The organism is Acinetobacter sp. Ac8, from assembly GCF_055392545.1.
In genome coordinates this window covers 4,486,721-4,602,063 of the sequence record NZ_AP043689.1, presented here as the reverse complement: position 1 = coordinate 4,602,063, position 115,343 = coordinate 4,486,721, and the positions used below count along the sequence as shown (strand labels likewise).

Sequence of the window (115,343 nt, the reverse complement as noted above, 5' to 3'; positions counted from 1 at the left end):
TGAAAGCTTAGGCTTACGAGTTGAAAAGAAGAATTTAAGCCCTGTGATTAAAAAGCTCGAAGGGCAAGTGAACTATAGTTATAACGACCATATTATGGATAACTTTAGTTTACGTACTCCACCATTAGCAGAAATGACACATGGTGGCATGAAGATGTTGATGCCAAACCCAATGGCAATGCAGGTGACACGCCGTACTTTAAATAGTCGTTTAGCCATGACCAGTGAATGGGATAAGCTCAGTTTAATTACTGGGGTGGATTCTCAGCTGAACAAACATGGCGGCAGTATGTCATCACCTACCATGCCATCCATGAATGTTGCATTTAGAGAGGATATGCGCTTCCAATCTTATGGTGCTTTCGGAGAAATGACCTATCAATTCAGTGATGCTTATAAATTGGTGACAGGTGCACGAATTGATCAAGTTAAAATTGATGCCTTAAAACTGAATGATCAACGTAAAGAAACTTTGCCAAGTGCATTTATTCGTTTAGAAAATCAATCTCCTGAACATAATGCCAAATCTTATATTGGTTTAGGTTATGTGGAACGTGTTCCTGATTATTGGGAGCTATTCAGTACTGCACATGGTAATACTGGTATGTCTAAACCGACGTTTAATGATCTAAACACTGAAAAAACTTTACAGTTGGATCTCGGTTATCAATACCAACATGATGCATTGAGTGTATGGACATCAGCATATGCAGGGTTGATTAATGACTTTATTTTATTGAGTTATCATAATCATCCAAAAGCTGGAATGGGTGGGCATGATCACGGTTCTTCATTCAGTGCTGGGGCAAAAAATGTCGATGCAACTATCGCGGGTGCTGAAGCAGGGATTGGTTATCAATTTACTGATGCGATCCAAGCGGATTTAAGTGCAATGTATGCATGGGGCGAAAATACCGATACACATAAACCATTGCCACAAATTGCGCCTTTAGAAGGTCGTTTGAATTTACGTTATGTTCAAGATAAATATTCTTTAGGTTTATTATGGCGTGCAGTGGCGAAACAAGATCGTATTAGCTTAAATCAAGGTAATATCGTGGGTTATGACACTGGTGAAAGTAAAAGCTTTACCACCTTGGCATTGAATGCGTCATATAACATTCAAAAAGATTTAAATCTTGCTGTTGGTGTCGACAATGTCTTAGATAAAACCTATACCGAGCATTTAAACAAATTGGGTGTAGGTGCGGATGGTCAAGTCGGTACTCAACAATTTAATAATACAGGGCGTAATTATTGGGCTCGTATTAGTATGAAATTTTAATTGATTTAAAACTGAATTTTTACAGAAATATGAGGATGTTCTATGAGTAATGACAGTAATAAGTTGTCACCTGAAAAATCGTTTTGGGGATGGAAATTGCTGATTATCGCAATTATTTTAAGCTGTATTTTTATGGGAATCTTCTATTTGGCGATTACCAACGAGCCTGACTATATGCCAAGCCAAAAACAGAATGCAGCTCAGCAACATGATATGTCTAAGATGAGTCATGAAAATATGCCAAACATGGATCATTCGGCTTCTGAAGCAACGCATTCTCATTGATCAATGGGTAATGTGACGCGAAGTCATGTAATGTAAAACAAGGGGAGGCCAATTGGCTTCCCTTTGTCTTTTCGAGTGTTCCTATTTAATTTAATCATGAAGTACGTATGGAGAGTAGATCTTACTGATGCATACTCGCTAATTGTTTCCCCGCATTTTGATAAAGCTCAAGTGCATATTCTTGTTCTGCACGACCATTCTGTTGTAAATATTGATCCAGTTTGTCGATATGCTTAGCACTACGGTAGAGCAGGGTATTTTTTGCAATTAAATAAAGTGGATACCAAGCCAAAGTGCGTGGCTTGAGTCCTAGGTTTTTCATTTTACGTTGCCCAATAAAAAACTGGGTAATATCCAAGTGATTTTGATAGGCTTTTTTCTGCAAAAAAGAATTGAAGTGTTTGTAATGTCGTTCAAAAGGCTCTTTGGATAAGCTGATGGCTAAAGCTTTGCTACTTTCATCGGCCTTAGGATGGGCATAATTCATCCATTGCAGTAGTTTCCATGCGTCAGACTCTTTATTGACTAGCCATTTTTCATCTACTCCCATTAACCAGCCCGTATATTTCCAAAAATGCATGATGGCTTCTGATTCGGTCTTGCTTGGAAAAATGCCAATGGCTCTGACACCGAGAAGTAACACCGCACTAAATGCAATGTTGGTCATGGCTTGATCGTATTGGTTGATCGGTGCTCCCCAAATATCGTTATCCCAGTCTTTGGATTTATTGAGTTGATGACGTACCAACGAATGAATAAAACGCACATAAATGGTTGAAGTAAAACCATTGTTAAAACGAGAGAAACTATCTTGTTGATTGACATCAAGCCACCATTTGTGGGTCTCAGCTAAGCGTTTTCCCGCGTATTTATGTAAAGCACCTGTCATAATTAACGGTTGATTAAAACCAGGGTATTGATAACCCGTCATTAAAGCCACATCGCGTAAAATAAAAGTACCATTTGTCCCTAACCGATGGGTAAATTTGATCGCAGTTTCAATTTTAGCTGGATCGAGCCAAGTAGGCGCTTGTTCAACCATTTTAAAAAAATCAGTTAATTCAGGGATTACATTGGGAAGTTTATCCAAACCTTGATACAAGGCTGTTTCAAAAAGTTTTCTATTTTGTCTAGGATTGGTCATTACCCAATCCATAACTTTGTCCATCGCGATATCACCAGTCTGTAAGGCACGATTGAGTGAAAGATATTCGTCATAACTGGGTTGTAACTGCTGGTCTGTAAAATAATAAAAAAGCTTAGACTTCATATTTGTTCGTGCCATGGTCTCAAATGAGGCAAGGCGTTGTGGCTTAATTAAAGTTTGCATTTTGAGCGCGACCTGATTACTGTTTAGGCAAACTCTAATATGAATAATTATTCGCATTCAATTCGCATTTTGGAGTGAACCGCAAGATGAGAAAACAACCACAACAACAACGTGCTCGAAATGTCGTAGATAGTATCTTGGAAGCAACTCAATTATGTGTTGCTGAATACGGCTTAATCAACGTCACCACACCCAAAATTTCAGAAAAATCAGGTGTCAGTGTTGGTTCTATCTATCAGTATTTTGGCAATAAAGAAGAAATTATTCAGGAGCTTTTAAGTCGTAAAAGTGAGCAGCTGGGGCTTGCGTTGAAACAGATTGCGATTAGCCAAGAAGAATTGAGCTTAGAAGAAATCATTCCACTTAGTCTTCAATTCGGTTTTGACATGATGAAAGCCGATGGTGGCTTTTTTATTGAAGTGCTTAAACATTGGCATGGCTATAACAACTCAGAAGCGGCAAAAGTACTAGAAAAGCATTTCTATGAAGTGGGATTGTATGTGTTTAGCCGTTTTTTTAATCATTGGAGTTTTGAAGTACTTAAAAATAAATCCTTTGTGATTATCAATAGTACGCTTTTTACCATGATGCGTTATGTCAGTCATAATAATTTTCTAATTTCAGAACAGCAGCTAAAAAAAGAATTAACTTTGATGATTCTGGCTTATCTAGAGCAAGGTGCCAACCCCAATTCACTTTAGGAAAATTATTTAATGGGGGGAGGGGGATTCATAGATTGTACTCGACTGATATAGACATACATCCAAATACAAATAGAGCTTGGTTTTATAGAACCCGATTTTATAGAGTTGGTTTTATAGAGTGAGTTTTATCGCGTTGGTTTTAGCGAGTCTAAGTATTGTTTGAGTTAGGACAAGATATTGATCTCTTTATCGGGAATCGTTCGATGCTTCTATTCAATGATAAAAGTGATCTATCTCCTTATATAGATTTTAATCGCCGTATCTCTATTAAATTGCATTTATAACAATGCTAAGGGCATACAAGAGGGCGTTTTAGTTGTTTTAGCAAATGTACGATGGGGGTATTGGTTTTTTTATTGCTGTGTTTTTATGCAAAAAAGCAGATTTTTAAAGAAAAAGTGCTGTTTTAGAAGAATAAATAAGCAAGTGATAGATAAAATGAAAAATAATTAAAAAAAGGGGTTGTGTTGGTTAGGGAATGCTGTAGAATGCACATCCATCGGCGGTGATGTTAAATAAAACTTCTGATAAATCAGGCACTTGATTAATTTGTTAAGATTTCGAATTGAGATTTTAAGATGAGATTAGAGTTGGGTTTGTTAGAAAAAATAATTAACATTATTGATTGACTTTTTAGAGATAGAGAGTAGTATAGCCGACCTAGCTTGATGCTGACGAAGCATTGAGAAGATCATTAAGAGAATATGAAGAACAACTTGTGTGGATTTTTACTGATTGATTGATCGAAATATTATCATTGATTGATTGGTTTAAATTACTCGAAGTTTATTTGAGAGAATTTGTCAGTACATTGATGAGCCAGAATTGTGACCTTAAGTCACTAATGATTTTTAACTGAAGAGTTTGATCATGGCTCAGATTGAACGCTGGCGGCAGGCTTAACACATGCAAGTCGAGCGGGGGAGATTGCTTCGGTAATTGACCTAGCGGCGGACGGGTGAGTAATACTTAGGAATCTGCCTATTAATGGGGGACAACATCTCGAAAGGGATGCTAATACCGCATACGCCCTACGGGGGAAAGCAGGGGATCACTTGTGACCTTGCGTTAATAGATGAGCCTAAGTCGGATTAGCTAGTTGGTGGGGTAAAGGCCTACCAAGGCGACGATCTGTAGCGGGTCTGAGAGGATGATCCGCCACACTGGGACTGAGACACGGCCCAGACTCCTACGGGAGGCAGCAGTGGGGAATATTGGACAATGGGGGGAACCCTGATCCAGCCATGCCGCGTGTGTGAAGAAGGCCTTATGGTTGTAAAGCACTTTAAGCGAGGAGGAGGCTCTTCTAGTTAATACCTAGGATGAGTGGACGTTACTCGCAGAATAAGCACCGGCTAACTCTGTGCCAGCAGCCGCGGTAATACAGAGGGTGCGAGCGTTAATCGGATTTACTGGGCGTAAAGCGTGCGTAGGCGGCTTTTTAAGTCGGATGTGAAATCCCCGAGCTTAACTTGGGAATTGCATTCGATACTGGGAAGCTAGAGTATGGGAGAGGATGGTAGAATTCCAGGTGTAGCGGTGAAATGCGTAGAGATCTGGAGGAATACCGATGGCGAAGGCAGCCATCTGGCCTAATACTGACGCTGAGGTACGAAAGCATGGGGAGCAAACAGGATTAGATACCCTGGTAGTCCATGCCGTAAACGATGTCTACTAGCCGTTGGGGCCTTTGAGGCTTTAGTGGCGCAGCTAACGCGATAAGTAGACCGCCTGGGGAGTACGGTCGCAAGACTAAAACTCAAATGAATTGACGGGGGCCCGCACAAGCGGTGGAGCATGTGGTTTAATTCGATGCAACGCGAAGAACCTTACCTGGTCTTGACATAGTAAGAACTTTCCAGAGATGGATTGGTGCCTTCGGGAACTTACATACAGGTGCTGCATGGCTGTCGTCAGCTCGTGTCGTGAGATGTTGGGTTAAGTCCCGCAACGAGCGCAACCCTTTTCCTTATTTGCCAGCACTTCGGGTGGGAACTTTAAGGATACTGCCAGTGACAAACTGGAGGAAGGCGGGGACGACGTCAAGTCATCATGGCCCTTACGACCAGGGCTACACACGTGCTACAATGGTCGGTACAAAGGGTTGCTACCTAGCGATAGGATGCTAATCTCAAAAAGCCGATCGTAGTCCGGATTGGAGTCTGCAACTCGACTCCATGAAGTCGGAATCGCTAGTAATCGCGGATCAGAATGCCGCGGTGAATACGTTCCCGGGCCTTGTACACACCGCCCGTCACACCATGGGAGTTTGTTGCACCAGAAGTAGGTAGTCTAACCGTAAGGAGGACGCTTACCACGGTGTGGCCGATGACTGGGGTGAAGTCGTAACAAGGTAGCCGTAGGGGAACCTGCGGCTGGATCACCTCCTTAACGAAAGATTGACGATTGGTAAGAATCCACAACAAGTTGTTCTTCATTGATGTATCTGAGGGTCTGTAGCTCAGTTGGTTAGAGCACACGCTTGATAAGCGTGGGGTCACAAGTTCAAGTCTTGTCAGACCCACCAAGTCTACTGAACACAGAAGAGCAGATATATTAAGATCTTAAGCTGGGGACTTAGCTTAGTTGGTAGAGCGCCTGCTTTGCACGCAGGAGGTCAACGGTTCGACTCCGTTAGTCTCCACCACTAATTAAAGACTAAGTGATTACAGAACTTAGTAAGCCGATAGCTTATTAAGTTCTGTGATTTATCACAGTTAACTACTCGCTGACGAGGCGGTAGTGAATCATTAACAGAATATATTTGAGTTGAAATAATTGTTTAAACTCGTTTTAGTTGATGTTAGCAAGTAATTGTTAATGTTGAGTGAAATGAGCACTAGCGATAAAACTGAATCAAGCGTTTTGGTATATGAATTAAATTGAAGCTGTATGGTGATTAAGTTCACAGGCAACAAATAGAAGTGATTAAGTTCACATTGTTGATCCTCCTTGTAGGGATTAACGACTGTTTGGGGTTGTATAGTCAAGTAATTAAGTGCATGTGGTGGATGCCTTGGCAGTCAGAGGCGATGAAAGACGTAATAGCCTGCGATAAGCTTCGGGGAGGCGGCAAATATCCTGTGATCCGGAGATTTCTGAATGGGGAAACCCACTTACCATAAGGTAGGTATCGCATGATGAATACATAGTCATGCGAGGCGAACGAGGGGAAGTGAAACATCTCAGTACCCTTAGGAAAAGAAATCAATTGAGATTCCCTCAGTAGCGGCGAGCGAACGGGGATCAGCCCATTAAGTTATATGTGTTTTAGCGGAAAGCTCTGGGAAGTGCTACCGTAGAGGGTGATAGTCCCGTACACGAAAGGGCACATATAATGATGACGAGTAGGGCGAGGCACGTGAAACCTTGTCTGAATATGGGGGGACCATCCTCCAAGGCTAAATACTCCTGACTGACCGATAGTGAACCAGTACCGTGAGGGAAAGGCGAAAAGAACCCCTGTGAGGGGAGTGAAATAGATCCTGAAACCGCATGCATACAAGCAGTGGGAGCCAACTTGTTTGGTGACTGCGTACCTTTTGTATAATGGGTCAGCGACTTATATTCAGTAGCAAGGTTAACCGTATAGGGGAGCCGTAGAGAAATCGAGTCTTAATAGGGCGTTTAGTTGCTGGGTATAGACCCGAAACCGGGTGATCTATCCATGAGCAGGTTGAAGGTTGGGTAACACTAACTGGAGGACCGAACCCACTGTCGTTGAAAAGCCAGGGGATGACTTGTGGATAGGGGTGAAAGGCTAATCAAACTCGGTGATAGCTGGTTCTCCCCGAAAGCTATTTAGGTAGCGCCTCGGACGAATACCATAGGGGGTAGAGCACTGTTTCGGCTAGGGGGTCATCCCGACTTACCAAACCGATGCAAACTCCGAATACCTATGAGTACTATCCGGGAGACAGACTGCGGGTGCTAACGTCCGTAGTCAAGAGGAAAACAATCCAGACCGCCAGCTAAGGCCCCCAAATTATAGTTAAGTGGGAAACGATGTGGGAAGGCATAGACAGCTAGGAGGTTGGCTTAGAAGCAGCCACCCTTTAAAGAAAGCGTAATAGCTCACTAGTCGAGTCGGCCTGCGCGGAAGATGTAACGGGGCTAAAACTATATGCCGAAGCTGCGGATGTATACTATGTATACGTGGTAGGGGAGCGTTCTGTAAGCCGATGAAGGTGTATTGAGAAGTATGCTGGAGGTATCAGAAGTGCGAATGCTGACGTGAGTAACGACAAAACGGGTGAAAAACCCGTTCGCTGAAAGACCAAGGGTTCCAGTCCAACGTTAATCGGGGCTGGGTGAGTCGACCCCTAAGGCGAGGCCGAGAGGCGTAGTCGATGGGAAATTGGTTAATATTCCAATACTTCTGTGTAATGCGATGAGAGGACGGAGAAAGTTAAGTCAGCCTGGCGTTGGTTGTCCAGGTGAAAGGCAGTAGGCATGCATCTTAGGCAAATCCGGGGTGCTCTATGCTGAGAGCTGATAGCAAGCTAGTTTACTAGCGAAGTGGCTGATACTATGCTTCCAGGAAAAGTCTCTAAGCTTCAGTTACACAGGAATCGTACCCTAAACCGACACAGGTGGTCAGGTCGAGTAGACCAAAGCGCTTGAGAGAACTCTGCTGAAGGAACTAGGCAAAATGGTACCGTAACTTCGGGAGAAGGTACGCTGCTGACGGTGATAGGACTTGCTCCTTGAGCTATTGGCAGCCACAGAAACCAGGCCCCTGCAACTGTTTATTAAAAACATAGCACTCTGCAAACACGAAAGTGGACGTATAGGGTGTGATGCCTGCCCGGTGCTGGAAGGTTAATTGATGGGGTTAGCGTAAGCGAAGCTCTTGATCGAAGCCCCAGTAAACGGCGGCCGTAACTATAACGGTCCTAAGGTAGCGAAATTCCTTGTCGGGTAAGTTCCGACCTGCACGAATGGCATAATGATGGGGGCGCTGTCTCCAGCAGAGGCTCAGTGAAATCGAAATCGCCGTGAAGATGCGGTGTACCCGCGGCTAGACGGAAAGACCCCGTGAACCTTTACTGCAGCTTGACATTGAACTTTGATCTTACTTGTGTAGGATAGGTGGGAGGCTTTGAAGTAGTGACGCCAGTTGCTATGGAGCCATCCTTGAAATACCACCCTGGTAATATTGAGGTTCTAACTCTGTCCCGTTATCCGGGACGAGGACCATGTCTGGTGGGTAGTTTGACTGGGGCGGTCTCCTCCTAAAGAGTAACGGAGGAGTACGAAGGTGCGCTCAGCGTGGTCGGAAATCACGCGTAGAGTATAAAGGCAAAAGCGCGCTTAACTGCGAGACCCACAAGTCGAGCAGGTACGAAAGTAGGTCTTAGTGATCCGGTGGTTCTGTATGGAAGGGCCATCGCTCAACGGATAAAAGGTACTCTGGGGATAACAGGCTGATACCGCCCAAGAGTTCATATCGACGGCGGTGTTTGGCACCTCGATGTCGGCTCATCTCATCCTGGGGCTGAAGCAGGTCCCAAGGGTATGGCTGTTCGCCATTTAAAGAGGTACGCGAGCTGGGTTTAGAACGTCGTGAGACAGTTCGGTCCCTATCTACCGTGGGCGTTGGAAATTTGAGAGGATCTGCTCCTAGTACGAGAGGACCAGAGTGGACGAACCTCTGGTGTACCGGTTGTGACGCCAGTCGCATCGCCGGGTAGCTATGTTCGGAAGGGATAACCGCTGAAAGCATCTAAGCGGGAAGCCTACCTCAAGATAAGATTTCCCTAGGACTTTATGTCCTCTAAAGAGCCGTTGAAGACTACGACGTTGATAGGTTGGATGTGGAAGTGCGGTGACGCATGAAGCTGACCAATACTAATTGCTCGTGAGGCTTGACTATACAACACCCAAGCAGTTGTATATGAAGCATCATTTGATTCATAAAAGATCAAACATACTTGATTTAGTTGTAAAGCTAGTTAAACTATTCAACTCAAATGTTCTGTTTGAGCGAGGGTAAGCAAAGCAACGCTTTGCCCGAGCGCAAGATTTGGTACGAAGTAAGGCATTTAAATAAGACCCGAACAAGTCCATAACAGTTTGCTGGCGACAATAGCAAGAGTGAACCACCTGATCCCTTCCCGAACTCAGAAGTGAAACCTCTTAGCGCTGATGGTAGTGTGGGGTTACCCATGTGAGAGTAAGTCATCGCCAGCTTTTAAATCTAAAACACCCCGATCTCTAACGAGAGCGGGGTGTTTTTTTATGTGTGGTGTTGATTGGCGAAATGAAACAGATCTAGTTATATTAAGTTAATAGAAATATGCATAAGAATTAAAGTGCGTAAACAGTTGAAAATAAATAGTTTTTTGTAGATGTAAAAAGAAAACCCCATCATCCTGATGGGGCTTTCTTCGTATTGGTGTGTTAGATTTGACTCCTGTCGAATCTCACGTCCTGTGTGTTTTCTTATTCTCAATGAGACTTCCTGTCTCTTTATGTTTGCTATGATAAGCGCAATGCCTAAGTCAGTATATTCGCTAATCACTGCGATTGTTGTAGGTTAAAGCTTACAAGATGATTCAATTAAAAATTAAGACCCAATTCGCTCAGTTACCAATATGAAATGGTGAGATGGATACTTTTGTTTAAAATAAATCGATAAGTCATAACAATATTGAGGGAATCTAAAATGAAGGCTTTTCGACAGTACTTAATCTATTTACCCCTATTGCTCAGCTGTAGCTTGTTAAGTGCATGTAATGCTCAAAATAATCAAACCACTACGGCTAATTCTTTGATTAACCAGACCTATCAGACCCAAAAAGTCGCGACATTTGATGAGCCTTGGGCAATGGCTGAGTTGGCTGATGGCCGTTTACTGATTACCGAAAGGAGAGGGACGTTAAAACTGTTTGATCCTTCCACATTGAAAAGTATAGAAATTTCAGGGCTTCCCGAAGTGGCTTATGGTGGGCAAGGGGGCTTGGGCGATATTGTTCTACATCCTGATTTTGCAAACAATCATCAAATTTATTTAAGTTATGCCGAAACAGGAAAAGGGGGATATGGTGCGGTTGTGATTCGTGGTGAATTAAATCTACAAGAAAAAAATCCCCGAATAATCAATATTAAAAAAATCTGGGAACAAGTTCCTAAGGTTTCAGGACAAGGGCATTATGCACATCGAATGATTTTTGCAAAGGATGGCAAGCTTTGGATTAGTTCTGGTGAACGCCAAAAATTTGATCCTGCTCAAGATATGAATTCAAACTTAGGAAAAGTTTTAAGACTGAATGATGATGGTACTGTTGTTGCAGATCATCCATTTACTCAACAAGGTGAGATTGCAAAACAAGTATGGTCGTTGGGTCATCGTAATCCATTAGGTATGGCTTTTGATGCGAAGGATCAATTGTGGGTGGTTGAAATGGGGCCTAAAGGAGGAGATGAGTTAAATCTGATTAAGAAGGGCGAAAATTATGGTTATCCGATTGTTTCCAATGGTGATCATTATTCAGGAAAATCCATTCCCGATCATGCGACACGTCCTGAATTTAAGGCACCAGAAATCAGTTGGACACCAGTAATATCACCCTCCAGTTTAGTCTTTTATCAAGATGAATTATTCCCGAAATGGAATCATAAAGCCTTGATTGGTGGGTTATCCTCAGAAGCGATTATTGTGGTTGATACTGAATCGAAGCCTGTTCGTGAGGTACAGCGTTTAAACATGCAGCAACGCATTCGAGATATCCATCCCGCCCATAATGGTTCGATTTGGGTTTTGGAAGATGGAAAAAATGCGGGGCTATTAAGAATGCTACCTAAGTAAAAAACATTTAAATCAATAGTTTATTTTATATTAAAAATAAGTCGTAGATCATATCTTGTATGATAAGAAGATGTGGAAGCAGCTGAATTGATATCAGTTGAATTGTTAGGATTGTCTATAAATTATGCTATTCTTTCGATTTACAATAATATAAATCGAGAACAATAATGCCAGCAACTACAATTGAAGTTCGCTATCAATATTCTGTAGCACAAGAAGTGGGCTTAATCGATGCTGTTCATCATGCATTGGTGAGCGCTTTTAAAATTCCTGAATATGATCGTGATATTCGTTTATTGGTACATGAACCACATCGCTTTCAATGTCCACCGAACAAGCTTTATCCTGAAAAATTTACCCTGATTCGTATTGATTGTTTTGCTGGGCGTACACTGGATACCAAGCGAAATTTGTATCGCAGTATTGTAGAGAATCTATCTGTATTAGGGATTCCCAAAGATCATATCAAAATTTTATTAAGAGAAATTCCCGCTGAAAATTGGGGAATCCGTGGTGGTCAAGCTGCCTGTGATGTGGATTTGGGTTTCGATATTCAAGTCTAGCTCAACCTAATATGAATCAAAGCAGATGGAATAGATTACTCCGTTGATAATATTATTTAAATTCAATATGTTAATTCAGCTTGTGCGCGCTTATAAGGTGGAGTATATGCTGTGTGAAGCATATCTACGTATCATCAAACTGACGTAATATTGTCATTGAAATGACCTCAAAATGTCATGCTATTGGTTTCTAATAAAGCTCATTTAAATCAATAAAAAAGACCTTTATGAAAAAAATTGCTTACTCTGTTTTAGCGTTAGGCGTATTGGCTTTAACCGCATGTAATGATGATGACAATGATTTCTCATTTGAACCATCTGTTACTGTACCGACCTTGGTTTCATTTGCCAAACTTGATGTCGAAACTTATGCAGCCGGTCCAAACTCAGGTGCATTTGTAAAGGGCGCCAATGGCATATTTCCACCTTTTAAAGGTCAGCCAGTTCAAGGCTTTTCGGGTGCTGTAAAGAACGGTGATGGCACTTATATGGTCATGGCAGACAATGGCTTTGGTACACAAGACAATTCATCTGACTTTTTACTCCGTGTTTATCAAGTAAAACCTGATTTTCGGACGAAATCGGCAGGATCTGCAAAAGTTCAAGTGATGAGCTTTATTCAGCTTCGTGATCCCAATAAATTAATACCATTTTCAATCATCAATCAAAACAGCACAGATCGTTTACTCACTGGGGCGGATTTTGATCCTGAATCGATTCAACGTACTGCGGATGGTACTTATTGGATTGGGGATGAATTTGGACCATATTTACTGCATTTTGATAAAGATGGAATACTGCTTGATGCGCCGATTGCATTACCTCATCCATTGAAAGCTGGTGTGGAATTGCGTTCTCCGCAAAATCAATTCAATAAAGCCAACATAAATTATGTAGAGCCTTTGGTTCAGCAAAGCGGTGGCTTTGAAGGAATGGCATTGTCTAAGGATGGTCAATATTTATATCCTTTGCTAGAAAAACCGTTAAAAGGCGAGACCACACAACAGTTGCTTATCTCACAATTTGATGTGAAGAAGAAAGCGTATACTGGTCGATATTATTATTTTACCTTAAATGCCAAGGCGACCAATATTGGTGACTTCCAAATGTTTGATGATAAGTCTGGCATTATCATTGAGCGTGATGCGAGTCAAAATAAGTTAGATGGTTATAAGAAGCTGATTCAAATTGAATTAGGGGATTCTGGTAAAGCGGTAAAACGTTCTGACTTAGTTGATCTTATGAATATCGCCAACCCGAATAATTTATATGGGACAGCGCGAGATGGAGATATTGGTACAGCAACAACTTTTGCTTTTCCATTTGAAACCATTGAAGATGTGATTATTGAAAATAAAAATACCTTAACTGTTTTAAATGACAATAACTTTCCAGGTTCATCAGGACGAAATGCAAAGCGTGCGGATGATAATGAAATTATTCAGATTAAATTGCCTAAAGCATTGTATTAATAAGCGATAAAATGCTTAGCCTCCACGACCCGAAGCTAAATTATTCTTAGCAAGGGAAAACGCCCTCCTTTTTAAAAGGAGGGCTGGGGAGGATTAAAACTTAAACTGATCAATATTAAGTGAAATACCTGACTTTTTATTGAGGGTAAAGCATCAGTACATACCTTAAACTAGCGGAGCAGATATTCTTATTTTAAAGTACGAAGTAATCTTTAAGCTAAATCGCAGAAAGCCAGTCAATTGACTGGCTTTATTTATGCATCATTCAAGCATGAGGATTAAGCTAAACAGTCTTGTTTCGAAACTTGATCAGGGCAACCCAGTGGATTTAAAGCACATTTTAAATCTTCAATTTGTTCATGGGTGACATAGCCTTTAGATTTTAGATAATCTGCAACTCGGTCATCACGTAGACTTAAGAATGCTGCATCATAAACACCTAAATCTACAAATAAAGCAGCTGCTTCTAAGCTATTAAAACGGTCTAGAAACACATCATTGCCATACATTAGGAAAACATGGTCGTAATCCGCATGTGCATCGATTTTTAAACGAGCTGCCAATGTTGTTGGTGAGGTTTTGATAAAAAGCAAATCTGATAATTCATCGAATTGGGTCATATCTAAGATATTTTCGCCGGTTTTTACTTTACCTAACCATGCTTTAAAGACCAGTACCGCACCGCCACGTAGTAACATGCTCCACACTTGATGACGAACTTCATCATTTAAGCATTCGCATTCATCTTCGAGACGTTGAACCAGTTTTTCTTCCTGTTGCGCTAATTTATCAAACAGACCTAAGCCTTGAGGATGATAAGCAACAGGGGTAAATACATCAAATTTTAATTCATCAAATACTTGAAGTGCTAAAGGCACAGCTGCTTGATAAATCGTGTTGAGTGCTTGTATTTGTGTGTCGTGGAGTTTGCTGTGTTTAAACAGATCTTGCCAATCAATTTCAGGCAGGATTGCATTTGCACCATATTGACGATGAAATTGTTGAGCTTGGTGTAGCCCATGTGGAACAGTTTCTGAAATATTCATGGTTAAAAATCCTATTTAAAATTGAATTCAAACGCTGTTTTTGTTTTCCTAAACATGAGCGTAGTTTTGTCTTGAAGTAATTTTTGATTTATCTGAGATGCAATAGGAATACGACTAAAGTTGTAGACAGGGTGAAAAGTAGTTTTTTATTTTTTAAAATCATATAAATAGAAAATTGTAACTAACTATACAAGTGTATATTTACTATTTTGATGTTATTTGCCATAGAAAAGAGGGCTTTGAAGTTTTTAGTCAATAAATGGGTTCGAGTTTTGCTTTTTTTTGAATGCTTTTGCACAAAGCTTAAAAAAAATTGCTATTCCACTTAAAAAATTGCGTTACAAAACCTCTAGAACGCAATGGTCTAGAGGTTGTAAATGTTTCAAAACATTAAAGAAGAACGTGATCAATAAACTGAAAAGGGTTGAACGTAGTGGAAGATTATTTAGAAATCTTCAAGCCAGATAACCATGCACGTAGAGAAGCAGGCTTCAATGGTTTCTTCAACAACACCACGTTGAGGTCTTTAACACGCTCTGGTAATTCAGGATCAGAATCTGCAGTAATCAGTGCTGAAGGAACATTTTCCTGACGGTTTTCGACAATAAAATCTAAGCCAATTTTGCCGTGATTTAAATGCTGATCAACCAACCAGACTTGAATATTTTCTTTTTGAATAATTTCCAACGCTTGTTCAGGTTCAGTGGCTTTAAAGACTTGATAACCCCATTTGGTCAGTAGCGTTGCCATACCCTCCAAAATCGTATCATCATTGTCCAAACATAAGATTTTATAAGCTTTGGCTTTTAATGGTACCGCTTGTACAGGTGATGAAACCACTTTAGGCGCTGCTACCATTGGCACATCAATCATAAAACACGAGCCTTTACCTAGTTCAGAATAAACATGCACAGGATAATCAAGCAAACTGGTCATACGTTGGACGATTGCCAGACCAAGCCCTAGGCCTTGTTCGCCCCATGGCGAGGTATGTCCACAACGCTCAAACTCTTGAAACAGCTTAATGCGTTGTTCTTCTGCAATCCCTGGACCGGTATCCCAGACACCGATACGAATATGATTTGGGCGATTGGAAGCACGTAACACACCAACAATCACACGTCCGCGAGCAGTATAACGCAAGGCATTGCTGACAAAGTTTTGGATGATACGACGGATCCATTGTGGGTCGGTATCAATCCAGAATTGAGCATCATGGACACGCAATTGGATATTACGTTGTGCGGCGATTGATTTAAATTGCAGTTCTAAATCACTTAATAAATCATGCAGTGGATAAGCTTGGCGTTTCGGTTGAATTGAACCACCTTCCAGTCGTGCAATGTCTAAAAGGGCAGACAACATGCTTTCGGCACCATGTAAGGCACGATCAAGTTGTTGTAAGGTTTTACGATCTTCATCCGATTGTACGCTTTGTTCTAAAGCAGTACTGAATAAGCGTGCTGCATGCATCGGTTGAAGTAAATCGTGACTGGCTGCTGCAATAAAGCGGCTTTTTGACATATTGGCTTTGTCGGCTTGCTCACGTGCCAGTTGTTGTTCAGATAAGGCATTTGCAAGCTGTTGGGTACGATCAGACACGCGTGCTTCAAGTACCGCTTCATTTTCACGGAATGCAGTAATGTCTGCAAAGGTCGTAACAAAACCACCACCTTCAATGGGATTACCACGCATTTGAATCACACGGCCATCTTTACGAATCCGTTCAAACTCATGTGCGCTACCAACTTTCATCCAATGAATTCGCTTACGTACATGTTCTTCTACCGAGCCTGGACCACATTCGCCACGCTCTGCGTTATAACGAATCAAATCGGCAATTGGGCAGCCGACATAGACTAAATCTTTTGGATAATCAAACAGCTTTAAATATTGATTGTTCCACGCGACCAAACACATGTTTTCATCAACCACACTCACGCCTTGGGTCATGTGGTCAATCATGGTCATGATAAGATTTTGGTTAAAGCGTTGCCATTGTGACGCTTGGTCGAGAATATTTGCCACTTGGCCCAATGCCAAGCCATTATTGACCATAGCCGTGGTGAGTAATGTCCGTGCAGAGGCTGCCCCGATTGTACCTGCGAGGTATTGTTCAGTGAACCGCCACCACATCCCATTGGCACTGCTATTTTCATTGAGCACCACATTGTTCATGGTACAAAATTGCTGAAAGGCATGGGTTGCTGGGCCTTCACCAGTAATCCGTTTGGCTAGTGCAATCAGATCACCAACTTTAAGTTTAGCGACATCATGGTGTAAATAATTAATATCGGTAGAGGTGTTTTGTGCAGGTAAGGGCTTGGTTTCATAATAGAAAAAGCTTTCTGCCTGTATTTGTTCAGCAATACTAGGACGATAAATACGAGAGACCCAAATATATAAGGTAATGTTTAAGCCAAGTGCCCAGATTACACCATGAGTAAGTGGGGCAAAAGATTCAAAACCAAATAAGGCTTCTGGTCTTAACCATTCAATATTTAAAGGTCCAAACATCAAAAATTGATGTGCAAACTGGCTATATTCAACAGGTAAGCTACGTAAAATCGTTGGCAATAATAAGGTATATGACCAAAGGATAAAGCCTACAACCAAGCCTGCATACACCCCTTGGCGACTTCCACCACGCCAGTATAAACCGCCAATTAAAGCCGGTGAAAATTGTGCAACCGCACTAAAAGCCAATAATCCAAAGGTAGATAATTGGTCAATATCATTAAAGAAGTGGAAGAATAAAAATCCGAGTAACATTACCGCTAAAATACACACACGACGGGTAAATTTAAGTACCTGTGGTAAGCGTTTGTCATGACGAGAAAGAATGCCAAACTTCCATAGAGAAGGCATAATCAAGTCATTACTGAGCATGATGGACAGTGCCACAGAGGAGACTAATAGCATCCCTGTTGATGCTGAAAAACCGCCTAAAAATGCCAATAGAGATAACCAGTCTTGGTTATAACTAATCGGTAATGAGAGTACTGCAACATCAGGAATGGTCAGGTACTTAGGTGCTGCATGCAGTGCCCAACTGGCGATTGGAATAATGGCAATAATGGTCAGAATCAAATATGCCGCAAACCACCTTCTTGCACCACGTATATGTTTTTCATCGCGTAATTCAACCACGGCCACATGGAACTGACGCGGTAAACAGATGATCGCCAATGAAGCGAGTAATGTTTGAACCCAAAAGGTGTCTGGCACACCAAACAGTTGTACTTCATGAAAAGTCTTTTGCACATCCTGTGAGATTTGTACGATATTTTGTGGGTGATCAAAAATAAAGAAAAATGCCACGCAGAGCAGGGCAAATAGTTTTACAAATGATTCAAAAGCAACGGCAAGCATTAAACCGCCATGTTGTTCGGTATTGGCAATTTGTCTTGTGCCAAACATCATGGCCAAGATCGCCAATACAGCGGTAAGACCAAGCACACCATTGGTGGTAGTGGAGACCACTTGGGTATTGTGATCGAGCATGACGGAAGCGCTAAGCGCAATGGCGCGTAATTGTAGTGCTAAGTAAGGAATGATGGCGATTACAGCCAAGATGGTCACTAAGGACGCTAATGTTCCACTTTTACCATAACGTGCTGCGACAAAGTCGGCAATCGAAGAAATCGCATGATGTTGTCGAACGCGACCTAAACGGCGCCAAATGTCATAACCCAGCCAGACAAATAATAAAGGTCCTAAATAAATCGGCAGGAAAATAATCCCCTCACGTACTGCAGCACCTGTTGCTCCATAAAACGTCCAAGAGGAGCAATATACCCCCAATGTTAGACTAAAGAGAAGCATCCTGCCGCGCGTGCTTAATCGACTCGCATGCTTCTCACCAAAGAAGGCACAAACGAATAGAATGAGGATGTAAAGGGCCAGAACCCCTATAATTAACCAACTGTTCATAAGGACTACAGTATAAAAAGCTGTGCCTATAATAGCGCATACATGAACTGTCTCGTTTATTTTGCTCAAAATTTAACGACCAAAGTCTAAGTTACGAGAACCCCACAATATTGTTAATTTTGACCATGTAAAAAAAGACTAAAAAAAGCAACCAGCGTTCTGGTCGCTTATCAAGGAGCATGGTTATGGATGAGAGACAGGTAGAGGCGATTCTACAAAATCCAAAATTCAAGGAAATGGTTGCTAAAAAAAGTAAATTAAGCTGGACATTAACTGCAATTATGTTGTTCGTTTATGTTGGATTTATGCTTTTAGTTGGCTATAACAAAGAATTTTTAATGAGTTCATTTAGTGGTGGCATCACCACTTGGGGAATTCCTTTAGGTCTAGGAATTATTGTTTTATCTTTCGTATTGTGTGGTGTGTACTCATATATTGCCAACAATAAATTGGATCAATTGAATGCAGATGCAATGAAAGAAGTCGAAGCAATCGCCCACGAAAAAGGACTGCACTAAGATGAAATGGAACTCTTTAAAGACTAAAGCAGCTCTTGCATCTACTGCACTGCTTTCTACTGTTGCACAAGCAGGCCCAGATTTAGGTGAAGCTCAGCAGCAAGCGACCAACTGGCATGCAATCATTATGTTTGCAATTTTTGTTGGTTTAACCTTATTTATTACTAAATGGGCTGCAAAACAAACCACCAATACTGCAGACTTCTATACCGCTGGTGGTGGTATCTCTGGTTTCCAAAATGGTTTAGCGATTGCAGGTGACTATATGTCTGCTGCATCGTTCTTGGGTATTTCTGCATTGGTGTTTAGCTCAGGCTTTGATGGCTTGCTTTATTCACTGGGTTTCATGGTTGGCTGGCCAATCGTATTGTTCTTGGTTGCTGAGCGCCTACGTAACTTAGGTAAATATAACCTGTCTGACGTGGTTTCGTTCCGTTTAGAAGAAAAACCAGTACGTACACTTGCAGCAATCAGTTCGCTTGTAGTTGTGGCTTTCTATTTGATTGCTCAAATGGTGGGTGCTGGTCAGCTGATCAAACTGTTATTTGGTTTGAACTATAACATCGCAGTTGTGATTGTTGGTCTTCTGATGATGGCTTACGTGATCTTCGGTGGCATGTTGGCAACAACTTGGGTACAGATCATTAAAGCGGTTATGTTACTTTCAGGTGCAACATTCATGGCGTTCATGGTGATGCATTCTGTCGGTTATAGCTTCTCTGAAATGTTCAGACAGTCTATTGATGTATTTGCAAAAGTACATGATGTCAGTCTTGATGATGCAACCAAAATTATGGGACCAGGCAGTTTGGCGAAAAACCCACTCGATGCTTTATCGCTTGGTTTAGCACTCATGTTTGGTACAGCAGGTTTGCCACACATTCTTATGCGTTTCTTTACAGTTAAAGATGCTAAAGAAGCACGTAAATCTGTGGTTGTTGCAACAGGCTTCATTGGTTACTTCTACTTATTAACTTTCATTATCGGTTTCGGTGCGATCCTTTTCGTATCAAACAACCCACAATTTATTGATGTTGCTAAAATGGCTGTGACTGGCAAACTAGAATTAGTTGGCGGTAACAACATGGCAGCGGTACACCTTGCAGATGCAGTGGGTGGCGATCTGTTCATGGGCTTTATTTCAGCAGTTGCATTCGCAACGATTCTTGCGGTAGTTGCAGGTTTGACATTGTCAGGTGCTTCAGCAATTTCACATGACTTGTACGCAAACGTACTGAAAAAAGGTCAAACTACCCCTGAATCTGAATTACGTATGTCGAAGATTGCAACACTTGGTCTTGCGATTTTTGCGATGATTTTAGGTATTTTGTTCGAGAAGCAAAACGTTGCCTTCATGGTGGGTTTAGCATTCTCTGTCGCGGCGTGTGCAAACTTCCCAGTATTGGTTCTTTCAATGTTCTGGAAAGGCTTAACTACACGTGGTGCTGTTGTAGGTGGTGTTGTCGGTCTAGTGACAGCAGTGACTTTAATTATCTTGTCTAAAGCAGTTTGGGTAGACACATTAAAAATCTCTGATACTCCGATCAACTCATTCAATGGTCCTGCAATCTTTGCCATGCCATTAGCATTCATCTGCTGCTGGTTGTTCTCTGTGACAGACAAATCTGCACGTGCAGAAGCAGAGCGCAAAGCATTTGATGCACAGTTTGTACGTTCGCAAACAGGTATTGGTATCTCTGGTGCTTCAGATCACTAAGTGATTTGAGATCAGCCTAAAAAACACCTTCTCGAAGGTGTTTTTTTATGGGTGATGCAAAACCAGAACTCCATCATCCTAGTTCCAGCTTTTAAGCGATATAAAGCTTGTTTGATGCTGATAGATCAGTTGAATGATCATGAAAAATTGAAAGGATTTAAGAAACCCCATGAATATGTTAATTTGAATGTTTAAAAGAACAACAGAATCAGAAAATATGCGTTCAATGATCGAATTTTGGAAAGGTTTTAAACAATTACCGTCAGCATGGTTATTGTTGGTCCAACTGCTTATTTTAGTTTTATCTGTCTATACCAATGCCAGCAGAAGTTATCAAATTTTAACTTGGTTACTCGGTGTCTCTGCATTACTGATTATTGCCAAAGTGATTCGACAAACACCGACATTTACACTGTTGGGCTTAACTTTTGTCACGGGGGCATTTGTACTGTCCTTTCTGATGTTAATTGGCTTTCATTCTGTTACTTTGCAAATCTTTGCACATTCATTTGAAGCAGCCGCTTATTTTTGTGCAGCATATGGCCTAATCCGCTATATGTTTGCAGATCGTTATTTAACCAAAGATGAACTGTTTGCTGCGGGTGCGGTATTTACCCTGATCGCATGGGGATTTGCCTTCTTATACAGTATCTGTCAATTGATGGTTCCACAGAGCTTTCAAAATCCAAATCATGTTGCAGACTACCAATCTTGGCTGGATTTATTGTTCATTAGTTTTAGTCTGCAATCGGCAACAGGATTGTCCGATTTGATTCCTGTTGCGCCTGCTGCGCGGGTGATTTCAATGTTGCAAATGTTCTGTGGCGTGATGTATTTTGCCCTGATCGTCTCACGGATGATTGCCCTGCAATATATTGAAAATAAACCAAAATCATGAACTAATGATCTTGTTACATTTAGTAAATTGTTGAAAATGTTAATTTAAATTATAATGTGGCCTGAATCCAATCGCTGTTCTACAGGATTCGTCTTTTTTCACACCTGTGAATGCCTTTTTTTGACTTTAAAAAGTCTGTCCATTGAGTATAAAAACCTGGGGGAAATATGCCTTCCAAAAAAATCACTTGGTTTGACAATGTCAATCCAAATGTTTTCTTGAGCACTGTTGGAATTATTGCGCTTTTTTTAGCCGTTGTTGTCTTTGCACCAAATGCCTTTGAACTGATTACTCAAAGGATGAACCGCTGGATCACCGATTCATTTAGTTGGTTCTATGTTTTATCTGTCGCAATATTTTTAATTGTGCTGATTTTTATTGCCTTTTCTGACATGGGTAAAATCAAGCTTGGACCTGATCATAGCCAGCCTGAGTATAGTAATGGGTCATGGTTTGCCATGCTATTTACTGCGGGTATGGGGATCGGGTTAATGTTCTTCAGTGTTGCAGAACCTGTCATGCATTATGTCAATCCACCTGCTGGTGATCCACAAACCATTGAATCTGCCCAAGAAGCAATGAGAATTACCTTTTTTCATTGGGGCTTACATGCTTGGGCTATCTATGCGGTTGTGGGTTTAACGCTGGCTTATTTTGCTTTTCGCTATAACTTGCCACTCAAAGTTCGTTCGGGTTTATTTCCGATTATTGGCCAACGAATTCATGGTCCAATCGGAGATGCGGTCGATACTTTTGCCACCATTGGTACCGTATTTGGTGTAGCTACCACGTTAGGATTTGGGGTAACGCAAATTAACTCTGGCTTAAATTATTTATTTGGCTGGGAAAGTAATATTAGCACCCAAATCTTTTTGATTATTGTGGTGAGTACGCTGGCTTCATTGTCGGTTTTCCTTGGATTAGATAAGGGAATCAAACGACTTTCTGAACTGAATCTAATTTTAGCCTTGGTATTACTGGGCTTTGTATTCCTTGCCAGTTCCAGTATTTATATCCTGCAAGCAACCATTCAAAACGCTGGGCAGTATATTTCGAATTTATTTAGCATGACCTTTAATTTATATGCTTATCAATCGAATGGCTGGATTGGGGGTTGGACCATTATGTATTGGGCATGGTGGATTTCTTGGTCACCATTTGTCGGTATGTTTATTGCGCGTGTTTCAAAAGGTCGAACCATTCGAGAGTTTATTGTCGGTGTACTGCTTATTCCGACAGGCTTTACCTTGATCTGGATGGGATTTATTGGCAATGCTGCCTTGTTTAGTATTATGGAACAAGGGCAGACGGGGCTGATTTCTGCGGTACAAAAAGATTCATCAGTTGCATTGTTTGAGTTTTTAACCCACCTGCCTTTTTCAGGTGTGTTTAGTCTTATTGCGACACTGCTGGTGGTGTTGTTCTTTGTTACCTCTGCGGATTCTGGTGCATTGGTGACCGATTATCTCACTGCGAAAACAGAAAATTCGCCGATATGGCAACGCTTGTTCTGGACCGTTTTAATGGCGGTCTTGTCGATCATTCTATTAATGGTTGGTGGGCTAGGCGCACTACAATCGGCCACCATGATGAGTGCCTTACCATTCACCTTTATTATGCTGTTGTTGTGTTGGGGCTTAGTCAAAGCATTGCGCTTAGATGTCACCAAAATGCAGGCTTTACAAGTGGCAAGAATCACGCCGAGAGCTGTGCAAAACCCACGTAGTTGGCAGCAACGTTTGGGCTTAATCATGCACTATCCGCATACGTTAGCTGAAGTACAACATTATATTCAGGTTGATGTGATTAAGGCTTTTGAAAGTATTCGTTTTGAGTTTAAACGCCGTGATTTAAATGTGGTGATTAAAGAAACCGAAGACGGTGTTCAACTGAGTGTGGATCATCATGATGAGTTCAATTTTATCTATAAAGTCATTGCACGCAAAATGGTTGCGCCAAGCTTTATGATGAATGAAGAACATCAGGAAACCGATGATTTTTATCAAGCAGAAATATTTTTAAGAGAAGGTGGTCAAAACTATGATGTGATGGAGTGGACGCAAGAAGACTTGATTCAAGACATCATTGACCAATATGAACGCCATCTACATTTCTTAAATGTACTGAGAAACTAAGTTGTTTATTTAAAAAACAAAGGCAATAAAAAAGGACTCGTATGAGTCCTTTTTTGATTCAATTTCTAAGCAACTTAGAAACGGAATTTAGCGTTTAAGCCAACAGTTTGCGTATCACCAACATACGAAATTGCATGGCCTTTATTGTTTTCGTAGTTTGCATTTACGTAGCTTGCACCAACTGCAATCGCAGGAGTGATGAAGTAGTTTACGTTTGCACCCCAAGCTGAATCAGGCGTACCTTCGTAGCTAGATGCTGCGTAAGAAGCACCAACGCTTAATTGTGGGTTCAAATAGAAATCAGTTTTGAACTGGTATGCAGTCGCATCACCATAGATGATGCCTGATTCAAACGCTAAAGACATATTTGTACCGTCAATACCGCCAACGTATTTAGCACGTGCAGTGATTGCGTCTTGGTCTTCACCAATTGTTGCAGCTTCAGCAGTCGCTTTAGCAACGCCGTTACCCATAACATTGAATGCATCTAAAGCAACTTGGTCAGCAACGTTAGTATAACCAACAGCAACTAAGAAGTTTTGAGTAGGAAGAGCACCCACTTCTAATGCAAAACGATCGCCTTGATCATTTGGCAAGCCATTTTTACCGTCAAGAATTGTGTGGCTATAAGAAGCACTTGCGTATGCAGGTACATATGGAGTAGGAACATAAAGTTCAGCTTTAGCGCCGTAGTTATGTGCAACTACACCAGCGTCTAATTCGCCATAGTTATATGCTAAAGAAACATTTGATGCTTGGTTTAAGAACGCTGCTTCAGCCAATGGACCTTTTGAAGAGTCAACATTTTTGAGGTAGTAAGTACCTTGCAAACCGCCAGTGAAATCTTTGTCATTTTCAGTTGTATCGATATACTCTGATTGACCTTGAATTTCAAATTGGTATGCTTGAGCGCCGGTCATGGCTAATAATAAAGCAGTGGCTAAACCGAGTTTTTTCATAATCTTTTCCAATAGGAGAAATTGGTGAAACAGACGGCATTGTATTGTAACAAGATATTAAGTCAATGACGTTTAAGGCCACTGTTTACAAAGTAGATACATGAAATTTACATTGTTTAAAAAACGTACATTTAAACAGCTTTACGTCAACCTAGAAAAAAACTTAATTAGAACAACAGACTAAATTCAGACTAAAGTTTTATTTCATATAAAACAGATATCAAATTGTTAAATTAATACATTCATTTTATTGTTTATTTGTGTTTTTTGATCGATATTACCGATGGTTGTTTTGCGATCAATGTCAAGAAAATGTCATTAAATTCTGCTTATTTTTAGAATTAATTTGTGATTTTATAATCATTTCATGTGAATATTGTTGTTTTATTCTCAATTATTCATAAAAACGATAATTCATTTATATCCGATCAATTTAATAGGTTTTACAAAGTAAAAGATATTTTGAATAATGAGTCAATAAAGTTCATTCATTTTAAATGAATTTTTTGAGATTTTGAGTTTATATGCCCAGCTTTCCCCAAGGTTGGGCTTTTTTTTATTTAAAAATTCAAAGCAAATCGCATTAAACAGACAATAAAAGTATTGCACCAATATGTAGCATAATTAAGCAAAAGATGAATTGTGTTGGCATGATTTTTGCCAAAAAAATCCCAATTTTCAAAGAAAACTGGGATTTTTCGCCAAAATCTGGAGCAAATCAATAAATTCTGCTGAGGAATATTAATAAATTGCCCTAATGAAGTGCATTATGCACCAATATATTGCACCTGTAAATATTTTCTTACATTCAATTTAAAAAATAATTCATGGGCTCATCTACACTATTTCAGATTGAGTCAATGCCTAAGTAAAGTTTATGAGTAATTACCGATTTAAATCTAAAATAAAAAGCAGTGTATTGATCATTCTGAGTAGTGTGGCATTTTCAGGTTGTGTTTCTAATGCCAATTTGCATGATCCAGCATCATCACAAAGAACAAGTGAAATCCCGTTGTTGTTTAATTATGCGCAAACTCAAGCCGTCTTTGTGACTTATGATGGAACTCAATTTAAACGTTATGGGAATGATTTAAACAGAGCCAAGACTGCGTATATTCCAGCCTCTACTTTTAAAATGTTGAATGCCTTAATTGGTTTGCAACATGCGAAAGCGACGAATACAGAAGTATTTAAGTGGAATGGAGAAAAAAGATCTTTTCCTGCATGGGAAAAAGATATGACCTTGGCACAAGCAATGCAGGCTTCAGCCGTACCTGTATATCAGGAGTTGGCACGACGTATTGGCTTGGATTTGATGAGTAAAGAAGTCAAGCGTGTTGGTTTTGGCAATACACAAATTGGTCAACAGGTAGATAATTTCTGGCTGGTCGGCCCATTGAAAATTACCCCAGAGCAAGAAGCTAAATTTGCTTATCAATTGGCAAAGAAAACATTGGCTTTTGATGATGCTGTACAGCAACAAGTTAAAGATATGCTCTATGTCGAAAGACGGGGTGATTCCAAGCTTTATGCCAAAAGTGGATGGGGAATGGATGTGGAGCCACAAGTGGGTTGGTATACGGGATGGGTGGAACAGCCGAATGGTCAGATCACCGCTTTTGCTTTAAATATGCAAATGCAGACAGGGGATGATCCTGCTGAACGCAAGCAACTGACATTAAGTATCTTGGATAAATTAGGCTTATTCTTTTATTTGAGATAAATGCAGTAGATAAAAAAATGCCCAGTTTATTGGGGGAAACTGGGCAATAAAAAAGGTATATTTTCAAATCATGAGAATTTCTATCTAAGTCCAATTTTATGCAAATTCTATTTATATGTAAAATGTGAATTTTGAATATTACTCATCTATAAAAACGATAATATAAAGGCGTTGAACGCTGTAGATTAAACTTGATTATGTGGAGTAGTTTATGTGTATATATTCTATAATATAAACAAAATTTCTTTAGCTTTATTGCGATATAACTTCCCACAGGACCATGGTGATGGTGCATGAACTCAGATCAGAACAAATAAGCACGCGTTTGCTTATCCTCATGTCAGTCATCATTTTGTCTGTTTTGTTGATTGCTGTTCCACAAATCATCAGTAATTATCGAGAGTATAGCCGAGCAAATCGAGCTTTAGTCAATATTCAAGCCTTGCAAGTTTTTGCTGAAACATCCAATAAAATTTCACGGGAAAGAGCGCCAACAAATAAAGCAATGTCGAGCACGACAGCAAATTTTCCAGACAGAATAAAAGAATTACAGGACTATCGTAAGGACGTAGATCAGCAGATTAATTTAACCGTCGAGACCTTAAACAAGGCGGGGTTTACCAGTTTGGCGGATCAAGTTGATGTTCAGTTAAGACATGATTTGAACATCGCCCGCAAACAAGTCGATGCTTATTTAGCCTTACCATTAAAAGAACGTAATTCAGTGCAAATGGATCAAGTGATTCAGGGAATGTTTCGGGCTTGGGACAGTTGTAGAGCCATGTTGCAGCAATTAATTAACCATTCAAAAAAGAATAATAGCGATGTGACGGATTATGCTTCAATTGTGCTGATATTGGCTGATTTACGAGATCAATCTGGACGAGTTGCGTCTAACATCATGGCACCCCTGAGCTTTTCCGAACCACTGCCTGAATATAACAAAGCACGCTCATTACAAACGCAAGAACAGGTTAAATATTTATGGCGTTTGATGGATACCATGCAAATAGAGTCTTTAAAAACGCCAGAGTATCTTTATTTATATGGTCAGGTGAAAACTCAATTTATTGACCAAGGCTTACCCATCGTAAATCGTTTGGTGCAAGAGAGTAGAAATCAGCAGCCTTATTTTTTAACGGCAAACCAACTGACAGATGCAATCGTGGATAAGTTTACCACGGTGGTAAATTTACAAAAATATTTACTAGAAACTCATGCCTTAAGTGCACGTCATCGAATGGAATCGGAGCAACGTCAATTTTTTATCACGCTATTTATTTCTCTTTTGTCATTGTCGGTCGCAGTTTTTACGATGTTATATACACGTAAAAAGTTATTTGAACCCTTGATATATGCAAGAAATATGATTTTGGAACTATCACAAGTACAAGAACGTGATTATTTAGGGGATGCTTCGATACAAACCAAAGAGGTGCATACCCTAACTGATGCGCTTGATAAATTAAAAGAAATGCTTAAGCAACGTGATGCTTTTGAATTTCAATTACAAAATAGCGCCAACACTGACAGTTTAACCGGTGTTTCAAATCGATTGGCTTTAGATGTTTATTTAAAAAATATTGCGACACAAACGGAGCGGTTTCAAGAGTTGACCTTGATCATGGTGGATATTGATAATTTTAAATATGTGAATGATCGCTTTGGACATATTTTAGGTGATTCGGTTATTGTTGAAATTGCTCGATGTTTAAAAGCAAATATTGCGCAATCTGATTTGATTGTACGTTTTGGTGGCGATGAATTTTTGATTTTGATTGATCGTATTCAATGGGATTGGGCGTTGCAAATTTCTGAAAGCATTTTGGCTGATGTCTCACGGTTAAATTTTAACAGTTCTATGTCTAACGAACAGCTCAATGTTTCTGTCAGTATTGGCGTGGCAACAGGGGCTGAAAGTTGGGAAGCCTTATTTAATCGGGCAGATGCATCGTTATTTAAGGCCAAAGCACAAGGTCGAAATAAAGTCGTGGGATGATCGACTGGGAATCTTGATGATGATTAACCTATCAGAAAATATTGATTGATCATCAGCATTCAATGATAAGAATATTGAATTATTTTGCAGTGACTTTACGTAACTCAGCATACAATTGATTTAAAAATCGTTGCTGTTCTGCATTGTCTTGAAAGTAACGTTGATACAGCACACTACAGCTTTCTACATCAACAATATTATTGAGATTAAATGACCAATCCTCTGTATTTTTAATACCAATCCCCAGATCATCACCACAACGTTGCCATTGTTTGGAGAAGCCAGAGTTTTGATTGGCAGCAAGCTGCTTAAATTCTGCTTTAAGGCTAAAGCCGCGCATTTCTGAGTTGGTGAATTTGTTGATTGCACTGATTGGTACACCACCCCAAGTGATGGTTTTTCCACTCGGCATTGAGATGCTTTGCAGTTTACTTTCATTCATTAACTGACTTTGTCTGCCGGTTTTAAAGCGCTGTTTTTCGTAGGTCAAAGTAGAGCCAACAGGAAGCTGTATTTTTTTAATCAGTAAGGGCTGGGTGGTGATAAAATAAGGATTGTCGGGTCTGCCATTACCACCCGCAATGTTTATACTACAACTGATGAGTAAACAGATACTTGGGACTAAAAAACATAAGTAAAGAAGCTTCATAAGGAAAATATCCTGTGCTATGCATTGATCTTGCCTTGTTTAAATTAGAAATGCAAAATTTGCTCAGCAAATCCTCAAATTAAGCCAATGATTATTGGAATATATAAGAGAAAAGCGCGAATCTGAGTTTTATAAAAATTATATGAGCTATTAAATTTCAAGATTAGATGATTAATCTCCCCCCCCTAAGCCCTATGGGATAAAGAGAGAAACTCCCTCCTTATTTAAAGGAGGGAGGGGAAGATGCAGGGAATTACTTCAACAACGGCTTTAAGAATTTCGCTGTATGTGAAACTTTGGATTTCACCACCTGTTCTGGGGTACCTTCCGCAATAATCTGACCACCACCTGCGCCACCTTCAGGGCCTAAATCAATCACCCAGTCCGCCGTCTTAATTACATCGAGATTATGCTCAATCACCACAATGGTATTGCCCTTATTGCGTAGTTCATGAAGAATATCGAGCAGTTTGGCAATATCATGGAAATGCAAACCAGTGGTTGGCTCATCCAGTACATACAAGGTTTTACCTGTATCGCGTTTTGCCAGCTCACGCGCCAGTTTGACCCGTTGTGCTTCACCACCAGATAGCGTTGTTGCAGACTGACCTAAGCGGATATAGCCTAACCCGACTTGGTTTAAGGTTTCCAAACGACGGTGAATCACAGGGATTGCATCAAAGAAATGCATCGCATCTTCGACGGTCATTTCCAATACGTCAGAAATATTCTTGCCTTTATAACCAACTTCTAAGGTTTCACGGTTATAACGCTGACCATGACAGTTATCACAAGGCACGTACATATCGGGTAAGAAGTGCATGGCAACTTTGATCATACCATCCCCCTCACACACCTCACAGCGCCCGCCTTTGACGTTAAACGAGAAACGACCTGCAGCATAACCACGGGCTTTAGCTTCAGGGGTTTGCGCAAACAATTCACGAATCGGGGTAAACAAACCAGTATACGTCGCTGGGTTAGAACGTGGAGTACGCCCAATCGGACTTTGGTCAATGTCTACCACTTTATCAAGGAACTGTAAGCCATCAATCGAATCAAACTTTTCAGCAGTTAAGGTGGTTGCACCATTTAATTGCGTTGCTGCAAGTGGTAACAGGGTACGGTTAATTAAGGTGGATTTACCTGAACCTGAAACACCTGTCACACAAGTCATTACACCTAAAGGAATCGTCAAATCAACATTTTGTAAGTTATGCCCTGATGCACCCATCAGTTTAATTTGTTCTTCAGGCTTAGGCGGTTTAACTCGCTCTTTGGGTACTGCAATTTTTAACTTACCAGAGAGGTATTTTCCTGTTAGAGAGTTCTCGTTGGCTGCAAGTTCATCATAGGTTCCTTCGGCAATGATATGACCGCCATGTACACCAGCCCCCGGACCGATATCAATAATATGGTCGGCTGCACGGATTGCATCTTCATCATGCTCAACCACTAAAACGGTATTGCCCAGATCACGCAAACGAACCAGTGTTTCCAATAAACGATCATTATCACGTTGGTGTAAACCAATGGATGGCTCATCTAGAACGTACATCACCCCCATTAGACCAGCACCAATTTGTGAGGCTAGGCGGATACGTTGTGCTTCACCACCTGAAAGTGTTTCAGCAGAACGAGACAGGCTTAAATAATTTAAACCGACTGATACCAGAAAGTGCAAACGCTCGCGAATTTCTTTAAAAATTTTATCAGCAATTTCACCTTTGGCACCTTCAAGATTTAAATCTTGATAGTAGCTTTCAGCATCACCAATCGACATTTTGGTAATTTGGGCAATGGTTTTGTCTTTAACACGGACATGACGTGAAATTTCATTTAAACGTGAGCCGCCACAAGCATCACAAGCGGCATTGGATAAGTACTGCGCCAGATCATCACGGACATAATTAGATTCAGTTTCACGATAACGACGCTCTAAATGAGGCAAAATACCTTCAAAAGGTTGTACCCGATTGTGTTTACGACCACGCTCATCGATATAGCTAAGATCAACTTTTTCTTTGCCTGTACCGTAAAGAAATTTCTTTTTCGTATCAGCGTCGAGTTCATTCCAAGGCGTGTCTAACGAAAACCCAAAATGATCTGCAACTTTCTGAATCATGCTGTAATAGTATGGACGTTGTCTGTCCCAGCCACGGATTGCACCTTGGCTGATAGAAACATCTGGGCTTGGAATCAGTTTTTCAGCACTGAAATGACTACGGGTACCTAAACCGTCGCAGACAGGGCAGGCACCAAATGGGTTATTGAACGAGAACAGACGTGGCTCTAGTTCAGCAACAGCACGGTCACATTCAGGGCAGGAATGTTTTGCTGAAAAGACACGGTCAGGATGTTCACCACCCATCCACGATAAAATCGCCAGATCACTGCCTAAACGTAAGGCAGTTTCAAAGCTTTCGGCAATTCGGTTACCTAAGTCATCACGGACTTTAAAACGGTCAACCACAACTTCAATGGTGTGTTTTTTCTTTTTATCGAGTTCTGGTGGTGTATCGATATCAATCACTTCACCATCCACGCGCGCGCGGACAAAACCTTGGCTCTGTAATTGCTCAAACAGGTTGCTGTATTCACCTTTACGCTCACGAACAACTGGTGCAAGGAGCATCAATGCTGTGCCTTCCTCCAGTCCTTTCACTGCATCGACCATTTCAGAAACAGTCTGTGCAACCATCGGCAAGTCGTGCTCTGGGCAGTAAGGTGTGCCAACACGTGCATACAGTAAACGTAAATAGTCGTAGATTTCAGTAATGGTTCCCACGGTTGAACGGGGGTTATGGCTGGTGGACTTCTGTTCGATCGCAATCGCAGGGCTTAAACCTTCAATTGAATCAACTTCAGGCTTTTCCATTTGTGAAAGAAACTGACGTGCATACGCAGATAAAGATTCGACATAACGGCGTTGACCCTCAGCATATAAGGTATCGAAAGCCAGAGATGATTTCCCTGAGCCTGAGAGTCCTGTGATGACCACAAACTTGTCACGTGGAATATCGAGTGACACATTTTTTAAATTATGGGTACGTGCGCCTCGAATACGGATATGACTTTGACTCATAAAAGCTTTCTCGAAATTATGCGAATTAAAGGGGTATATGATAGCGATTTAATTTTGTTCAAGCTGTAAAAAATAGTTTTTAAACGACAAATTGTGTCATGTAACTGACCATTTAAAACTGTGATGGAGTTTGAGTTTTTCAATAAAATAATAATATTCATATGTTTATGATAATTTTCAGGGTCGCATTCAGCTAATTTAAAATCAAAGCTATAATTTATTTAAAATAAGTTATTGAAGAAAAATGAGATATGCAGTCAGCTTTTGATGCTGTGTTGATTTCTGAGTACTTATTGCGATATTGCATAGGGTAGAACGAATAAACCAGATCAGCTTTAAGATTGGTCCTGTGATGCAATCAATAACCACTTATCTAAAAAAGAGAATTGTTAGACAAAGGTTCTGTGATTAACCATTGTTTTTATTATAAAATGTGTGATATCTATCGCACTTGTGGAGGGCTCGAAAATGAATATACGAAAAATTATATCAGTTATTTGTTTTGCATTTTCTTGCAATGTCTTGGCAGGCGAGACTTCACAAGTTTTATTTGATCAAGTGTTAAATTTAAAACCCAATCAATTGTACGAATTAGAATTAGAAGATGTACAAGCGGGGGATCAGATTTGGACGGCGGTTTATTTGGTTGGACGACAAAATTATCCGGGACTTACTGCAAAAGTTGAGTTTGTCATGGACAATCAAGGCCTGTTAAATAAAGCCAATCCCAGTGAGCATGCTGTATATCAAACACTGATTGCAGAAAATTTGACGCAAACCAATCAATATTCATTTAAGCAATTCAAAGGCTTAAACACATTCATTGAAGATACTTCAGAACAGCTGATTACAGATCCGATATTGGAAAAAACAGATAGCATTCGTATTTATAGTCAAGTGAATGACTGGATCCCTGAATACAACACTTATGAACCCACCAAAGTGAAATTTGGCATTCAAAATCCTTTGGATTTTGACATTGTTGCGGCTTATGTTTTGGTGGGCAAAGGTGAAAAGCCTGCTGAACTCAGTGAATTAAATTTTAAAAATATTCCAGCCTCTTATGTCTTCCCTTTGCCTCCAGTACCAGCCGATTTTACTCAAGCTGAAGTGAATAAATCTGAGACGCACTTGAGTAGAAGTGAGCTAAAATTTATCTTTTTTATTGTGATGGCGATTGTTATGGGTTTGGTTGCGTTTATTAACCGAGGCAAATTAAAACGCGCTTTTTAAAGCTTTAACTTATAGCGCATTAAATTTCTAATATTTTAGATTTCAAATTTACACGCTTGGCGTAAACTCTTGCACTGATCATGTGTTCGAGTAATTTTAGATGTTGTCTTTATTTTTGAAATGTATTCTGGGTGCAGCAGTGGTTTTGCTGATTTCAATCCTTTCAAAAAGTAAGGCATTTTATATTGCAGGTTTAGTCCCACTTTTTCCAACATTTGCATTGATTGCACATGTGATTGTGGCGCAGGAAAAAGGTGCTGAAGCCTTAAAGCAAACAGCCTTATTCGGGCTGTGGTCGTTGATACCGTATTTCATTTATTTGTTCACAGTCTATTTACTGGCAACTAAGCTTTCGATGTGGTCTTGTTTAGGGATTGCAACGTTATGCTGGATTGTGGCTGCTGCGGTTTTGATTTATGCATGGCAATTGTTTCAGAATGGATCGGTTTTATGATTTATTGAATCAATAAAAAGAGTTGCAACGAATACTTTTGAGTGGATTGTAAAGTTAATGAGCCTTTGATCAAGGCTCATTTTTAGGGATGAATTTTAATAATGAGATATTTAAACAATAAACTGTTTAGGACTTTCTAGGTTCTTAATGGCATTGTAAATTTGATCTGCATGATTACACACAATCAGTTTTGCCCGATGTTGAGGCGGTAAAAAACCTTCAATAACAGCATGGTCTAATTGCGCAATCAAATGGTCATAGAAACCATTGACGTTATATAACATCATCGGTTTTTGATGTTGATTCAATTGTCCCCATGTCGCGACTTCTAAAATTTCTTCAAAGGTACCAAAACCACCAGGTAGAGCGACAAAAGCACTCGCGCGTTCAGCCATCATAGCCTTACGTTCATGCATGTTTTGTACAATATGTAATTCTGTTAATTGGTTATGGGCAATTTCATAATCCAACATAAATTCGGGAATAACACCAACGACATCACCGCCATGTTCCGTGACCGTATCTGCAACTTGTCCCATTAAGCCAATACTTGCGCCACCATAGACGATCCCAAAACCTTGTTCTGCGATGCCTTGGGCAAGTTGGATGGCTTTTTCTCGATAGGTGGGGTTATTTCCAGGTCGGGAGCCACAATAGAGCGCGATTAAACATTGTGTGGCTTTATGTTGTTGTTGATCTAATTCGAAAGGTTTATTCATCATTACAGGCAATACACTATTCATAATTTATTTTTTCACCTTAACTTATCATGTTCTTATACATTTCTACTACTTTAAGTAAGAAATGTGACAAAAACATGTTGTGTTATCGGCGCTTTTGCAATGATTTGTATCACTTTGATTTTGTATTTAATTTTAGATAAATCAGTAAAAATCCTGATAAATGAGATGAAATTCCTATCTGGATTGCCTATAATTAACGCTTATTTATCAACAAATGAATCATCATGGGTAGTGGTTGTAGTCGCTCCGAAAATGCACAATCTTTAGACAAAATAATAGTTCAAAATACACTAAAGTTTTCTTCTCAATTCCGAAATTTACAGTTCTCAGATGCTGAAAATAGCTATTGCACATTTTCAATGGAGCAAGATCAATGATACTTGAGTGGATGTCTGATCCTTCTGCATGGGTTGGTCTTGCAACTTTAGTTGTTTTAGAAATCGTTTTGGGTATTGATAACCTTGTATTTATTGCAATTTTGGCAGAAAAACTTCCGCCTGAACAACGTGATAAAGCAAGGATTATTGGGCTTTTACTAGCCCTCTGTATGCGAATGGTGTTACTGGCATCCATTGCATGGGTGGTGACATTAACCGAACCATTATTCCATCTCTTTGAGCATGCTTTTTCTGGGCGTGATCTGATCTTGCTGTTTGGTGGTGTGTTCTTATTGTTTAAAGGCACAATGGAACTACATGAACGCCTTGAAGGTGGTCAGGATCTTAAAGAAGAAAATCCTGTTCATGCAGTATTTTGGATGGTCATTGTCCAAATTGTTGTTTTAGATGCAGTATTCTCCCTAGACAGTGTGATCACCGCGGTGGGAATGGTGAAAGAACTTTCAGTGATGATGATCGCTGTGGTGATTGCCGTAGCTATTATGCTGTGGGCATCAAAAGCCTTGATGGACTTTGTCAATAAGCACCCAACAGTCGTGATTCTATGTCTTGGCTTTTTGATGATGATTGGTTTTTCATTGATCGTCGAAGGTTTTGGTTATCACATTCCAAAAGGTTATTTATATGCAGCGATTGGTTTCTCGGTACTGATCGAATTTATGAACCAAACCATGCGTAAAAACCAAGAGAAAATGGTGACAACGACCGACTTACGTTTCCGTACAGCTTCTGCGGTATTGAAAATGCTAGGCGGAAAAAGTGCCGATAGTCAAAATGGTAAAGCGGATGATGTGATCGCAACACAAGCACTGGCAGATGAAATTTTTGATGATGAAAATGGTGCTTACCATAGTGTTATGGTTCAAGGGGTCTTGGGACTATCAGAACGTCCAGTAAAATCGGTCATGACACCGCGCCCTGAACTAGAATGGTTAGATTTGGGTGAAGACGAAGCCAGCATTAAAGAAAATTTGATGGCAATGTCACATTCACGTTTAATTTTGGCACATGGTGAATTGGATAATATTGCGGGTATTGTTTTAACCCATAAAGTTTTAAATGATTATATCGAAACGGGTGTTTTAAATTTTGAAAAACACTTACGCGAGCCTGTGATTGTGCATGAAAATGCGCAAGTGTTGATGGTGATGGAACAACTTCGTCAGGCACCCTTACAAATGGCGATTGTACTAAATGAATATGGGTCAATTGAAGGGATTGCAACGCCGATTGATGTTCTTGAAGCAATCGCAGGCGAGTTCCCTGATGAAGATGAACTAGAAGCTGCTGCGGAAAGTCTTGAAGATGGTTCGTTGATCCTTGAAGGTTCAACCGATATTCGTCATGTTTCTTTGCTGTTAGGTCGTGATTTAGTCGATGAGTCAGAACAATACTCGACCCTTTCGGGTTATATCCTGTTCCATCTCGGGCGTTTGCCTGAAAATGGTCAAAAGCTTCAAGTCGATGGTTATGAGTTTGAAGTGGTAACGATGGATGGGCATAAGATTGAGAAGGTGCATATTATGGCATTAACAAAATCTAAAGATGCCGAGTCCTAATGGATTTGTTGTAATGAAGCCAGTCGAAAGACTGGCTTCTTTTTATTTTGTTTTTGAAAATAATGATTTAAACCATATCGTTAAAATGATGTCCAGATGACATCATTCATATAGAAAGAATAGGTTTCGATTTCCTGCTGGGTTGGATTATCATTGAACCTATTCAGATTTTGAGTATTTTCATGTCCAATCTATCCTGTCCATGTGGTTCAGCGCTTTATGCTGAATGTTGTCAGCCGCTACATTTGGGTCAGAACAAAGCCAAGACAGCAGCACAGTTGATGCGTTCGCGTTATAGCGCTTTTGCCAAACATGAGATTGATTATATTGTTCAGACCACTGCGCTTGGACAGCAGCAAGCTTTGGATGTTAAAGCGATTTCAGACTGGAGCAAAGCCAATCAATGGCTCAGTCTCGAAGTGGTGCAAGCCCAAGAAAAGCTCGATAAAAATCATGCTCAAGTTGAATTTAAAGCACATTTTCACGATGGTCAGCAGGCTCAAATACACCATGAAGTTTCACACTTTGTCCAGCATGATGGTGTATGGTATTTCTTAGATCCAACCACAGATCAGCCAATCACCATGAAACAGCCATGTATTTGTGGATCCACCAAAAAATTTAAGCAATGTTGCGCACAATTTTTATAACTTTTAGTTCATTTTTGACTTAAAATAGCGCGCATCTTTTCCCATCAGTGGATGAAGGGCAATGTTACTGACGATTATTTATATTATAGCTATTACAGCAGAAGCCATGACTGGAGCGTTGTCCGCAGGACGACGCAGTATGGACTGGTTTGGGGTGATACTGATTGCCTGTGTCACTGCACTCGGTGGCGGTTCTGTGCGAGATGTTTTACTTGGACATTATCCACTGACTTGGGTGAAACATCCTGAATACCTTGTCCTGACATGCTGTGCTGCCTTTGTCACCATTATTATTGCCAAATGGATGAAGCACTTACATTCCATTTTCTTATTGTTGGATGCTTTAGGCTTAATTGGTTTTACCATTATTGGCTGTCAAATTGCCTTGCAAATGGGGCATGGTTTTGTGGTTTCCGCGGTTGCTGGGGTATTAACAGGGGTATCTGGTGGTATTCTACGAGATATTCTGTGTAATGATGTTCCGTTGGTCTTCCGTCGTGAACTGTATGCGTCGATTTCCTTTGTTGCGGTAATTTTCTATTGGTTCTGTATAGATTTTGGTTTATCGCTTGAAATTACCGTGGTTTCTACTTTAGTTTTTGGTTTTGCATTACGTTGTGTGGCGATTTATTTTGGTTTGGAAATGCCGAAATTTATCTATAAAGATCATGATGAACAATCGGCATCTTCTAAAGATGAGTCCTAAGAATGGATGCTTGAACAGCAGCTATTGACTGTGAATCGCTACGTTTAACTTTGAGCTTGCTATGTCATATCTGATTCAGCAAAATCTTAAACTTGAAAAATTTACTGAGCTAGATTTTGCTGTGTATTTTGAATTGGTCAAAAATATTAAAGTCATGCAAATGATTACCGAACGAGCATTAACGCTTGAGGAAGCGCATACGGAATTTGCCAAGATTTTATCTAAGAATGCCTATGATGTAGCATTGGGAAATTATAAAATTCTTGATGCTCAAACAAATGACTTTATCGGTTTAGCCAAACTTGAGTTGGATCAGCCAACAGCAACAACTGCGGAATTGGGTTATATGCTTTTACCTGAATATTGGGGGAAAGGTATTGCCAGTCAGGTTGTTATATTTTTAATTGAGCATGCAAAACAACAAGCATATTTAAAGGATCTCATGGCTATTATTGATCCCGAAAATATAGCTTCAAGAAAAATATTGATAAACAATGGTTTCCATTCTCAAGAGTTTAAAGATTTTGACGGACTAGCAGGAGAAATTCTGCTGTTCAGTCTTTAAAATTAAACAGCGAGCCAAAGGTGTTTCTGCTTTTACATATTTGTTGAGTGCATTATGGATTTAGTATCACGTGTACAACGCTTACCCATAGGTAAATTTCACTATACCTTACTCTGGGTGATCGGGTTGGGCTGGATGTTTGATGCCATGGATACAGGACTGATCTCCTTTATTCTCACCAAAATGGCAGAAGAATGGCAAATGACCCCTACTGAAAAAGGCTGGGTAGTCTCCATTGGCTTTGTGGGTATGGCAATTGGTGCTGTATTTTCAGGTGGTTTGGCTGATCGAATTGGTCGTAGAACAGTCTTTGCGATTACTTTGGTGACCTATAGCATTGCAACCGCGTTATGTGCTTTTGCACCGAATCTGACTTGGTTATTGCTGTTCCGTTTTATTGTCGGATTAGGGCTGGGTGGGCAACTTCCTGTGGCTGTGACTTTGGTCAGTGAATATATCCCCGCTCAAGTACGTGGTCGATTTATCGTACTTTTAGAAAGTTTCTGGGGACTTGGCTGGCTTGTTGCTGCGCTTATTTCTTATTTTGTAATTCCTGATTATGGTTGGCATATAGCATTTTTGATTGGTGGTTTACCTGCAATTTATGTTTTTATGATTCTCAAAAAAGTGCCTGAATCGGTTCCTTATTTGATTAATCGTGGACGAATTGAAGAAGCCCATGCACTGGTACAGAAACTGGAACAGCAGTGTGGGGTAGAAGTGATTGAAACCATTGAAGTCAAACCTGTTTCAGCAAAACAAACGATTTCATTTTCACAGCTTTGGTCAGGTGCTTTTGCCCGTCGTACTTTGATGCTGTGGTTGATTTGGTTTGGTATCGTCTATTCTTATTATGGCATTTTTACTTGGTTACCAAGTTTGCTGGTCAAGCAGGGCTATACCATTGTGCAGTCTTTTGAATATGTGCTCGGGATGATTTTGGCACAATTACCCGGTTATGTGGCTGCGGCTTGGTTGGTGGAAAAGCTTGGACGTAAAGTAACACTCGCTGGTTTTATTGCTATGTGTGCGCTTTCTGCTTACTTCTTTGGTCAAGCGACTTCAGTCAATATGATTATGTTGTGGGGATGCTTAATGTCGTTCTTTAATTTGGGTGCATGGGGGGTGCTATATACTTATACGCCTGAACAATACCCAACCAATATTCGTGCTTTTGGCTCAGGTTGGGCATCTGCAATCGGTCGTATGGGGGGAATTGTCGCACCGTTGGTGGTAACCCATATGATGGTGGCAAGTGATGGATTTAGTTCCGTCTTTATGATGTTTACGATTGTACTTTTCGCTGTTGCAGCTGTGGTTTTGGTCTTGGGTGAAGAAACCAAAGGTAAGACCTTAGAAGAGATTGGGTTATAGTGGTTTATTGAAATATATAAAAACATAGCGCTAAAAAACGATAACAAAGAAAAAGTATACAATGGCTGATATAGGGTTAATCTTGCCTCTCAGCCATTTTAATTTCTCTAACGTTAAAATTAAAAAAACTAACCATTCATAGCGATATTATCAAATAGATCAGACCAGTATTGAGGGCGAAATAATGAAAAGTAAAATAGGATTAAGCTTTTGTATTGTTTATCTTTTGCTTACCGCATTTTGTCTTTATATCGCGTTAGACCCAATGACGGATAACAAAGGAAACTTTGTTTTCTTACAATTACCGATAGGTTTTCAAGTCTCGGCATTTAATGCAATTGGCTTAGGCGCTTTATTCGATCGGCTGTCTTGGACGCAAGCGTACAGTTTTGTGGTTCCTGTTACTTTGCTGCTTCTATATGGGATCGGGTGGTTGTTGAGTTCGAGCATTCATTCTATAAAAACGCGAAATGGACCACTTCAATAAGTTTCAGCATTTATAAATTTCATTTGAAATAAAGCGCATACCCCAATTTAAAAATAGCAGTTTAAATAAAAGTTGCTCATTTCTTAAAAAATGGATAATTTTACGTCATTAGAAAGATCTAAAGACGCAATTTGTCGTTGTAGGGTACACTTGCACTTGTGTAGTCAGACCCTGCGACTTAGCATAAGAACGTAGATACAAAACATTTATTTAGAACGCACTTATTTAGGATAAAAGGTTGTTATGACAAGCCTTGCGCATCATGCGACAGAAAATCGTTCCGTAGCAGAATTTACTGAACAAGCTTACCTCAACTATGCCATGTACGTGATTATGGATCGTGCATTGCCACACATCAGTGATGGTTTAAAACCTGTACAACGCCGTATCGTTTATGCGATGAGCGAATTGGGATTAAAACCAAGCGGTAAGCCGAAAAAGTCTGCACGTACAGTCGGTGATGTATTGGGTAAATACCATCCGCATGGTGACTCAGCCTGTTATGAGGCTATGGTGTTGATGGCACAGCCATTTAGTTACCGTTACCCATTTATTGAAGGGCAAGGGAACTGGGGTTCGCCTGATGATCCTAAATCATTCGCAGCCATGCGTTATACCGAAGCCAAACTCTCACCTTATAGTGATTTGTTGCTTTCTGAATTAGGTCAAGGGACCTGTGATTGGCAAGATAACTTTGATGGTTCAATGAAAGAGCCTGTCAATTTACCAGCACGTGTACCAAATATTTTACTCAATGGTACCACTGGTATTGCAGTGGGAATGGCAACGGATATTCCGCCACACAATTTACGTGAAGTGGTTAAAGGTACGATTGCTTTAATCCGTAATCCAAACTTAACAGATGAAAAAATTGCAGAATATATTCCTGCACCTGACTTACCGACCAAAGCAGAAATTATTACACCACGTGATGAATTATTAAAAATTCAAATGACTGGACGTGGTAGCTATCGTACCCGTGCCGTATATACCATTGAAAAAAATGAAATTATCATCACTGAGCTGCCATATCAAGTTTCTGGCTCAAAAGTCATCACGCAAATTGCAGATCAAATGCAAGCCAAAAAACTGCCATTGGTCAGTGACTTACGTGATGAATCAGACCATAAAAACCCAACACGGTTGGTGATTGTATTACGTTCAAACCGTATTGATGCCGATGCAGTCATGAGTCATTTGTTTGCGACAACCGATTTAGAGTCGAGCTATCGTGTCAATATGAACATGATCGGTGCTGATGGTCGTCCACAAGTTAAATCAATCCGTCGCATTTTATTAGAATGGATTGAAATTCGTAAGAGTACTGTCACACGTCGTCTGCAATATCATCTGAATAAAATTGAAAAGCGCCTACATATTCTTGGTGGTTTGATCATTGCGTATTTGAACATTGATGAAGTGATCAAAATTATTCGCGAAGAAGATCAACCTAAACCCGTATTGATGATGCGTTTCAATATTGATGAAGTTCAGGCAGAAGCAATTTTAGAGCTTAAGTTACGCCATTTGGCAAAACTTGAAGAAATGGAAATGCGCCGTGAGCAAGAGGAACTCGAGGCCAGAGCAGCGGTAATTCGTGAACAACTTGCAAATCCAGAGTCATTAAAATCTTTAATTATCGAAGAACTTAAAGATGATGCGAAGAAGTTTGGTGATGATCGTCGTTCACCGATTGTGCAACGTGAAGAATCACAAGCCATTAGTGAACAAGATTTAATGCCAGCTGAAGCGGTAACAGTGATCCTTTCTGAAGCGGGCTGGGTTCGTGCAGCCAAAGGTCATGATATTGATGTTGAAAAATTAAATTTCCGTGCTGGTGATCAGTACTTGAGTTCAGCACAAGGCAAGTCCAATCAGAAAGTATATATTTTAGATGAAACTGGACGAAGTTATGCTTTGGCCATCAATAGTTTGCCATCGGCGCGTGGTTTAGGAGAACCGTTGAGTTCAAAACTTTCTCCAGCCAATGGTGTGGGCTTTATGCAAGTCCTGATTGAAGATGAAGAAAAAGAAATAGTTGCTGTAAGTTCAAAAGGTTATGGCTTTAAATCGCAAGCTAAACAATTGGATACCAATGCCAAAGCGGGTAAAACATTCCTGACTGTTGCTGAAAATGCGACAGCAATGCCAATTGAAGTCGTTGAAAATCATACTCATTTGGCTATACTCAGCTCAGCAGGACGGCTACTTTTAATTGAATTATCTGAGTTGCCAACGCTGAATAAAGGTAAAGGAAATAAGTTGATACAACTTGAAACTAATGAGTCTGTTCAGTTTATGTTAACTTTGAATTTAGATGAAGTAATACAAGTGCTTGCAGGGCAGCAACAATTAAAATTAAAAGGGGAAGATTTACAGAAATATATCGGTAAACGCGCATCAAAAGGTCAGTTGTTACCGCGCGGATATCAAAAAGCAAATAAACTGTTGATTCAAAGATAAAACTAGCATCCTTGGATTGAAATACGTTATATATGCAAAGTGTTCGTGAAAATGGATGCAATATTGAGCACAAAGAAGCCAAAAAATTATGTTCAATATTGAGAAAAACAGTTTAAAACTAAGGATTACTGATTGGAGATTATGGCATTATGGAAAAAGTTTGGTTCGCTGAATATCAAAAAACTGGAATTCCAGAAACAGTAGAATTGCCACAGGAAAATAGCTCTCTTATTGATATTTTTGAGCGTAATTTCCAAAAATTTGGTTCACGTGATGCCTTTATCTTCATGGATAAAGTGATGTCATTCAGTGACCTTGAATTGGCAAGCCGTAAATTTGCGACTTATTTGCAAAGTTTAGGTTTGGCAAAAGGTTCACGTGTCGCAGTGATGATGCCTAACGTCCTTCAGTATCCCGTTGTTGCTTTAGGTGTATTCCGTGCAGGTTTGGTACTTGTGAATGTGAATCCACTTTATACAGCACGTGAATTAGAACACCAACTTAATGACTCAGGCGCTGAAGCTTTAGTCATTGTTGAAAACTTTGCGACTGTTTATCAAGCGATTATTGGCAAAACACCTGTAAAACATGTTGTTGTTGCATCCGTTGGCGATATGTTGGGTACTTTAAAAGGGACTTTGGTGAATTTTGTTTTACGTAAAGTGCGTAAACAAATTCCAGACTGGAATATTCCAGGACATATTAAGTTTAATGCAGCATTGGCAAAAGTAAGTCCAAGCAATTATAAACGTCCAACCATGACCCTCAGTGATACTGCTGTACTTCAGTACACAGGTGGTACTACGGGTGTTTCTAAAGGGGCGGAACTGACGCACCGTAACTTAGTGGCAAACTTGTTGCAATGTGATGGCATTTTCCAAAGTAAGTTTGGTCAAGGTGATGGTGCGAAAGATGATCGTATCTTCTGTGCTTTACCGCTTTATCACATCTTCGCATTCATGGTGTGTGCGATGTATGGTATGTATAAAGGTCAGGCAAATATTCTGATTCCAAATCCACGTGATTTACCTGCGGTGATTAAAGAATTACGTAAATACCAACCGGGTTTCTTCCCTGCGGTAAATACTTTGTTCAATGCGTTGGTACATAATGAAGAATTTAGACAGCTCGACTTCAGTAAGTTAAAAATGGCGATGGGTGGTGGTATGGCCGTGTTGCCGTCAACCGCTGAAGAATGGAAAAAAGTTACTGGAACCATCATTATTGAAGGTTATGGTTTATCTGAAACGTCTCCAGTTGCAACTGCAAACCCGCCTGCAACGACTGAGTTTAGCGGTACAATTGGTATTCCTTTACCACTGACTGATGTTGCGATCTTAGATGATGATGGCAATCATTTGTCACAAGGTGAGCAGGGTGAAATCTCGATTCGTGGTCCTCAAGTGATGAAAGGTTATTGGAATCGCCCAGATGAAACTGCAAAAGTCATGACAGCTGACGGTTATTTCCGTACTGGTGATATTGGGATTATGGATACCCGCGGTTATTTCAAAATTGTCGATCGTAAGAAAGACATGATTTTAGTATCAGGCTTTAACGTCTATCCTTCTGAAATTGAAGAAGTGATTGCGCAACATCCAAAAGTGCTTGAAGTGGCTGCAATTGGTGTACCTGATGAAAAATCGGGTGAAGTGCCAAAACTATTTGTGGTGAAAAAAGATCCGTCTTTAACCACTGAAGAAGTTCTTGAATATGCAAAAGAAAACTTAACGGGTTATAAACGTCCGCGTTATGTTGAATTTATGGATGATTTACCAAAATCAAATGTAGGTAAAATCCTACGTAAAGATTTACGTAAATAATTGAAAAGTTAAAGATAAAAAAGCGCCAACAAGGGCGCTTTTTTATGCTTGAGGTAAAACAATCGATCGCTTTATATGGTGATTTTATTTTTTATGAGAACGAATATACCAACCGTCAATATAGGGGCGGCTTAAGCCAACAATTGCTGTAAAGGTCAGCATGGTGCCCATTTGACGACCCAGTGCAGAAGGATGAATACTGCCATAGCTAAAATAAATATCGATTAAACAGTATACGACAATAATAGCTAACCAAAAGTATAGATTCATACGCTTTATGCCGACCGCAAAAAAGGCCACCACCAAAACAATAAGCGTCCCCAAGGTGGATTGCCAATTGTAATTTGCACAAATCACGCACAAGAGAAAAGCCAAAATTGGCAATACAATTTTAAGAATACGATCAATCTCCGCTTGTTGATGGCGCTGCTTTTCTAAAACCTCAAACAATTCATTTTGATCTGGTTGCACGTTATTGTCCTCACTACACAATTTTGCAAAACTCTGCATTTAACAAAAAATATTCTGTTCATGCCATGCTATGATAACTCGCATTAACACTTCATGAGAAAAAATCATGTCTGGGATAGATGGCATCATATATTTAATTCTAATTGCCTGTTTACTTCCTTATGTTTTTACCATTATTGCGAAAGCGTCTGGTGGTTTTAAAGCTGCTGATAATCAGAATCCACGTGAATTTTTAGCCAAAACTACAGGCTTGGCGGCACGTGCCAATGCAGTACAACAGAATAGTTTTGAGAGCTTACCTTTATTTATTGCTGCGATTTTAATGGCAGAGTATATGGTGGTATCACAACATCTGATTATGATGTTAGGGATCGCCTATATCGTGTTACGCATTATTTATGGGATTTGCTATCTGGCCAATATTTCAGCGCTACGTACCATTATTTGGGCTTTGTCCTTAGCTTGCCCAATTATTTTATTGTTATTGGTTATTCGCATCGTCTAAACAGTTTTGATGAAATTCATTCATTTTGATGATGCAAAATGTATAATCCGCATCTGTTTGCGCAATTTAGCGTTATAATCGACAAGATTTTAAATAAGACCTCACTTGAAAGAGTATCCTATGAGCTATAGCAATATTCCTGCTGGTAAAGATGCACCAAATGACATCTACGTAATTATCGAAATCCCAGCAAATGCTGCACCGATTAAATATGAAGTAGATAAAGATTCAGATGCTTTATTTGTAGATCGTTTCATGGGTACAGCAATGTTCTACCCAGCGAACTACGGTTATGTACCAAATACATTGTCTGAAGATGGTGACCCATTAGACGTATTGGTTGTAACTCCACACCCATTGGTACATGGTTCAGTGATTCGTTGTCGTCCTGTTGGTAAATTAAACATGGAAGATGATGGTGGTATCGATGCGAAACTAATCGCAGTTCCACATGACAAATTGACTCCGCTTTATAAAGATGTGAAAGAGTATTCAGATCTTCCGGCTTTATTATTGAATCAAATTGAACATTTCTTTGCACATTACAAAGATTTAGAACCTGGTAAATGGGTTAAATTGACAGGTTGGGAAAGTTCAGAAGTTGCCAAAGCTGAAGTCTTAAAAGCAATCGAAGCTGCAAAATAAGCCTGATTAAAATGTGGTTTGAAGATTAAAGAATGTTCAAACCCATAAAAAAACCTGCATCATTCAATGCAGGTTTTTTTGTTTCTGTAGACTTATTCTAAATTAGAAAAATTTCACAGGAATGTCTAAGAAAATACGCCATTCATTGGTATCACCAATATAGACAGGATTATACGCTTCACTTGCACGGTAGTAAGAGTGACGTAGACGTAAGCTCGCATCTTTTGCAAAACCACTTTGCATGGTGTATTTCACCTGATTAAAGAATTCACGTTCTTGTGCATCATCAGTCACGTTGCGAACTTTAATATCCCAACCATAAACAAATGCTGTGGTCCAATTTAAGCCAGCAACACCATAATTGCTAAAGTCTAGGTTATATTGAACTTGTGCTGATTTTTCATGGTTACCAATAAAATCAGACATATAAGAGTTTGGTAAATAAATACTTTGGAAACCGTCAGCATTTTGACCATAGTCATAACCCACATCACCTGTATTTTGTTGATAAGCCAACATCACAGTGTGCGGACCTTGATTATAAGTAGAAGACAATGCCCAGATATTATTGGTTTTTTCTACGCCTGCTTTACCTGTACTTGCATAATCCACATCGACAGGACCAGTTGCAGAATAGGTATTGGCATTTTTATCAAACTTGGTGTGATAACCACTGAAATCGAAAGTTAAAGAACTTTGATTTGCCAATGGGTATTTATAATTTGCATTGATATAATGACGTTCTAACGCATTTTTAGAATCTAAACCATAATAAGATGCACTCAGTTGGTCATCAAATTTGTATTTAGCACCCCAAACAATCGCATCATCTAATTTATTACCATCAGTACTGATCTGATCAGACATTTGGTCTTTAGTGAATTTACCCGCAACAAGTTCTAAATTTTTAATTTCATGGCTGGTTAATAACGTACCTGTAAAATATTCAGGAACAAGACGTGTTGTATTACTTGCCAGTACAGGTAAATCTAAAATTTGCGTACCATAACGTACAGTTGTATTTGAGAAACGAGCTTTTACGCTTGCACCACCACGCGTCCATTGATCATAAGGATCAACTCGACCATTTGCATCTCTTGCACCATTATTTTTAAGTGCAATCATATTGTTGCCAGCATGGGTATTTGGACCGATTTTAAAAGAAAAATCACCAACTGCGCCAACACCAAAACCGACGATACCTGGAGTGAAGCCTGAATCTAAATCAAAAATTGCCGTTTGTGCAAATGAGCTTTGATCATCAATACCATGTTTTTTATCGCGAAGAATATAACCTGTACGAAACAATACAGAACCTTTGGCATCTTCAACGAACCCTTTTGCTTCACTTTGTTCGCTAGCAAATGTAGGGGATATTAGAACCGCGTTAATTAATACAGCTAAAGTAAGTTTTGGAGCATTCAACATGAATTGCCTCGTGAACGAGAATAGATTGCACTGACTGATTGAATTCAGAACAGATTGTGGATGAATTGTATATTTAATCTATAAAAAGGGAATCTCTTTTGATCAAAAATATTACATTTCTGTAATCTTTTACGCAATATTAATTTCTTTACTTATGAGAAAAAGTTCTAAGGATTTATTAAAATGATGATTTTATGTGAAATGTAAAATAAATTAGAAAATATGCTGAATTTATCTCCATGTTTTTTACCAAAAATTTAAAAACACAGTAAAATTCGCCTTTATTTATACGCCCACCTGTTTGCCATCATGAACTCACTTATTTCTAAACTGTTATGGGCAATGCCTATTTGTATCGCGTCGTGCCCTACATTTGCTGACGAATCAAATGTCTTGGTTAAAAATGGCACGATCTCTGGAAATGTGGGACTGGTATCCAAGTATATCTATCGAGGTGGAGTTGAAAATGATGATATTGCTGCGCAAGGTGGTTTAAGTTATGCACATAAAAGTGGCATCACGGTGGGGTATTGGGGTTCTACACTGAGCTATAACCCCGCAGATGATACGCAAAATCATGGTTTTGAAAATAATTTTTATTTAGCTTATGCTCAGGAAATTGCGCAAAATTGGAGCTATAACTTAAAAACCACTGCATATGTTTATCATAAAGGCGGTACTGTTTATGCCGATCAAGCTGATCATCGTAAAACTACATATACGGATCTATCTGCTGAGCTAAGTTATAAGAATCTAACTGCGGGTGCTTCAGTGATGTTAGCTGATGCATCCTCTGCCAATGCTGGTGATGTTTATCTCAGCATTGCTTATCGTCATGCGTTGGTTCAAGATTTTATTTTTAACACTTCTATTGGTGCATCTCTATATAACAGTCATCATGATGACAGTATTGTGCAAACCGAACAGAATTTTGCATTGAGCGAAATACGTTTGGGAGTCAGTAAAACCATTGCCGATACAGGTGTTGCTGCTTCATTAGACTATGTGATCGGCGGTAAAGATCGCCTAGGTGAAGCGTATAAGGACAATCTGGTCTTTGGTTTAGCTTATAGTTTTTAACATGAACATGCGTGAGTCATTCAGCCTGACTCATTTTATTTAAGTGTATGACTGAACATTGGGCATGCACTTTTTTTAGGCATTTTTTAAACTGTGTGCTTTTTCTGAGCAAAAACAATATGCACCCCTAAAATCATCTTATATAAAAAGCCTAAAGCAATATTTATACGCTTTTTATGACAACAATAAAGCACATTATAGAAAATTTACGCTTAGATTTTTCATACTACTTTGCATTAAAACCATGTTTAAAGTAGGTCGGTATGAATCAGTTTCATCAAGTGATGCTTGAAATAGCATATATTCAACAGTTGAAGAATAAAAAAAATTATCCACAATATTTTAATTTTAAAATATTGATAATCAATAGATTACTGCGTATTTCTGAATTTTATAAACAGCTTGAGTTTCATCTTGGCATGGCAATTGCTAATTGCTTAGGGAGTTCATCAAATTTTAGCATAACAAATAAACATCGTATGATGGGGGAGCACTTAAGATGAAATTCTCAACTAAAGCACTAACATTGGCAGTTCTATCGTCTACAGCAACAATGGCAATGGCGGAAGACAACGCACTGTCAAAATTAGGTTTAAGCTTTTCAGGTAGTGCTGCCGTAACGAGTGACTATCGTTTCCGCGGTATGACTCAAACATTAAGTGACCCAGCAGTACAAGCGGGTTTTACCTTGTCGCATAGTTCAGGTTTATATGCGGCTCTTTGGGGTTCAAATGTAAATTTTGGTTCATCTGATCCACATTTAGAATTAGATCCATCTATTGGTTATACAACAGCATTGGCATTATCTCCAACCTTTAAACCGACTTTAGATGTTGGTGTTGTTGAATATAATTATCCAAGTGCAAGCAGTGATTTTAACTGGACCGAGTTTTATGCAAAATTAATATTTGCAGATGTCTTGGTTAAAGGCAGTAGTTTATTGACCAATGTGAACTATACCAATGACTGGGCAGCAGTTGGTGGGAACAGTTGGAATTTTAACGTTGGTTATTCAGCGCCATTTGGTGATACAGGGTTTGGTGGGCTTGCCAATGTGGGCTATACCACAATGGATAAAAAAGCATTACCTGATGGTAAAGACAATTATGTCGACTGGAAAGTTGGGGTGAACTATGCAGTTAAATCTATTCCAGGAGTAACAGCGGAACTTGCAGCAGTCGGAACCAATATTGATACTGATGGATTCACTAATTCTGGGAAACGTGGTGTTGAAACAGGTGCGGTGTTTACTTTAACTAAAGCGTTCTAAGCGCAAATTAAGATCTATAAAGGTGATTTTGAGTCACCTTTATTTTTTGCGATTTGGAAATAAATTAGGCTTTCACTTCAAATGCTGGATGATATTTTACCGTTCCTTGTGGAATGCTTTGGTCAAAGCTAAGGGCTTGAAAATATTCAGCAGGCACACCTTCAAGGATCAAACAGTCATGTGGCTGAAAGCCAAATTTTGAATAATAGGCAGGATCTCCAAGGACCACACATCCTGCGGCATTGAATTGTTGTAACTGCTGTAATGCGTGGTGGATTAAAGCTTTGCCAACCCCTTGCTGTTGATATTCTGGTGCAACTGAAATTGGACCTAAACCATACCAATGTTGTGCACCAGAAGAAATCTCCACAGGTGAAATTGCCACATGCCCAATAATCTGTTGATCCAATTCAGCAACAACTGAAATGGTTAATTGATTTGCCTCTCTGAGTGCATTGACGATCAAGTGTTCTGTATGGTCAGTATGCGCTGCATTTAGAAAAGCCAGTTGAGTGAGATTGAAAATATTTTCAATGTCATCTGCTTGTTCGTTGCGTAGGGTTAAATTTAGCATGTCATTTATCTTCTATACGTCATAGCTTTAATTCTAAGATTGAGTTCCACGATATGACAAGGCTTCAGTTAAATGGGCACTTTGGATTTGCTCACTTTGAGCCAAATCTGCAATGGTCCTTGAAACACGTAAAATTCGATGATATGCCCGCGCGGATAAATTCAAACGTTGTTGTGCCATTTCCAACATCTGCTTGGATGTTTCATCTAAAATCACATATTTTTCTAAGTCTTTTGGCGATAAGTTATGATTTAAATAGCCTTGTCTTTGGATTTGAAAATCACATGCATCAATCACCCGTTCCCGTACTGTGGCTGAATCTTCGACAGGCGTTTGATCCTGCAATTCTTGGGCTTTTAATGGTGGCACATCGATATGTAAATCAATACGATCCAATAATGGACCTGAAATTCGATTTTGATAGCGCTTAATTGCTTCAGCCGAACATTGGCAGCGACTATCTTGGTTAAATGCATAACCACAAGGGCAGGGATTCATTGCTGCAATCAATTGAAAGTTGGCGGGAAATGTAATTTGGCGTGATGCTCTAGAGATAACGATTTCTTTAGATTCAAGCGGTTGCCTTAAAACTTCGAGCACTTTTTTGTCAAACTCAGGCAGCTCGTCTAAAAATAGCACACCTAAGTGCGCCAGCGTAATTTCTCCGGGTTTTGGATTTGAACCGCTGTCATTTACAGTAATAGAATAGAGTGTCATGATAGGTAATCAATAAGTTACTACACTATTTTTACACAAATAAATTAGATTATTTACATAAATAGATAAGAGTAGCTTGCATACTTACATTAATAAGCACGAGTGGCTGTAAGGTAAAATTTTATGAAAAAATTGAGTGACGAATACTTACCTGTTAGAAAAGCTCAAACTGTTTATGGGAGTATTTCAGGAAATTATGCTTTTAGAGGTGAAAAAACCATATGGTTTGAATCGACACTTGAGCGTGATTTCATACTTAAACAAGAATTTAATAACAATGTGATTGATGTTATAGGTCAACCTGTAGTTATTCCCTACATCACTGAATTGGGTAATCAATCAACCTACACCCCTGACTTTTTGGTGCAGTTTTCAAGCTCGAATTGTGATGATTTTGAGGATTTTCCAGTACCAATGCTCATCGAAATTAAGCCTAAGAAAAAGCTTGTTGAGGACTGGGATAAGTTAAAACCAAAATTTAGAGCAGCGCAACGTTTTGCTGCTGATAAGGGGTGGAAGTTTAAAATTATTAGTGAAACAAGATTATATGATCAGTATTGGGAAAATATTAATTTCTTAAGAAAATTTAGACGCTCTCATGTAGATGCCGTTGATCAACAATTATTACTCGATACCCTACAAAAGTTAGGTCAATCAACAATTAATCAATTACCTGCTCATCTTTTTAAAGATAAAACCAATGTTTTAAAAGGGATTCACCAAGTTTGGGCGTTAGTGGCAAAGCGAATGGTTGCTTGTGACTTGTATTGCCCTTTAACGGCTGAAACAGTGATATGGGTGAACCAAAATGATGCATTTTCGAGGAATATCTAAATGATTGAATCTAATGCTGTCAGTATTGATCGTAGTCGTATCACACTTAAACCCAATGTGGTTGTTGGTTATGAGGGAAAACCCTATAAAATTGTGAATGTTTTAAATGCCAATGACATTGTTATATCTAGTCTGGATTCGGTACGTAGTCTACAGGTCAATGCTAAAAGTTTGACCGTTTTTGACGAAGAAAATACGCTAACTGAAAATCTAAATAAAGGTGATCAGGATATAAGTAATGAAGCTTGGCAGATTGCTTTACAACGTTATGAGATTATTAAGCCTTTGATTGAGTATTCAACGACTGAACTGGTCGAAAATAGGGCGAATGAATATGATGTGAATCGTTCAACATTGTGGAAATGGCTTAAAGATTATCGGGAAAATAATTCTCTAATGGCGTTGATTCCCAAAAAACGAGGTTGGACAACTGAAAAATCAAGGTTATCACCTCAAGTGAGCAATATCATTAAACAAGCCATCAATGATGAATATTTGAATGTGAAGAAACCAAGTATTTCCAAAACGATTGAAATTGTAAAAGCAGAGTGTTCTAGGCTTCAGCTTGAAGCACCGCATGAAAATTCTATTCGTAGAAGAATTGAGGCTCTAAATGATTACCAAGTAACAAAAGCACGTCTTGGATCAAAAGCTGCAATAGATAAATTTAAGGCTGCTGCGGGTTCATTTCCAAATGCTGATTACCCTTTGGCATATGTGCAGATTGATCATACTCCTCTAGATATTGAAATCGTGGACGATGAGTTTAGAGAAGCGATTGGAAAACCTCACTTAACCTTGGCAATCGATGTTTTCAGTCGGATGATCGTAGGATATTACCTATCACTAGAAGCACCAAGCACGACTTCAGTAGCGATGTGTATAGCATCTTGTATTTTGTCAAAAAAACGTAAGTTGATCGAACTGGATATTGATGCTGAATGGCAAGTCGAAGGTATCATGGACTCAGTTCATACAGATAATGGGCCAGATTTTAGAACTAACCACATCAGTAAAGCTTGTCTAAAGTATGGGATTCATTGGGAATACCGACCAATTGGAGGTGCAAGGTTTGGCGGTCACATTGAGCGTATGCTTGGTATCGTCAATCTTGAAATGCATGTATTGGATGGTACAACTTTTTCAAATGTGCAACAGCGTGGAACGTATGATTCCGCTAAACAAGCCTGTATGACATTAAAGGAACTGGAATACTATATCGTGTATTGGATTGCCAAAGTCTATCATCAGAAGAAACATTCCGCTTTAGGAACATCCCCAATAGTTAAATGGGAAGAAGGTGTTTGGGGAACGAAGATGACAGCAGGAACGGGTTTGAAAGAACGTGTATCTGATGAAGATACCTTATTTATTGATTTTCTACCTGAATTTGAAGCCACCATTCAGCGTACAGGGGTGCAAAAAGATAAATTATTCTATTTTGCCGACTGTTTAAGACAATGGGTTAATTCCATTGATCTAGAAGACAGTAATCGAAAGCGCAAAAGAAAATTTTTATTTAAACGTGATCCGAGGGATATTTCACAGATTTGGTTTTATGAACCATTTTCTAATATTTATTTTAAAGTACCTACTGCAAAACGAGAGATACCACCAATTAGCTTATTTGAATATAAGCAGGTTCAGAACTATCTCAAAAGTGAGCGTCAGGATGTTCAGAATCAGGATGAAATTTACAAGGCGATTTTACATCTACGTGAACAACTTAATCAGGCTCGAAGCTTGACTCGAAAGCAACGTCGCTCAAACCAAAGAAAAAAGGAAAATGAAAAAGCCATCACTCAGCTTTCCGAGCAGAATCAGTCTAAAAAGACGGTAGTTTCTGAAAGCCTTCAGACAAGTGATGATTTGTGGAGTACTCCTTTAACTGCATTTGATGATTTAAGGTGATGTGATGGAAAAATACGAACATCTTGCAGAGCATGTACTTGAAATCATGCAATTAAGCGATAGTGAAAGGATTGAGACATTATTTACTGATCGTTGGATTGGCTATAAAAAAGCCATGACCATTATGAATACATTGACCGATATTTTAAATCGTCCTAGAAAGCTTAGACCTGAGTGCCTACTGATCGTTGGTGATTCCAATATGGGCAAAACGACCATCATTCATGAGTTTGCCAAACAGTATTATACAAAAACCGTAAGTGATGCCGACATGAATTTATTGTCCGTGACCAAGCCTGTTTTGCCGATACTTGCCCCTGCAAAAGCCAATGTTAAAGAACTCTATATCAATATTCTGAATCATTTTTTTGTTCCTTTTCGAGCAAGTGATTCTGAAGCCAAGTTGCGAAATCAAGCCGTACATTTGATGCGTAAGTATGAGACTAAAATTTTGATTATTGATGAGATTCATAATTGTTTGACAGGTTCAGCTAAATTGCTTCCTGAAGTTATGAATACCCTCAAGAATCTCAGCAATGAATTGAGTCTGAATATCGTGGGTGTTGGCACTCGTGAAGCAATAACCATACTGCATACTGATCCACAATATGCTAGTCGTTTTGATGTGGTGAATTTACCCAAATGGGAACTTAACCAAGATTTTTTAAGATTATTAATTAGCTACGTTCGACTATTGCCGTTAAAAAAACAGTCTAATCTTGCATCCAAAGAGATTGCTACGTTGATTTTTGAAGTATCAGGGGGAAATCTAGGTGATTTAAATCGATTACTGGTGGAATGTGCTAAAGAAGCCATTTTAAAAGGTGAAGAAGAAATTACCTATGACATCGTGCACAAGTTTAAATGGCTTAAACCCACTGAGGGATTAAGAAATATTAGAAATATCAATCTCAGTCTACTTTAGCTTTAAATTGTTTTTTGGGGGCTGAAGATGAGTCAATCTGAACTATGTTGGTATATCAGAACTCCCATTCAACAAGGGGAAATATTTTCATCGTGGTTGATTCGATCCGCCTTAGATGTAGGTTGCTCACCTATGGTTCTCGTTGAGGCTTTATGGGGGAAATGGAGAGCTTTAACGATTGATTTAGACAAGGGTGTAAATGCAGAAAATTTTGATGCCCTGTTATCTCATACTATTCTTGAGACAAGACAGAATATACAGCAATCAATGTTGAGTAGCTTTGTTGCTGAGATACACTCAAATTATGATCCAAAACAAAATGTCCCTTGGGTTTTGTCCTTGGGCACACGAAATCGTTCAAATACATCAGGTCGGCAAGTTTGTGTTGAATGCTTTAAAAGTCGTGAAAATCCCCCTTATTTGCGTTTAATGTGGCGTATGGGGTGGCATTGTCATTGTAATCGACATCAAATGGGTTTAATTGACCATTGCCCTGAATGTGGTGTGACAATCCAACCATTTAAAGCGGATTTAGTACATGGTTGTTTGGCGATCTGTACCACATGTGGTTTTGATTTAAGGCATTGTAAGGAAAGCCAAAACATCAATTTAAATGCTTTAAACTTCCAAAATAAAGCGGATCAGGTTTTAAAACAAAAAATTGGTTTTTATAATCAATCAATTATTACCTCTCAAGAATGGTTTGAAATTGCTCGCGCATGGCTAAGTGAGATCAGGTTTTTGGTCAATACGCCCAATAAAAATGTAATCCAATTGTTTGAAAGTTTTGACGTAAATTTGCATCTTTCACATCCAGTTACCCCATTAGCATTTGAATATCTGAATACTCAGGAGCGAATAGTTTTGCTTTCAATATTAGATCAGATTATGGATATTCCATGTGACTTATTGGTACAGCGATCAAAGGAATATGAAGTAAGTCGTGCAAACTTTTGGGACAAGCGTAAGAAGTTGCCTGTTCAGCTTCAACAGATGAAAGATTTAATGATTAAGCCCACAAGACGTTATCCTATCTCTCGTGCAGCAATAACTCTTACCAAGCCAAAATCCAAAGCAAGTGTACAACGTCAATGGTTAAATTTATTAAGAAGAAGCAATATTAGTGGAGCTAGGCATATTGACTGAAAATGTTATTGAACATGACTGTCATGGATGCAACCAGTCAGTTTCTTTCATAAAAAAACGATATAAAGGCAAGAAATATTGTTCGACTTGTTATGCTCGTATCTTTAAAAGACGCAGATGTTCAGGCTGTGGTGACTTTGCTCGGCTCCCTAGGAATGATGAACAAGATATTTGTAATGAATGTATTAAGAAACAACCCTGTATTCGATGTAATCAGAGTAATAAACCGATTGGTAAGCTGACTGAGTATGGCGTGGTCTGTAATAGTTGTTCCGTGTATTTTAGACCTATTGAGCCTTGTGAGCGATGCGGTATACCATCACAAAAATTGACTAGAATTTCACGATTTAATGACGATCTACGGGTATGTCCTAAATGTTCGACAAGAGATTACGAAACATGTCCATCGTGTCAGAAACATCGGTTATTGGAGTCTGATGCATCAGGAAAAAGGACGTGCAAAAAATGTAGAGACAAGCCTCAGAAATCCTGTAAAGCATGTCAATGTATAATTGCAGCAGGTTGTGCTGATCTCTGTGATGATTGTTATTGGCATAAAAATTTATGGAATAAATTTGATCAAAATCAGAAAGCATTTGAGTCTAGTTACTTAAAACAGCAATATGAGAATTATATAGATTGGCTAGAAAAGAAAGTTGGATCAAATAAGGCTGCGTTATATATAAATAAACATACTCATTTTTTTCTAAAAACAGAAATGCATTGGAATCAATCTGTACCTACACCAATACAGTTGTTATCAGTATTACGAAGCAGTGGGCTTAGGAAATTTGAATTGGTGATGCAATGGCTTGAAGAAGTGCATGACATTCGAATAGAGATGGATAACAAAAAAAGTTGTTCAGAACGAGATCAGATGGAAAAGCTTGTACAAAGTATTTTGCAACCATCTTTGGCGTATGATGTTGTACTGGAGTACAAGAATAAATTAGAAGAAAAAATCAAAAGAGGTGATACTTCACTACGTTCAGCTCGGTTGGCTGTAAAGCCTGCGGTGGCGTTGATGCTGTCAATGGGGCAAGAAAGTACCCAATTACCAAATTTGGAGCATGTCAAAGCGTATTTGGCTGACTATTCAGGTCAAGCTGCTGCTCTCACTGGATTCGTTAACTTTTTAAATGAGAATTATGGTACTTCCATTGATTATTTAAAGTTAAAAAAATCTAATTTTTTAAAGGCTAAACGGAAACAAAAGCTAGAAAACAAGATTGTTGCCTTAACTCAGACTGATTTAAGTAGTAACAAAGCCATCATCATTTGGGTCAGAAATGGTCTTAGATATTTCCATCAGCTTCCTTACATTGATGCTTTAAAGATTAAAATAGGGATGATTTCTGAGACAGATGATGGTTTTACTGTAGTATTTAATAGGCAGTCTTATTGGTTGCCCAAAAGAATGCCTAAGTGATTATAAAGCCTTAGAGTCTGTAAATTATTTATAAATCTCATTAATTAGGGGAGTTATAATCATGAAAATACATATTAGCTATTATCTCATCCATACCTCTATGTAATTCACTATGAAATCTATTTATTAGAAAAGGAGAAACTGCATCAATTTCTAGTTGACCATCATTAATATAAATTTGAGTTATTCCTAAATTAGAGAATATAGTTTTATCAAGTGGAACTTTTGCTTTAGGGTTGTGTAAAATCATCAAGCCATCAACTAAAAGTTCAGGGTTATTTTCATTTACAATTACGGGTTTAAAGTATGGATATACATCATCAAAATAGAGATTTACATTTGCACTAATTTCTGAGCCTTGCAATCCCCTAGACTTTGCCAAATTAGCCAATTTTCCTAATGTAACTTTACTCGAAAACATAATTGCAGAAATATCCGAATAATTTTCATCATTAAAAATATTTAAAGCAATCTCTGATTCAGTATTTGGCTTAACAATATTCTGTTTTTTAAAAAAAGAAGTACCATCTACATTCATATATAAGCCATATAGTAAAGCGAAGATAGAATAGTGGGATTCTAGTCCATAGTTAACTTGGGAATACGAAGAAACACCAACTATATAAGGGACATTAGTATCAACCCAATCTAACTTTGAATATTTTTCATACTTTTTTAATTTTTCATTGATTGAGTTTGAAGCCCTTACGATACCTTCATTAATTATTGAATGATAATCTTCTAATTTCCATAAAGGTTTTATTACTTCCATCATATCATTGATCGATCTTACGTCTTCTTCACGACCACCTTTTTTAATTTGAGAAACTACAGCTTCAATATACATTTTGTGAGAACCATCAGGATTCTGAACAATAAAATCAGGACGGTTCTTACTAAAATCTATTTTTTCACCCATTTCTTTTAAAACTTGATGTATATAAAATTCCCAAAACATTGAGTGAAAAGTTGTTTGAAACTCATATAAGACTTTACCATCACGATCTATGAAGCCATCTGCCCACTCTTGCAAAATTTGACGTTGACCAATAGCAAAGAGATGATTATTTAAAAGCTTATATTTATTATGAAATTTTTTACTATCTTCATATGTATCAGAAAATAAATGCATAAACACTCTCAATATGAATAAGGGAATTTTATAAATTTTAAATTAAAATTTAGTTTGGTTAAAATGAAGAAATGAGTGTCAAACTCTTTTACTTAGTGTGAAATTAGGAAATTACTTAGTTATTTACATACATATACATTAGTGACTACTCTTTGGATTAATTAAAAAACTCATAGTAAATTCCACCATTTTGACTATCTTTAATAATCAGAATATTTGGATTATAAACTATGAATAATTTTAAAAATGATAATGAAATTAGTTAATTATGCGTATCAAGATATTGCTGCATTCTATCAGCCGATTCTTCTTCTTGATAATCCTTTCTTTTTTTGTGCAACCAATTTGGTATCGGTCTTGCTGATTTTCTATGGTTATAGATAGCTGTTTGTAACTGGCGACATTGGGACATGAAATCACCTATAGGTAAAGTATTTGAAATTATAGAATCTATTAAGTCGTCATTAATTTCTCTTAGACGATCCATCTCTTTGATTGTTTCACAATGCTCGGTAATAATTTTGTAGAAAAACAAGAAGATCGGTAGTAGTAGGGAGACAACATTTGTTAAAAAATTCCTAAAGGTAAAGTCATTAAATATACCTAAAAAGAACATTACTAGAATAATAAAAGTTAATATTATTGCTGATACAGTAATAATATCTTTTCTTAATGAGCTATCCCAATGTAAGTTTTGTTGTTGACAAAATGCTATAGCTTCAGGATATTTGAAGGTTGCAGCCTTAATGGTATACCAGTCCTTAAAACCATTATAATTAGGATATCTTTTATAAAATTTCTTACTTTTTTTAAATGTTAATCCAGAATCTGGTTTGTTTCCAATATTGATACTATCCCATGGTAACTGAAAAACACATGTATCGAATAATTCTTGTATTTTTGCTGCGTCTTCTTTCATCTTTTTTAGGAGGTTACTAAGTAGTTCAACAAATATAGCTGCCCCTATGCCAATAAATGCAGAAAGATAACCGATATCTCTCTTTTCAAAATTTAATAAATTGGAAAAGAAATCACTATTCAACGCAAATGTAAAAAATGAAACGATAATTGGAATAATAACCCCAACTATAACAATAATTATCATCCAAAACTTTACATCAGAATACATTTGTCTTTGAGCTTGTAATCTCTTGATATTTTCTGGTTCATTCTGACGTTGAGCAATGTTAGTCATATTTATGCGCCTGTGTAATCAGGAAAGTTGTCACCAAAAATTTCTCGCCATTTCTTAATAGATTCTTTCGGTTTTGTATCTGATTCATATTGTCTAGCCAGTCTAGCTTTTTCTAGTGTAACACTGAGTCTAGTATACATAGATTGCTGATGTTCAAAATTTAAGTCATTGATATTATATGTGATATCTTTTGGGTCACTGACAGTCGAATATATATTATCTATTAAATATTCAAGAACTTTTATGAATTCCATATCCACATATTTTGAGACTTGACTACTTCTTGAGTAGTGAATTTCATTTTGATAGTAATCGCTAATCATTGTCTCAAGTAAATATGATGGCAATCTAGTTTGATAGGGACGCTGGTTCCAGTACTTAAAAGCCCGAATAACATTTAAGACGTAGCCATTACATGATTGGTTGATTGAGCTTAATCTTGCTCGATCTTTTCTAGGGTCTGTTTTCTTCCAATCACCATTTCCATTTGGAATTAAATAATAAGATCTACCATCACTTTCTGATGTTGTCATAAAGCATGGCAAAAGATCAAAATTCCATTCATATGAAATGAGTTTTAAAGTCGCAGCTTCACCTGTACGTTTAATTTCAGCCTTACTATATTGATCTATTTCACCAAGATTTTTAACAAATTTGTTTACCACTCTAGTAGAACTTAGAGTACTTTCCTTTCCGTAAGTTGTATGCCTAAAAGCATTGAGACGACCATTATAATGATCAGGAAAATAAATTTTGACATCGTTAACGTTCGTTTCGATATAAGTGCAGCCATCAGCTTTGATGCCAATCATCATATCAATATCATCAAGAGGTCTTGTTTTTGTTTTACGTTCAAATGAACCATAATTTAGGTTATATTCATTATGCAAGGTTGGGAAAGACATGTCATTCTCTGGAAATGAGGCAATCCTGTCTAGAAGCCAGTTTCTACTATTTCGGGCTGAAGCAACTCTGGATTGATCTAGATTTACAGTTTCTTTCATAAAATCATCAAATGCTTTGATTACACCTGTAGCCATATTTTCCTCTTGAAATAAATTGATCAATAATAAAATGTTAATTTTTTATTAGATTAAAATTGGCTAATATGAAGAAATATAAGAAATTAACCCATAATCTATTTATAATTCAAACATATTTCCTTCAGTTAAGCTATTGGATTAAAGGCTATTTTGATCTACTTGCTTAAATTTAAAAATAAGCTTCCAAATTTATTAGCCCACTCATCGGGCGTAGCACATGAGTGTGTAATAGGTATAATTTTTTTAGTAAATCTGCTACATTCCTGACACCATCTCTTAACACCTTTTGTTTTTTCAAGGGCTATACATATTTTTTTTATTTGATCACTAGTTAGCTTATAATTTGTAAGAATAAGAAAAGCACAGAAAGCTTCATGATTTCTATTTTTGTGGATATCAATTAAATAGCAATGACCATTTTGGTTTTCTAATTCAAGTTTTAAAAATAAAATTTTTCTTCCTAATTTTGCATCAACCCAAGATGGGTGTTCAGGAGCAGGAATAAGAGGTTTGATTTGAAGTAAATTGAATCCAGCTACATTATCGCCAGATTCATTAACTGAGGATACCTGTTTTAATGGTGAGTCTTTTTTTAAGACTAGGCTCTGAAGTGATTGAATAATATATTCAATATCAAAGCGTTCATCTCTTACAGGTGGTTTATCGACTGTTTCAGATTTTTTAACATCGGATTTTTCATTACCATAAGGTTGATCTGAAGAAGTTTCAACATCCTCAGACTTATCTGTATAGGATTGAATATTGGTATCAACTTTTACTGGATCACTTTTAGGTTCATTAAATGAGTATTTTAGTATTCCATGAGTATTTCCTGCCTGAACATCCGATCTTTTTCGGTACTCACCATTAACTCTTGAGGGTGGCTGTTGAGTATTGATGTGTTCATTCTTATTTTTGCTTCTTTCGCGTGGTATGGGTTTATGATCAGTATCTTTCGGTACAGTATCCACATGGTCTTGATTTACATCAATTACATGATCGTCGATAGGATCAACTCTTTTGAATCGAGTGATGAAGAATCGTTCTTTTTTATCATCTAACCAAATGCCTTCCGCTTCAACTGAAAGCTTTGTTGGATGTGGAGGAAGTACAATGGGATACCTTGCATTATTGTTGTTTTGCAAAGACAAAGCGTTGAAATCAGATATTTCCATACTACATTGAATTTTATCAATAATATTTTGTACATGTTCATTCAATGCAAGATTTGCAAGAAAGATAATGGCTGTATCGCCCAAGTCTCCATATGGTTTTCTTATCTTAATTTTATACTCAGTTTGGTCATCAATAGTTTCTGTTGTATAGAACTCAAGATAACGATTAACAATGGTTTGGATTGGTGTGAATAATAGTGATCCTCTAATATCTTTGCGATTGACAAATAGGCTATGCAATATATGAACTGCGGAAGTGATTACTTGTATATTGTCATTAGACAACATTAGGCAATAATTTACTTTATGATATGGCTCAGGATTAAATTTGTTAAAAGGGTAGCCTTGAATAACATAATCATTTCTTTGAGGCAGCATAATTTTTTTAAGAGGAATATAATATTCAGATGTGTTTGGAATCTTATCAATAGATCTAATATTTTTTGGCTTATGATTTGTAAAATCAAATATAAATTGTCGAGAGGATAGCTTTCCTAAGAAATTATAGACTTCATCTGTTAATACTTTACCTCTCCAAATACTACATTGTTGGACAGCATCAATGTCTAGAAATGGTACGAAAAAAGTAGAGCATTTCTTCAAATCAAGCCATTGGTCACTCTTACCAATTTCTATTAATAAAACTTCTATTAAAGGATTTGTAACGTCACTACCTTCATTCCGATAAAATCCACCATATCTATACGCTACTCTGCGTATATTATCGTTTGGAAAACAATCAATAGTTATCACTTTTTCATTGTTTGTAGTAGACATGTCTCTTATTAGATTTAATGAAATTAGTGTATAAATAATATAGTTTTTTTAATCACTCTAGTTTATTTGTGTAAACTCTGATTTATTTATGGAACTGACAACCGCCACCGACAAGAGCGATTGCAGACGCGGTATGGTGTGGGGCGCGAAATGGGCGCTGTCCAAAATGGTGTTTGGTCTTGGCAATTGAATAAATACTGGCAACTTCAAGATTTTCTTGTGGATTTAAGGCTGGCAAAATACTCGGTAAGCGTGACGCTAACAGGGTTTTACCTGTACCCGGTGGGCCTTTAAATAAAAGCGAATGTCCACCTGCTGCTGAAATTTCTAAAGCGCGTCGTGGGCGTAATTGCCCTTTGACATCTGCCAAATCAAATTTGTAGGTATTGTCTTGCGGTATTTTTTGCCGAGCAGTTGCATCAATTTTTTGTAGATTTAAGAAATGCTCACAGACTTGTTTTAAGTGCTGTGCAGCAAATACCTGAAATTCAGGCAATTGCGCTGCTTCAGCAGCATTTTCCTGCGGCAACATCAATTGATGCTTGGCCATTTGACATGCCATTGCAATGGTTAAGGTCCCTGTAATTGGTCTTAAGTGTCCATCCAGTGCTAATTCACCAATAAACTCAAAATGATCTGTGACATTTTCAGGAAGTTGCCCTGTGGCAATCAAGATACCGAGTGCAATGGGCAGATCTAAACGAGAGCCATCTTTGGGAAGATCCGCAGGTGCGAGATTGATGGTTAAGCGCTTGGTAGGGAATTGATAACCACTATTAATAATGGCAGATCGAACACGATCCTTACTTTCACGAACTGCTGCTTCAGCTAAGCCAACAATTGTTAAAGAAGGCAGCCCTGCACTAACATGGACCTCAACTTCAATTAAAGGTGCATGCAGCCCGAGCAAACCTCGGGTATAAATTTTGGCTAAAGACATTGTTGTTTTCCACTTTTGCTTTATTTTTAATCATTATTATATTTTTTGCACCAATAATGTGCAAATTTAGTTCATTTTTTATCCTGAATCAACACCTCAAGTGCTTTGACCTGTTCTTGTAAATCGGTCAAGCGTAAATTGGCATTATTTAGTGCAGTTTTTTGACGTTCAATTTCGTCTTTTGAAACGATATCCATTTTAGAAATGGCTTCATTCAGCAAGGCACGTAAATTATGTTCTATATCTTTTTTAGGCTGATCAACCTGTTCCAAAATTGCTTGTAATAATGTTTCAATCATGAGGAATCCAAATGAGTAATGTTCTTTGCCTAGTGTAACATCGCGTATTGATTTTATTTAAGTAATTTTTTATCCGATGCGTAAAGCATGATGTCTCCTATAATTTAGCAATGAAATCTAAAAAAACACGCAATATTATGTGTTTTTTAAAGTTGCAACTTCACCTAAGTATATACAATAGGTTATAAAGGCAATGCATGTTGATTGAATTAATCACCCCAACCATTAATAAGATTGGCATGAAAATTGAACATAAAACCTTACTGGTGAAATAAGCCGAAGGAAAACAATATGAAGCTCGTAACTGCAATTGTAAAACCGTTTAAATTAGATGACGTGCGTGAAGCACTGTCTGATATAGGCGTTCAAGGGATTACCGTAACTGAAGTTAAAGGTTTTGGTCGTCAAAAGGGGCATACTGAACTTTATCGTGGCGCTGAGTATGTTGTTGATTTTCTGCCTAAAGTGAAAATCGAAATCGCAATCAGTGATGACATGGTAGATTCAGTGATTGAATCTATTACACGCGTTGCTAGCACTGGCAAAATTGGTGATGGAAAAATTTTCGTGACTAATTTAGAGCAAGTAATTCGTATTCGTACAGGTGAAACAGGTCCAGACGCTGTTTAATTTGGCACGAAGATTGCTGGTTATGTATATCAATACATAACTCACAAAATTAGGTTGGGGGATACGAATGAAAAAAATGCTATTAGCGCTCAGCCTGTCTGGCGCACTTCTTGGCGGATCAGTTGCGTGGGCAGAAGAAAACGTAGCTGAGCCTGCATCTACAGCTGTTGCAACGGCAAGTGATGTGACTGCAACAGTCGCCGATACATCGGCAACCGTTGCGCCTGAAACGGTGACTGCCACAGCTGCGCCAGCAGAGGCAGAAAAACCAACTTTAAATACAGGTGATACAGCGTGGATTCTTGTATCTACAGCACTTGTATTGCTAATGACAATTCCCGGTTTAGCATTGTTCTACGGCGGTATGGTTCGTAAGAAAAATGTGCTTGCCACCATGGCGCAAAGCTTTACTGCCGCAGCAGTGGTCAGCATCGTATGGGTGGTCATTGGTTATTCACTTGCATTTGGTTCTGGTAACGCTTTTATTGGTGGTTTCGATAAAATCATGTTATCTGGAATTACAACAGATGCGCTGAGTGGCACAATTCCAGAAATTCTTTTCGTTATTTTCCAAATGACTTTTGCGATTATTACCGTTGCCATTATCAGTGGTTCTGTGGCTGATCGTATGAAATTTAGTGCTTGGATCACATTTATTACGATTTGGGTCATTATTGTTTATGCACCGATTGCACACTGGGTATGGGGTGGTGGCTGGTTAATGAATGATGGCGCACTAGATTTTGCTGGTGGTACTGTTGTTCATATTAACTCGGGTGTTGCCGGTCTAGTTGCTGCGTATTTACTGGGTAAACGTATGGGCTTAGGCAAAGAATCTATGGCACCACATAACTTAACTTTAACTGTATTGGGTGCAAGCTTGGTATGGGTCGGTTGGTTTGGTTTCAATGGTGGTTCTGCTTTAGGTGCCAATGGTTCAGCAGCGTATGCTTTGGTCACAACTCAAATCGCAGCCGCAGCGGCAGCAATTGCTTGGTTAGTGGTTGAAAAAATTGTTCGTGGTAAAGGTTCAGTATTGGGTGCAGCATCGGGTGCAGTTGCTGGTCTGGTTGTGATTACGCCAGCAGCAGGTTTTGTGACGGTAAGTGGTGCGTTGATCATGGGCTTAATCGGCGGTGTGGTGTGCTTCTGGGGAATCTCTGGTCTTAAACGTATCCTTAAAGCAGATGACTCATTGGATGCATTTGGTTTACATGGTGTAGGTGGTATTGTTGGTGCGATTTTAACAGCAGTATTTGCCAGTTCATTCATTATGGGCGACAAAGCACCGACAGATGTCATGCATCAATTATGGGTACAAGTTGAAGGTGTGTTAGCAACAATCGCATACTCAGCAGTTGTGACCTTTATCCTACTTAAAATTATCGATGTGGTGATTGGGATCCGTGTTGAATCTGATGATGAACGTATGGGTCTTGATTTAAGCCAACATGGCGAACGTATCGAATAAGCAATCTAATTAGAATAATAACTATATATAGTATAAAACAGTCCGTAAGGGCTGTTTTTTTTCCATATCTTGCGAAAGGCTCAACAAAATCTGGTTTTTTTGCTACACTAGCTGAAATCATGAATTTTGTTCAATAAAACCACTATGCATTGTCCATTTTGCAACGCTGCAGATAGTAAAGTAATCGACTCTCGTTTGGCCGCTGAAGGTAGCCAGATTCGTCGACGTCGTGAATGTATCAGTTGTGGCGAACGTTTTACGACATTTGAGAGTTATGAAGTGGTCATGCCACGCGTGACCAAGTCAGATGGTAAAAATGAACCGTTTGACGAAGCAAAATTACGACGCTCTTTAATGCACGCCTTACAAAAAAGACCCGTGACTCAAGAACAGATTGAAACCGTCATTAGTGATATTCAATTGCAAATTCGCCGCCTCGGTGAACGTGATGTACGTTCACGCACCATTGGTGAAATTGTCATGAAATCTTTGTTTGCATTGGATCATGTGGCTTATGTGCGTTTTGCGTCGGTGTATCAGGATTTCCAAGATATTGATGCGTTTCGTCATCAAATTGAACAAATGCAAGATCGTGGGCAAGACCACTAATTTATTTTTGAACGTTATTGATTAGGAATTTTATGTCTGAGTTTGATTCAAATTCTAAACCCGAAGATTATGTCAACATAGATCAGGTTTGGATGCAGAAAGCAATTGAGCTCGCGAAGCTTGGACAATATTCCACACGACCAAACCCGAACGTCGGTTGTGTCATTGTAAAAGATGGGCAATGGGTGGGAGAGGGTTTTCATCCTAGAGCTGGTCAACCTCACGCCGAAGTTTTTGCCATGCGTCAAGCAGGCGAGTCTGCGAAAGGTGCAACCGCTTATGTCACTTTGGAACCTTGTGCGCATTATGGTCGTACACCACCTTGTGCCAAAGGCTTGGTTGAAGCAGGTGTCAGCAAAGTTGTCGTTGCATGCGCTGATCCAAATCCTTTGGTGGCGGGAAAAGGCGTGGATATTTTACGTCAGGCAGGGATTGAGGTTGAAACTGGGGTTTGTGAGCAACAAGCGGCACAACTCAATCAAGGCTTTTTAAAAGCAATGGCAACGGGTGTGCCTTATGTACGGTTAAAGGTGGCGTCAAGTTTAGATGGCCGTACGGCAATGGCGTCTGGTGAGTCTAAATGGATCACTGGGGCTGAATCACGTCAAGATGTTCAGCATTGGCGGGCCATTTCAGGTGCAGTAATTACCGGGATCGATACCATTTTGGCAGATGACCCTCAATTAAATGTGCGTTCATTGGGCGATATTGATATTGCAACGATTGTCCAGCCTAAGCGGGTGATTTTAGACCGACAAGGGCGTTTGCCGCTCAATGCTCAAATTTTTAGCGCACCTGAAACAGTGATGGTTATGGGACCATTTCGTCAAGAACTTGCCAAGCTGGGCGTGGTACAATTAGAAGTTCAATCTTTAAAAGATTTGCTTACGACTTTAAAAGATTTCCAAATTTACGATGTGTTGGTTGAAGCAGGTGCGACATTATCCACTGCATTTTTGCAGGAAAAACTGGTGGATGAATTAATCAGTTATGTTGCGCCAACCTTTTTAGGACAATCAGCACGTGCCATGTTCAATGCCGAATTTGAAACGATGGCACAACAATTACGTTTTAAGTTACAAGATGTTCATCAGTTTGGTGATGACATTCGCTTAAGACTTATCCCTTCACAAGAGTCAGTATGAATCCAGAGTCAACATCATCGGTTTACCATAAACGTCGTCATGCTGCGCGTACAACAGATGAATATCTTTTTCATCAGTTGGTTCCCTATCTGGGAAACAAACGTCGTTTGTTGCATCTGATTCTTGAAGCGCTTGAAATCACAGGTACTTTGAATCCTAAGGGTAAACGCGCCCCGATTTTTGCCGATTTTTTTGCAGGCAGTGGGGTGGTTTCACGTTTAGCACGTCAAAATGGCTATCGGGTGATTGCCAATGACTGGGAACCGTATAGCCATGCATTAAATCATGCCATTTTGGCATGCACAGATGCACCTGCATTTAAAGAATTGGGTGGGTATCAAAAAGCCATCGATTATTTAAACCGCTTGCCTGAAGTGAAAGGATGGGTTACGCATAACCTTTGTCCGCGGAATGATGAAATTTATGACCCTGCACGAGACCGTTTGTTTTTTAAACGCCGTAATGGGATGCGTATAGATGCAATTCGCCAGCAAATTGCCACTTGGCAAGCACAGGGTGCAATTGACGATGTAGAAATGAGTGCCTTATTAGCACCTTTGCTCTATTCAGCAAGTTTTGTCAGTAATACCAGTGGTGTATTTAAAAGCTTCCATCATGGTTGGGGTGGTAAGACTCAAACTGCGTTGGAACGGATTGAGTCGTTATTGTGGCTTACCCCCAGCCGCTTTAGTGAAGTTGGGCAGAATAAACAGAAAACCCCAATGGCAGAAGTGTGGTGTGTTGATGCACAACACTTGGCAAATCAAATGAGTGGTTTTGAAGTCGATGTGGCCTATTTAGATCCACCGTATAACCAACATGCTTATAGTAGTAATTATCATGTACTTAACTCGCTAACACTGTGGGATCAAGTTGATTTACCGACACCGGATACCAAAGGTTTTAAAAGCGGGATTGACCGTGCATGGCGTAAAGAACGTCCTAGTCCTTATAATTCTTCTAAGCATGCACAAGAAGCTTATGAGAATTTGTTGGAAACCATTAATGCGCGCTATATTCTCACCAGTTACTCAACCGATGGAAATATTGAGGCCAAAGACTTATTGGCGGCCAATCTGAAGCGTGGCAAAGTCACCTTATTGACTCAGGATGTGCCTCGTTATCGTGTCAGTAAACAGCGCCAGTCTGAACGCGCACGTGTGCTTGAGTTTATTGTGATCACCGATACCCATGCCAAGTCTGGACCACCATTGCGTCAGCTGTTGGGACAACTTTATCATTTTGCGGAATTGGGTGGTGTGGATACTTCAGGGGTAAGTACACAACTGGCCTTATGGTAACAACTCGCCTTTGCCATTAAAATATGGGGCGAGTGCAAAATAAACACGATTGAACTTCATCAGTTCCTCTCACTGCAGCAGTAGGTAGAATTATGTTCACAGGTATCATTGAAAGTTTGGGTAAAGTCGAAAGTTTACAAAATGTAGGCGGTGATGTGCGCTTACGTATTCAGACAGACTTGGATATGTCTGATGTACATTTGGGCGACTCTATTGCAACCAATGGCATCTGTTTAACTGTAATTGACTGGGGTGAAAACTGGTACGCTGCGGATGTATCCCGTGAAAGCTTAAATCGTTCGACTTTAGCAAGTTGGAAAGCGGGGCAAGCGGTCAATGTGGAAAAAGCAATGTTGCCGACAACACGCTTCGGTGGACATATCGTCAGTGGACATGTCGATGCTGTGGGTGAAATCACTGTAGTGCGTTCAGATGCGCGTTCGCTATATTTTGAAGTCACTGCACCTGTTGAAATTGCTAAATATTTGGCTGAAAAAGGTTCTGTGACTGTAGATGGAATTAGCCTCACCATCAATCATTTACGTGGAAATATCTTAAGTTTAAATTTAATTCCACACACTGCTGAACGGACCAATATTGCAACGTGGAAAGTGGGCTCTCAAGTCAATTTAGAAGTCGATGTATTGGCACGGTATATTGAAAGATTGTTGCTTGGTGATAAAGCTGCTGAGCCAAAAGCAGAGTCTAAACTCAGTATGGAATTTCTGGCAGCCAATGGTTTTTTAAAGTAAATAAAAACCGAACCCGATTAAAAAAGCCTAATTTATTTAGGCCTTTTTAATATATACATGATTAAATTAGGCTAATATATCGTGAATTCTTCTGTAAGAGAGTTGAGTATTGCTTGAATTTTTATTGCATTTAGAACAATTATTGCCCACTTTTTTAGAAAATTACGGGCTGTGGATTTATGCCATTTTGTTTCTAATCATTTTTGCAGAAACTGGCTCAGTCTTTATGTTTTTTCTCCCAGGCGATAGTTTATTGATCGCTGTTGGTGCTTTATGTTCTACCGCTGAATCTGTGCATTTGCACTATATGGGTGTGTTGCTGATTATTGCTTCAATTTTGGGGTATATGGTGAACTATTATACGGGGCGTGCGCTAGGTTTTAAGTTTTTCCACGCGCATTCACGTTGGTTTAAGCCTGAATATATTAAAAAGACCAACCATTATTTTGAAAAGCATGGTGGGAAAACCATTCTGGTTGCCCGTTTTGTGCCTTTTGTTCGTTCTTTTGCTCCTTTTGCAGCGGGTGCAGGGCATATGAAAATGCCAGTATTCATGTTGTATAACATTTTAGGCGGATGGATTTGGATTGCGCTGTTGCTTGGTGCTGGTTATGGCGCGGGCAATTTATTATCTTTGCTGCTCGATTTATTTTAATCAGATTCAAACCGTCGTAAACTGCCCCGATCAATAAGCCGAATGCTGATCCTCAACATTCGGCTTATTGATATTGAGAGTAGAATAAAACCACGAGTGGTTTCATTTAAAAAATCAGCGGTATTGCTCAAAATAATCTGCTACTATTTTTACGCACTGACACAAAAAAATATCCAGAAAGTGCAAACAGAAAAAGCTTTCAAATCGCCAAAGTGCTAACATTTTGCAAGTTTTAAAATCTTAATGCTGGTGAGCAAAAATGTTAATACAACGTGGTGGGTTAAAAGTTGTGGCTGGGCTTGGAATTTCAGGCGTTTCAGCCGTAAATTTTCTTCATGAAAATGGCTACCGTGTTGCAGTCACAGATTCTCGTGAAGTCCCACCAGGACATGAGCAAATTCCAGCAGCAGTTCAAACCAGCTTTGGTCAACTCGATCAAGATTTACTTTTACAAGCTGAAGAAATTGTCATTAGCCCAGGGTTAGATCCTCAGTTGCCAGCAATTCAAGCTGCGATTGCAAAAGGCATTCCCGTTATCAGTGAAATTCAAATTCTTCGCCGCGCTACAGATAAACCGATTGTGGCGATTACTGGCTCAAATGCAAAAAGTACCGTGACTACTTTGATTGGTTTAATGGCACAAGATGCAGGGGTTAAGGTTGCGGTAGGGGGTAACTTGGGGCGTCCAGCTTTGGATTTAACCCATGATGATCCAGACGTTTATATCCTTGAACTTTCCAGCTTTCAATTGGAAGCAACCTCAAGTTTAAATGCAGAAGTGGCTGTGGTCTTAAACATGAGTGAAGATCACTTGGACCGTCATGGGGATATGGCAGGTTACCATGCGGCAAAACATCGTATTTTCCAAGGTGTGAAAAAAGTCGTATATAACCGTGACGATTCATTGACGCGTCCATTGGTGCCAGATGTCACACCAATGCAAAGCTTTGGGCTCAATGCACCCGATTTAAAACAATACGGTATTCTAAGAGAAGATAACGGTACGATTTGGTTAGCGCGAGGTCGTGAGCGTTTACTTAAAAGTTCAGAGATGTATATCCAAGGAACACATAATGTTGCCAATGCTTTGGCATGTTTAGCTTTGGGTGAAGCGATTGGTTTACCAATGGACAAAATGCTTGAAACCTTAAAAACCTTTAAAGGTTTAGAGCACCGTTGCGAATTCGTTAAAGAAGTGAATGGCGTTCGTTATTATAATGATTCTAAAGGCACCAATATCGGTGCAACTTTAGCAGCATTGGACGGCTTAGGTGCTGCAATTGAAGCTCAAGGTGGTCAGGTTGCAATTATTTTGGGTGGTCAGGGCAAAGGGCAGGACTTTACTGCACTACGTGAGTCTCTGCAAAAATATGCCAAAGTTGCGGTACTGATGGGTGAAGATCGCTCAATCATTGAAAATGCCATTGCAGGGACAACAACGCTGCTACATGCAGCATCTTTGCAACAAGCTGTAGAACTTTGTCAACAACATACGCATGCGCAAGATGTAGTGCTATTATCACCTGCATGTGCAAGCTTTGATATGTTTACAGGCTATCCTGAGCGTGGTCATCGCTTTGTTGAATATGTAAATGCTTTAAACTAAAAAGAATCATAAGGAAATAAGTATGGCTGGGTTAGCTCAGACGACTATAAGTAAGATTCACCAAGTGTATGATCGCTGGATGCCAAAATTGCCGGCAGAGATTACACCGCGTAATGTACTGATATTTTGCGTCATTTCATTGTTGTGTATTGGTACGGTGATGGTGGCTTCGGCTTCAATGCCTTATGCCGAACGGATGCATGAAAACGAATTTCACTATGTGATTCGTCATGCAATTTCGATCGTGGTGGCTTTTGTTGCAGCCGCAATTACCTATCGAGTTTCACTCAACCTTTGGTTTAAAAATACCTTTCCATTGTGGTTGATCACCATTGCTTTATTACTCGCCGTCTTGGTGGTGGGTACAGAAGTCAATGGTTCAACACGTTGGATTCGTGTAGGTGGATTTACCTTGCAGGCAACCGAAGTCGCCAAGGTGATGATGGCCATATTTACCGCAGACTATGTGGTTCGTCGTGCTGAAGAAGTCCGTAATAATATTAAGGGCTTGGTACGTCTAGGTGTGGTGATGTTGCTGACGGTCGGACTGATTATTGCAGAGCCTGACTTAGGGGCAACAGTGGTAATTGCTGTTTCGATGCTGGGTGTGTTCTTCTTGGCTGGTGCACCCATGATCCAGTTCGGTTTTGCATTCGGTGCGATTCTGGTGGCATTTGTATCCTTAATCGTGTTTGAACCATATCGTTATGAACGCTTAATGTCATTCTCAAACCCTTGGGCCGATCCTTTAGGCTCAGGTTATCAATTGTCGAATGCCTTGATGGCCTTTGGTCGTGGTGAATGGTTTGGGGTGGGCTTAGGACATAGTATTCAAAAAATGTCTTATTTGCCTGAAGCACATACTGACTTTATGTTGGCAATTTTAGGTGAAGAATTCGGTTTCTTTGGTATTTCGACCGTTTTGTTACTCTCATTTGTGATGTTGATTTGCTGTATTCGTATCGGTCAGCGTGCGCTCAATCATCAATATTTGCGCGCAGGATATTTGGCTTACGGGATCAGTATTATTTTCTTATTACAGATCTTGGTGAATGCTGGTATGAATATGGGCATGTTGCCGACCAAGGGGCTAACGCTTCCATTTATTAGTTATGGTGGCTCATCTTTAATTATGTGTGCGGTGATGATCAGTTTAATTCTCAAAATTGATGCAACCACCAAGGATGCCAATCCAGCGCGAGAAGAGTCTAGTTTTTAATTTTTTATTGCACTTAAATAGACAAGCCATTTGATCACAAATGGCTTTTTTTATGGATAATTTATTTTGGATTTTGCGTATTGCAATATTTTAATGCCGATTGAGTGGTCTTAAATTTTACCCAATCCCAAGTTTGATAACCGGACTCACTCAGTCCTAATACATCTATCGCTGTTGGGGAATAATAAAACGAAGTTTCCAATACACCATTGGCATAAATCTTGATCTGATGTTTTCCTGGGGTATTTGCAAATTTAAGTTTGATTGGGGTTTTGTGATCGACCTTGATGATTGCAGAGCGATCGAGTTGAACTGAATAAGTTGGTAATGGTTTACCCCATTGTTCACGTGGTGCGCCACTCATTTCATCAACAACAGCAGTTTTAGAAATCGGGGAAATACATAAAATTGCCATTTGTGCATAGACCTGTGTAAGGCCTGTGATCATGAGAAAACTCAGCGTTATTAGATTTTTTAAAAGGTTCATCTCAATCCTGAATGATGTTGGTATTCTTATATTGGTATTGTTGCTTAATCAGGGATTACTGATAAATGGATTGTAGCGTTGTCCCTTGAGGAATGCGAGAGATATCCCATTGAGCGACAGCTTGAGTCAACATGAGATCTGGCTGATCTAGGTCTACTGGAGCTTGTCCAAGTGCTTTAATCGCTTGTAACAGCAATTCAGGTGCATGTTTGAGATCAAGCGCTTGCGCAAGGTTTTGTTTAGAGAGTTTCTGCCCCAAATGATTCATGGCGAGCGGTAAGTGCATATATTCAAGAGCGGGATAACCCAAAAGCTGTCCTAGCCAAATTTGACGTTCAGTATTATCCAATAAATCCGCACCACGCACGACATGGCTGATTTCTTGTAAATAATCATCGACAACGACTGCCAGTTGGTAATTGATAATGCCATCACGACGCTTCAGTACAAAGTCACCCAAATCGCGTTGTAAGTTCGCGCAATGTTGTCCTTGCAAGCGGTCATTGAAACAAATGTTTTGATCAGAAACTTTTACACGAATGGCTTGGTCTTGAAAGTCGAGCTGTTTGTCTCGGCAGGTGCCAGCATAGATATGATTTGAGCCTAATATTTTACGGGTACATTCACAGGCATAAACGCAATGTTTTTGTTTGAGTTGTTCGATTACAGATTGATAAATGTCTAAGCGATGTCTTTGATAAATGATTTCAGCATCGGATTGGAAGCCAAAAGCATCTAGGCATTTTAAAATATGCTGTTCACTATCTGGGTAAATACGTGGGATATCCGTGTCTTCAATGCGGACGATCCATTGCCCATGATGCGCTTTAGCGTCGCAATAGCTCGCGACAGCGGTCACTAAGGAACCAAAATGTAACGGCCCTGTGGGTGAGGGTGCAAACCGACCTTTGTATACGGTACTCTTCCTCCCTCCCTTTGGAAAAGAGAGGGTTGGGGAGGAATTTGACACAGTATTAACCGTTATTTTGCTTCTCTTTGATCTCTGCAAGGGTTTTACAGTCGATACATAAAGTTGCAGTTGGTCGTGCTTCTAAACGGCGTAAACCAATTTCGATACCGCAAGTTTCACAGAAACCATAGTCATCATTTTTAATCGCTTCAATAGATTGCTCTATTTTACGAATAAGTTTACGTTCACGGTCACGGGTACGTAATTCGATGGCAAACTCTTCTTCTTGCGTCGCACGGTCATTTACATCAGGTAAAGAAGAAGATTCATCTTGCATTGTATTTAGGGTGCGATCCACTTCCGACATCAATTCTGCTTTCCATGCCAGCAAAATTTTACGAAAATGTTCGAGTTGCCCCTCAGACATGTATTCTTCATTTTTCTTTGGCTGATAAGGCTCGATACCGAATAGACTTGCTGTAGTACCGTTTTCATTGGTCTTCGGCTTGGTTTTACGCACTCGCTTTACAGACTTATCATCTGCAATTGCTGTTTGTTCTTCCAAGACTTGATTTTGGTTGTCATTCGCCATAAAGGGCATTCCTCATCATATACGTATTATCTATACGCAAAAAATATGGTGATATGCAAGTATTTTTATCACTACCAACAGAATGAATCTATCGGGGGCGTCATCATATAGATTTTTTTACCAAGATGAAAGTCACCTAACCCTGAATTCGACTTTCTGCATATCTCGTTGGACGAATAACTTAATAGAAAAAAGCCAAAATGAAAAGCTAGTAACCTGAAATTTCTTCATTAATTGTAACTTTGAAGTGATCCAAGCGGTGTACAGAGGTCTCAAATTCACCATTGGCTTTTAAATGTAAGCAACGGTAACCAGGCGCAATCGGGTCAAATGAAAACTCTTGGCTGAGGGGTTTAAATTGTACACACGTTGCAGGAGTAGAAATAAACTGTATTCCATTCCACAAGTTATAGGATTCTTGATGGACATGACCATGTAACACAGCTTTGATGTTATCAAAGGGTTCGAGTACGGCCTTTAATTCATCGGCATTTTTGAGCTTATGTTGATCGAGCCATTTGGAATGCATATCAAAAGGATTGTGATGACAGGCGATAAGGATAAACTTGTCACGAAATTGTTCCAATAGCCGTTTTAGATGGACCAATTGTTCCGTTTGAATGTTTCCATCGGTACGTCCACCCACAGCACTATTCAACAAAATGATACGCCATTGATCTAACTCAATTACGGCTGGAATAGGTTCTGGCGAATGGAACGGGAACAAGTTGAGATTGTCGTGATTTCCCGGAATTTGGTAGAAATCGACACCAAAACGCTGCATATATTCTAAATAGCGCGCATAAGTTTCTGGAAATGCAGCTTGAGCCAAATCACCAGTATGTAAAATCAGATCGATATTTTTATAACGTTGCTGAATATCATCCATGACGGCATGAAAGCTTTCTTCAGGATTAATCCCGACAAACTCTGCATCAGGTTTATCCATCAGGTGTGTATCTGTGATTTGGATAATCACTCTATCTTTATCTGTTTGCGGCAATATCTCTGATTGCATGCCTTTCCCCTAGACATCTTCAAATGCATGCAAGTGCTGTTGTAGCCATTGCAAAGCCATAATCACAGGTGCATTTTTTAAACGATTACTTTTTAATAATAGACTCAGATCTGAATAATCAATGATATGAAGTTGGATATTTTCACCTTCATCTGGCATACCAAACACACCACCTTCAGCAGGTAATGCGGCTTGCGCTACATAGAGATGAAAGATTTCATCACATGCACCAGCAGATGGATAGAAGCTAAACAGGTGTTTGATTTGGTTTAATTCACATCCAGATTCTTCGATGCTTTCCCGTCGAATGCAACTTTCTGGAGATTCATCTCCATCAAGTACGCCTGCAATGATTTCGAGTTGCCAAGGTGAAATTTCATCATCAATTGCCCCTACACGAAACTGTTCAATCAATGCAAATTTTTGTTGTTGATCATTATAAATCAGTACACCAGCAGCTTCTTTACGGCGAATTAATTCACGTTGAATGGCTGAGGTATATTCAGTTTGATTAAATAATCGGTGTCGCAAGCTCACTTTTTCGACTTGAACAAAACCTTTAAAGGCATATTCACGAGATTGTATTTCTACATCATTATGGGTGTAGGTTGCTTGCTGAATGATGTTCATGTGCACAGTTAGGATGAAACATATTCACTTCATCCTAACTGAGAAATAGTGAAAGACAAAAGTTTTTTTTAATCTTTACACTTTATGGTACAACTTTTGCCCTTGTTCCTGATAAACGGATTTCATGGTTTTGAGACCATCTTCTATAAGCGTTTCGCTATTTACAGGGTGGGCTGCATTTTGTTGATTTTGTGCATAATCTCGCACGTTTTGAGTGATTTTCATCGAGCAGAACTTAGGTCCGCACATTGAACAGAAGTGCGCAGACTTATGTGCTTCTTTAGGCATCGTCTCATCATGCATCGATCTTGCAGTATCAGGATCTAAGCTGAGATTGAATTGATCTTCCCAACGGAACTCAAAGCGTGCCTTAGATAATGCATTGTCACGAACTTGTGCGCCCGGATGACCTTTGGCTAAATCCGCTGCATGGGCTGCGATTTTATAGGTGATAATCCCGTCTTTAACATCTTTCTTATTGGGCAGACCCAAATGCTCTTTGGGAGTCACATAGCACAACATTGCAGTACCGTACCAACCAATCATCGCTGCACCAATCGCCGAGGTAATATGGTCATAGCCCGGAGCAATATCGGTGGTGAGCGGACCAAGAGTATAGAAAGGTGCTTCCTGACAAACTTCAAGTTGCAAGTCCATATTTTCTTTGACCATATGCATTGGAACATGGCCTGGCCCTTCGATCATGACCTGAACATCATGTTTCCATGCCCGATGAGTCAGTTCACCTAAAGTGCGTAATTCGGAAAATTGTGCTTCATCATTGGCATCCTGAATACAGCCCGGACGTAAACCATCGCCTAAGCTGAAAGACACATCATAGGCTTTCATGATTTCGCAGATTTCATCAAAATGCGTATAGAGGAAGTTTTCTTCATGATGCGCCAAACACCATTGCGCCATGATCGAACCACCGCGTGATACGATCCCTGTTAAACGATTGGCTGTCATCGGCACATAACGTAATAAGACCCCAGCGTGAATGGTGAAATAATCGACACCTTGTTCAGCTTGTTCAATCAGGGTGTCTTTAAAGATTTCCCATGTCAGGTCTTCAGCAACACCATCGACTTTCTCAAGTGCTTGATAAATTGGTACCGTACCAATTGGAACTGGTGAGTTGCGGATAATCCATTCACGGGTTTCATGGATGTTTTTACCCGTCGATAAGTCCATGATGGTGTCAGCACCCCAGCGGGTTGCCCAAGTCATTTTCGACACTTCTTCATCAATCGATGAACCCAAAGCTGAGTTGCCAATATTGGCATTGATTTTTACCAAGAAATTACGCCCAATGATCATGGGTTCGCATTCAGGATGGTTAATATTGGCTGGAATAATGGCACGACCTTCAGCGACTTCTTTACGCACAAATTCAGGGGTAATCTCCATGAGGTTGTGTGCACCAAAATTTTGTCCTGCATGCTGGCGCATATCGACACCTTCATGCTGGCGCTGATTTTCACGAATCGCAATGTATTCCATTTCAGGCGTGATGATGCCTTGTTTGGCATAATGCATTTGTGTGACATTGTTGCCTGTTTTTGCACGACGTGGTTTTTGAATATGGGCAAAACGGATTTCAGCAGTACGAATATCTTTTAGACGTTCTTGGCCAAATTTAGAGGTTAAGCTGGCTAAATGTTCAGTATCGGCACGTTCTTCAATCCAAGTTTCACGGACATTGGGTAAGCCTTTATTCAAATCGATGTGTACGTTGGGATCGGTATAGACACCTGAAGTATCGTAGACCATAATCGGTGGATTTTTTTCACCACCAAGGCCTGTCGGAGTATCCGTGAGTTCAATTTCACGCATCGGCACTTGAATATCTGGGCGTGACCCTTGAATATAAACTTTTTTAGATGCGGGTAAAATTCGAGTCAGATCTTTGGCTTCTTGCTCGTGTTGAGCCAATTGATCAGCAGGGGATAGATTCGTTAATTGGTTCATTACAATGATCCTTATGAATGACATCAACGAATCAAGCACGACCAAAAACGGTGGCAAATTTAGTCTATTTTATCTGCTAAATCCATCATCAGAATAAAGCGCTATTGCGAAAAAATAGATAAATTATGGGCTGTCAGTTTTTAGATGCTTGATTCCTACGCAGGTCTTAACCTGATCAGGTTCAACGGTACTTTAGTTTAAGTTTTGGCAAGGAGATGCAAAACTGACTAAATCTCAGCGAGGAATTACTCGCGCTCCGTCAAGCGATGTTTAAATCTTAGCATGTTCTCATTGAAAATATGTTGGCATGCAGATATCAATTTCAATTATTTTTTTGAGCCAGAATTTCCTCGACAGATTTTCTAATTTTTTGTTCAAATGCTTCACGTTGTGCTCGGATCTCTTGCTGTTCAGGTGAGTTATCTTCAGGATACTGTCTAGATGGTTTTGGCATTTGCTGCCAAAGCGTTTCACTTGCGTTGATTAAATTCACAAATTTCTGTGCAGTTTGGCTACTTGCAGTTTTACTTTTTGCAATTTTTTCAATCGCTTTGATTGCTTGTTCATCTGCAATTTTATCGTCATCGAACCAGAGCGTACGGGTGTTGTCGTCGCCTTGAAAAAGTGCACTACGGTATTGTTCAATGTTCTCTACGACTTGAGGTTTAAAATGGTTGTTGGGGTAATCTTTATTGAATTTTTCCCAATATAACAGTCGATTGGCCACTTCATCAAAACTAATTGCTAGCCCTGCGTCCATAATATAGTTGGCACCTGTATATTCTTTACGGATCTGTTTAAAGTAGACCTGATCTGATTTTTCTAAATAGGGTGCAAAAATATCCAGATCATATTGTGGATGCTGTACAAAGGTGTATTCACCTTCACCGATATAAAATTTTGCTAAATATAAGTCCTTTGCGTGATCAACTAAATATTTCTCACGCGGTTTTAACTTTTTATACAGTTCTTGTTTTTGTTGAGCTGTCATAGACTGACCGTCTGCAAGTGTATCGGTCATATATTGAAAGACTTCAGGCGAGGCATCGGCGATGAGTTTTTGATAAATGTTTTCAATTTTTGCTTGCCATTGATAACGTGTTTTTAACGGTGCAGATGCGAGACATTTTTTTAGTAATTGATTGAGGTCATTTAAATCTTCAACGATGACCGTTTTTTCTAATTTTTTGATGCTTGTATCTATCTCGTTACAGTCTTGTGGAAGTGCTGGTATTTCAGCTGTACTGGTCTGAGTCGCTTTAGAAGCTGCTTTAGTTGTCTCAATTGTTTGATTATTGTCGTGCTTTTGGCAAGCGCTGAATAGGGTACACAGGCAGAGTGTTGTGAGTGATAGATGTTGTTTTAAAGCTTTCATAGTATGACTGTTGTTGTGTATTTTTGAATGTCACAAGGATAATAAAAATTGAGCTAAAATAACATCTAACTGTTAGAACAAATCGCATCACTAAAGCAATCTTTTTTAACATGCTTAAAGTCGATCGGGCTTAAATTTAGATATTGATTGAGCTGGGACAGCGCCAATAATTGAGGGATATTTTCCAGTTTAGTGCGTTCTTTTTCACTAATTTGAATTTTTTGCTGTCTTTGCTCTTTGCTCATCGCTAAAAAATGAACAAACTTCTTGGCCTGAGCTGAAAGCTCACCATCATTGGATTTTGCCAAGCGTTCAATCACCAACCAGCTGGCTGCATCGATATCAGTTTGATTTTCAAAACTGGTCGATATAGGTGCTTCTTCAGTGCCTAAAAACAATAGACTGCTATAGGCATTTTTTAAGAACTGCGCATCATGTAAAAAAGGGCTATTGGGATAAGTTTGCAGATATTCTTGCCAAAACTTAGCTCTTTTTGCAATTTCTTCAGCCTCAATATCGGGTTTATGGTTTTTAAAAAGCGGTTGGGTATTTTGTTGTGCAAGATTTTCGATAAAAACTTGTTCAGGCGCAGTCAGATACGGCGCGAAAACTTTTGCTAAATATTGCGGGCTTCTTCGATAGACAATTTTATCATCTGTTTGTTCGGTCAATTCGATATACGCTTGGCCTTTGTGACGTAATAAATATTGGTCACGCAGATTAAGTTGTTCAAATTTACTCTGTTGAATGGTCGGGTATGCAGCTTGATCTAAAGCATAGTTTTCAAATGCTTGTTGTTGTTCTGAAGTGCGCTCAATTTGTAAAAATTGTTGATACATACGTTTCGACTGATGCATCAATTCCATTTGTTCCGCAGGTTTCATCAAGGGCAAACACATACGAATATCTTGATTGACTTGTTCTATCGCAAGCGTGGTTCTTTTTGCATTGATTGCCAGCATCTCATTTTTGAGATTTTGGCAAATTTGGGTTAAATCAGGAATTGGATTTTCTTTTTGCGGCGCTTCTTTGGATTCTTTGACAATGTCGGTTGTGGGTTTTTGACACGCGATAACCACCATGCAACTCAAGATAACGAGTATGCCTGAAATGAGAAAATGAAGGGTATTGCGAGGAAATTTCATTCGACCAGCATTTAAAAGAAGCTCAGTTTTGTTCGATGCCATTGTCGCTGAATCGAGGCTAAATAAATGAAATATTTTGTAGTTTTGTGATAATGAAACGTTACTTTTTGCAAGAAACTGAGTCATGTGTCTGATTTAAGATCTGCAAAAATTAAGCTGAGTACAGCATCGTGAATTTACGATAAATGGATGCTCACAGCAAAGTGACATATGTAAATTCAGCAAATTGTAGTAGTATCTTTACTCTAAATTGCTTTGATCAGAAGTGAAATGAGCGATATTGAGAAATTCATTTGAAAGAAAAATACTTGTCATAAAACATTCATAATGAATATGCTTTAATATTAACCCATAAAAATAGTTTTTGTTGCGTGTGGAGCATCTGACCTTGAGCCCAAGTAATCCTGTATTAAACCATCATATATCTTCTCAATTTAATGAGGACTTACAGGATGTGAATACCAAATTTATGACCATGGGCGGTTTGGTAGAACAACAAGTCGCAAATGCAGTGCATGCTTTATTGGATACCAATGCCAATATGGCGATTGATGTTCAATTTCAAGACAATACAGTCAATCGTTATGAACGAGAAATTGATGAAGCACTGACTTTGATTTTGGCGCGTCGTCATCCAGCTGCAATCGACTTACGTATGGTGATTGCCATGAGTAAAGCCAATACCGATTTAGAACGTATTGGTGATGAAGCTGCAAAAATTGCCCGTATTGCACAGACTTTATGTGAAGAGGGTGAATCGCCACGTGGCTATATGGAAACACGGCATATTGGCAATCAAGTGCGTGTCATGATTCATGATGCTTTAGATGCTTTTGCGCGTGTGGATGCAGAACAAGCATTAAAAGTTTTGTTGGCCGATGCAGATATTGACCGTGAATATCAATCCGCGACGCGCACACTGATGACCTATATGATCGAAGATCCACGTCATATTAGTCGGGTTATCAATGTGATGTGGGTATTGCGTTCACTGGAACGGATTGGTGACCATGCCCGTAATATCTCAGAACAAGTGATTTATATGGCAAAAGGTTTTGATGCGCGACATACCAGTGTTGAAGAGATTGAACAAAAAGTTCAAGGTAAATAATTGAATTTATAAGTAAAAAGACCTGAATGATTCAGGTCTTTTTATTTGGAAAATTTAAGATCACAAAAAGAAAATTACACTTGAGCAAGTGCTTGTTCTAAGTCTGCAATCAAGTCATCAATATGTTCAATCCCCACAGATAAGCGCACCATATCAATACTCACGCCTGCTGCTTTTAGCTCTGTTTCATTCAGTTGACGATGAGTGGTGGTTGCTGGATGACAGGCTAAACTTTTTGCATCGCCAATATTCACCAGACGCGTAAACAGCTGTAATGCATCGATAAAACGGGTGCCACCTTCACGACCATCTTCAACACCAAAAGACAGAATTGCAGACGGTTTACCTTTGACGTACTTTTGTGCCAAAGCATGTTGTGGATGATCTTTTAAGCCAGCATAGTTGACCCATTTTACTTTTGGGTGTGCCTGTAAATATTCAGCAACTTTTTGTGCATTTTCAGTATGGCGTTCCATACGCAAATTGAGTGTTTCTAAGCCTTGTAAAATTAAGAATACGCTGAGCGGGCTGATTGCTGCGCCTGTATTTCTTAATGGAACAACACGTGCACGGGCGATATATGCCGCAGCACCCAAAGCTTCTACATAGTTCACCCCATGATAACTTGGATCTGGGGTATTTAAGACTTTGAAGCGCTCGGGATATTTGCCCCAAGGGAATTTACCGCTATCGACAATCGCGCCACCAATCGAATTACCATGACCGCCAATATACTTGGTCAATGAATGCACCACGATATCTGCACCATGTTCAAAAGGTTTCAGTAGGGCAGGTGTTGCAACGGTATTATCCACAATCACGGGTACACCATATCCGTGTGCGATTTTAGCAATGGCATCTAGGTCAATAATATTACCCAACGGATTACCAATCGACTCAACGAAAACCAACTTGGTTTTTTCATCAATCAAGCCGCGCAATGCTTCAGGATCTTGGTAATCAAAGAAACGCACTTCAATACCTTGTTTTGGCAAAGTGTGAGCAAATAAATTATATGTTCCGCCATAGAGTGTTGAAACCGATGCAATATTGTCACCCGCTTCTGCAATGGTCTGGATAGAATAGGTGATCGCAGACATACCCGAAGCCAATGCTAAAGCACCAATACCGCCTTCAAGTGCGCTCAGACGTTGCTCAAGCACAGCGGTCGTTGGGTTCATGATCCGTGTATAAATATTACCCTGAACTTTGAGGTCAAATAAATCCGCACCATGTTGGGTATTATCAAAGGCATAAGAGGTAGTCTGATAAATTGGAACGGCGACCGCTTTAGTGGTTGCTTCTGGTTCATAGCCTGCATGTATGGCAAGAGTTTCGTCTTTATATGTCATGTTCTTCCGTCAACTTTTTATTAAATTTCAATAGAGTGTAACAAATAAATATATGAAGTAAACAAGGGTTTATATATTTTAAAATCATAAAAACAGATAAAGCCAACAATGCAGCCCGAGATAAATTGAGTTTCAGCGAGGAAAAATAGACCGAATATCGCTGAGTTTGTGAGCTGTCATTGTGGTGTCATTTGCTGAAACTAGCATAACAAATTCCATAAATTCAGTTATTAAAAACACAATGAAAAAAGCAGCAATAAATAAACTGACCCGCCATAAAAGCACTTTAACTTTAGTCCTCTGTAGTTTACTGGGTTTGACCGCATGTTCTGATGATGATCAAGATTCAACAACACAGAAGACCTTAACCCAAAATATAACATTGGCATTTGGTGATGAAGCCTGTGTAATGGGGGGAACACGTATGCAGAGCGGTTTAGATCGCAATGGTAATGGCAAACTTGAAGCCAGTGAAATTACTAAAACCGAAAACAGTTGTAAGCCCAATTTGTTTGCACAAGGTGTAGCGTTGCCATTTAATGTACTGGGACGTTACCCTGCGAATGGTACGACCATTGATAGCTCGTTTGATATTCGTCAGGGTGGTTTTGGTTCTGATGTTGCTGCGCATCCAAGCAATAAAAAACAATTCTATGCATTGACCGATCGGGGGCCAAATGCAGACTTTACTGATAAATTATATGGTGCTGGTAAGGTTTTCACCATTCCAGACTATGTGCCGAAAATTGGTTTATTTGAAGTTCAAGACAATGGTACTGTGAAATTAATTAAAACCATCAATTTAAAAGATCGCGATGGAAAAGACATCACGGGACTACCCAACACTTCTGTTTTAGGCGGCACAGGGGAAACACCGTATGATGTCAATGGGAAAGTGATTACTGTAGATCCAACCAAGCCTTACGATGTGGTGAATAATCCAATTCGATTGGATGATTATGGCTTGGATAGTGAAGGGCTCACTGCACTTAACGATGGTACGTTCTGGGTCAGCGATGAATATGGACCGCATATTGTGCATTATGATGCCAATGGTAAAGAAATAGGACGTATCAATCCATTTAAGGCGGATAAACGCAATAATTGGACTTTGCCGAATGAGTTTAGCTATCGCCGTGCCAATCGAGGGATGGAGGGCTTAACCATTAGCCCAGACCAAAAAACTTTGGTTGGGATTATGCAATCGACCATGAGTTTACCGAATAAAAATGTCAATAAATCAACGTTGACGCGTATTGTGACGATTAATCTTGAAACAGGCAAAGTCGCACAATATTTATATCAGCAAGAGATAGCTGAAAATTCAAACTCTGCCATTATTGCCCTCAGTGCAACACAATTTCTGGTTTTAGAACGAGATGGACTGTTTTATAAAGATACGCCCAATGTGATGAAAAATGTCTATCGTATTGATTTAAGCAAAGCCACCAATTTAGAAGATATTCAAACACAAAATGATGTCAAACAAGATGAAAAGCTTGGTTTAACCATTGCGGGCAAGACCTTAGAAGAATACCAATTGGATAAAGGCTGGGACGGTTTAAAAGCATTTAATATTGTTCCTGCACCTAAAACATTGGTACTGGATATGGGGAAAGCGGTTAAATATCCACATGATAAAATGGAAGGTCTCTGGTTGATCAATAGTACGACACTTGGGATTTTAAATGATGACGATATGGGGCTTTGGAATAATGCCAAAGGCATGGAGCCAAAGTATCTGGATGCTGCACGTACACGTATTGATATCAATACCTTATACATCATGGATAAATTGAATTTAAAAGGTCAATAGTTGCATAACAACAGCCGCCCAAGAGGCGGCTTTTTCTATAACCATCATTTAAAAATAATAGGTTCCTCAATGAAAAAAATAGCCATTCTCACCGTTCTAACAAGTTTAATCACTACAACTACTTGGGCTGTACCGCAAGTGACATCGCGTGAATATAAATTGTTGTTACAGCCAGACAAATTTAGCTATGCCAATGAGTCCGCTAACGTAAATAGCTATATGCAACAAGCCAAAACGGTTATTGCACAACAAATTAACCGTACAGTTTCAGGAACGATGATCTTAGACAAGCAACGCCAAATACGTTTTTATGATTCACCCAGCAGTTGCCTACTCAATAATATGGGCTATAGCTTTCGAGAACGGATTGAAAACGGAGCATCTGAAGTGACGCTTAAATTTAGAAGCTATGATCATTATCTGTCTGATTTTTCCGATTTGAGTAGCTCGACTGCGGGAGCCAAAACCAAGCTTGAAGATGATATCACGCAAACAGCAACACAAGGATTTTTGGTGGGTTCCAGTAAATCCACCACAGTGGCAAATACACGGACAATCAATAAGTTTTTAGACATCCATACGCATTTTCCAAAATTTAAAGAAACCTTTGCCATCAGTGATAATCAGCTGTTATCACCTGTAGGTGGACTCACCCTTTATGAACGAAGTTATCGTGGGGTCAGCATTGATTTAGGCGAGTTTGATGCAGAGGTAGATATGAGTTTATGGTATACCCAAGCACCTTATGCGGGATTAAAACCTGCTGTAGTTGAAGTCTCGTTTAAGTACCAAGACCCAAATGCAAATTACACCAATAAGGTTGTACAACGTGCTGCTATTAGTTTTTCTGCTTTGAAATCATTGTCAAACTACAATGCGCCAAGTTCAACTCAAACCAAGACGCAATTTGTATATCAGTATCAGCCGGATTTTTGTTCGTGATCATGTGTGAGATCGCGATTTGATTACATGCATTGGTGTGGAAAAATGTTTTCTTGATGCTTTTAAAATATCTCAATCAATTGGACAAATCTGAACAAAAATAGATAAATTCAGCGTATAATTGACGGTATTTATTTATTCGCATTTTGCGAATTTCTATTCATTATAGAGGAGTCCTACGTGGCCCAATATATTTACACGATGAACCGTGTGTCGAAGATGGTTCCGCCTAAGCGCGAAATCCTAAAAGACATCTCTTTATCATTTTTCCCAGGTGCAAAAATTGGTGTACTTGGTTTAAACGGTGCAGGTAAATCTACCCTACTCCGTATTATGGCTGGCGTAGATAAAGATTTCTCAGGTGAAGCTCGTGCGCAACCAGGTATTAAAATCGGTTATCTAGAGCAAGAACCACCATTAGATCCAAATAAAGATGTGCGTGGAAACGTTGAAGATGGTTTACGTGAACCATTAGATGCATTGGCACGTTTAGACGAAGTTTTTGCTGAATATGCAGCTGAAGATGCTGACTTTGATGCACTTGCAAAAGAGCAAGAGAAATTAGAAGCAATTATTCATGCTTGGGATGCACACAATCTTAGCAACCAAATGGATCAAGCTGCAGCAGCATTGAATCTTCCAGCATGGGATTCTGACGTAAGCTTACTTTCAGGTGGTGAACGTCGTCGTGTAGCATTGTGTCGTTTGTTATTGTCTAAACCAGACATGTTATTGCTGGACGAACCGACTAACCATTTGGATGCAGAATCTGTATCTTGGTTAGAACGTTTCTTAAAAGACTTTGCTGGTACAATCGTTGCGATTACCCATGACCGTTATTTCTTGGATAACGTTGCAGAGTGGATTCTTGAGCTTGACCGTGGACATGGTATTCCTTACCAAGGTAACTATTCTTCTTGGTTGGAACAAAAGAATGCACGTTTAGAGCAGGAAAATAAACAAGAAGAATCTTTTGCTAAAGCATTGAAAAAAGAATTGGAATGGGTTCGTTCAAATGCTAAAGGTCAGCAAAAGAAAAACAAAGCACGTATGGAGCGCTTTGAGGAGCTTAACTCACGTGAGTTCCAACAACGTAATGAAACCTCTGAAATCTATATTCCACCTGGTCCACGCCTAGGGAATAAGGTTGTAGAAGTTGAAGGCATCAGCAAATCGTTTGATGGCCGTCTACTCTATGAAAACTTATCGTTCACAGTACCACCAACTGCGATTGTTGGTATCGTTGGTCCAAACGGTGCGGGTAAAACCACTTTATTCCGTATGATGACAGGCGAACAGCAACCAGATACCGGTACAGTTGTATTGGGTGAGTCTGTAAAAGTTGCTTATGTTGGTCAGATTCGTGACACTTTAGATAACAATAAAACAGTTTGGGAAGAAGTTTCTGGCGGTTTAGATATCTTAAGAATTGGCGAATACGAGATCGCATCTCGTGCCTATATCGGTCGCTTTAACTTTAAAGGTCAAGATCAGCAAAAACGTGTTGGTGAATTGTCAGGTGGTGAACGTAACCGTTTACAACTTGCGAAGATCCTTCAGATGGGCGCCAACGTAATCTTACTGGATGAGCCATCAAACGACTTGGATATTGAAACTTTACGTGCGCTAGAGGATGCAATTCTTGTATTCCCTGGTACTGTCATGGTGGTATCGCATGACCGTTGGTTCCTTGACCGTATTGCTACACATATCTTGTCATTTGAAAATGAACAGCCAGAATTCTACGAAGGTAACTATGCTGAATATGAAGCATATCGTTTAGCGCGTTTGGGTGATGCTGCTGTGCAAAAACGTACCAAATACAAAAAAATTGGTGGTTAATCACTAATTTTGTAGATCAAAAAAACCAGCTTTCGAGCTGGTTTTTTTATTGTAAATAAAGCCGATAAAGTTGGTGTTGTGCTTCGAGATGACCTTGATTTGCAGCAAGCAATAACCATTTGTATGCATTCTTTTTATCTGGCGATAGGCCGAGTTGGCCTTGTAGGTAAATCATGCCCAATTTATATTGGGCCGTGCTATATCCTTTAAGTGCTGAATGTAAAAAATACCAAATCGCGTTGCGTTGATATTTTTGAATTTTTTCATTTAACAGCTGATCTAAATCAAGAGGGTCACGCTGGTTAAGCGCCAGATGTTCATAACTGGTTGCGCGATGGTAAGTATGCATTGATTCAGACATTTTAAATGCATGATAGGGGCTGGAATAATGATATTTATGGCTGACAATTTGGTTGAGCTTCCGTATTATTTTTATTAAATCCATAATGATTCACGCTTATTTTTATGAAATTACCCTTATAAGATTAAAGCAAATAACCAGAATAAGTAATCCCAATAACCATGATTTTTTTTCATATAAAAGTATTGCTAAACTGATTCGAGATTAATCATTTATTCAATTTTTGATGGCAGTAGGCTTCTTTGAAATTTTTTTAAAACCATAAATCAATAAAAAGCCCCCCTCATCCTAGCCTTCTCCCAAAAGGAGAAGGGACTTTCAATACCAATATGATTCACTCTAAATGATCGTTTTTTGATTGATGAACTAGGCCTATTGAGTTTAAGGCTTGGTGCTTTGTATAAAATGAGCTATGAGGAGCTATTTAAAATCATATGGATTGTTTATCAGTTTTATCTTGGTGTTTTAATTCTCGGTATTTTAATTTTTGCTATTTGAATCAGACTAAATCAATTGCATATATAAAAGAATGCCAAAATAACATTCCTCTATATATGTGCGCTCACAATCAATTAGAGGCGCATTTCAATCCCTTGTTCAGCAAGGTATTGTTTCGCTTCAGGAATAGAGTATTGACCAAAATGGAATATCGAGGCTGCCAATACAGCATCGGCACCACCTTTTAAAATACCATCTGCTAAATGTTGTAAATTACCCACACCGCCTGATGCAATGGTCGGAATGGTGACACGATCATTGATTTGACGCATTAGACCAATGTCATAACCCGCTTTCGTCCCATCTGCATCCATAGAGGTAACCAACAATTCACCTGCACCGAATTCTGCCATTTTGACCGCCCATTCAATCGCATCTATGCCTGTCGGTTTACGGCCGCCATGGGTGAAAATTTCCCATTTGTTTTCACCCGTTCTTTTCGCATCGATTGCCACAACAATACATTGTGCACCAAAGCGCTGAGACGCTTCTTGAACGAACTCAGGATTAAATACCGCAGCAGAGTTGATGCTGACTTTATCTGCGCCTGCATTTAATAACAAACGAATATCTTCAACTTTACGAACACCACCACCGACTGTAAGTGGAACAAACACACTTTCAGCCATACGTTCAACCGTACGGTAAGTGGTATCTCGGCCATTTGATGTTGCGGTAATGTCTAAAAAGGTGATTTCATCTGCACCTTGCTCATTATAACGACGGGCAACTTCTACAGGATCTCCTGCATCACGGATATCCAGAAACTGGACACCTTTCACCACACGACCATTATCTACGTCCAGGCAAGGAATAATACGTTTAGCGAGCATAATTTTTTCCAAAAATAACAGGCGATTATGAAAGTTCGTGACTTAGGTGCTACACCTCGATAGTCGAAGCGGTTATTCTATCAAACTTATGTAAGTTTTTTCGCAGGTTTTCTATGTCGGTTTATACCACTTTGAGTTTAAAAGAAGTTCAGCACTTTGCAGCACCTTATGGATTAGAGGTGGTTGAACTTAAACCAATTCAAGGCGGTGTGCAAAATACCAACTATTTTATCATTTGTGCTGATGGAACACAGTTTGTATTAACATTATTTGAAAATATGGATGCACAAGCAGCAGGGGAGTTAATTCCTGTCTTAGAACACTTGGGGCAACAAGGTTTGGCAGTTCCTGTTCCGTTAAAACATAGCGGTAAGTCGATTCATAGCTTAAAAGATAAGCCTGCACAAATTGCGCCACGGATGTCAGGTAAACATCCCATGCCTTCTACAATCGCTCAAGTTGAGCAAATTGCTGTAGCACAGGCCAAAATGCATGTGGCGTTACAAGACTTCCCATTACAGCGTCAAGTGGCGCGTGATCATGCCTATTGGTATAACGTTGCTCAACAAATTAAACCAACGTTGGATGTGGCGGATAGTGCTTTGCTGAATAACCTTTTAGGTTTATATGAAGCACTGACCATGATGTATCCAAATCGACCGAAAGGTTTTATTCATTCGGATTTGTTCCGTGACAATACTTTGTTTGAAGGTGATGAGTTAAAAGGCATTCTTGATTTTTATGAAATGAATCAAGATGAATTACTTTTTGATATTGCGATTACCTTAAATGACTTTTGCACAGAATATCCGAGTGTTCGCTTGAATGAAGCCAAAGCAACGGCTTTCTTAAATGCATATACTTCGATTCGTCCTTTGACTGAAGATGAAAGAGCTTGTTTAGAGTTATATTTGGCGATGGCCGCAGGTCGCTTTTGGATGATGCGTTTACAAATCGCTCAGATGAATGCCGCTGAAGCACGCACAGGTGATGATATTTTGCAGAAAAATCCGCAAGAAATGCGTAATATGTTGATTGAAAGATTAAAGTTCGTGACTGCTTAATAGTTTTTTGTGGGAAATAAAATGCGTGATCAAGGTCGTTTAGTTGAATGGTTCGATGATAAAGGCTATGGCTTTATTCAACCAAATGATGGTGTAAAAGATCGCGTATTTTTACACATCAAAGATTTTGCACAAAAAGGGCCACGCCCAATCGTGGGCTGTGCCCTTGAATATGTGGTGCAATTAGATGGTCAAGGGCGTTATAAAGCAAAACAAGTCACGTATTTAAAAGCCACACAAATGGCGAAAGTGACAAGCCAGCAAGCGGCTAAAGCCAAGCAGTTGCATGCAACAAAGCAGGCTAAATTACAGCCGATGCAAATTCTGTGCGCTGTTTATATTATTGCTTTGGCAATCTTGAGCATAAGCGGTTTGCTCAATGGTATGTTTATTCTTTTTGTCAGTATTATCAATGTGATGACCTGTTGGTTTTATGCACAAGATAAAGAAGCCGCACAGAGCAATCAGCGTCGTGTTCCTGAAAATACCCTGCATATTTTAGCTTTTTTAGGTGGTTGGCCTGCAGCTTGGTTAGCACAGCAACGCTTACGACATAAAACACAAAAACAACCCTTTAAAAAGATTTATTTGTGTACCATATTCTTTAATATTTTATTGATTTTATGGTTAATTTCGCCTTTGAATATGTTTAAGATTTAAACGGGCGTTAGCAAATTGAAAAGGGCTTACAATGAATAATTATGTTGATCCAAATAATAGTAAATCTCTGACTTTAATTTTATATATCCTTTATATTGTTGCAATTTTTTCTGCGGGAATTCTTGCAATCATTGCATTGATTATCAATTATGTAAAATTGAATTCAGTCCGTGGTACGATTTTCGAAAGTCATTTTAGATGGCAAATTCGCACTTTTTGGTGGTATTTAGTCTGGACGGTAGTTGCATTTATTCCGTTTATTTTTCTATTTTTCACCATGGATAATGTCAATGCCTTTGCCGGTGTTGCCGTGGGTGCTACGATTTTTTGTGCTGCCACTTTATTTATTTCTTGGATATGGATTGTCTATCGCGCCATTCGAGGCATTATTGCGCTGAATGATGATCAAGCCTTACCAATATAACTGAATTAATAATGCTTGATGGATCTTGTTGCCGAGCAATACAGCTTGATCAAAGCGTAATTTTAGTGAAAACAGCGTTCTGATTAAGAACGCTGTTTTTCTATCTCAACTGAATTTTCTTTAAGCTGTCGTGTGTATAAAAATTTGGGTCTCCATTCACTGATGATCACCCCCAATACCACAAGTAAACCACCAAAAAGAGCCAGCAAAGGCAAGCGTTCACCTGCAATTCTTCCAAATAAAGCTGCCCAAACTGGTTCGCCAGCATAAATCACGGCCGCTTGAGAAGGATCGACAGAGCGTTGTGCCCAATTCATCGTCAATTGTAATAAAGCACTGGTTAAGCCCAGTCCAACTGCAAGCATCACCAATTGCCATGAAAAGGGTGGAATATGCAGCTCACCGACAAAAGGCATACTGGCAAATGAAATCAATGAAGCAAAGGCAAGCTGAATCACCGTTACACGCTGAATATTGACCTTCCCTGCAAAGTGCCCGATGAGAATAATCTCCATAGCAATTGCAAACGAACCAACCAATGTAACGATTTGCCCTGTATTTAAATCAATGTGATGAAAACCATTTCCTGTCAAAAAAATTAAACCGATAAATGCCAGTAAAACACCGAGCCAAGTCATGATATGTGGTCTTTTGCGAAAAATCACCCAGATAAGAATCGGTACAAGGGGGACATATAATGCTGTTAAAAAGGCAGACTCACTGCTGCTGATGGTTTGCATACCGACAGTTTGCGAGCCATACCCTGCGGCAATCATACCGCCAATCAGTGCACCAGCGATGAGTTCTTTTAAATTGATCCCTTTTAGATATTTATAAGACAGTAATCCAACAGCAATGGTCGCTGCAGCAAAACGACAACCGACAAAAAACATAGGGGAACTATAGTTTAGGGCATAATGTACAATGACAAATGTACCACCCCAAATCATGGTCATCAGAATCAGTGCAATTTGAGGTGTTCTGGACTTTAAAAATAAAGCGAGGGGAGAGGAAGACATAAAATAAAGTAATGTAGAAGAGCAGGGCTATTTTACGCGAAAGCACAGTATTGTGCAGATGTTAAGCTGAGTAATCGGGTATTTAAATCACTCAATTGTCATGCAGTCGTGCTAGCATATTGAATTAAAATTTTGATAAAGAGAAATAAATCATGGTGATCGAACAGGCTTTATTTCATATTGTTGATGGTCAACAAATGGCTTTTGAAAAGAAATTTTATGAATTATCAGACACCTTCCGGAATGCCCAAGGTTGTGAAAAATTTAAATTGATTCGTGGTATAGAAGACAATCAAAAATACATACTACAAATTCACTGGATTGATCTTAAAACCCATACAGATGTTTTTATGAAAACAGATGAATTTAAACAGTGGTTTATGGCAATGAAGCCCTTTTTAGCAAGTAAAATTGAAATGCAACATTTTGAAAATACATTGGTTTAAATCTGGATGTAGTGATTTAAATACTTTGTTTAACGCATAAAAAAGAGAACATCTCGGTTCTCTTTTTTAATCCAATCTAGGCTGGGAACTTAAAAGCCTTGTTCATCCAATAACAGCTGTGCTTCACGTAGGTTTAGTGTGCCTTCATAAATTGCACGACCTGTGATCGCACCTAAAATACCCGGTTTACCTTTTAAATTACGCACATCATCCAGATTGGTTACACCGCCTGAGGCGATCACTGGAAGACCTGAGTATTGTGCGAGATTTACTGTCTGTTCAACATTGACACCCTGCATCATACCGTCACGTGCGATATCGGTATAAACAATACTCGATACACCGGCATCTGCAAAACGTTTTGCAAGATCAGTGGCTTTTACATCAGTGACATTTGCCCAGCCATCAGTTGCAACCATACCATTGATCGCATCAATACCGACAATAATGTGTCCTGCAAACTTCTTACAGGCTTCTTCAACAAATTCAGGATTTTGAACTGCTTTGGTCCCGATGATGACAAAAGAAACGCCCGCATCTAAATAATGTTCGATTGTTTCCAAAGAGCGAATACCACCGCCAATTTGGATTGGCAGTTCAGGCTGTGCTTTTGCAATTGCTTCAACGACAGGTTTATGAATTGGTGTTCCAGCAAAAGCCCCATTCAAATCAACCAAATGCAAACGACGAGCGCCTTCATTTACCCAATGCTGTGCTGTTGCAACAGGATCATCAGAAAATACGGTATCGTCTTCCATACGACCTTGTTTTAAACGAACACATTTACCATCTTTCAGGTCAATTGCCGGGATGATCAGCATGCTTTCGCTCCTTGCTTAATCTCAATGAAGAATTTATTGATCTTCATCTTAGCAAAAACTTGATCAATTTCTAAGTGTCAGTTTAGGCTTTTATTGGCGCGAATGCTCAATTTAAGCTGAGTATGTGCAATCGTGTCAGGTATTAAGTCTAAATCCAGTAAGGCTTCGAAAATTAAGAGTGCAGCATAGGCATCGGCTGCTGCATATTCAATTTGTGGCGTTGTGAGGATTTTACGTGCCCAATTTGAGGTGCTAATTGATTTACTTTTAGGGAAATTGACTTGAAATAGCAATGCCATGGCATTTTTAATCCCTAAAGGATTATTGAAGCCAAAACTCGAAAAGCATTTTGAAAGTTCGATGACACTGTTGAGTTGCATGCCTTTTTTACGAAATAAATGTGCATCATTTTTTAAGCCAAAACCGACTTTAATCTGATCAGAATTTTCAAAAAAGGGCGCTAGAAAAGCCAAAATATCTGCTGAAACTTGAAATAAATAGGCTTTTTCAAATGTCGCCAATTGAATAAGATGTGGGCCAGTTTGTATTTCACCTTTGTTAAAGGTAGGTTTGGACTCGGTATCGAAACCAAAAATGTGCGCCGTTTTTAATTCTGCTTCAATTGCTTGGCATTGTTGTAAGCTATTGACCACAACAATGTTACTCAAAGGCAAATTTTGAAAACGGGGAAAGCTCTGAATTTGTTCTTTACTAGGAAGTTGCTGAGTTTGAATATTCACAAATTTAAGCTCACAAATTTTAGTCGACCAGTTTAAGCATTAAAAATATTAACCATATTGTGTTATAACAAACTTTGAATAAAAGATGATAGTTTTGTGGGTCAAAAACACAGGAATAAATTGTATGGTTGAAAAAGATGATGATCTTTTTATAGAAGGCGCCAAGCGTTTAAAGCAATTAATTCAGGATAAAAATATAAAAGCCAGTGATATTGTTAACGTACTCGAAACTTCAAAAGGAACCATGACCAAATGGTTGCAAAACTCAACACCGTCGAGTGCGCAAAGCTTAATTGAATTGGCGCGTTTAGTTGGGATGACTGAACGCTGGAATATGGAATCTAAACAGCAAGATAAAGCAGATCTGGTGACCAAAGCATATGCTGAGTCTGAATTGGATTTAAGCCATGTGACCATGGAACAATTGATTAACGAAATTAAAGACCGTTATGCAGCTTTAAATTTAAAGGCAGATATTAAAATTAGTGTTGAGCCATTAGAAGGTGGTTTTGTCACCAAAGAGTAAAATAACCACCTTATAAAAATAGGGTGGTTATTTCGGCTGATTTATTCAGATTGATTGATTTGTTGTTGATATTGCTGAAATTGTTGCGCTTGGTCAAGGTAACTTTGATATGCTGGGATTGCTGTAACTGCAAGAATTAGAATACTAATCGGGAAGATCACAATATAAATCCAAGCCAATACTTTTTCCCAACCACGAGTAATTCGAGGTGCGCCATAGTTATTTGTCCCAGCATCTCCTTTTGCACAGCTTAAATAAACAAAAAAGAATAAATTCACCAAAGGTAAAAGCATAAGAAGAGATAACCAGCCACTTTGGTTTTTGTCATGTAAGCGACGGATTGTAAAAATAAAACTGAAGTAGATCACTGCGATATAAATAATAATCGCAACTGCGCCGAGTATAAAGATGAGCGTATTTGAAGGTGAGTTACTTAAAGCTGGGATGAATAGTGCAGCGATAATACCCAGTACAAACATAGATAGACCCAACAGCATATTCCAGCCCAAATAGGATAATCGACCAAAACGTCCACTGGCACTTAAAGCTGAATCATGGGTTTGAAAATTAGAAGACATTGTTATGTTCCTAGAATGAATTAAGGTTTTTAAATCAATTGTTGGATTTTTATTCAATTTGGTTGAATCATAATAAACAGACGATAAAAAATAAAGTCAAAATAGAATAAAAAAATCAAGCCAATCTCAATTGACTTGATTTTTAGAGATATAAATTGGGATGAAATTGACCTGAATAAATCAGATTTTCCATTCCACAAAGTTTTTCAGTAACTGTAAACCTGCTGTATGGCTCTTTTCAGGATGGAACTGTGTCGCAAATAAATTTTCTTTATGAATAGCCGTACAGAACTGCAAACCATAATCACATGTTGCAGCAACAAGAGAAGAGTCTTTGGGTTCGACATAATAGCTATGTACAAAGTAAAAACGGCTATCTTGATCAATATCTTTCCACATTGGATGATTTGGATCTGCCTGATGGACTTGGTTCCAGCCCATATGAGGGACTTTTAAGCCGTCCATATCTGGAAAATGTTTTACCACACCTTCAAAAATACCCAGTGCTTGAGTGCCTGCATTTTCTTCTGACGATTCAAGCAAAGCTTGCATGCCAACACAAATGGCAAGTACCGGTTTATTAAACGCAGCATGGCGCACAACCTCATCAATACCTGCTTCATGCATCCCCTGCATACAATCACGCATTGCCCCTACACCTGGAAATACGATTTTATCTGCCTGAGCGATTAATTTTGGATCATTTGTGACATCTACAGTTGCGCCAACATGTTCGAGTGCTTTGGCTGCTGAATGAAGATTTCCCATGCCATAGTCAAGAAGGGCAATACGGGTCATTACAAGGTTCCTTTCGTCGATGCAACAGTATTTTCTGCACGCGGATCAACTTCACAGGCCATGCGAAGCGCACGTGCAAATGCTTTAAAAACACTTTCAATTTGGTGATGGCTATTTTTGCCTTTTAAATTGTCAATGTGCAAAGTCATTAAAGCGTGATTTACAAAGCCTTGGAAAAACTCGGAAAATAGATCCACATCAAAACTGCCGATACGGGCGCGTGTAAATGGGATATCCATCCATAAACCTGGGCGACCTGATAAATCAACCACGACACGGCTTAAAGCTTCATCAAGTGGTGCATAGAAATGACCATAACGTTTTAAGCCTTTTTTATCACCGAGTGCTTGCGCAAATGCTTGGCCTAGTGTGATTCCACAGTCTTCTACAGTATGGTGATCATCGATTTCTAAGTCGCCATCACAATGAATATCGATGTCAAATAAACCATGACGCTTGATTTGATCAACCATATGGTCTAAAAAGGGAACACCTGTATTGAGCGTGCCTTGACCAGTACCATCAAGATTCACACGAACTCGAATTTTAGTTTCGTTGGTGTTTCTTACCACTTCACTGATACGTTGCGCCATAGACACGTTCCTCAAAAAACGTCAAAAATTAAAAGTTTGATGTAAAGATATTTCGCTGTGACGAAAGTGACAGCATATTAGATTGCTCAGGAGGGTTAATCAATGCCTATTACCGTACATGCTAAAACTTCACTAGAAAATGAAGAAGTTCGCGATCAGCTTGAGCGATTATATGACACCAGTCCCGAGTTTGGGGATGGTCATGATGCCATAGAACAACTTGAGCAAAACTTGGCTCATTATACCTTACTTTATGTCGCAGAATTTAATACAAAGATTATTGGTGCGTTATGGTGTACTGGACAAGGTGAAAGTCGGACTTTGGAAAATATTGTGGTACATCCTGCTAACCGCGGACGCGGCGTTGCAGAGCGTTTGGTCGAAGAAGTTTGTCGTATCGAGGAAGAAAAGGGCATTAAAAACTTTGAGCCGGGCTGTGGAGCAATCCATCGTTGTTTAGCTCACTTAGGTAAAATCTAAGGTGATCTTGGATCTTTGACCAATTTAAGCAACCTGATCAGGTTGCTTTTTTATTTGGCTCTTTTTCCACAACTATAAAGTTAAGCTGATCTCAGTAGCATATTGCAGTCACGAGCAAAACACTTTGGGAAAAAATTAAATCGAGTTTGCAAAACTTAAAGCAAGGAGGAGTACCTTCGCTCAGCAAATTGAGCATGCCAAAATTTGCGTTCCAAAGCTGAAAAATGTATAAAAAACAGCCTTATTTAGAATAAATAGGCGGTTTTTGTTGTAAAAATAAACTATTGAATGATTTTAGTGATTTCAATGCTTGACGACTAAACCATTAAATTGTTTAATACGCCCCATCGGCGTGATAGCTCAGTAGGTAGAGCAACGGATTGAAAATCCGTGTGTCCCCAGTTCGATCCTGGGTCTCGCCACCATATTTAAAATCTTTGAGATTTCAATCCCTGATCCCATCAGGGATTTTTTTTTGGGTAAAAAATATTCGGTTGAATAAAAAAGTCATGATTTTTATTGACTATTGAACTGAGATACGGCTTAATACACCGCATCGGCGTGATAGCTCAGTAGGTAGAGCAACGGATTGAAAATCCGTGTGTCCCCAGTTCGATCCTGGGTCTCGCCACCATATTTGAAAAACCTCAAACATTGTTTGGGGTTTTTTATCGTCTGCTTTTTATCATCAATTAAAAAATTGATACTTATCATTAGAACAGCATGCCATTTTGAATGCGTAAATTGAACCCATTGTCTTACAAAATATCTTGCCATGGACTATAAATATCGTAAGATAAACCTTTGGTAAGTGAAATAGATTGTTATAAGAACAATGAAAGATTTATTTTCATCAGGCAGCCAGCTTTATCAGCAAGCTCGACCGAGTTATCCGCAAGAAGTGGTTCAGGAAATTTTAAATCATGTTCCAGAGCGCGGTTTTGCTTGGGATTGTGGTGCGGGTTCAGGTCAATTTACTCAATTGCTTAGCCCTTATTTCGATCATGTTGTTGCAACGGATATGAGCGAAAAACAATTAAACCTTGCGCCTTATTTTGACAATGTCAGCTATCAAGTCCAGTCTGCTGAACAGACTTCATTTACAGCACAGAGTTTTGATTTGATTTCAGTGGCTCAGGCTATTCATTGGTTTGATTTTGATGGTTTTTATAAAGAAGTTGAACGCACATTAAAACCACAAGGTATTCTTGCTGTGATCGGTTATGGCTTAATTCATGTCGAAAATCCAGCCATCAATACCATGATTCAAAACTTATATGCTGAAAAACTAGATGGTTATTGGGATGCGGAGCGCCGTTATATCGATGAAGAATATAAAACCATTCCCTTTCCTTTTGATGAAATAAACGTTGCTGAGTTTAAGATGCAGTATCAGTGGTCCTCTGCACAACTGTTAAAGTATTTATCTACTTGGTCTGCAATTAAACACTATTGCGAAAGAAATCAGGATCATCCATTACTTGATCTAGCTGAAGCATTAACCAGCGAGCTTGCAGATTTGACCATCACATTCCCAGTTTTTTTAAGAGTGGGTAAAATTAAAAAATCAAAGAAAAAATGCTTTATGCACAAATAAAATAAGGATCGCATTTTATCTTTGATTACAACAGATATAGCTAACAATATACTTACTTATATATTATTTAAAAGTAAGATAAATCATGAAAGCTCCAGTTAAAATATTATCCATTGCTGTATGGCTATCGGCATTCAGTTCTACCGCTTTTGCAACGACAGGCTATTTTATGCATGGCTATGGGGTAAAAGCCCAAGGCAATGCAGGGACTTCAATCGCTCAATTTCAAGATGCATTAACGATTGCCAATAACCCAGCAGGCTTAAGCTGGATTGGTGATCGTATTGATGTCGGTGCAACCGTGTTTTCACCTGATCGTTCAGCTGAGATTACCGCGAATCAAATGCCACAAGCTTACCCCAACGCCAATGGTCGATATGATGGCAATGGACGCAAATACTTTGTACTCCCAGAGCTTGCATTCAACCATCAAATCAATGACCAAGTTGCTTTAGGTTTAGCAATATATGGGAATGGTGGAATGAATACGGGGTATAAAAATAATCCATTTGCAGCATTTGGCAACAGTGGAACAGCAGGAGTGGATTTAACCCAAGTTTTCATTACTCCAGCAGTTGCTTGGAAATATGCAGAAAATCAATCTATCGGCATTGCAACCAATATTCTCTACCAACGTTTTGAAGCACGGGGAATTGCTGGGTTTAGCGGATTTTCAGCCGATGCTTCAAATTTAAGCAATCGTGGTAAGGATTCTGCGACTGGCATTGGTGCACGTATTGGTTGGGCTGGAAAATTCTTTGATCAACGCTTAACCTTAGGCGCAAATTATTCTTCAAAAATTAATGCAGATCGCTTTGATCGATATCGTGGATTATTTGCTGAACGAGGTGACTTTGATGTTCCTGAAAGTTATGGTGTGGGTGCAGCTGTCAACATCACACCTCAATTAACAGTGGCTGCGGATATACAACGAATTAACTATTCGGATGTGAAATCGGTAGGAAATCCTTTTGATCTTGCACAATTACAACAAGGTCATGCTTTTGGTACATTACAAGGGCCAGGATTTGGCTGGAATGATATTAATATCTATAAACTGGGTGTGTCTTATCAAGCCCATCCAAAACTCACACTAAGAGCCGGTTATAGTCATAATGATCAACCGATTCCAGACAGTGAAGTGTTTTTAAATATTCTTGCTCCTGGGGTAATTCAAGACCACCTCAGCGTGGGTGCAACTTGGAATGTCGATCAACATCAAGAAATCAGTATTGCCTATACACATGCCTTGGAAGATGAAGTAAAAGGCAAAATTTCCCCTGCTTTTGGTGGGGGTGAAGCGAAACTCAAAATGAGTCAGGATATTTTAGGGCTGTCGTATGGCTATAAATTCTAAGTTTTTCTGTCAATCGCCATGAAAGCAGATGGATTCGACAGATTTTTAATCTGAAATAAGACGTTTACCCAAACACACGACTTCGATTTCTTCATAGCCGAGTTGCTCATAAAAGCTTTGTACATCAATATTATCCTTACGGATTAACAGTTGCAGTTTGGGGCAACCTAATGCAACTAAACGCTTTTCAAGTTGTTGTATCAATGCCGTTGCAACACCATTACGTTGATCATGAGGATGGACAGCAAGATAATTGACCCAGCCCCGATGCCCATCATAGCCCCCCATAACCGTAGCGATCAATTGTTCATCTTTGACCGCCAATAGAAACAATCCGTCTTTTTGTGCGACTTTACGGAAGATATCAATTTCTGGGTTGTTCCAAGGACGGGTTAAATCGCAGACTTCCCACAGTGCGATGACTTCGTCTAAATCGGTTTCCTGAAACTGTCTGATAATAAACATAGAATTTTTATCTCTTGTTTTTTAAAACAATCTTTACAGCAGATTAATATAAAAAACCGCAGTTGATAAGTTTATTTTTTAGACAATGCGTAAATACTTTTTGCTGAGTTTGTTAACTTATAAAAACGTTATAGGCTGAGAATAGTGATTTTTTATTGATTGAAAGTGTGCATAATAATGGAGGCATAATTTAAAACAAAAAAGGAACTTCACGTGAATAAACAGGAATTTGATTATATTATTATCGGTGGTGGAAGCTCAGGCTGTGTGTTGGCTGGGCGTTTATCAGAAAACCCGCAAGTTTCTGTTTGTCTGCTTGAAGCTGGGGGCTCAGGAGAGGGTTGGAAAGTAGAAGTTCCTTGTGCAGCAGTGATTAGCATTCCAACCAAGATCAATAACTGGGCCTTTGAAACTGTACCGCAAAAGGGCTTAAATGGTCGTAAAGGTTATCAGCCTCGTGGAAAATGCTTAGGTGGTTCGTCGGCAATTAATGCCATGGTGTATATCCGTGGACATCGACAAGATTATGATGATTGGGCAGCCTTAGGCAATACCGGTTGGTCATATGATGAGGTTTTGCCTTATTTTATTAAGTCTGAAAATAACCAAAGAATTAAAAATCAATATCATGGCAATGCTGGACCACTTTCAGTTATTGATTTACGCAGTGATAATCCCTTACAGCAAAAATATATCGCAGCTGCCAAAGAGCAGGGTTATCGAATTCTGGATGACTTCAATGGAGAAGAGCAGGAAGGTTTAGGCGTTTATCAAGTGACCCATATCAATGGGGAGCGTTGTAGTTCTGCGCGGGCTTATTTATTTCCACATCGAGATCGTAAAAACTTAACGGTGGAAACCCATGCACAGACTCAGCGAATCTTGATTGAAAATGGCGTGGCTGTTGGGGTGGAATACAAGCAAGGCGGTCAGCTGAAACAAATCTTTGCACGTCGAGAAGTGTTATTGAGTGCGGGAGCGATGCAGTCGCCACAGATTCTGATGCTGTCAGGTGTTGGCGACCAACAAGAACTCGCGCAACACGGCATTGAGGTAAAACAACACTTGCCTGGTGTGGGTAAAAATTTTCACGATCATCCTGATTTTATTTTTGGTTATAAAGTCAGTGAAATTCAAGGCACCTTTGGATTATCTATTCCAGGTTCAATTGATTTATTTAAACAAATTGGACGTTATCGTAAAGAACGCCGTGGTTTGTTGACTACGAATTTTGCTGAATGTGGCGGCTTTATTAAAAGTTCAAATGAGCAAAGTCTACCGAATTTACAATTACATTTTGTGATTGCACTGGTGGATAACCATGCACGAACCATGCACACAGGGCATGGTATTTCTTGTCATGTCTGCCTTTTAAATCCAGTCAGTCGTGGGTCGATTAAGATAAGTGGGCCAAGTATCGATGATCCTTTATTGATTGATCCGAATTTTTATGGTGAAGAATCTGATTTAGAAGAAATGGTTAAAGGCTTTAAACTTACTCAGAAATTAATGCAATCTGATGCTTTTAAAAGCATGATTAAAGAAGATTTATTTACAGCCACGGTAAAAACAGATGAGGACATTCGCCAAGTTTTAAGAGATCGCTCAGATACCGTTTATCACCCTGTGGGAAGTTGTAAAATGGGGGTAGACGATATGGCTGTGGTTGATCCACGGTTACGCGTTTATGGTATTCAAAACCTGCGTGTGGTCGATGCGTCAATCATGCCAAAAGTGGTGAATGGCAATACCAATGCCCCTGCAATTATGATTGCAGAGAAAGCGGTTGAGATGATTAATCAGGACCAAGCTGGTGTGGCGTTTATTGAAAAGAAAGATAAAGTGCGTGTTGCAATCTGAGTCTTTAGATATTTAAAAAATCAGTGGGTGGGCATTCAAACCCAAATAAGCCCATAAAAAAAACGCCCTGAAGGGCGTTTTTACTTTTTACATCAGATTTAAAATCTTATGCAGATTTTTTAGCTTGATCTTCTAAAGAAGCAAGCATATGGCCTGTTTCTTCAAAGTTATAGTGCCAAGAAAGTGCTTCGCGAAGAATATGCGGTGTTTGACCACCTTTTTCACATGCACGATCAAAGTAATCATTCAATGCATCACGATACATTGGGTGAGCACAGTTATTGATGACTGCACGAGCACGTTCACGAGGCGCTAAACCACGTAAGTCAGCAAGACCTTGTTCAGTCACAAGAATATCAACATCATGCTCAGCATGGTCGATATGTGAAGCAAATGGAACAACAGAAGAGATGTCGCCACCTTTTGCAATTGATTTGGTCACGAAGATTGCTAAATGTGCATTACGTGCGAAATCACCTGAACCACCGATACCATTCATCATCTTGGTACCACACACATGGGTCGAGTTGACGTTGCCGTAAATATCGAACTCAAGTGCAGTATTGATCCCGATGATGCCTAAGCGGCGAACCAATTCAGGATGGTTTGAAATCTCTTGTGGACGTAGAACCAGTTTGTCTTTGTATTGTTCTAGGTTGTTAAATACTTTTTCGCCATATTTAGCAGAAAGGGTAATTGATGAACCTGAAGCAAACTTCATTTTACCCGCATCAATCAATTCGAAAGTACAGTCTTGCAGTACTTCTGAATACATCACCAAATCTTCAAAGTTAGAATCTTTAAGACCGGTTAATACCGCATTGGCAATCGAACCGATGCCCGCTTGTAAAGGACCAAGATTCGAAGGTAAACGACCTTCTTCAACTTCTTTTTCAAAGAATGCGATTAAGTGGTTGGCAATACCTTGAGTTTCATCATCTGGTAGTGTCACTGTTGATGGAGAATCATGATATTCGTTGTTAATTACGATACCCACGATTTTTGCAGGATCAATATTAATTGCAGGTGTACCAATACGTTGATCAACATGTGTCAAAGGAATTGCTTGACGTGTTGGACGGTAAGTTGGGATATAAATATCGTGTAAGCCTTCAAAAGCAGGGCTTAAGTTGGTGTTGATTTCAACAATCACTTTTTCAGCAAAAATTGCAAAGCTTGCAGAGTTACCCACAGATGTTGTTGGAATGATGCCACCATCTTCAGTAATCGCAATCGCTTCAATCACCGCAACATCAGGTTTTTTCAACTGAAGGTTACGCATTTGCTCAACAGTTTCAGACAAATGCTGATCGATGAACATCACTTCACCGTTGTTGATGGCTTTACGTAAAGTGTTATCGACTTGGAATGGTAAACGACGCGCAAGTACACCAGCTTCAGTTAATTGTTTGTCTAGGTCATTACCTAAACTTGCACCTGTGATTAAAGTAATCTTCAACGGATTCACTTTGGCTTGTTTTACCAGCGCTAAAGGTACAGCTTTTGCTTCACCTGCACGAGTAAATCCACTCATCCCCACAGTCATCCCATCTTGGATAAAAGTTGCAGCTTGTTCTGCGCTCATGACTTTGTCATGGAGAGATGCTAAACGAATACGATCTAAAGACATGGTTTACGCTCAATTCTTGTTCAAAACTAGACGGATTGTACCGCCCTCAAACTGAATTGTGCATGCCTCTAATGCTAAGGTCTAATTTTTTCAATAAATGCAGGTATAAATTCTGATGATGGTTTTTAAGTTATTATTTATTAATAAAATAATGATGGCTGTTTGTTAAATAAACAAAGTTAAGTGTTGGTTTATTGAGCAATCACTAAAAGTGATCACTCAAACTTTGTTTGATTTTTTGAATTGGATTTGTAGGTGTCGGTTCTTCCTCAACTTTTATTGAAGTTGGTAGTGAAATGATGGCTTGTAGCCCGCCTTCAGGACGGTTGGAAATCAACAGTTCACCTTGATGAATATCGACAATTCGTTTGACGATGGCCAAACCTAAACCACTCCCTTGCACCGTACGTGCAGCATCACCACGGACAAAAGGTTGCATAAGCCCTTCAATTTGGTCTTCGGGAATTCCTTCACCATTGTCTGCTACACAGATTTTAATATGCTCATCTTCTACAAAAGCACTGAGTTCAATGGGTTCTGCACCATAGCGTTTTGAATTGTTGATGAGATTACCAATCAAACGTTTTAACGACAGTGAGCGAGCAGTAATGACGGGTAATTCTTGCGGCGTGAACTGAATATCTAAGGGTTTAAACTGAATGATCAGTTCTTGTAGCAAAGCATTGATATTGGTGTCTTGAAGCTCTTCATCTGAGCCATCACGCATATAGGAAATAAACTGGCTTAAAATGGCATCCATATCATCGACATCATAAATCAAACCTTCTTTTAAGAAGTCATCATCAGACATCATCTCTGCACTTAAACGGATCCGTGTTAGCGGTGTTCTTAAATCATGCGAGATACCTGCCAACATGATTTGGCGATCACGTTCAGTTTGTTCAAGTGTATAGATCATCTGGTTAAAAGCTTGGTTTACCTCACGGATTTCTTGTGGTCCATGATTGGTTTCCAAGTAGGGTGCTTTCCCTGTTTTACTGTAGCTATTCGCAGCATGTTGTAAGCGACGTAACGGGCGATTAAGCTGTCTGACCAGTGTCAGGATGATCGCCGCAGCAATCAGTGGAATACCCAATAACCAAGCTAAAATGAGTTCAGGACTATAGTTGGCATAGGTATTCAGAGGTTCACGGACCCAATTGCCATTCATTTCAGGGGTTTGGACCCAAATGCGCGGACTGGGTTTAAACTGGAAATAAACCGTCACATCTTTAATTTTTAATTCTTCTGCAAGCTGATTCTCAATACGATTGGTAAAGAAATCCGCAATAATTTTGTCTTTTACATTTGGGTATTCTTTGGGATCTGTAACATATTCGACCCCAACCCGTTGCTTTAACCATTCGTCAATATCGAGTTGGATCTCGTCATGGTAAATCTGCAAGCGCGGATTATTAACCATTTCCAGCTCAACCGCCAAAAAACGTGCATGCTGTTGAATTTCAGGTAAATAAAGTGTTTTCCAAAAAAACCACAATGACATAAATAGGCTAAAGAACACCACGAATACCACCAATACCGTAGTACGCATTGCTGCCGAACGCGGTTTAACTTTATCGAGGAAGCGTTCCCAAGGTGTACGTTTGCGTTCTTTGTAGCTGACAAAGTCGGTAAATTCTTGTGGGTCTATGGGTTCTAATTTCACAGGAGCATTCCAATCTGTGCGATATTGTTAATCTATGGATTTCAGTTTAAAGGATGGCAGATTTATCGCAATATTAAAAATGTTAGGTTACTCGGCTTTAACTTATTTATGGTCATAAATACTCAGATTTAAAATATTTAAACTCAACAAAATAAGAGACGCATGGCATTGAGATCACACCTTTTTTGTAGAATCGCCAAATATGCTTATATTTAAAATACCAGTGAAATCATCAGTAAAGCGTCGCTCTAGGGCAAAGCCATCAAGACTATTGTTTTGGATGAATAAATATGGATAAAAAAATACTGGTCACATGCAAAACCAAATATGTGACCAGTACTTTTGAAACTGATTCATGCTATCGAATCAAGATCTATTTATTCCGCACCATCTGGAACGAACACATAACCTACGCCCCAAACTGTTTGAATATAACGTGCACGTGCAGGGTTTTCTTCAATCAGACGACGTAAGCGAGAAACTTGAACATCGATTGAACGTTCCATAGCACCCCATTCACGACCACGTGCAAGATTCATCAGCTTGTCACGTGTTAATGGTTCACGTGGATGCTGAACTAATGCCTTCAAGACCGCAAACTCACCTGTGGTTAATGTGACCACTTGCCCTTCACGCGTCAGGGTACGTGTTGATAAATCTAAAGACCAAGGGCCGAAAGACACAACTTCTACGTTTTGACTTGGTGCACCTGGAACTTCACGAACCTGACGACGCAGTACGGCACGGATACGTGCTAATAACTCATTTGGATTAAATGGTTTTGGCAAATAATCATCCGCACCAGCTTCTAAGCCAGCAATACGGTCAGAGTCACTGCCTCGTGCGGTCAGCATAATGACAGGTGTATCTATATTTGATGAGCGTAAACGTCTACAAATACTTAAACCATCTTCTACAGGAAGCATAAAGTCTAAAACGATGAGTGAAAATAACTCACGTTGTAATAGGCGATCCATCTGCGTTGCGTCGTGGGCCGTTTTTACCACAAAGCCTTTATCTTCAAGGAAACGCTGTAAAAGGGTACGTAAACGCACATCATCATCGACCACTAAAATGCGTTCGACACGGTCAGTTTCGTTTTGTACGATATCTGTATTTTCAGCAGGTACAACCAAACTCATGATGTACTCCCTTAATGTTGTAAATTATAAATATTCGTCAATCTCAGTATACTGCCTAAGCTCTTGTTAAGACTATGTATCAAATTGCTCAAAAATACAATTTTCAGGCTGTTTTGAAACCAAAAAACAACATCTATAACGATTTGAGATGATTCTATGTTTATAAATAAAAAGATATACCATATGCAAATGAAAGTTTTATGTATTTTGACAATAAGTTTTGCTTTAAGTGCATGTATTAGCCGACTTTCCAGACCTGAAATCTTAGGACAAGTGATTGACCAATTTGACCAACCGATTGGTCAGGTCCAAGTCGGTGAAACGCAAACCGACATGCAAGGCAACTTTCGACTCAAGGAGCGACGCTATGCTGCATTTTTGCTGAAAGAAATCATGTATATGGAAGCACCACCAATATTTGTACAAGAACGTCTAAGTAAACAGGGTTATCAGCCGTGTGATTTGCAATATTTCAATTCTCATGGCGGTGGACAGCGCAAAGGTGCACAGTGGAAAGTTGGAAAAATTATTTTACAAAGCAATTTAAATACAGCAAAGCAGGATGAAATACCCGATTGCACTGTAGAAACTCAAGAAAAATGATCTTTTATCACTTTTTTCACTGCTAATTTGCAAAACAATTGTGGATTTTATGGTCTTGGTCTTTATAATCACTAACTTTTAGTCCTTATCCTTGTGGAATTAAACACGATGACTGACTTAGTTCAGCAGTTGGCAAGTGAACTTGCCGTACGTCCAAACCAAGTAGAAGCTGCCATTAAACTGATAGATGAAGGCTCTAGTGTTCCATTTATTGCACGTTACCGTAAAGAAGTAACGCAAGGCTTAGACGACATCCAATTACGCCAACTTGATACACGCCTTGTTTATCTACGTGATTTATTTGAACGCCGTGAAAAAGTAATCGAATCATTAAAAGAACAAAATAAGCTCTCTGATGACTTACTTGCTCGGGTCAATGGCGCTGAAACAAAAAATGCATTAGAAGAACTTTATGCACCGTACCGTCCAAAACGTACCAGTAAATCATTCAAAGCAAGAGAAGCCGGATTAGGGGAATTTGCTGAGAAAATTATCGCAGAGCAAATTGATCCGACTGAAGCTTTGGCTGGTTTTAGCCATGAAGAATACCCAGATGTTGAAAGCCAATTAGACGCGATTCAACACATCATCATTGATGACTGGGCACAAAATATTTCATTAACCACAGAACTTAAATCAACATTTGCCAAAACAGCGGTGTTAAAAAGTTTAGTGGCGTCTGATGAGAAAAAAGAAGTCGGTAAGAAATTCCGTGATTACTTTGATTTCTCTGAAAATTTAAATAAAGTGCCTTCGCATCGTTTATTGGCAATGCTACGTGGCCGCCAAGAAAATGTATTGGGACTTAAAGTTGATGGTGATGATCATGCACCACTTGCACGTATTGAAACTGAATACGCGCTTGAAAGTGTGCAACCACAAGCACGTCAAGATTTCTTAAAGCAAATCGCAAAGCTGTTTTGGTTAGGTAAAATTCGCCCAACGATAGAGCATTCTTTGTTGACTGAAAAGCGCCTTGCAGCTGAATCAGAAGCAATGGACGTGTTTGCAGAAAACTTACGTCATTTATTACTCTCTGCACCTGCAGGTTCACGTACAACTTTAGGTGTTGACCCTGGTATTCGTACAGGGGTGAAACTGGCGGTTGTTTCAAATTCAGGTGATGTGCTTGCACATAGCACGATTTATCCATTTGCACCCAAAGAAGATAAAGCCGGCTCGATTGCTGAACTTGCACGTCTTTGCCGTGAATTTAATGTGGATTTAATCGCGATTGGCAATGGTACTGCGAGTCGTGAAACTGAAGCTGTTGTTGCAGAAATGATGGCTGAAAATGCGGATCTTACATTAACGCGTGTTTCAGTAAGTGAAGCGGGCGCATCTGTTTACTCCGCATCAGAATTGGCTTCTGCTGAACTGCCTGAGCTTGATGTTGCGATTCGTGGCGCTGTTTCAATTGCACGTCGCTTACAAGATCCATTGGCTGAACTGGTAAAAATTGATCCTAAATCTATTGGTGTTGGTCAATATCAGCATGATGTGAATCAAACCAATTTGGCAAAAACATTGGATGCTGTGGTTGAAGACTGTGTGAATGCGGTAGGTGTAGATGTAAATACAGCCTCTCCAGCAATCTTGGGCTATATCGCAGGTTTAAATAAAGCCATTGCTCAACAAATTGTAGATTATCGTAAAGAAAATGGTCGTTTTGACAATCGTCAAGCATTGAAAAATGTACCACGTTTAGGCGAGCGTACCTTTGAGCAAGCTGCTGGTTTCTTACGTATTCAAGATGGTTCAGAACCTTTAGATGCATCATCTGTTCATCCTGAATCGTATGGTTTGGTCAACAAAATTGTTGAAGCAAAAGCGACTACAGTGAAAGATATCATTGGTAATACTGAAATTATTCGTCAAGTGAAAGCAGAAGATTTTGCGGACGACAAATTTGGTCTACCGACGATTCAAGATGTGTTAAGCGAGTTGGAAAAACCAGGTCGTGACCCCCGTCCAGAATTCCGTACAGCAAAATTCCGTGAAGATATCACTGAAGTCAGTCAATTGACTGAAGGAATGCAGCTTGAGGGTGTGATTACCAATGTGACTAACTTCGGTGCATTCGTCGATGTTGGTGTACATCAAGATGGTCTAATACATATTTCAGAACTTGCCAATGAATTTGTTTCTGATCCACATAAAGTGGTGAAACCAGGGCAAATCGTACAAGTACGTGTATTGACTGTAGATGCTGAGCGAAATCGTGTGAATTTATCGATGCGCCCAGAAGGTTCGGAAGCACCAGCTAAAGCACCACGTCAAAAGCGTGAGTTCAATAACAATGAACAACGTGGTGAGCGTAAGCCTCAGGGTAAACGTCCACAGCAAGGTCGTCCAAACCATGACAATAAAGACAAAGCACCACGTCATGACAAGAAACCACAAGCAGCTAAACCTCAAGAAAACAAAATTGGTGGTTTAGGTGCGTTGTTATTACAAGCAGGGATTAAAGGGTCTAAATAAGCCTTAATTTCTCAAAAAAAACCGCCGTAAGGCGGTTTTTTTATGGATTAGACAATTGCAGAAAGATCACAATCTTTTTTAAATGGACATGCTTCCCCAACCACAAGATTTTCAAGTAGATTTTGAATATTCTGTAATTGGAGAATTTTTTCACCAATGACACTGAGCTTGTCTTTTAAAATCATATGAAATTGTTCTGCTGGAATTTCATTAACGTTGACCAAGTCTAAAATCTGTTTAATTTCAGCCAAAGTAAAACCTAGATTTTTAGCGACTTGAATCAGTTGTAATTGCTGTAAGTCTTGTTTTGAATAATCCTTATAACCATTATTTCGTGTCAATGGGCGGATAAGATCAAGCTTTTCATAAAAACGAATGGTATCCCGACTGAGATTTAATTGCTCTGATAATTCACCGATTAACATCACTTGCTCCAAATTTTATGTATTTGCAAGAAACACTTGACTGTGGAGTGTACTCCATCCTTTAGCTTAAGTGCGAGCATATAAAGGGTGTATAAAGTGATGCAGAATAATCAAAGTGTAGAAAAAGTTGCCTTGGTGGTTGGTGCAACAGGGTTTATTGGTAAATTTCTTGTAGCGCGATTACTTCAAAGCAATGACCAAGTTTTTGCCTTGTGCCGTCGTCTCGATCAGCAAGAGCCGAGTTTGAGAATGTGGCTGGAAAAACAAGGAATAAACCATCAAAAATTATTCTGTCTACAAGGCGATGTTACCTTGCCTGATTTGGGTATTTCAGTTGAAGATTGGAAACGGCTTGCTGAGGTAAATTATTTATTTAATACCAGTGCATTATTTGCATGGAACCTTTCAATACAACAGGCAAGGGAAGTCAATGTTAAGGGCTTAATCAATTTACTTGAATGTGTGAACGAACATTGCCAATTGAAACGGGCAATTCATCTTTCTGGCTATATGTTGACACTCACTCAGCACTTACAGGATGCTGGAGTCTGTTTAGAAAATATCGAGAGTACGAATTGGAGGCAGGTGTACCAAAAACTGGGTGCTTATGAGGCTTCTAAAATTGAAGCTCATTTTGCGTGGGTGAAATGCGCTCAACAGTTGAACATTGACTGGACAGTGATTCATCCTGCAACAGTGGTAGGGGATGAAAATTCTGGTGAAATTGCAGACAACCAGCCAATTGCTCACCTGATTACCCAGCTTAAACAGGGTAAAATGACCGCAATTCCTGCAACCCCTCAGCATTATTTACCTTTGGTTTCCGTGACAATGTTGGTCAATGCGATATGCAAAGCATCACAGGATCAACTTGCAAGTCACCAAGCTATATTGATTACCAATCCCACTCAGATTTCTTTACAAGCGCTTATTCATAATGCAGCTCACAGATTAAATCTAAAAGCACCGCAATATTTCGTCTCGCTGAGCATTTTAAAAGTGATTTTAAAATGGAAGTGGCTTGCTCAAAAGCTGGATCTATCTACTGAGATGTTGAATTTCATCCGAACTGAGCAATTAAATATGGATCAGTTTTTAACATTAAATCAGAAATGGCAAATACCAGAAACCAATCTTAAACAGAGCATTGCACTGACTGCAGAATGGGTGGATCAGAATCATCAGATCTAGCAATAAATTGCCCATTTCAATAAATGGGCAATTTATGATTATCGTGTCGTATAACCACCATTGGCAAAAATAGTCTGACCTGTAATCCACCAACCCTCTGTCACTAAAAAGCGTACCAAAGGTTCAATATCTTCAATCTTGGTTAGACCACCCAGTGCAGAGGCAGATTTATGATAGGCCACCGCTTCAGGCGCTTCTTGACCATAGAAAAATGGCGTGTCCATTGGACCCGGTGCAACAGCAGTGACGGAAATACCGCGATCGCCGTACTCTTTCGATGCTGCACGTGTATAGTGCTCCACAGGTGCTTTTAAGCCTTCATAGGTTGAATACAATCCTGTATAGGCTGCTAAAAGACTGGTCACGATAGAACAAATTTTTCCACCATTGTTAAGATGTTTACCCGCAGACTGAATGAAGAAATAGGCAATTTTATTGTTAATGTCATTCATCGAATCAAACTCTTGTTCAGTTGTTTCAATCAATGGTTTTTTGAGTACTCGCCCTACGGTATTAATCGCGATATCGACACCACCAAAGATTTCTTTGGCTTTGATGAACAATGTTTCGATATTTTGAATATTGGAGAGGTCTGCTTGTATCAAGGTTGCATTAACGCCAAGTTGTTCAACGGCTTTGAGTGTTTCTTCTGCATCTCTTTGGGTTTCTAGGCTGTTGTAGTGAATAACAAGATTTGCACCTTGTTCTGCAAATTTACGTGCGATCAGACCACCTAGGTTTTTAGCGCCACCTGTAATAATCACTGTTTTGTCTTTTAAATTGTGCTGTGCCATTGTTATTTTCCAGTTTTGATAAATGATGCTGAAATTCTAAAAGCTATTTTTTATTCTAAATAGTGATTAGAATCGAATAGATTGTTTGAAAAAATTGAATAATAAATGGATAAAATTGAACGGCTAAAAATTTTTTGCTTAGTTGCAGAAAAGCATTCATTTGCCCAAGTTGCTAAAGCGCTGGATCTGCCACGTTCAACAATTACCTATGCAATACAAGGCTTAGAAAAAGAATATCAAGTATTGTTGTTTAATCGGACCACGCGAAAAGTTAACTTAACCAATGATGGGGTTCAGTTTCTTAAAGAAGTTCAACAATTGATTTTTCAGGCTGAAGGGCTGAATAAGTTTAAATTAAAAAACCGTCAATATAAGGGGCAAGTTAAAATTGGCTTACCATTAAGAATTGCAACACAATATCTTCTCCCTTATCTGCATGAATTTTATGCAAAATACCCCAATATTAAAGTCTCAATTTATAGCCACGATCATTATTCAGATTTAATTGAACAACGACTAGATTGTGTGCTTCGTGTTGGAAATGTGATGAATGAAAATCTAATTGTGAGACCCATCGCAAACGTTGATTTATATACGGTGGCTGCTCCAGAATATTTAAATACATTGGAGAACGCTCTAGAAACAGCGCCGTTAAATCAGCATATTATGATTGGTTATCAAATGAAAAATATAGATTCAGATTTTGGAAGTCTGGTATTTAAAGATAGCCAGATCAAACTTCCTTACCAACTTTCAGTTGAGGATACCGAAAGTTATTTACATGCGGGCTTGCAGGGGTTAGGAATTATTCAGATTCCAGCTTTTGATGCAATCCCGTTTATCGAGACCAAAAGATTAACTCGAATATTTGAGCAAGAAGCATGCTTAAAAATACCCATTAATTTTCTTTTTTTAGAAAGAAAATATCGACCCGTATATTTTCAATTCTTTATTGATTGGTTAGAGAATTTATTGAAACAGAAGCTTGCGAATCATACTGAGCTGTTGTCGTTTAAATCGTGAAAATTGTTGCTGAGTAAATAGCTTCGGTGCTCAAGGTGGGCTTAATAGATTGGTCAGGTAGTTTTGTTTAAGTGTTAATTGTTCAATGACCAGTTGTTCTGAGTCATGATTATTTTTGAGTAATTCAATATCCGCAATCGTTTGAGACAACAAGGCTTGAAAATCATCTGCTTGTAATACATGTTGAGAGAGGGTAATTGCATCTGTCTTAAAATCATAATTTAGACTAATTTTTTGCAGGAGGTTTAATGCAAAAGGCGGACAAAGTAGCGCATCAATGAAAAGATAGCTGAATTTTAAGTTGGACAAGTGTAGTTGTTTTCGTTGAATAAAAATCCAAGTGATATTGATCAGGTTAATCGCATAAATGCTCAGGATTAAAATTGCTAAATATAGATAACTGCTTTTATAAATCAATGCAATAGGTAATAAAACCAGTGTTAACACTGTATTTAAATAAATCATCGGCTGCAACGGTTTTAAGATCTTTTGTAGATTTAGAATAGCCCTGCTCTCTGCTTCAGTAACTTGTTGGTGGTCTTGATGATGGGTCAGTTGCCAGCGAACTTTAAAGCATAAATAATGTGGGCAAAATGGCTGAGGAATAATCAGAAATTTTTTGAAGAT

General features: G+C 39.2%; 97 protein-coding genes, 4 tRNA genes, 3 rRNA genes, 2 pseudogenes and 1 riboswitch (2 of these 107 running past the window's edge). Of the genes and pseudogenes, 65 read left to right on the top strand and 41 right to left on the bottom strand.

Annotated elements, in window-relative coordinates; genetic code table 11:
* Together ACZ5QH_RS21810 and ACZ5QH_RS21805 are read left to right on the top strand one after the other, a co-directional pair.
* Positions 1 to 1,285, top strand: the 3' portion of a protein-coding gene (locus ACZ5QH_RS21810) for a TonB-dependent copper receptor (protein WP_303577767.1). Its footprint begins 794 nt before the window's first position; the window shows 1,285 of its 2,079 coding nt (coding positions 795–2,079); its start codon lies beyond the left edge, outside the window; it ends in the stop codon at positions 1,283 to 1,285.
* A 42-nt stretch (positions 1,286 to 1,327) separates the two neighbouring features.
* Positions 1,328 to 1,570 (top strand): hypothetical protein, encoded by a 243-nt coding sequence (locus tag ACZ5QH_RS21805; protein ID WP_034618188.1) that lies wholly within the window; start codon positions 1,328 to 1,330, stop codon positions 1,568 to 1,570.
* A 121-nt stretch (positions 1,571 to 1,691) separates the two neighbouring features.
* Here the strand turns inward: ACZ5QH_RS21805 and ACZ5QH_RS21800 are convergent, their stop codons facing one another.
* Positions 1,692 to 2,900, bottom strand: coding sequence for an oxygenase MpaB family protein (locus ACZ5QH_RS21800; RefSeq protein WP_303577768.1), 1,209 nt, complete (start codon positions 2,898 to 2,900; stop codon positions 1,692 to 1,694).
* Positions 2,901 to 2,986: 86 nt separating this feature from the next.
* Here ACZ5QH_RS21800 and ACZ5QH_RS21795 point away from each other — a divergent pair, with 86 nt between their 5' ends.
* The 9 genes from ACZ5QH_RS21795 (at position 2,987) to ACZ5QH_RS21755 (ending at position 13,449) form a co-directional block, all read left to right on the top strand.
* Entirely contained in the window at positions 2,987 to 3,601 is a 615-nt protein-coding gene (locus ACZ5QH_RS21795) for a TetR/AcrR family transcriptional regulator (protein WP_004723394.1), read from the top strand.
* 855 nt (positions 3,602 to 4,456) lie between these two features.
* Positions 4,457 to 5,995: ribosomal RNA gene (locus tag ACZ5QH_RS21790) — 16S ribosomal RNA — on the top strand.
* 59 nt (positions 5,996 to 6,054) lie between these two features.
* Positions 6,055 to 6,131, top strand: a tRNA-Ile gene (locus ACZ5QH_RS21785).
* A gap of 44 nt (positions 6,132 to 6,175) precedes the next feature.
* Positions 6,176 to 6,251 (top strand) — tRNA-Ala (locus ACZ5QH_RS21780).
* A 337-nt stretch (positions 6,252 to 6,588) separates the two neighbouring features.
* Positions 6,589 to 9,479 (top strand): 23S ribosomal RNA (locus tag ACZ5QH_RS21775).
* A gap of 202 nt (positions 9,480 to 9,681) precedes the next feature.
* Positions 9,682 to 9,796: ribosomal RNA gene (rrf, locus tag ACZ5QH_RS21770) — 5S ribosomal RNA — on the top strand.
* Together the 16S, 23S and 5S rRNA genes with 2 tRNA genes alongside form the textbook arrangement of a ribosomal RNA operon.
* A 475-nt stretch (positions 9,797 to 10,271) precedes the next feature.
* On the top strand, positions 10,272 to 11,414 hold the full coding sequence (locus ACZ5QH_RS21765) for a PQQ-dependent sugar dehydrogenase (RefSeq protein ID WP_303576555.1): 1,143 nt from the start codon (positions 10,272 to 10,274) through the stop codon (positions 11,412 to 11,414).
* A 167-nt stretch (positions 11,415 to 11,581) separates the two neighbouring features.
* On the top strand, positions 11,582 to 11,977 hold the full coding sequence (locus ACZ5QH_RS21760) for a tautomerase family protein (RefSeq protein WP_004725218.1): 396 nt from the start codon (positions 11,582 to 11,584) through the stop codon (positions 11,975 to 11,977).
* A gap of 227 nt (positions 11,978 to 12,204) precedes the next feature.
* Entirely contained in the window at positions 12,205 to 13,449 is a 1,245-nt protein-coding gene (locus ACZ5QH_RS21755) for an esterase-like activity of phytase family protein (protein ID WP_151803310.1), read from the top strand.
* Positions 13,450 to 13,727: 278 nt separating this feature from the next.
* Here the strand turns inward: ACZ5QH_RS21755 and ACZ5QH_RS21750 are convergent, their stop codons facing one another.
* Positions 13,728 to 14,495 carry a hypothetical protein gene (locus ACZ5QH_RS21750; protein ID WP_096735339.1) on the bottom strand — a complete coding sequence of 256 codons (768 nt, stop codon included), beginning with the start codon at positions 14,493 to 14,495 and terminating at the stop codon, positions 13,728 to 13,730.
* Positions 14,496 to 14,936: 441 nt separating this feature from the next.
* A complete protein-coding gene (locus ACZ5QH_RS21745; protein ID WP_105713782.1) occupies positions 14,937 to 18,428 on the bottom strand; it encodes a PAS domain-containing hybrid sensor histidine kinase/response regulator in 3,492 nt (1,163 codons plus the stop codon).
* A gap of 185 nt (positions 18,429 to 18,613) precedes the next feature.
* On the opposite strand from ACZ5QH_RS21745, the gene ACZ5QH_RS21740 reads away from it, so the two are divergent.
* The 4 genes from ACZ5QH_RS21740 (at position 18,614) to ACZ5QH_RS21725 (ending at position 23,696) form a co-directional block, all read left to right on the top strand.
* On the top strand, positions 18,614 to 18,946 hold the full coding sequence (locus ACZ5QH_RS21740) for a DUF485 domain-containing protein (protein ID WP_004725226.1): 333 nt from the start codon (positions 18,614 to 18,616) through the stop codon (positions 18,944 to 18,946).
* 1 nt (position 18,947) lies between these two features.
* Positions 18,948 to 20,663: a cation acetate symporter gene (locus ACZ5QH_RS21735; RefSeq protein ID WP_004816490.1), complete on the top strand. Its 1,716-nt coding sequence runs from the start codon at positions 18,948 to 18,950 to the stop codon at positions 20,661 to 20,663.
* Between the two features lie 217 nt (positions 20,664 to 20,880).
* Positions 20,881 to 21,561 carry an ion channel gene (locus tag ACZ5QH_RS21730; RefSeq protein ID WP_105713783.1) on the top strand — a complete coding sequence of 227 codons (681 nt, stop codon included), beginning with the start codon at positions 20,881 to 20,883 and terminating at the stop codon, positions 21,559 to 21,561.
* 167 nt (positions 21,562 to 21,728) lie between these two features.
* Positions 21,729 to 23,696, top strand: coding sequence for a BCCT family transporter (locus tag ACZ5QH_RS21725; protein ID WP_056517627.1), 1,968 nt, complete (start codon positions 21,729 to 21,731; stop codon positions 23,694 to 23,696).
* Between the two features lie 74 nt (positions 23,697 to 23,770).
* Here the strand turns inward: ACZ5QH_RS21725 and omp33-36 are convergent, their stop codons facing one another.
* The gene (gene omp33-36, locus ACZ5QH_RS21720; RefSeq protein ID WP_303576556.1) at positions 23,771 to 24,655 is read right to left on the bottom strand and encodes a porin Omp33-36; all 885 of its coding nucleotides are present in this window, start codon (positions 24,653 to 24,655) and stop codon (positions 23,771 to 23,773) included.
* A gap of 877 nt (positions 24,656 to 25,532) precedes the next feature.
* Between omp33-36 and blaOXA the strand changes: the two genes are divergently transcribed.
* On the top strand, positions 25,533 to 26,378 hold the full coding sequence (blaOXA, locus tag ACZ5QH_RS21715; RefSeq protein ID WP_303576557.1) for an OXA-274 family carbapenem-hydrolyzing class D beta-lactamase: 846 nt from the start codon (positions 25,533 to 25,535) through the stop codon (positions 26,376 to 26,378).
* Positions 26,379 to 26,664: 286 nt separating this feature from the next.
* Complete coding sequence (locus ACZ5QH_RS21710) at positions 26,665 to 28,377, top strand: GGDEF domain-containing protein (RefSeq protein ID WP_034612708.1); 1,713 nt, start codon at positions 26,665 to 26,667, stop codon at positions 28,375 to 28,377.
* A 79-nt stretch (positions 28,378 to 28,456) separates the two neighbouring features.
* Here the strand turns inward: ACZ5QH_RS21710 and ACZ5QH_RS21705 are convergent, their stop codons facing one another.
* Together ACZ5QH_RS21705 and uvrA are read right to left on the bottom strand one after the other, a co-directional pair.
* Entirely contained in the window at positions 28,457 to 29,026 is a 570-nt protein-coding gene (locus tag ACZ5QH_RS21705) for a hypothetical protein (RefSeq protein ID WP_303576559.1), read from the bottom strand.
* A gap of 253 nt (positions 29,027 to 29,279) precedes the next feature.
* Positions 29,280 to 32,111, bottom strand: coding sequence for an excinuclease ABC subunit UvrA (gene uvrA, locus ACZ5QH_RS21700; protein ID WP_004816511.1), 2,832 nt, complete (start codon positions 32,109 to 32,111; stop codon positions 29,280 to 29,282).
* Between the two features lie 468 nt (positions 32,112 to 32,579).
* Here uvrA and ACZ5QH_RS21695 point away from each other — a divergent pair, with 468 nt between their 5' ends.
* The gene (locus tag ACZ5QH_RS21695; protein WP_303576560.1) at positions 32,580 to 33,344 is read left to right on the top strand and encodes a hypothetical protein; all 765 of its coding nucleotides are present in this window, start codon (positions 32,580 to 32,582) and stop codon (positions 33,342 to 33,344) included.
* 100 nt (positions 33,345 to 33,444) lie between these two features.
* Positions 33,445 to 33,798, top strand: coding sequence for a GlpM family protein (locus ACZ5QH_RS21690; RefSeq protein WP_034612698.1), 354 nt, complete (start codon positions 33,445 to 33,447; stop codon positions 33,796 to 33,798).
* Positions 33,799 to 33,908: 110 nt separating this feature from the next.
* Here the strand turns inward: ACZ5QH_RS21690 and ACZ5QH_RS21685 are convergent, their stop codons facing one another.
* Positions 33,909 to 34,541 carry an LOG family protein gene (locus ACZ5QH_RS21685; RefSeq protein ID WP_004816519.1) on the bottom strand — a complete coding sequence of 211 codons (633 nt, stop codon included), beginning with the start codon at positions 34,539 to 34,541 and terminating at the stop codon, positions 33,909 to 33,911.
* A 373-nt stretch (positions 34,542 to 34,914) separates the two neighbouring features.
* Between ACZ5QH_RS21685 and ACZ5QH_RS21680 the strand changes: the two genes are divergently transcribed.
* The 8 genes from ACZ5QH_RS21680 to ACZ5QH_RS21645 all read left to right on the top strand — a co-directional run bounded on the left by ACZ5QH_RS21680 (position 34,915) and on the right by ACZ5QH_RS21645 (position 44,566).
* Complete coding sequence (locus ACZ5QH_RS21680; RefSeq protein WP_303576561.1) at positions 34,915 to 36,498, top strand: TerC family protein; 1,584 nt, start codon at positions 34,915 to 34,917, stop codon at positions 36,496 to 36,498.
* A 182-nt stretch (positions 36,499 to 36,680) separates the two neighbouring features.
* Positions 36,681 to 37,148, top strand: coding sequence for a YchJ family protein (locus ACZ5QH_RS21675; RefSeq protein WP_262087265.1), 468 nt, complete (start codon positions 36,681 to 36,683; stop codon positions 37,146 to 37,148).
* 61 nt (positions 37,149 to 37,209) lie between these two features.
* Positions 37,210 to 37,854 carry a trimeric intracellular cation channel family protein gene (locus tag ACZ5QH_RS21670; protein ID WP_004816523.1) on the top strand — a complete coding sequence of 215 codons (645 nt, stop codon included), beginning with the start codon at positions 37,210 to 37,212 and terminating at the stop codon, positions 37,852 to 37,854.
* Between the two features lie 61 nt (positions 37,855 to 37,915).
* Positions 37,916 to 38,419 (top strand): GNAT family N-acetyltransferase, encoded by a 504-nt coding sequence (locus ACZ5QH_RS21665; protein WP_303576563.1) that lies wholly within the window; start codon positions 37,916 to 37,918, stop codon positions 38,417 to 38,419.
* Between the two features lie 54 nt (positions 38,420 to 38,473).
* On the top strand, positions 38,474 to 39,793 hold the full coding sequence (gene niaP / locus ACZ5QH_RS21660) for a niacin transporter NiaP (RefSeq protein ID WP_303576565.1): 1,320 nt from the start codon (positions 38,474 to 38,476) through the stop codon (positions 39,791 to 39,793).
* Positions 39,794 to 39,977: 184 nt separating this feature from the next.
* Entirely contained in the window at positions 39,978 to 40,280 is a 303-nt protein-coding gene (locus ACZ5QH_RS21655; RefSeq protein WP_303576566.1) for a hypothetical protein, read from the top strand.
* A 243-nt stretch (positions 40,281 to 40,523) separates the two neighbouring features.
* The gene (parC, locus tag ACZ5QH_RS21650) at positions 40,524 to 42,743 is read left to right on the top strand and encodes a DNA topoisomerase IV subunit A (RefSeq protein WP_034612682.1); all 2,220 of its coding nucleotides are present in this window, start codon (positions 40,524 to 40,526) and stop codon (positions 42,741 to 42,743) included.
* Positions 42,744 to 42,892: 149 nt separating this feature from the next.
* Complete coding sequence (locus ACZ5QH_RS21645) at positions 42,893 to 44,566, top strand: long-chain-fatty-acid--CoA ligase (RefSeq protein WP_004816532.1); 1,674 nt, start codon at positions 42,893 to 42,895, stop codon at positions 44,564 to 44,566.
* A gap of 84 nt (positions 44,567 to 44,650) precedes the next feature.
* Here the strand turns inward: ACZ5QH_RS21645 and ACZ5QH_RS21640 are convergent, their stop codons facing one another.
* Positions 44,651 to 45,076, bottom strand: coding sequence for a hypothetical protein (locus ACZ5QH_RS21640; protein WP_051065591.1), 426 nt, complete (start codon positions 45,074 to 45,076; stop codon positions 44,651 to 44,653).
* A gap of 67 nt (positions 45,077 to 45,143) precedes the next feature.
* Here ACZ5QH_RS21640 and ACZ5QH_RS21635 point away from each other — a divergent pair, with 67 nt between their 5' ends.
* Both ACZ5QH_RS21635 and ppa read left to right on the top strand, forming a co-directional pair.
* Positions 45,144 to 45,542: an MAPEG family protein gene (locus tag ACZ5QH_RS21635; RefSeq protein ID WP_004725268.1), complete on the top strand. Its 399-nt coding sequence runs from the start codon at positions 45,144 to 45,146 to the stop codon at positions 45,540 to 45,542.
* A 120-nt stretch (positions 45,543 to 45,662) separates the two neighbouring features.
* Positions 45,663 to 46,187 (top strand): inorganic diphosphatase, encoded by a 525-nt coding sequence (gene ppa, locus ACZ5QH_RS21630; protein WP_004725270.1) that lies wholly within the window; start codon positions 45,663 to 45,665, stop codon positions 46,185 to 46,187.
* 102 nt (positions 46,188 to 46,289) lie between these two features.
* Here the strand turns inward: ppa and ACZ5QH_RS21625 are convergent, their stop codons facing one another.
* On the bottom strand, positions 46,290 to 47,615 hold the full coding sequence (locus ACZ5QH_RS21625; RefSeq protein ID WP_303576567.1) for an OprD family outer membrane porin: 1,326 nt from the start codon (positions 47,613 to 47,615) through the stop codon (positions 46,290 to 46,292).
* A 309-nt stretch (positions 47,616 to 47,924) separates the two neighbouring features.
* Here ACZ5QH_RS21625 and ACZ5QH_RS21620 point away from each other — a divergent pair, with 309 nt between their 5' ends.
* The 3 genes from ACZ5QH_RS21620 (at position 47,925) to ACZ5QH_RS21610 (ending at position 49,965) form a co-directional block, all read left to right on the top strand.
* A complete protein-coding gene (locus tag ACZ5QH_RS21620) occupies positions 47,925 to 48,695 on the top strand; it encodes a TorF family putative porin (RefSeq protein WP_303576568.1) in 771 nt (256 codons plus the stop codon).
* A gap of 263 nt (positions 48,696 to 48,958) precedes the next feature.
* On the top strand, positions 48,959 to 49,198 hold the full coding sequence (locus ACZ5QH_RS21615; protein ID WP_166781698.1) for a hypothetical protein: 240 nt from the start codon (positions 48,959 to 48,961) through the stop codon (positions 49,196 to 49,198).
* Positions 49,195 to 49,965, top strand: a complete 771-nt coding sequence (locus ACZ5QH_RS21610) for a TorF family putative porin (RefSeq protein ID WP_303576569.1) — start codon at positions 49,195 to 49,197, stop codon at positions 49,963 to 49,965. Before ACZ5QH_RS21615 ends, ACZ5QH_RS21610 begins: the two co-directional genes overlap by 4 nt.
* 64 nt (positions 49,966 to 50,029) lie before the next feature.
* Here ACZ5QH_RS21610 and ACZ5QH_RS21605 read toward each other — a convergent pair whose 3' ends face one another.
* On the bottom strand, positions 50,030 to 50,539 hold the full coding sequence (locus ACZ5QH_RS21605) for a GNAT family N-acetyltransferase (protein WP_303576570.1): 510 nt from the start codon (positions 50,537 to 50,539) through the stop codon (positions 50,030 to 50,032).
* Positions 50,540 to 50,572: 33 nt separating this feature from the next.
* Positions 50,573 to 51,223, bottom strand: a pseudogene (locus ACZ5QH_RS21600) (ATP-binding protein); the annotation flags it as partial.
* A gap of 156 nt (positions 51,224 to 51,379) precedes the next feature.
* Here ACZ5QH_RS21600 and ACZ5QH_RS21595 point away from each other — a divergent pair.
* The 5 genes from ACZ5QH_RS21595 to ACZ5QH_RS21575 are packed head-to-tail and all read left to right on the top strand — an operon-like array spanning position 51,380 to position 57,501.
* Positions 51,380 to 52,090, top strand: coding sequence for a TnsA endonuclease N-terminal domain-containing protein (locus ACZ5QH_RS21595; protein ID WP_303576572.1), 711 nt, complete (start codon positions 51,380 to 51,382; stop codon positions 52,088 to 52,090).
* On the top strand, positions 52,091 to 54,001 hold the full coding sequence (locus ACZ5QH_RS21590; protein ID WP_303576573.1) for a Mu transposase C-terminal domain-containing protein: 1,911 nt from the start codon (positions 52,091 to 52,093) through the stop codon (positions 53,999 to 54,001).
* A 4-nt stretch (positions 54,002 to 54,005) separates the two neighbouring features.
* Positions 54,006 to 54,926 (top strand): TniB family NTP-binding protein, encoded by a 921-nt coding sequence (locus tag ACZ5QH_RS21585; protein WP_303576574.1) that lies wholly within the window; start codon positions 54,006 to 54,008, stop codon positions 54,924 to 54,926.
* Between the two features lie 27 nt (positions 54,927 to 54,953).
* The gene (locus ACZ5QH_RS21580; RefSeq protein WP_303576575.1) at positions 54,954 to 56,072 is read left to right on the top strand and encodes a TniQ family protein; all 1,119 of its coding nucleotides are present in this window, start codon (positions 54,954 to 54,956) and stop codon (positions 56,070 to 56,072) included.
* The gene (locus ACZ5QH_RS21575) at positions 56,065 to 57,501 is read left to right on the top strand and encodes a transposase (protein ID WP_303576576.1); all 1,437 of its coding nucleotides are present in this window, start codon (positions 56,065 to 56,067) and stop codon (positions 57,499 to 57,501) included. Before ACZ5QH_RS21580 ends, ACZ5QH_RS21575 begins: the two co-directional genes overlap by 8 nt.
* Before the next feature lie 40 nt (positions 57,502 to 57,541).
* On the opposite strand, the gene ACZ5QH_RS21570 is transcribed toward ACZ5QH_RS21575, so the two are convergent.
* The 6 genes and pseudogenes from ACZ5QH_RS21570 to ACZ5QH_RS21545 all read right to left on the bottom strand — a co-directional run bounded on the left by ACZ5QH_RS21570 (position 57,542) and on the right by ACZ5QH_RS21545 (position 64,062).
* On the bottom strand, positions 57,542 to 58,633 hold the full coding sequence (locus tag ACZ5QH_RS21570) for a hypothetical protein (RefSeq protein WP_303576577.1): 1,092 nt from the start codon (positions 58,631 to 58,633) through the stop codon (positions 57,542 to 57,544).
* Between the two features lie 262 nt (positions 58,634 to 58,895).
* Positions 58,896 to 59,828: an S-4TM family putative pore-forming effector gene (locus ACZ5QH_RS21565; protein WP_303576578.1), complete on the bottom strand. Its 933-nt coding sequence runs from the start codon at positions 59,826 to 59,828 to the stop codon at positions 58,896 to 58,898.
* Between the two features lie 2 nt (positions 59,829 to 59,830).
* A complete protein-coding gene (locus tag ACZ5QH_RS21560; RefSeq protein ID WP_303576579.1) occupies positions 59,831 to 60,868 on the bottom strand; it encodes a nucleotidyltransferase in 1,038 nt (345 codons plus the stop codon).
* Positions 60,869 to 61,026: 158 nt separating this feature from the next.
* Positions 61,027 to 62,823: a hypothetical protein gene (locus ACZ5QH_RS21555; RefSeq protein WP_303576580.1), complete on the bottom strand. Its 1,797-nt coding sequence runs from the start codon at positions 62,821 to 62,823 to the stop codon at positions 61,027 to 61,029.
* A 100-nt stretch (positions 62,824 to 62,923) separates the two neighbouring features.
* Positions 62,924 to 63,763 (bottom strand): annotated as a pseudogene (locus tag ACZ5QH_RS21550) (YifB family Mg chelatase-like AAA ATPase); the annotation flags it as partial.
* A 71-nt stretch (positions 63,764 to 63,834) separates the two neighbouring features.
* Positions 63,835 to 64,062 carry an accessory factor UbiK family protein gene (locus ACZ5QH_RS21545; RefSeq protein WP_004725282.1) on the bottom strand — a complete coding sequence of 76 codons (228 nt, stop codon included), beginning with the start codon at positions 64,060 to 64,062 and terminating at the stop codon, positions 63,835 to 63,837.
* 291 nt (positions 64,063 to 64,353) lie between these two features.
* Between ACZ5QH_RS21545 and glnK the strand changes: the two genes are divergently transcribed.
* From glnK to ftsW, 9 genes are all read left to right on the top strand, one after another.
* Complete coding sequence (gene glnK / locus ACZ5QH_RS21540; protein ID WP_004725283.1) at positions 64,354 to 64,692, top strand: P-II family nitrogen regulator; 339 nt, start codon at positions 64,354 to 64,356, stop codon at positions 64,690 to 64,692.
* A 67-nt stretch (positions 64,693 to 64,759) separates the two neighbouring features.
* Positions 64,760 to 66,163, top strand: a complete 1,404-nt coding sequence (locus tag ACZ5QH_RS21535) for an ammonium transporter (RefSeq protein ID WP_303576583.1) — start codon at positions 64,760 to 64,762, stop codon at positions 66,161 to 66,163.
* 144 nt (positions 66,164 to 66,307) lie between these two features.
* Positions 66,308 to 66,772, top strand: coding sequence for a transcriptional regulator NrdR (gene nrdR, locus ACZ5QH_RS21530; protein WP_004725286.1), 465 nt, complete (start codon positions 66,308 to 66,310; stop codon positions 66,770 to 66,772).
* Positions 66,773 to 66,804: 32 nt separating this feature from the next.
* Positions 66,805 to 67,917 carry a bifunctional diaminohydroxyphosphoribosylaminopyrimidine deaminase/5-amino-6-(5-phosphoribosylamino)uracil reductase RibD gene (gene ribD, locus ACZ5QH_RS21525; protein ID WP_303576585.1) on the top strand — a complete coding sequence of 371 codons (1,113 nt, stop codon included), beginning with the start codon at positions 66,805 to 66,807 and terminating at the stop codon, positions 67,915 to 67,917.
* A complete protein-coding gene (locus ACZ5QH_RS21520; protein ID WP_004725289.1) occupies positions 67,914 to 69,218 on the top strand; it encodes a DNA adenine methylase in 1,305 nt (434 codons plus the stop codon). The genes ribD and ACZ5QH_RS21520 overlap by 4 nt, the downstream gene beginning before the upstream one ends.
* A 92-nt stretch (positions 69,219 to 69,310) precedes the next feature.
* On the top strand, positions 69,311 to 69,970 hold the full coding sequence (locus ACZ5QH_RS21515) for a riboflavin synthase (RefSeq protein WP_096735324.1): 660 nt from the start codon (positions 69,311 to 69,313) through the stop codon (positions 69,968 to 69,970).
* Between the two features lie 109 nt (positions 69,971 to 70,079).
* On the top strand, positions 70,080 to 70,625 hold the full coding sequence (locus ACZ5QH_RS21510) for a VTT domain-containing protein (protein WP_303576586.1): 546 nt from the start codon (positions 70,080 to 70,082) through the stop codon (positions 70,623 to 70,625).
* Positions 70,626 to 70,884: 259 nt separating this feature from the next.
* Positions 70,885 to 72,231, top strand: a complete 1,347-nt coding sequence (gene murD / locus ACZ5QH_RS21505) for a UDP-N-acetylmuramoyl-L-alanine--D-glutamate ligase (protein WP_034612643.1) — start codon at positions 70,885 to 70,887, stop codon at positions 72,229 to 72,231.
* 22 nt (positions 72,232 to 72,253) lie between these two features.
* Positions 72,254 to 73,450: a putative lipid II flippase FtsW gene (gene ftsW, locus ACZ5QH_RS21500; RefSeq protein ID WP_004725295.1), complete on the top strand. Its 1,197-nt coding sequence runs from the start codon at positions 72,254 to 72,256 to the stop codon at positions 73,448 to 73,450.
* A 61-nt stretch (positions 73,451 to 73,511) separates the two neighbouring features.
* Here the strand turns inward: ftsW and ACZ5QH_RS21495 are convergent, their stop codons facing one another.
* The 8 genes from ACZ5QH_RS21495 to ACZ5QH_RS21460 form a co-directional block, all read right to left on the bottom strand.
* Entirely contained in the window at positions 73,512 to 73,898 is a 387-nt protein-coding gene (locus ACZ5QH_RS21495; protein ID WP_464016764.1) for a hypothetical protein, read from the bottom strand.
* A gap of 94 nt (positions 73,899 to 73,992) precedes the next feature.
* A complete protein-coding gene (gene gluQRS / locus ACZ5QH_RS21490; protein WP_303576590.1) occupies positions 73,993 to 74,907 on the bottom strand; it encodes a tRNA glutamyl-Q(34) synthetase GluQRS in 915 nt (304 codons plus the stop codon).
* 4 nt (positions 74,908 to 74,911) lie between these two features.
* Positions 74,912 to 75,439, bottom strand: a complete 528-nt coding sequence (gene dksA, locus ACZ5QH_RS21485) for an RNA polymerase-binding protein DksA (RefSeq protein WP_004725300.1) — start codon at positions 75,437 to 75,439, stop codon at positions 74,912 to 74,914.
* Between the two features lie 208 nt (positions 75,440 to 75,647).
* Entirely contained in the window at positions 75,648 to 76,457 is an 810-nt protein-coding gene (gene cpdA, locus ACZ5QH_RS21480; RefSeq protein ID WP_303576592.1) for a 3',5'-cyclic-AMP phosphodiesterase, read from the bottom strand.
* 9 nt (positions 76,458 to 76,466) lie between these two features.
* Positions 76,467 to 77,087 (bottom strand): NUDIX domain-containing protein, encoded by a 621-nt coding sequence (locus ACZ5QH_RS21475; RefSeq protein WP_004816566.1) that lies wholly within the window; start codon positions 77,085 to 77,087, stop codon positions 76,467 to 76,469.
* Between the two features lie 75 nt (positions 77,088 to 77,162).
* Positions 77,163 to 79,058, bottom strand: a complete 1,896-nt coding sequence (thiC, locus tag ACZ5QH_RS21470) for a phosphomethylpyrimidine synthase ThiC (protein WP_034612636.1) — start codon at positions 79,056 to 79,058, stop codon at positions 77,163 to 77,165.
* 135 nt (positions 79,059 to 79,193) lie between these two features.
* Positions 79,194 to 79,327, bottom strand: a riboswitch (TPP riboswitch).
* A gap of 53 nt (positions 79,328 to 79,380) precedes the next feature.
* Positions 79,381 to 80,433, bottom strand: coding sequence for a hypothetical protein (locus ACZ5QH_RS21465; protein ID WP_303576595.1), 1,053 nt, complete (start codon positions 80,431 to 80,433; stop codon positions 79,381 to 79,383).
* A gap of 65 nt (positions 80,434 to 80,498) precedes the next feature.
* On the bottom strand, positions 80,499 to 81,704 hold the full coding sequence (locus ACZ5QH_RS21460) for a hypothetical protein (RefSeq protein ID WP_303576597.1): 1,206 nt from the start codon (positions 81,702 to 81,704) through the stop codon (positions 80,499 to 80,501).
* Between the two features lie 262 nt (positions 81,705 to 81,966).
* On the opposite strand from ACZ5QH_RS21460, the gene phoU reads away from it, so the two are divergent.
* Positions 81,967 to 82,689: a phosphate signaling complex protein PhoU gene (gene phoU, locus ACZ5QH_RS21455; protein ID WP_004725313.1), complete on the top strand. Its 723-nt coding sequence runs from the start codon at positions 81,967 to 81,969 to the stop codon at positions 82,687 to 82,689.
* 74 nt (positions 82,690 to 82,763) lie between these two features.
* Here phoU and ACZ5QH_RS21450 read toward each other — a convergent pair whose 3' ends face one another.
* Positions 82,764 to 84,041, bottom strand: a complete 1,278-nt coding sequence (locus tag ACZ5QH_RS21450; RefSeq protein ID WP_303576598.1) for an O-acetylhomoserine aminocarboxypropyltransferase/cysteine synthase family protein — start codon at positions 84,039 to 84,041, stop codon at positions 82,764 to 82,766.
* A 241-nt stretch (positions 84,042 to 84,282) separates the two neighbouring features.
* Between ACZ5QH_RS21450 and ACZ5QH_RS21445 the strand changes: the two genes are divergently transcribed.
* From ACZ5QH_RS21445 to ettA, 3 genes are all read left to right on the top strand, one after another.
* On the top strand, positions 84,283 to 85,857 hold the full coding sequence (locus ACZ5QH_RS21445; RefSeq protein ID WP_303576599.1) for an esterase-like activity of phytase family protein: 1,575 nt from the start codon (positions 84,283 to 84,285) through the stop codon (positions 85,855 to 85,857).
* A gap of 69 nt (positions 85,858 to 85,926) precedes the next feature.
* On the top strand, positions 85,927 to 86,799 hold the full coding sequence (locus ACZ5QH_RS21440; protein WP_034612623.1) for a hypothetical protein: 873 nt from the start codon (positions 85,927 to 85,929) through the stop codon (positions 86,797 to 86,799).
* Between the two features lie 180 nt (positions 86,800 to 86,979).
* Complete coding sequence (gene ettA, locus ACZ5QH_RS21435) at positions 86,980 to 88,641, top strand: energy-dependent translational throttle protein EttA (RefSeq protein ID WP_004816581.1); 1,662 nt, start codon at positions 86,980 to 86,982, stop codon at positions 88,639 to 88,641.
* A gap of 46 nt (positions 88,642 to 88,687) precedes the next feature.
* Here ettA and ACZ5QH_RS21430 read toward each other — a convergent pair whose 3' ends face one another.
* Positions 88,688 to 89,002 (bottom strand): tetratricopeptide repeat protein, encoded by a 315-nt coding sequence (locus ACZ5QH_RS21430; RefSeq protein ID WP_227504220.1) that lies wholly within the window; start codon positions 89,000 to 89,002, stop codon positions 88,688 to 88,690.
* A gap of 572 nt (positions 89,003 to 89,574) precedes the next feature.
* The gene (hisF, locus tag ACZ5QH_RS21425) at positions 89,575 to 90,333 is read right to left on the bottom strand and encodes an imidazole glycerol phosphate synthase subunit HisF (protein ID WP_004725324.1); all 759 of its coding nucleotides are present in this window, start codon (positions 90,331 to 90,333) and stop codon (positions 89,575 to 89,577) included.
* Positions 90,334 to 90,446: 113 nt separating this feature from the next.
* Here hisF and ACZ5QH_RS21420 point away from each other — a divergent pair, with 113 nt between their 5' ends.
* From ACZ5QH_RS21420 to ACZ5QH_RS21410, 3 genes are read left to right on the top strand one after another with little or no spacing between them, the layout of a single operon-like run.
* The gene (locus tag ACZ5QH_RS21420; protein WP_303576600.1) at positions 90,447 to 91,397 is read left to right on the top strand and encodes a homoserine kinase; all 951 of its coding nucleotides are present in this window, start codon (positions 90,447 to 90,449) and stop codon (positions 91,395 to 91,397) included.
* Between the two features lie 21 nt (positions 91,398 to 91,418).
* Positions 91,419 to 92,057 (top strand): DUF1294 domain-containing protein, encoded by a 639-nt coding sequence (locus ACZ5QH_RS21415; RefSeq protein ID WP_303576601.1) that lies wholly within the window; start codon positions 91,419 to 91,421, stop codon positions 92,055 to 92,057.
* A gap of 31 nt (positions 92,058 to 92,088) precedes the next feature.
* Positions 92,089 to 92,481: a DUF4870 family protein gene (locus tag ACZ5QH_RS21410; RefSeq protein ID WP_096735313.1), complete on the top strand. Its 393-nt coding sequence runs from the start codon at positions 92,089 to 92,091 to the stop codon at positions 92,479 to 92,481.
* 83 nt (positions 92,482 to 92,564) lie between these two features.
* Here the strand turns inward: ACZ5QH_RS21410 and ACZ5QH_RS21405 are convergent, their stop codons facing one another.
* Positions 92,565 to 93,500, bottom strand: coding sequence for a DMT family transporter (locus ACZ5QH_RS21405; RefSeq protein WP_004816588.1), 936 nt, complete (start codon positions 93,498 to 93,500; stop codon positions 92,565 to 92,567).
* A 152-nt stretch (positions 93,501 to 93,652) separates the two neighbouring features.
* Between ACZ5QH_RS21405 and ACZ5QH_RS21400 the strand changes: the two genes are divergently transcribed.
* A complete protein-coding gene (locus tag ACZ5QH_RS21400; protein ID WP_262087238.1) occupies positions 93,653 to 93,946 on the top strand; it encodes an antibiotic biosynthesis monooxygenase family protein in 294 nt (97 codons plus the stop codon).
* Positions 93,947 to 94,035: 89 nt separating this feature from the next.
* On the opposite strand, the gene hisA is transcribed toward ACZ5QH_RS21400, so the two are convergent.
* Both hisA and ACZ5QH_RS21390 read right to left on the bottom strand, forming a co-directional pair.
* Positions 94,036 to 94,767 (bottom strand): 1-(5-phosphoribosyl)-5-[(5-phosphoribosylamino)methylideneamino]imidazole-4-carboxamide isomerase, encoded by a 732-nt coding sequence (gene hisA / locus ACZ5QH_RS21395; RefSeq protein WP_004725338.1) that lies wholly within the window; start codon positions 94,765 to 94,767, stop codon positions 94,036 to 94,038.
* Positions 94,768 to 94,844: 77 nt separating this feature from the next.
* On the bottom strand, positions 94,845 to 95,507 hold the full coding sequence (locus tag ACZ5QH_RS21390) for a 3'-5' exonuclease (RefSeq protein WP_303576602.1): 663 nt from the start codon (positions 95,505 to 95,507) through the stop codon (positions 94,845 to 94,847).
* A 124-nt stretch (positions 95,508 to 95,631) separates the two neighbouring features.
* On the opposite strand from ACZ5QH_RS21390, the gene ACZ5QH_RS21385 reads away from it, so the two are divergent.
* Positions 95,632 to 96,033, top strand: coding sequence for a transcriptional regulator (locus tag ACZ5QH_RS21385; protein WP_004725342.1), 402 nt, complete (start codon positions 95,632 to 95,634; stop codon positions 96,031 to 96,033).
* Positions 96,034 to 96,074: 41 nt separating this feature from the next.
* Here ACZ5QH_RS21385 and ACZ5QH_RS21380 read toward each other — a convergent pair whose 3' ends face one another.
* The 3 genes from ACZ5QH_RS21380 to hisB form a co-directional block, all read right to left on the bottom strand.
* Positions 96,075 to 96,611, bottom strand: coding sequence for a DUF805 domain-containing protein (locus ACZ5QH_RS21380; protein WP_004725344.1), 537 nt, complete (start codon positions 96,609 to 96,611; stop codon positions 96,075 to 96,077).
* A gap of 180 nt (positions 96,612 to 96,791) precedes the next feature.
* Positions 96,792 to 97,409, bottom strand: a complete 618-nt coding sequence (gene hisH, locus ACZ5QH_RS21375; RefSeq protein ID WP_034612605.1) for an imidazole glycerol phosphate synthase subunit HisH — start codon at positions 97,407 to 97,409, stop codon at positions 96,792 to 96,794.
* A complete protein-coding gene (gene hisB / locus ACZ5QH_RS21370; RefSeq protein WP_004725347.1) occupies positions 97,409 to 98,002 on the bottom strand; it encodes an imidazoleglycerol-phosphate dehydratase HisB in 594 nt (197 codons plus the stop codon). Before hisB ends, hisH begins: the two co-directional genes overlap by 1 nt.
* Before the next feature lie 102 nt (positions 98,003 to 98,104).
* On the opposite strand from hisB, the gene ACZ5QH_RS21365 reads away from it, so the two are divergent.
* From ACZ5QH_RS21365 to ACZ5QH_RS21345, 5 genes are all read left to right on the top strand, one after another.
* Positions 98,105 to 98,482 (top strand): GNAT family N-acetyltransferase, encoded by a 378-nt coding sequence (locus ACZ5QH_RS21365; RefSeq protein WP_004816597.1) that lies wholly within the window; start codon positions 98,105 to 98,107, stop codon positions 98,480 to 98,482.
* 349 nt (positions 98,483 to 98,831) lie between these two features.
* Positions 98,832 to 98,907, top strand: a tRNA-Phe gene (locus ACZ5QH_RS21360).
* Between the two features lie 133 nt (positions 98,908 to 99,040).
* Positions 99,041 to 99,116 (top strand) — tRNA-Phe (locus ACZ5QH_RS21355).
* A gap of 201 nt (positions 99,117 to 99,317) precedes the next feature.
* A complete protein-coding gene (locus tag ACZ5QH_RS21350) occupies positions 99,318 to 100,079 on the top strand; it encodes a class I SAM-dependent methyltransferase (protein WP_303576603.1) in 762 nt (253 codons plus the stop codon).
* A gap of 85 nt (positions 100,080 to 100,164) precedes the next feature.
* Complete coding sequence (locus ACZ5QH_RS21345) at positions 100,165 to 101,436, top strand: OmpP1/FadL family transporter (RefSeq protein WP_303576604.1); 1,272 nt, start codon at positions 100,165 to 100,167, stop codon at positions 101,434 to 101,436.
* Positions 101,437 to 101,481: 45 nt separating this feature from the next.
* Here the strand turns inward: ACZ5QH_RS21345 and ACZ5QH_RS21340 are convergent, their stop codons facing one another.
* Positions 101,482 to 101,901: a GNAT family acetyltransferase gene (locus tag ACZ5QH_RS21340; protein ID WP_004725355.1), complete on the bottom strand. Its 420-nt coding sequence runs from the start codon at positions 101,899 to 101,901 to the stop codon at positions 101,482 to 101,484.
* A gap of 213 nt (positions 101,902 to 102,114) precedes the next feature.
* On the opposite strand from ACZ5QH_RS21340, the gene ACZ5QH_RS21335 reads away from it, so the two are divergent.
* Complete coding sequence (locus ACZ5QH_RS21335) at positions 102,115 to 103,761, top strand: GMC family oxidoreductase (RefSeq protein ID WP_034616844.1); 1,647 nt, start codon at positions 102,115 to 102,117, stop codon at positions 103,759 to 103,761.
* Between the two features lie 106 nt (positions 103,762 to 103,867).
* On the opposite strand, the gene ACZ5QH_RS21330 is transcribed toward ACZ5QH_RS21335, so the two are convergent.
* The 3 genes from ACZ5QH_RS21330 to ompR all read right to left on the bottom strand — a co-directional run bounded on the left by ACZ5QH_RS21330 (position 103,868) and on the right by ompR (position 108,199).
* On the bottom strand, positions 103,868 to 105,391 hold the full coding sequence (locus ACZ5QH_RS21330; protein ID WP_004816606.1) for an acetyl-CoA hydrolase/transferase family protein: 1,524 nt from the start codon (positions 105,389 to 105,391) through the stop codon (positions 103,868 to 103,870).
* Positions 105,392 to 105,596: 205 nt separating this feature from the next.
* Positions 105,597 to 107,057: an ATP-binding protein gene (locus ACZ5QH_RS21325; protein WP_239044743.1), complete on the bottom strand. Its 1,461-nt coding sequence runs from the start codon at positions 107,055 to 107,057 to the stop codon at positions 105,597 to 105,599.
* 377 nt (positions 107,058 to 107,434) lie between these two features.
* Positions 107,435 to 108,199 carry an osmolarity response regulator transcription factor OmpR gene (ompR, locus tag ACZ5QH_RS21320; RefSeq protein WP_004816610.1) on the bottom strand — a complete coding sequence of 255 codons (765 nt, stop codon included), beginning with the start codon at positions 108,197 to 108,199 and terminating at the stop codon, positions 107,435 to 107,437.
* A 183-nt stretch (positions 108,200 to 108,382) separates the two neighbouring features.
* Here ompR and ACZ5QH_RS21315 point away from each other — a divergent pair, with 183 nt between their 5' ends.
* Both ACZ5QH_RS21315 and ACZ5QH_RS21310 read left to right on the top strand, forming a co-directional pair.
* Positions 108,383 to 108,802, top strand: a complete 420-nt coding sequence (locus tag ACZ5QH_RS21315) for a carboxypeptidase regulatory-like domain-containing protein (protein WP_303576605.1) — start codon at positions 108,383 to 108,385, stop codon at positions 108,800 to 108,802.
* A 108-nt stretch (positions 108,803 to 108,910) separates the two neighbouring features.
* On the top strand, positions 108,911 to 111,283 hold the full coding sequence (locus ACZ5QH_RS21310) for a Tex family protein (RefSeq protein WP_004816613.1): 2,373 nt from the start codon (positions 108,911 to 108,913) through the stop codon (positions 111,281 to 111,283).
* A 47-nt stretch (positions 111,284 to 111,330) separates the two neighbouring features.
* Here ACZ5QH_RS21310 and ACZ5QH_RS21305 read toward each other — a convergent pair whose 3' ends face one another.
* Positions 111,331 to 111,708 carry a MerR family transcriptional regulator gene (locus tag ACZ5QH_RS21305; RefSeq protein WP_004725368.1) on the bottom strand — a complete coding sequence of 126 codons (378 nt, stop codon included), beginning with the start codon at positions 111,706 to 111,708 and terminating at the stop codon, positions 111,331 to 111,333.
* Positions 111,709 to 111,807: 99 nt separating this feature from the next.
* On the opposite strand from ACZ5QH_RS21305, the gene ACZ5QH_RS21300 reads away from it, so the two are divergent.
* Positions 111,808 to 112,899 carry an SDR family oxidoreductase gene (locus ACZ5QH_RS21300; protein WP_303576667.1) on the top strand — a complete coding sequence of 364 codons (1,092 nt, stop codon included), beginning with the start codon at positions 111,808 to 111,810 and terminating at the stop codon, positions 112,897 to 112,899.
* 38 nt (positions 112,900 to 112,937) lie between these two features.
* Here ACZ5QH_RS21300 and ACZ5QH_RS21295 read toward each other — a convergent pair whose 3' ends face one another.
* Entirely contained in the window at positions 112,938 to 113,693 is a 756-nt protein-coding gene (locus tag ACZ5QH_RS21295) for an SDR family oxidoreductase (RefSeq protein WP_004816617.1), read from the bottom strand.
* 105 nt (positions 113,694 to 113,798) lie between these two features.
* Here ACZ5QH_RS21295 and ACZ5QH_RS21290 point away from each other — a divergent pair, with 105 nt between their 5' ends.
* Positions 113,799 to 114,716 carry a LysR family transcriptional regulator gene (locus tag ACZ5QH_RS21290; protein WP_303576606.1) on the top strand — a complete coding sequence of 306 codons (918 nt, stop codon included), beginning with the start codon at positions 113,799 to 113,801 and terminating at the stop codon, positions 114,714 to 114,716.
* Positions 114,717 to 114,746: 30 nt separating this feature from the next.
* Here ACZ5QH_RS21290 and ACZ5QH_RS21285 read toward each other — a convergent pair whose 3' ends face one another.
* Positions 114,747 to 115,343, bottom strand: partial view of a hypothetical protein gene (locus ACZ5QH_RS21285; RefSeq protein ID WP_303576607.1) — the 3' portion only. Its footprint extends 147 nt past the window's final position; the window shows 597 of its 744 coding nt (coding positions 148–744); the start codon falls outside the window, past its right edge — the gene reads right to left on this strand; its stop codon occupies positions 114,747 to 114,749.

What these genes read in the sequence shown, in the direction of transcription:
- ACZ5QH_RS21805 (WP_034618188.1), top strand. Translation starts at nt 1,328, where the DNA reads ATGAGTAATGACAGTAATAAGTTGTCACCTGAAAAATCGTTTTGGGGA.
- ACZ5QH_RS21800 (WP_303577768.1), bottom strand. Translation starts at nt 2,900, where the DNA reads ATGCAAACTTTAATTAAGCCACAACGCCTTGCCTCATTTGAGACCATG.
- ACZ5QH_RS21795 (WP_004723394.1), top strand. Translation starts at nt 2,987, where the DNA reads ATGAGAAAACAACCACAACAACAACGTGCTCGAAATGTCGTAGATAGT.
- ACZ5QH_RS21765 (WP_303576555.1), top strand. Translation starts at nt 10,272, where the DNA reads ATGAAGGCTTTTCGACAGTACTTAATCTATTTACCCCTATTGCTCAGC.
- ACZ5QH_RS21760 (WP_004725218.1), top strand. Translation starts at nt 11,582, where the DNA reads ATGCCAGCAACTACAATTGAAGTTCGCTATCAATATTCTGTAGCACAA.
- ACZ5QH_RS21755 (WP_151803310.1), top strand. Translation starts at nt 12,205, where the DNA reads ATGAAAAAAATTGCTTACTCTGTTTTAGCGTTAGGCGTATTGGCTTTA.
- ACZ5QH_RS21750 (WP_096735339.1), bottom strand. Translation starts at nt 14,495, where the DNA reads ATGAATATTTCAGAAACTGTTCCACATGGGCTACACCAAGCTCAACAA.
- ACZ5QH_RS21745 (WP_105713782.1), bottom strand. Translation starts at nt 18,428, where the DNA reads ATGAACAGTTGGTTAATTATAGGGGTTCTGGCCCTTTACATCCTCATT.
- ACZ5QH_RS21740 (WP_004725226.1), top strand. Translation starts at nt 18,614, where the DNA reads ATGGATGAGAGACAGGTAGAGGCGATTCTACAAAATCCAAAATTCAAG.
- ACZ5QH_RS21735 (WP_004816490.1), top strand. Translation starts at nt 18,948, where the DNA reads ATGAAATGGAACTCTTTAAAGACTAAAGCAGCTCTTGCATCTACTGCA.
- ACZ5QH_RS21730 (WP_105713783.1), top strand. Translation starts at nt 20,881, where the DNA reads ATGCGTTCAATGATCGAATTTTGGAAAGGTTTTAAACAATTACCGTCA.
- ACZ5QH_RS21725 (WP_056517627.1), top strand. Translation starts at nt 21,729, where the DNA reads ATGCCTTCCAAAAAAATCACTTGGTTTGACAATGTCAATCCAAATGTT.
- omp33-36 (WP_303576556.1), bottom strand. Translation starts at nt 24,655, where the DNA reads ATGAAAAAACTCGGTTTAGCCACTGCTTTATTATTAGCCATGACCGGC.
- blaOXA (WP_303576557.1), top strand. Translation starts at nt 25,533, where the DNA reads ATGAGTAATTACCGATTTAAATCTAAAATAAAAAGCAGTGTATTGATC.
- ACZ5QH_RS21710 (WP_034612708.1), top strand. Translation starts at nt 26,665, where the DNA reads ATGGTGCATGAACTCAGATCAGAACAAATAAGCACGCGTTTGCTTATC.
- ACZ5QH_RS21705 (WP_303576559.1), bottom strand. Translation starts at nt 29,026, where the DNA reads ATGAAGCTTCTTTACTTATGTTTTTTAGTCCCAAGTATCTGTTTACTC.
- uvrA (WP_004816511.1), bottom strand. Translation starts at nt 32,111, where the DNA reads ATGAGTCAAAGTCATATCCGTATTCGAGGCGCACGTACCCATAATTTA.
- ACZ5QH_RS21695 (WP_303576560.1), top strand. Translation starts at nt 32,580, where the DNA reads ATGAATATACGAAAAATTATATCAGTTATTTGTTTTGCATTTTCTTGC.
- ACZ5QH_RS21690 (WP_034612698.1), top strand. Translation starts at nt 33,445, where the DNA reads ATGTTGTCTTTATTTTTGAAATGTATTCTGGGTGCAGCAGTGGTTTTG.
- ACZ5QH_RS21685 (WP_004816519.1), bottom strand. Translation starts at nt 34,541, where the DNA reads ATGAATAGTGTATTGCCTGTAATGATGAATAAACCTTTCGAATTAGAT.
- ACZ5QH_RS21680 (WP_303576561.1), top strand. Translation starts at nt 34,915, where the DNA reads ATGATACTTGAGTGGATGTCTGATCCTTCTGCATGGGTTGGTCTTGCA.
- ACZ5QH_RS21675 (WP_262087265.1), top strand. Translation starts at nt 36,681, where the DNA reads ATGTCCAATCTATCCTGTCCATGTGGTTCAGCGCTTTATGCTGAATGT.
- ACZ5QH_RS21670 (WP_004816523.1), top strand. Translation starts at nt 37,210, where the DNA reads ATGTTACTGACGATTATTTATATTATAGCTATTACAGCAGAAGCCATG.
- ACZ5QH_RS21665 (WP_303576563.1), top strand. Translation starts at nt 37,916, where the DNA reads ATGTCATATCTGATTCAGCAAAATCTTAAACTTGAAAAATTTACTGAG.
- niaP (WP_303576565.1), top strand. Translation starts at nt 38,474, where the DNA reads ATGGATTTAGTATCACGTGTACAACGCTTACCCATAGGTAAATTTCAC.
- ACZ5QH_RS21655 (WP_303576566.1), top strand. Translation starts at nt 39,978, where the DNA reads ATGAAAAGTAAAATAGGATTAAGCTTTTGTATTGTTTATCTTTTGCTT.
- parC (WP_034612682.1), top strand. Translation starts at nt 40,524, where the DNA reads ATGACAAGCCTTGCGCATCATGCGACAGAAAATCGTTCCGTAGCAGAA.
- ACZ5QH_RS21645 (WP_004816532.1), top strand. Translation starts at nt 42,893, where the DNA reads ATGGAAAAAGTTTGGTTCGCTGAATATCAAAAAACTGGAATTCCAGAA.
- ACZ5QH_RS21640 (WP_051065591.1), bottom strand. Translation starts at nt 45,076, where the DNA reads ATGCAGAGTTTTGCAAAATTGTGTAGTGAGGACAATAACGTGCAACCA.
- ACZ5QH_RS21635 (WP_004725268.1), top strand. Translation starts at nt 45,144, where the DNA reads ATGTCTGGGATAGATGGCATCATATATTTAATTCTAATTGCCTGTTTA.
- ppa (WP_004725270.1), top strand. Translation starts at nt 45,663, where the DNA reads ATGAGCTATAGCAATATTCCTGCTGGTAAAGATGCACCAAATGACATC.
- ACZ5QH_RS21625 (WP_303576567.1), bottom strand. Translation starts at nt 47,615, where the DNA reads ATGTTGAATGCTCCAAAACTTACTTTAGCTGTATTAATTAACGCGGTT.
- ACZ5QH_RS21620 (WP_303576568.1), top strand. Translation starts at nt 47,925, where the DNA reads ATGAACTCACTTATTTCTAAACTGTTATGGGCAATGCCTATTTGTATC.
- ACZ5QH_RS21615 (WP_166781698.1), top strand. Translation starts at nt 48,959, where the DNA reads ATGAATCAGTTTCATCAAGTGATGCTTGAAATAGCATATATTCAACAG.
- ACZ5QH_RS21610 (WP_303576569.1), top strand. Translation starts at nt 49,195, where the DNA reads ATGAAATTCTCAACTAAAGCACTAACATTGGCAGTTCTATCGTCTACA.
- ACZ5QH_RS21605 (WP_303576570.1), bottom strand. Translation starts at nt 50,539, where the DNA reads ATGCTAAATTTAACCCTACGCAACGAACAAGCAGATGACATTGAAAAT.
- ACZ5QH_RS21595 (WP_303576572.1), top strand. Translation starts at nt 51,380, where the DNA reads ATGAAAAAATTGAGTGACGAATACTTACCTGTTAGAAAAGCTCAAACT.
- ACZ5QH_RS21590 (WP_303576573.1), top strand. Translation starts at nt 52,091, where the DNA reads ATGATTGAATCTAATGCTGTCAGTATTGATCGTAGTCGTATCACACTT.
- ACZ5QH_RS21585 (WP_303576574.1), top strand. Translation starts at nt 54,006, where the DNA reads ATGGAAAAATACGAACATCTTGCAGAGCATGTACTTGAAATCATGCAA.
- ACZ5QH_RS21580 (WP_303576575.1), top strand. Translation starts at nt 54,954, where the DNA reads ATGAGTCAATCTGAACTATGTTGGTATATCAGAACTCCCATTCAACAA.
- ACZ5QH_RS21570 (WP_303576577.1), bottom strand. Translation starts at nt 58,633, where the DNA reads ATGCATTTATTTTCTGATACATATGAAGATAGTAAAAAATTTCATAAT.
- ACZ5QH_RS21565 (WP_303576578.1), bottom strand. Translation starts at nt 59,828, where the DNA reads ATGACTAACATTGCTCAACGTCAGAATGAACCAGAAAATATCAAGAGA.
- ACZ5QH_RS21560 (WP_303576579.1), bottom strand. Translation starts at nt 60,868, where the DNA reads ATGGCTACAGGTGTAATCAAAGCATTTGATGATTTTATGAAAGAAACT.
- ACZ5QH_RS21555 (WP_303576580.1), bottom strand. Translation starts at nt 62,823, where the DNA reads ATGTCTACTACAAACAATGAAAAAGTGATAACTATTGATTGTTTTCCA.
- ACZ5QH_RS21545 (WP_004725282.1), bottom strand. Translation starts at nt 64,062, where the DNA reads ATGATTGAAACATTATTACAAGCAATTTTGGAACAGGTTGATCAGCCT.
- glnK (WP_004725283.1), top strand. Translation starts at nt 64,354, where the DNA reads ATGAAGCTCGTAACTGCAATTGTAAAACCGTTTAAATTAGATGACGTG.
- ACZ5QH_RS21535 (WP_303576583.1), top strand. Translation starts at nt 64,760, where the DNA reads ATGAAAAAAATGCTATTAGCGCTCAGCCTGTCTGGCGCACTTCTTGGC.
- nrdR (WP_004725286.1), top strand. Translation starts at nt 66,308, where the DNA reads ATGCATTGTCCATTTTGCAACGCTGCAGATAGTAAAGTAATCGACTCT.
- ribD (WP_303576585.1), top strand. Translation starts at nt 66,805, where the DNA reads ATGTCTGAGTTTGATTCAAATTCTAAACCCGAAGATTATGTCAACATA.
- ACZ5QH_RS21520 (WP_004725289.1), top strand. Translation starts at nt 67,914, where the DNA reads ATGAATCCAGAGTCAACATCATCGGTTTACCATAAACGTCGTCATGCT.
- ACZ5QH_RS21515 (WP_096735324.1), top strand. Translation starts at nt 69,311, where the DNA reads ATGTTCACAGGTATCATTGAAAGTTTGGGTAAAGTCGAAAGTTTACAA.
- murD (WP_034612643.1), top strand. Translation starts at nt 70,885, where the DNA reads ATGTTAATACAACGTGGTGGGTTAAAAGTTGTGGCTGGGCTTGGAATT.
- ftsW (WP_004725295.1), top strand. Translation starts at nt 72,254, where the DNA reads ATGGCTGGGTTAGCTCAGACGACTATAAGTAAGATTCACCAAGTGTAT.
- ACZ5QH_RS21495 (WP_464016764.1), bottom strand. Translation starts at nt 73,898, where the DNA reads ATGATCACAGGCCTTACACAGGTCTATGCACAAATGGCAATTTTATGT.
- dksA (WP_004725300.1), bottom strand. Translation starts at nt 75,439, where the DNA reads ATGGCGAATGACAACCAAAATCAAGTCTTGGAAGAACAAACAGCAATT.
- cpdA (WP_303576592.1), bottom strand. Translation starts at nt 76,457, where the DNA reads ATGCAATCAGAGATATTGCCGCAAACAGATAAAGATAGAGTGATTATC.
- ACZ5QH_RS21475 (WP_004816566.1), bottom strand. Translation starts at nt 77,087, where the DNA reads ATGAACATCATTCAGCAAGCAACCTACACCCATAATGATGTAGAAATA.
- thiC (WP_034612636.1), bottom strand. Translation starts at nt 79,058, where the DNA reads ATGAACCAATTAACGAATCTATCCCCTGCTGATCAATTGGCTCAACAC.
- ACZ5QH_RS21465 (WP_303576595.1), bottom strand. Translation starts at nt 80,433, where the DNA reads ATGAAAGCTTTAAAACAACATCTATCACTCACAACACTCTGCCTGTGT.
- ACZ5QH_RS21460 (WP_303576597.1), bottom strand. Translation starts at nt 81,704, where the DNA reads ATGACTCAGTTTCTTGCAAAAAGTAACGTTTCATTATCACAAAACTAC.
- ACZ5QH_RS21450 (WP_303576598.1), bottom strand. Translation starts at nt 84,041, where the DNA reads ATGACATATAAAGACGAAACTCTTGCCATACATGCAGGCTATGAACCA.
- ACZ5QH_RS21445 (WP_303576599.1), top strand. Translation starts at nt 84,283, where the DNA reads ATGAAAAAAGCAGCAATAAATAAACTGACCCGCCATAAAAGCACTTTA.
- ACZ5QH_RS21440 (WP_034612623.1), top strand. Translation starts at nt 85,927, where the DNA reads ATGAAAAAAATAGCCATTCTCACCGTTCTAACAAGTTTAATCACTACA.
- ACZ5QH_RS21430 (WP_227504220.1), bottom strand. Translation starts at nt 89,002, where the DNA reads ATGTCTGAATCAATGCATACTTACCATCGCGCAACCAGTTATGAACAT.
- hisF (WP_004725324.1), bottom strand. Translation starts at nt 90,333, where the DNA reads ATGCTCGCTAAACGTATTATTCCTTGCCTGGACGTAGATAATGGTCGT.
- ACZ5QH_RS21420 (WP_303576600.1), top strand. Translation starts at nt 90,447, where the DNA reads ATGTCGGTTTATACCACTTTGAGTTTAAAAGAAGTTCAGCACTTTGCA.
- ACZ5QH_RS21415 (WP_303576601.1), top strand. Translation starts at nt 91,419, where the DNA reads ATGCGTGATCAAGGTCGTTTAGTTGAATGGTTCGATGATAAAGGCTAT.
- ACZ5QH_RS21410 (WP_096735313.1), top strand. Translation starts at nt 92,089, where the DNA reads ATGAATAATTATGTTGATCCAAATAATAGTAAATCTCTGACTTTAATT.
- ACZ5QH_RS21405 (WP_004816588.1), bottom strand. Translation starts at nt 93,500, where the DNA reads ATGTCTTCCTCTCCCCTCGCTTTATTTTTAAAGTCCAGAACACCTCAA.
- ACZ5QH_RS21400 (WP_262087238.1), top strand. Translation starts at nt 93,653, where the DNA reads ATGGTGATCGAACAGGCTTTATTTCATATTGTTGATGGTCAACAAATG.
- hisA (WP_004725338.1), bottom strand. Translation starts at nt 94,767, where the DNA reads ATGCTGATCATCCCGGCAATTGACCTGAAAGATGGTAAATGTGTTCGT.
- ACZ5QH_RS21385 (WP_004725342.1), top strand. Translation starts at nt 95,632, where the DNA reads ATGGTTGAAAAAGATGATGATCTTTTTATAGAAGGCGCCAAGCGTTTA.
- ACZ5QH_RS21380 (WP_004725344.1), bottom strand. Translation starts at nt 96,611, where the DNA reads ATGTCTTCTAATTTTCAAACCCATGATTCAGCTTTAAGTGCCAGTGGA.
- hisH (WP_034612605.1), bottom strand. Translation starts at nt 97,409, where the DNA reads ATGACCCGTATTGCCCTTCTTGACTATGGCATGGGAAATCTTCATTCA.
- hisB (WP_004725347.1), bottom strand. Translation starts at nt 98,002, where the DNA reads ATGGCGCAACGTATCAGTGAAGTGGTAAGAAACACCAACGAAACTAAA.
- ACZ5QH_RS21365 (WP_004816597.1), top strand. Translation starts at nt 98,105, where the DNA reads ATGCCTATTACCGTACATGCTAAAACTTCACTAGAAAATGAAGAAGTT.
- ACZ5QH_RS21350 (WP_303576603.1), top strand. Translation starts at nt 99,318, where the DNA reads ATGAAAGATTTATTTTCATCAGGCAGCCAGCTTTATCAGCAAGCTCGA.
- ACZ5QH_RS21345 (WP_303576604.1), top strand. Translation starts at nt 100,165, where the DNA reads ATGAAAGCTCCAGTTAAAATATTATCCATTGCTGTATGGCTATCGGCA.
- ACZ5QH_RS21340 (WP_004725355.1), bottom strand. Translation starts at nt 101,901, where the DNA reads ATGTTTATTATCAGACAGTTTCAGGAAACCGATTTAGACGAAGTCATC.
- ACZ5QH_RS21330 (WP_004816606.1), bottom strand. Translation starts at nt 105,391, where the DNA reads ATGTCTTTAGATCGTATTCGTTTAGCATCTCTCCATGACAAAGTCATG.
- ompR (WP_004816610.1), bottom strand. Translation starts at nt 108,199, where the DNA reads ATGAGTTTGGTTGTACCTGCTGAAAATACAGATATCGTACAAAACGAA.
- ACZ5QH_RS21315 (WP_303576605.1), top strand. Translation starts at nt 108,383, where the DNA reads ATGCAAATGAAAGTTTTATGTATTTTGACAATAAGTTTTGCTTTAAGT.
- ACZ5QH_RS21310 (WP_004816613.1), top strand. Translation starts at nt 108,911, where the DNA reads ATGACTGACTTAGTTCAGCAGTTGGCAAGTGAACTTGCCGTACGTCCA.
- ACZ5QH_RS21305 (WP_004725368.1), bottom strand. Translation starts at nt 111,708, where the DNA reads ATGTTAATCGGTGAATTATCAGAGCAATTAAATCTCAGTCGGGATACC.
- ACZ5QH_RS21300 (WP_303576667.1), top strand. Translation starts at nt 111,808, where the DNA reads ATGCAGAATAATCAAAGTGTAGAAAAAGTTGCCTTGGTGGTTGGTGCA.
- ACZ5QH_RS21295 (WP_004816617.1), bottom strand. Translation starts at nt 113,693, where the DNA reads ATGGCACAGCACAATTTAAAAGACAAAACAGTGATTATTACAGGTGGC.
- ACZ5QH_RS21290 (WP_303576606.1), top strand. Translation starts at nt 113,799, where the DNA reads ATGGATAAAATTGAACGGCTAAAAATTTTTTGCTTAGTTGCAGAAAAG.